Genomic DNA, 105,220 nt, shown 5'->3' on the forward strand with positions numbered 1-105,220 from the left:
GGGGCGATCATGCCCCCGTGTCGTCAAAAAGCTACCAGCCAAATATCCTGTCAGAACACTGAAGGTGCCTAAGTGAACTGCATTAGCCCTTTAGCTCAGCATTTTGCGAATCAGCTTGCGACGCTGAGGTCGCTGAAAAAGCATGTATTGGCTCGGCCTAGATATAGGCCAACAAAATATTTTGTCGGCCTTCGGCATCACTTTTGCCGAGCGACAAAATATTTTGTTGCAATCTCAAGTCGTGATAACACAAAGAAAAATGCATTTAGTTCAAGTTTCGTTCGATGGATCCGAAGATTTGGTATTTTGCGCCAAGTCAATGGTCGCTATTCTCTGGGTAATTCTCAGGAACATACCGATGTCGGTCGTTCCTGGGCTGGCATTCAGAGGATCTCATGGCCACCAACATCACCACAGTTTCGATCCACGCACTCACCCCTTACCGCAACAACGCTCGCACCCATTCCAAGAAACAAATCCGACAAATTGCCGACAGCATCGAAAAATTCGGCTTCACCAATCCGGTCCTGGTCGACGAGAAGAACAACGTCCTTGCCGGCCATGGCCGACTCTCAGCAGCGCGCCTGCTGGGATGGAAGAACGTTCCAACCCTCTCGATCAACCATCTCAGTGAGGCGCAGAAGCGCGCTTACATCCTCGCCGATAATCGGATCGCCGAGAAGGCCGGCTGGGACAAGCAGATCCTGGCCATCGAGTTGCAGGCGCTGGTCGATCTCGACTTCGATGTGAGCCTCACCGGCTTCGACATCCCAGAGGTCGATCTGATCATCAGCGAGTTCTCGCCGGACAATCAGGATGATGAAGCCGAAGGGGACGAAGCGGAACATCTGGAGCAATCGGCGGGGCCAGCAGTAACACGGCCTGGCGATCTATTCCTACTTGGCGATCATCGACTGCTTTGCGGCAACGCGCTTTCGGCAGAGCATTTCGATATGCTGATGCAGGGCGAGAAGGCATCCGTCTGTTTTACAGACCCGCCCTACAATGTTCCGATCGGCGGACACGTCAGTGGTCTTGGCAAGACAAGCCACCGGGAATTTGCAATGGCATCCGGCGAGATGTCCGACGATGAGTTCGCAAGGTTCCTGGAACAGTCGTTCTCACTGATTGCTGGGTCGAGCAAGCCGGGCGCTATCGCCTTCGTGTGCATGGATTGGCGTCATATCGCAGAGACCACATTGGCGGGTAAACAGACGTTCGGCGATCTGCTCAATCTGTGCGTCTGGAATAAGACTAATGCCGGCATGGGCAGCCTCTACCGCTCTCAGCACGAGCTGGTGCTGGTGTTCAAAAACGGGAAAGAGCCGCATCGCAACAACGTCGAACTCGGCAAACACGGACGTCACCGCAGCAATGTCTGGACCTACCGCGGCGCCAACAGCTTTGGCACGACGCGGATGGAAGAGCTCGAAGCCCATCCGACCGTCAAACCTGTCGCTCTGGTTGCCGACGCACTGCTGGACGTCAGCCGCCGCGGCGACGTCGTGCTGGACCCATTTGGCGGCTCGGGGACCACGCTACTCGCGTCGCACAAGACAGGGCGCCATGCACGCCTTATCGAGATCGATCCTCACTATTGCGATCTGATCATCCGCCGCTTCGAAAGGCATACGGGCAAGCAGGCAACGCTCGCCACCACGGGCGAGACGTTTGAGGAACTGTGCGAGCAGCGTGGAAGCCTCGAATCTTCCGACGCACGCGCCAAAACAGCGTCCGCGACCCCGGCGCCTGAAACTGTGGGAGGCCTGCTGTGACACGGAGAAAGAAACCTGCCGACTACTCGATAGGCTACGGCAAGCCTCCAACTGAAACCCGGTTCCAGAAAGGAATGTCAGGCAATCCGAAAGGGCGACCGAAAGGCAAAAAAAACATGAACACTATTGTACGTGAGACGCTCTTTGGGCCGATCCAAATCCAGCAGAATGGCAGGACGACGACGGTGACGGCACTCGAGGCCATCCTCCTCAAAATGCGCAACAATGCGCTTTCAGGCGATTTCCGGTCGGCGGCCCATGCTCTTCAGCTCGCATCCCGTTGTGCCGAACTTGAGGAAAGCCGGCAACCCGATGCAGAGGTCGACGTGTTCGATCCGCAAACAATGGTCGACATGATGCGGGATTATCTCGACCACAAGGACTCGCCAGAGAATGATACCGAGACCCGTTCCAAGACCGGCGACGAGGGAGACGAGGAATGAACGCTCCACTCCCCCTACCGGGCCGACCATCCTCCTCGCCCGTTGCACCGACTGCCCTTCAGCTGCTGTTGGGCGCGGCCCGCGATGACTTGGCGACCTTCGTGGCGCTGGCTTTCTCCGCTGTCGATCCAGGTGCCAAGTATTTGCCCAACTGGCACATCCGAGCGATTGCGCATCAGCTCGAGCGCGTCTCAGCGGGCAAGTGCAAGCGCTTGATCATTACGATGCCACCGCGATCGTTGAAGTCGGTCACCAGCTCGGTCGCGTTCCCGGCATGGATTCTTGGCCGCGATCCGTCGAAGAAAATGATCTGCGTCTCTTATGCTCAACCTCTTGCGGTCAAGCACGCCAACGACTTTCGAACAGTCGTCAACACCGCCTGGTACCGGTCGATGTTTCCGACCTTCAAGGTTAGCCCGCGCAAGAACACTGAAAATGAGCTGCAGACCACGCTCGGCGGTGGGCGCCTGGCGACCTCGACCGGTGGTCAGCTAACCGGCCGCGGTGGCGACATCATCATTATCGATGACCCCTTGAAGGCAGATGAAGCGCATTCGGAATCGGCTCGCAATAGGTGCGCCGACTGGGTTCGCACGACATTGATGTCGCGCTTCGACAATCCCGCTGCCGGTGCCGTCGTCCTTGTCATGCAAAGATTGCATGTCGACGACCTGGCAGGCGTGCTTCTGGAGACTGGCGGCTGGGAGCATTTGAACCTGTCGGCGATTGCCGAGCAGGACGAACGCGTCCAGACAAGTGTAAATCGCTGGCACGATCGCAAGTTTGGCGACTTGCTCCACCCCGCGCGTCTGGGACACGCGGAACTGGACGGTCTAAAGCGCCTATTAGGATCGCTCAACTTTTCCGCGCAGTACCAACAATCCCCTGCCCCACCGGACGGCAACATGGTCAAGAGGGTGTGGTTTCGCGACTACGATCCGCATCAGTTCGACCGTCGGTCGATGACCATCGTTCAAAGCTGGGACACCGCCCTTAAGGGCGACCCCTCCAGCGATTACTCCGTCGGAACGACATGGGCCAAGGATGACAACAACTATTATCTCCTTGATCTCGTGCGCGTCAGGGCAGCTTATCCAGACCTCATCAAGTCCGTCAAAAACTCCCTTTTGGAGCACGACCCTGACATCATCCTCATTGAAGATGCCGGCTCTGGCTCAAGCCTCATCGCCGACTTGGAAAGCCAAGACATCAGCACGACGCCGGTAAAAGCCAGAACCGACAAGGAAAGTCGGCTGTCACGCGTTGCCGCGATGATCGAAAACGGCAACGTCAATCTTCCGAAAGACGCACATTGGAGAGATGACTTCCTGCTTGAGGTGCTCGCATTTCCGCATGGCAGGCACGACGACCAAGTCGATTCCATGACGCAGGCGCTGATCTGGATGAAAGACGACAAGCCTACGGGAAGGTTCTATATCGGCAAATTTTGAAGTCCTGCTCCAAAATCTGGGCGCTTTCGCGAAATGTGAGCTTTGCGCCCACATAACGACGTTGAGCAGAACCCGGCCGCATCCGAGGAGCGGACATTAAAGCGAACGGACGATGTAGCACGCCGATGCCGCTAGACGATCCGAGATACTGAGGTTGTCGGCTCAATGATCGCAGCTTGTAGCAGAGCGCGAAAGGCTACGGTCAGGACAGCCGCCGCGATCTGCACCCGGAGGGTTCGTTGCCATTGTTTTCGGGCGCCCACACCATCAGTTACGACCTTCGAAGCGTTCGGGGTTTTGAGACGCCCGCAACGCCGCCGTCGATTTTCTGTATTTCAAACCGAGACAAAACCCGAAATGTACGTCCTTAACCATTCATTGACTCGCGCCCCTTGCAATCTCTAAATCGGTTCTGAGGGAACGTTCTTGCACGTTGCGTTTTGAGGCGCTTGATGTTGAACCGACTCGATCACCCAAACCTTTCCCCCGATGATTTGCAGACCTGCAAACGGGTCTTCGAGCGGCTTTGTTCCGAGCGAAATTTCGACCATACGAGCGAAGAAGCAGAGCACATCGCTCCGGCGGTGATCCGTCACTTTCAAGAAGGCCACATGGACGAAGGCGATCTTTGGCTTGCCGTTCGAATGTGCCGCACATTTCGGGAGGCCTTGGTAATGCATCGCAGTGTCGGTCGGCTGGCCTACTATCAGGGCGCCCGACCTGGCTCGGATTTGCTGAACAGCCTGGCATAGACTTCGAGTTGGCCATGAAAGCTACGGCCGTACCGATACGCCTGACCGACGCGGCTGCGCGAAGACCCTATGACTAACCAGCTACCACCTCGCAGCTATTCTGAGGCAGGTAGCTGCTTCACGCTCTCTTGATTGAGGAGAGTTGCCAGCCCGATAATGATCTGCGGCATAACAAACGGCTTGGTGATCATCAGGCTGTTGGGCACTCCAAGCGACGGCCAGTCGTCCGCGCCATCGCCGCTCATGTATATCACTGGCATAGTGGGATTGACGGTTCGGAGGTGTCTGGCCACATCCCACCCGGTTCGGCCGTCTCCAAGCCTGATATCTGTGAGCAGAGCCGCAACTCGCTCCGGCTCACGATCAAAAATTGCAATGGCTTCAAGGCCCTTTGAGACGGGAATCACCTCAAACCCGGCCTCCCGGAGGGAGCTTTCGATGTCCAAGAGAATGATGCTTTCATCTCCACAACCAGTACGGAAACCGACGGCATTGAAAGGTATGCCTCCCTGAGTATTCCTCGGCAATTCAACGGCCGCAGGCCCGAAAATGCTCCTTAGACAACAACATATGTTAATGCGGCGAAAGCGGGCTGGGACTCGGAGGGCGCAGCCGAAAGGGAGGAGCCTCACGCAAAACAGTCATTTAGATAGGAACTTATAAACATATGTTATAGTTTGGAGGGTTCTGAGTGGTAGGTCATAGGGGAGCACGATTTGAGGTCTGACTCGAGCGTCGCCTTGTCCCAATGCTTATCGGAGAGACAGACATCACAGAGGCGCAAGCCCTGGAGTTGATATCGCTTCTAGGAGCGAATTGGTCCTCCCTGATGCGGGAGGCCAAAGGCATCAAGCACAATCTAAGGTCACCAACCATGCCGCCCTCGAGAACATTAGCGCCCCCAGCAAGTTAGGGCCAACCCCAAACAGGTTCTTGATGGCACAGGCTCCCTCTTCGAACATTTTAATCCGCAAGCTCCAGACCATCTCGGAACTCGCACCGTCAGATATTGCGCTCTTGGGGAACATCTCGATTCAGGAGAAGGAATATCATGCCAACGAAGACATTCTGCGCGAGGGCGACAAACCGACCCTTTCCTTCGTCGTTCTGGACGGCTTGATAGGCTCGACCAAACTAACCGGCGACGGCAAGCGTCAGATTTCCTCCTTTTTTGTTCCGGGCGACATTCCCGACCTGCATGGTTTGCATTTGTCGGTCATGGATTCCACTTTCACACCTTTCATGCCGACGCGGGTGGGCTTCATGCGGCATGACGCTCTTCACGATATTTGCGACCAGCACCCTTCGATAACGAGAGTGTTTTGGCGCTCGACGGTGATCGATGCGGCGATTTATCGAGAGTGGGTCACCAACGTCGGGAGACGCGACGCCTATGCTCGTATGGCTCACCTTCTTTGCGAACTGATAGTCCGCCTGCACTCCGTGGGCCGCATTGAGGATCGTGTGGCCCACCTTCCGATCACGCAGGCTGCACTTGGCGACGCACTTGGGCTTTCCACCGTGCACGTGAACCGGGTGCTTCAGGAACTTAGACGCGACGGTCTGATATCCACCGTTGGCTCGCGTTTTCATGCGACCGACTGGGCAGGGCTCGTCCGCGCTGCAGATTTTGACTCTACCTATCTGCACCAAAGGGCTGCGCAAACAGGTGCCGATTTCTGAGCCTGCTGGCTCGCTCATAATCCGTTCAGCCAAGCCCTTCGCGATCCGCCGGTCACAGCTTGACGAACCCGACCGCAGACATAAAATAGCGACGGCATGACTTCTCAAAGATACGACCTCAGGAAGGAGCCCGACGAAACCTGGACGGTGTTTGACGTGTTCACTGGGCAGCCAGCAGACGCGTGGGGCGCTCCGGCGGAGTATCTTGACGAGGAGTATTCCCGCGATCTCGTCAGCGTTCTGAATCTTGTCGACCTGAAGCGAAGGGCCGCCCCAGGTAACCTCTAAGTACGACTGCCTAGGAGCGCCTGATAGCGTCGAAATTCCGCAAAGTCACCGTTCTGCGGGCGCCACCTGACATGGTGGAGAGGCTGAGCGGGCCGTGCTAAGGGCGAACCCGAAGCCTTAAAGGCGCTGGTCAATTCGCCGCCGCCATAGCTACCAGACCCGCATAACGTTGTTAATCCGGCAGCAGCATCTCCTCTTGGTCGGCCGCAGCCTCGAACAGTAGCCGGAAGTCACCAATCGGCATTTTGCCATCCATCGCAGACAGACATGCCTCCGCCGCCGACCGCCACTTTGGGCCACGGTTGGACCACTTCAATAGTTCCTCGGCGGCAGTGCCGATACGGCTGATCCCAAGGCGGAATCCCGGTCGGTCGGTTTTGACGTAGACAGGCGGGTTGAACCAACGATGGGGCATCAGGGTTCGCGCACGTCGAACGCGACGAATAGCTGCCAAATGGAGGCTGTATTGACGATCATTTCGACTAGTTGGCAGTCGGTTTCACGAAGGTCACGGCCGCGCTCGCGCACCAATGCAATGGTCGCCTTCACGGAAATTATGTCGCCCGGTAGATAGCCCAACAGGGCCTCGCGAACCAGCTCCTTGGCCGCTAGCTGCGCAGGCCAAACAGGTGCTTGAATGTCCATCCCATCCTCCCAGAGAGACAGAACCTCAATGACCCATTCTGTGGTGCACTTTCCGAAAAAGGCAAGGGCCGGAAACGTACAAAGCAGGTTCTGAAGGGCGCCAATCCCTTAGATCTGCGCCTTGCGCTTGAGGGCATTGCTGGGCGCTCTTGATCGTGCCAGCACACGTGCGGAGGGTCGGCATTTCGTATCTCCTAGCGGTTTGTTCGGCCCTGTGAGAGCCTGGGCCACTGGTCGGATTGAGGGTCGTGCCGGTGATCTGCCAAACATTTACCCGGACGGAGAATGCTCCCCTTCGAGATGTGTAATCCGAAAGATCGTCGGGTTACGGTCGCAAAGCGCGCCGCCAAACTGCGCCCACAAGCGTTCGCACTCTCTTGCCCTAGACTCGGGGTGCCCGGTTCGCCATAGAAGATCATGGCTCCGCGAACATCGTATCCAAGCACCGAAGCGTTGGCCACCAACTGAATGGCCATACCCAAGGTGATGGGACCGATTTTGGCCTCAGTTTTAGTGGAGAGGTCGACCACACCAAACACTTCCGCATTGACGCCTCTGCCAGCCAAAACGGCCGTCGAGATCGCATTATTCGCGGAAAGAAGCATTCGATTAGTCGCCCGTTGAAACGGCTCTACCAACTCTCAAAGGCAAGGTTTGCTCCCGATCACCCGACCTATCGCAGGTGGGGCGCCTTCGGCTGCAACAATCAACTGAATCAGGCGGCATCTCTCATTTCTGCGTCGTTGACGGGAAACTCCTGGAAAGACAGGCCACTCCGTCGAGCCCAATTCCGCTCAACATCGAGGAGTTCATTCTCACCAGTCAAGCCGTTCATAAACAGTCTGAGTACGTGTGCAGCTATGCGCTCACCGTCCTGCGAAGCAACACGTACACCGCGCTCTTTGCAGACCGTCCGACAAACATGGGCAAGCACCATAATATCGCTCGGCTCCAAAAACCGACCTGGATATAACATACCGTCCTCCCTGGGAAAGCTACATTGAGCTTCTGATTACATAGGGTCACCGGCAGCCACAATTAACTATGATAGTCGTTTACTCGACTCTGCAGAAATTTGAGCTGCCCACCAAAACGCATCGGGCATAGTGCCACTACGGCACCGAGGTACGGGCTATTCAGGACACGCGAGGTGCCTCCGAGCTCAAGCTTCGCTTCTTCGCGTGAGAGATCCACCATAATCCGCAGGCAGTGCACTGTGAACTCTCCCCCGAAAGACCGATAGCAGCGGCGCAATTGTGTGGATCCGCGCTGTTTAGCCCATTCACTCGACGATGTTCAGGACGCTCGTTCTATGACAGCGACGCGCTTGGCCTCCCCTCATCGCTCCGCAAGCGGGGCGGGCGCCTTGATTAGTCATTTTTCTGGGAACCGTCGTTTCGCAGCGAAGTTCGGTACCGAAGGGACGTTCCGAGATGGAGTTGATCATGAAACAGGTTCTTTTCGCTTCAGCCATTATGGCACTGTCAACTGGCCTCGCCTTTGCGCAATCGACCACCACGACCACAGGCGGATCGTCGAGCTCGACAACCAAGACAATGCCGAGCACTACGACCGATCAGGGGACGGATTCGACCACCACGAGTGGAACGAACTCGAACTCCGCCAAGGACTGCGCTCCGGGTCAACAAACTGGTAGCGCCAAGCAGGCCGCGCCAGGTCAACAGGATACCGATGCTAACTCGGCTGCTCCTGGCCAGGTGAAGAAGACCACGGAAGGCTGCTGACCTGACCTGTCCCAGGTTGATGCATAGCGGTCGATTCTCAGGATGTCGCCGCATTGGAAAAACCCGTCGTGCTAGGCCGGCACGGCGGGTTGATAGCAGGACTATAGTCTTGCATTTCGCAGCGAAGGTCCAAGCTGTGCCAGTTGGTTCTCTGCTTGTCCAACGGCCGTTCCATTACATTAGTTAGTCGACATATATGTTATCGCCGCCTGCAATCTGTGCCATGTTGGTTCACCCTAGTGGCACCTGTTTTGCATCGCCCGCGACAGCAGGGGAAAACCAACACCCCAGCGAGTCCCGTTATCCCTGGGACGGCCTGCCGCTGCCGTGAATGGGGCGGCGGGCTTTTTTCTTATTCGATGAAACGAACGGTCATGCCGTGAGTTGGCTTCCCAAAGGAGGAGCCGATGAAAAAGGAAGGCGATGGGCGTGTAGACAAAGGCAATCAGCAACTGCTTGCCCGTCGTTTGTCTGAAGAAGTCGGCATTTCAGAACCTGAGGCGCGCGCTCTGATCAAGCTTATCGGCACGGACTGGAATTCGCTGCTTCGTGAAGCCCGATTCTTGAAGGAGCGTCATTAGAAGTCCGCCGCCTATTGGGGCGCCGGCGGCGGACCTGTTAAGCGGCTACATCCTTGGGAATCGACCGCTCGTAGGGTTAATGTGCCACTTGGAGGCCAGTTCCATGTAATTGCACAGCGGCAAGAGCATGCGACTTCCGCTTTATCCGGCATAGGCCATCAGGCGTAATTGTAGCGACGCCATTGTCTAGTATCATATGGGGCCTGGTTATTAGGCCCACCCTCGTGCCCAGCATGGTCGGCACGGTCACTCACTCGATCCTTCGGCTGCTTGATCGTGCCGACTACTGCCGACGTCTGCTACTGCCGGTGGAAAGAGCCGGTTCCAAGGGCTGGTGCCCTGGCAATTCATGCCAAGCGACTTGGCGTAGGTCGCGCATGTCGACCTGCTGGCCGCACGTGGGGCAGGTGTAGAAATTCTCCCGCTCGTCGGCTGGCTCGCCGCCGTGCTGCCTGCCGGGGATGGGTGGTCCAAGGTCGGATAGCTTGGTCATCTACTGCCCAGCGCTTTTGCTTCTCGTTCTAGCGTCTCACGGTCGTTGCCGTGCTTTTTGATAAGTTCACGCACCTCGGGGATCGTAAGCTGAAACTTGCTGGCGAGATAACCGACCTCATATTCTTCGTCGCCTGATACCCGGTCGCGGTCGCGGAAATCACGCTTGCTTTTGTCGTCGGCCATTGGTGTTGCTCCTAGAGGTTGTTGATCCGCAACGCGCACCGGGTCGCATTGTTCATCCTTCTTGGAACTATTTTAGCTAAAGCTGATTGAATCGCGGGTGTGGGTCAGTTGATGCGTTTGAAGTTCATCAAGCCGATGGAGCCGGAGCTTGTCGATAACCCGCCAGAGGGTGACGACTGGATTCACGAGATAAAGTTCGACGGCTATCGCACGCAGATCATCAAGGACGAAGACGGCATCCGAGTGCTGACGAGGAGAGGGTACGACTGGACTGCACGCTACCAGATCCTTGCCGACCAAGCCGCCGCGATTGAAGCCGACGACTTCATCATTGAGGGTGAAGCCATCGTGGTTGATGAGGCTGGACGCTCCGATTTCCATGCGCTGCAGTCGGCGGTCAGCAGCCGCGAGACCTATCAGGACTATTATCTCGTCGCCTTCGATTTGCTGCACCTAAACGGCACGACCTCCGCAGCATGCCGCTCGAGGATCGGCGCGAGATCCTGCAGGGAATGATCGAGGCCGGCGGCCGCATCCAATTCAGCGAGGCGATGCCCGGCACGGGCGACGCGGTTTACTACCTTGCCGACCAGACTGGACAAGAAGGCATCGTCTCGAAGCGCCGGGACAGTCTCTATCGCAGCGGCCCGACGATGAACTGGCGCAAAATCAAGTGCTACGATGAAAAGGAGATGGACATCATCGGCGTTCAGCGTGATCCGGGCCAGGCGGCAAGGGTTCTTATGGCTGACAACGGCCGCTATCTCGGCACCGCCAACGTCAATTTCAAATTCGACAAACGCAAGCGCCTCTGGGACCGCGTGCAGGGCAAGGTGGGCGGCCCTGTGCCGAAAGGCCTGAAGAGAGACAAGGCGGAATGGCTGAAGCCGGGTCTTGTCGGCCGCGTGAAGTTCCTGAAAGGTGAGGAGCAACTACGCCACGCGAAGCTGCTCGATTACCGGGAGGAGGAATAATGGCGGTCGCCAAGAAAGATCAGGAGCGCATCACCTATGCCTGGATGTATGGCTCCCAAGCGCGCAAGGACGGTAAGGAGCGCTCAGTGCCGGAGTATTGGGAAGAACAGGCCGACGCTTGGCTGCAGGGTTTTGATGACCATCCTTTGGCCGACGCCGGCAAGGTCAAGCCTGTCAGTGAGCAGATGGAAGCGGAAGTCGATGAGGCCGGCGTCAGCGAGCATTAGAGCGGCTTGCCGGCGCGCATCATGGCCCGCGCAATCGCGAGCTGCGTTTCCGTCCTGGCGTTCTCTTTCTGCGTCATGTTGTCGGCGGCGATGAGCCGTTTCAATGCCCGCAATATCTCGCCCCGCGTCCATCCCGCCTCTATCATGCAATCGACAATCGCCTGAAATCCGGGCTCCATTGCCTCCTGGCAGTCAATTGCCCGGTCCTGATATTCGTCCTGTCTCCTGGGTGGATTGATCATGCGCTGCATTCTCAGTTGGCGGGGCCTTTGGGCATCGTCTCGGACGTAGTTCCGTCGAGAAGATCGAGAAACGAGTGCATCGCCTTCACCATCATCCGCGCACCGTTTTCGTTTAATGTGAAGGATCGCTTCCCCTCATCAGTCAACAGCCCGACCAGGCAGACCTTGGGATTGTCGCGGTCGTCGATATCGATTGTGACGCCCGATACCCCTGGCAGCATCACGTCCTTTTGCTTCTTAGGCATCACTACGACAGCCTTGACTCGTTCTCACTCTGTTCCCATTTTGGGCAGGCCTCGATCCTTGTCAATGAGACGACCCTAAAATGTGTGGACGCGTTTTCGTAAAATCGACAATCCCGGACATGGTGCGGCGCTTCGAGTTCGCGCACCCCGGCGACATCGAGCGCTTGGGCAACGGGTTCCCGATCTGGAACGGTGCGCCCAGCCTGACCTGTCCAATCATTATCCGCGAAGAGCTTTCCACGAGCATGGCCGGTTTCGTTTCTGCGAAGTGGGGACTTGTTCCCGGCTGGGCGCGCGATGGCGGCGGCCGTCCGCCGCCTGTCAATGCGCGCTACGAGACCATTGCCAGCAATGGCATGTTCCGAAAGGCATATGCCGCGCGCCGCTGCCTGGTGCCTGTCGACGGCTATTTCGAATGGCAAAAGCTCGACCCTTCGGGCAAGAAAAAACAGGCTTACGCTATCGCCATGAAGGATGACGATCCTTTTGCCATGGCTGGAATCTGGGAAGAATATGCCGACAAGGCGACCGGCGAGTTGATCCGGACCTTCGCTGTCGCCACCTGCGAGCCAAATACGTTGATGGCGACGATCCATGATCGCATGCCGGTTATTCTGGCGCCGGCCGATTACATGCGCTGGCTCGGGCCGGAAACAGATCCTCGCGACCTCATGAAGCCCTATCCATCCGACCTCATGAAGATGTGGCCGATCGACAGCAAGGTCGGGAAACCAAGCAACAACACGCCCGACATCATCGACGAGATCGGTTTGGGGCCGACCGATTTGTTCGACGTCTAGAGATACTGATCGCCGTCGCCGCGGTGCTCATAGCAGAACCAATGTGATTCCCTGCGCGGCCGGGCAAAGCCCCAGCCGGCGACCTTGCCACAACCGTTACGCTCACATGTGTGGCCAAGCACCTTCACGTGGTCGCGCTGTGCCGGCGTCATGCCTTCGGCTAGTCTCGCTGGTTCGTCGCTCATGGCAGAAAGATTCCACAGTCAGACTTGACGGGCAAGGAAAATGTTCCTTTTCTGTTCTCATGGCACACGAACCGATCGACACGCTGGGCAAAGCGACCCGGCACAACATGCTTGTGAAAGCGGAATGCAGCTGCGGCAATGTCCGCTACTGCCGATCGGCCGACCTGATGATGGTCTACGGCGGCGGCGTCGATCCGCAGACGCTGAAGTTCAATTGCAGCCGGTGCCAACCTCAGATCAAGATCACGCTGCTGGAGGTGCATCCAGAGCACTTGCCGAAGCGTCTGCTGATCCACAAACCGATGAAGATCGACGGCAAGATCACCTGGCATACCGAGCGCTTCAAAGGATGACGAAGACCCTCGCCGATACGTTGGCCGCGCGCGAATGCCTCTATGTAAATTGCGGGCATGCTATGTGCTGCAAGTCCATCAAGCTCGACATCCATGCGCTGATAGATCGCCTCGGGCCAGATCACGGATCGATGCACTGGGACCTGGTCGGGCTTTTTGGCTGCTCGGATTGCAAGGCTGCGGGTCGCGACCATCGACCGGTGTTCTTCACATGTATTCCCGATTACGAGGGTCAGCAACGGAAGCGCAATCGCGAATGGGAGCCGACTTTCGATGGTGAGTAACAGGTAGCCGCGCGGCAGGGCATGGGAGCGTACCGGCAGCATGTGGAGTTGTTGGGCTGTGCGGCGCTGGCCAAGCAGACATCAGGTCCGCCGCCTAACACACACATGGCCATTCTTCCAGGCGCAGTTAAGGTGTGGTCCCGGAAGCCAAGGCCTGTGTGTGCGTCCGTCGGCCATTCCCTACGGTTGGGTAGAGTCATTGTGCTTGGCAATTTTCTCCAAGAGCTTACGTGAGGCTTCGAGGATAAGGCGTGTTACGGCGACTCGTCGGCAGGCTAGCCGCTGTGCTGGTCGGATAGCTTCGTCATGGCTATTTAGTGGTTTACGTCCGGCATGCGATGGTCTTAACGAGCAGTACGTATTCGGCCTCTGGCTTGCCGTAGGTGCCATTTGAGCAGGCCGCAAGGCCGCTGCGGTCCCTAATACGCACTTCGCCCCGCCGAGAATAGATGAGCCCGCGTCCTTCCAGCATTTGAAGCCCAACGGTAACTCCTGGCCGTCTTGCTCCAAGCATGACGGCGAGAAACTCATGGGTGATCGCAAGGCGTTCGCCGTGGATCCGATCGTCACACATCAGAAGCCAACGCGCCAAACGCTCTTCAAGGTTTGATTTGGCGTTGATCAGGGCCGTATAGCTGGTCTGAATGTGGAAGTAGTGGACATAGCGTAACAGGAACAGGCGCAATGTTGGGCTGTTCGCAAGAGCATCCTTGAAGGGCTCGGTTCCGATCCGGAAAGCGCTACCGGGCGACTGAACGTAACATTCATGCGGGGCATAGTCAGCGCCCATCACGAGCGCGGCACCGGTCATTCCCTCAAAACCGACAAGTCCAACCTCGGCCTCCTTGCCTGAAGCCGTCGCGACCACAGAAGCGATGCCGTCCTCCAGGAAGTAAACCGTCTCGATCTCTGAATCGGCTTTCTCTAAGGTCATCTTCAGCTTGAGGGCACACGGCTCAAGATGTGGCTGCAAAAGCGCCAGGTCACCAGGGTTAAGCCGACGCAGCAATTCGTTTTTATAGGAATCGTTCTGTGGATTGGTCATAGCTCAATCCCACTTGGGGCAAGAGCTTTCCAATCTCCTTGCCGTCCGCGCCCGTAAACACGTGCAGACGATTTGGCGAACTTACGCCCTCTGGCGCGCGATTGACAGTGAAATGCAAACTGATGCACGGCGTCCCCTCAGCCGCGGAATTACAAAACAGGGTGTACAAATTTAAAGGGTTGGAATCGTACAGAACTCTGCTTCGTACGAATCCAACAATTTGCGATAGCGGCCAACGAGCCGGCTTGATGTGCACCGGGAAGGAAGCAACTCTGGGGCGGCCTCGGTTTTGGCGGCACGATCAACTGGGCCGACGACAGGTTCTCGGCTTTCGGCGAAGCCATCGCCCGGACGGGCCTCAAAGACTTCGGTGACAGTCATGTACTGACCGGCTCGCTCGGCTTGCGCGTCAAGTGGTGAGTTGCTTGGCTCTTACAAGCTGATGTAGATCATCGTTGAGCGTCGGCTGTTTGGAGTTGCAGAGCTGAAGCTGCCATTCAGCTTCCGGCCCCAATGCTGCCGAGGAGCAATGCGCCTCTGAGGTGACCAGGAGTGAAGAAGCTATGCCAAACCTGCACGACGGGCGCCTTCTCTGATTGCAGCAGTGGCGACAGGATTGGTAACCGGATAGGTTCTGATGAACACCTCAGCCGTGAAATTCGGGAACTCGTCCTTCAGTCGCGAATTGATCCTGGCGACCTGAGGCGTTTCATTGAGCATCGCATGAGCCATTGCCACAAACAGAAGTGTGGCGGGCGAATCTGGCGCAGATTGACGTAGCGCGACCAGGGATTCACGGTAAAAGCCTAGAACGTAGCTGCATCGCGCAAGCATTCCATAATACCAAGGAACATGAGGATTTAGCCGGACCGCTCGCTTGGCCAGTTCGTAGCCACGCTTCGGGTCGCTACCAACAAGAGCAAGGCTACCCGCAAGAAAGGCAAGTGAGTCCGCGTCATTTGGAGCAGCCACCGACACTCGGTCATGTTCTTCGACAGCAGCTTCGACATCGCCCTGCAATGCCCGAAGATCGGCAAGCATTATGCGGGCGTAAATGTCGGCCGGATCGAGCGCCAGCGCTTGCTTGACACATTTGCTCCAGCTCTCGATCGAGCCGGAAAGGTTGTCGGTAAACCCGTTGATGGCTTCCACAGCATGCGCAAGTGCCAGCGCGGTCCAAGCTCTTGCTAGACCCGGGTCGAGTTCGATCGCACGCGCCAGTAGCCGTATCGCCTCCTTGTTCGACTCACGGGTGAAAAGGTGCTTCTGCTCAAGCCCAAGCAGATAGCAGTCATAGGCCTGCAAACTTGCTGGAGCCTTCCGACGAGCAGCATCGCGTCGCAGATTGGCGAGCTGACCGTGGCAAGTTGCAAGGACATTGATGACGTTTTCGGTCACGCTGTCCAGCATCGCAAACAGGTTGTTCGCGGAACGATCGTAACGCATCGTCCAGACATCGACCCCTGTGTGGGCGTCGACGAGTTGGACGCGGATGCGCACCCGCTGCCCGTCCACTTGAAAACTTCCCTCGATCACATAGTCGGCATTCAACTCTCGTCCGAGAGCTCGCACGTCAACACGCCGTCCCTTGTAGGAAAGCATTGTTTGGCGGGCGATCACCGCAAGGTCCCGGTAGCGAGAGAGATCAACTATGAGGTCCGCCGACAAACCATCAGCGATACGAGTCCAGCGTTCTTCTCCGCTTAGATTGTCGAACGGGAGAACTGCGAGGACCGGCGGACCCGGCTCGTCGGTCGAAAGACTTCCGGGTGGTGCATGGCTGCGGTCCTGCTGGCGGTGATCGGCAAGTAACCCAGCAAGCGCCACTTTACTGCGAACATCGAGCTTCCGATAAATGGCCGAAAGATGGGTCCGAACGGTGGTAGGCGCTATGAAGAGTGTTTCGCCAATTTCGCGATAAGTCATTCCCTCCGCAAACTTTGCCGCGACCATCAACTCCCGATCCGATAAGCCGGCGAGAGGATTGCCTACGGGGCGAAGCATCGTTCCATTTTCCTTGCTGCCGACCTGTGGCCAGAACCCGATGGCCTTACATCAGGATGAAAATACTACAGATGCGATATCGAAAACACTGCATTTGCACGATTCCATGCGACGGGTCAGCATCCTAGTCTCTGCAGGTGGGCAGGTTAGGTTGCTTGGCAGGCCTGGTCGATTTAGAACACGGAGGGCTCCATGACAAAGTTGCCTGTCTTGACCGTACTACTGGTGCTTTTGGTGTCGGCGGGGCCATGCTTGTCCGAAGGTACCCAAACCGACAGCAAACTGACTTCGGAAGAAACGGTGAAAGCTGCCAGCGCTGAACTGTATTCCGACATTCTCGTGCGAGCATGCAGGAACGGATGGCGGTATCCGCGCAGCTACATTGAAAACGGATTCAGGCGCCACCTGGCGGAGCTGAAACTGCAGCTTGTCGATCAGGGTTACACTGTCGTACCCGACATGACCGCGAATGATCCGCAGGTCCAAAGAACGATATCGAGGACCAAACGCCGTCTGGTTGGCTCGCGCCAATTCAGCTGTTCCCACCCATACTGGCGCGATGAATGACTCCAACGCGACGGTGTGCAATCTGATAGCCTGATTTCCGGCGGTTCTCCCCAGGTTGGAAGGATGGCGTTGACGAATGGCAGGTTGTTATTCCGGGAGGAGTGACACTCCTCCTGGGGCTGTAAACAACTTCATGGAATGACCGCTCTTCGGCTGCGTGGCTCCGCAAGCTGCCGATCCGCTCCCGGCCCAAAAGCCGAGCTAGCCTCAGTTGGCCCTTAGTAGGCGAGTGATAGCCCAATTTTCCTGCAACGAAGACCCGCTAGGCCCGCTGACCGACGAAGAAAGTGCGATTTCTCCTGTCGTTGATCTCCCTTGCAGCCGGCTGGCCCAGGATTGCCGGTGCAAGCAGTCGAACATACTATTTCGCTAAAACCTGGAACCTATTGGTGCACTGAGCCTTGAGTCGCGGTTCGGAGGGTGCATGAGTAAGGCAGCAAACGGGCTCTCTTTCGTCGAGTTTCAGTCGCCGACTCTGGTCGCAACGGCGCCCGAGGGCAGCGAATGGATTCACGAGATCAAGTACGATGGCTACCGCACTGAGCTGATCATGCAGCGTGGCAAAGCACGGGCCTTCACGCGCCGTGGCTACGACTGGTCGCATCGATACCGCCGGATAGTTGAAGCAGCGGCGGGCTTGCCGGTGAGGACCGCGATCATCGATGGGGAGGCTGTCGTTCTCGGCGACACCGGCCTTCCGGATTACCAAGCCCTGGAAAGAGAGTTGGGCAATCCAGATTCCGCGAGACTCATCTTTTATGCGTTCGACCTGCTGCACCTTAACGGGCGCGATCTTCGGCAACTGCCATTGGTGAAGCGCAAGGCAGCCCTGGAGAGGCTACTGGAGAACACCGCGCCGACACTGACCTATGCCGAACATCTGGAGGTAAGCGGCAAGGATGTGTTTCAACATGCCTGCCGGATGGGGTTGGAGGGGATCGTATCCAAGCGCGTCGATGCGACCTACGGCTCGGGGGTTCAGACCAGTTGGTTGAAGGTAAAGTGCATCAAGAGCGACACCTTCCCTATCGTGGCTTTCGTAGAGAAACTCGGTGCTCACCCGCGCCGCATTGCATCGCTTTATATCGGGCGCCGCGAGGGCAACCGACTGCTCTATGCCGGGAAGGCTCGCAGCGGGTACACCTTGAGCGCTGCGAAACTTGTGCGAGAGCGGCTTGACCCGCTGATCATCAGCAAGTCGCCTTTGTCAGAGCCGATTGTGAAGCCGAAAGCGACTTGGGTGAAACCACACGTGCTGGCCGAGGTCCAGTTCAGCGGCGTCACCGATCGCGGGGTGCTGCGCGAGGCAGTGTTCAAGGGTTTGCGCGAAGACCTCGTGCCAATCCCGGCCAAGCCTCAAGCGCCATCAAAGCGACGCGGGCCAACCCGGAAACATGGCGTTCCCAGTGAAAACATCCTGCAACTGCTGCCAGACGCTGTCTCGCCCTCCAAGGACGAGCTTGCGCGTTACTGGGAGAGGGTTGCGGATCATGCCCTGGTTCATCTCGGCCACAGACCGCTGAAGCTGGTCCGCCATGCTCATGGCGCGACCTTCTATCACAAAGGCGCACTGCCGCAGATCCCGGCGGCAGTGCATCAATTGCGGCTGCAGAAGCGCGAGGGTGGCGAAGGTGTGCGCGTGTGGGTGGACGACCTTGCCGGTTTGCTGGGACTGGTCGAGATGGATGCGGTAGAGCTGCATCCCTGGAACGCCACCGTCGACGATATCGAACATGCCGACCGTATTGTTCTGGACCTTGACCCCGGCGAGGGCGTGGAGTGGGAGCAAGTCATCGAGGCCGCACTGGCGCTCCGCGACATCCTGGAAGCGGAAGGGCTGGAGAGCTGGCCGAAGGTTACTGGCGGCAAAGGCATTCACCTGATGGTCCCGCTGGAGAGCAAGATCACGCACGACAGCGGCCGCCTCTTGGCCAGGTCCTTCGCCAATCGGCTCGCTGAAGCGCATCCGGACCGCTATCTACTTTCGGCCTCGCCGTCGGCTCGAACAGGCCGCATCTTCATTGATTACCTCCGCAATGGTCGGGGCAGCACTGCGGTGGGCGCCTTCTCGCCACGGGCGCGCCGCGGTTTTCCAATCGCCCATCCGGTGACCTGGAGCCAGGTTGAGGCAGCCATCCGTCCAGATGCCTTCACGATCGACCGTCCGTTCAGGGCGGCCCTCAGAAAAGTTGCGTGAGCGCAAACGCCGGAAATGAAGAGTGCTCGCCGGAGACATCCCGAATGAGATCACGTCGTGTCTTTGCCGGACCGGCCGAGTTCTATCCAGGCTGGCGCATGATCACTCGGCTTTTCCCAACCGCGCACGTCAGCGTCAACGCCGGCGTCACACAACCTGTCCGAAAGGGATGGGCTGACCAGAAGATGATCCATCCTCAGGCCGGAACTTCGATCATAGCGACCCTGGTAGGAGAAGTTCCAATAGGTGTAGACGCCTTTCTCCGGGTGGATGCGGCGGACGCCATCGGTCCAGCCGCCATCAAGCATTTCGGCATAGGCTTGCCGGCTCTCCGGAAAGTAGACTGCATCGCCTAACCAACGTTGCGGCACCACGGCATCGATCGGGGTGGGCACGACATTGTAGTCGCCGCAGAGAATGCTTGGGACGCCTTCCCTGAGCAGCAGCTTGCCGTAGCTGATCAGGCGGTCGAACCAGCGCAGCTTATACTCGAATTTCGGGCCAGGAGCGGGATTGCCGTTGGGCAGGTAGAGGCAGCCGACGACGATCCCATCCACCTCAGCCTCAATATATCGGCTGTGCGTGTCGTCAGGATCGCCCGGGAGCCCACGACGGCGCTCCAACGGCTCTTTTCCACGAGCGAGTATGGCTACGCCGTTGTAGGACTTTTGCCCGTGCCAGATTGCGCCGTAGCCGGCGTCCCTGATGGCTTCGGCGGGGAATTTCTCATCCGAGGTCTTCAATTCCTGAAGGCACACGACGTCATAGTCGGTCTGACCCAGCCACTTGATGAGCACAGGCAGGCGGCCGTTCACACCGTTGACGTTGAATGTTGCGATGCGGGTCATCAGGAGCTCTCTCCAAAACTCTTCACGCGGTATCAAGGTGAATGGCTCAGCAGTTGATCCCTCACTACGCTGCACAGGAAGACCGCATGCCGTCGGACCCTCTGCCATCAGATTTCGACATCGTTGATCCTCTCGGCTCCTTTTAACCGCCGAGCGTGGGGAAAGTTCAAGATGACAGCGATAGGATGAGTCCGGCCGAACTCGAGCGAAACTCTCAGGCAGGTGCGATGCGGCCCTCGACTGACTGAATGTCTGAAATGCGCCTCGAAGCCGACATCAAGAGTCGGCGTGCCGAACGTCCTGTCTGGCAGAGAGCGAACAGGCAGCTTACGGTATGATGATCCTCAGACGGGGCCGTTCGCGGCCCCTAAACTCGCGTTGAAAATCCTTGGCGCGCCATTGCAGTAGTGATGTCACCGCCTCCCGCAGTTTCATTGGTGGCGCAATCGTAAGGCCAAACGTCCAAAGAACTGCGCCTTGGGCAAATAGCCAAGGTCACTTATCAAAACTGATGGTTATGATAAATTCGCTCTCTCTGGGCGGAGTTTGGCATGAAGCGTCGACTGATTTTTGCAGTGTGCATCCTGATAAGTCAGGTGGCGGTCGGAAACGCCCAGACGGTTGAGACGGCGGTAGCACGCGCCCAGACGACTTCCGACAACAATATCATCCAGAATGCCGCTCTTTCCAAGGACTACACCACCCTTATAGCAGCTGTGAAAGCGGCCGGGCTGGTTGAGACGTTGGAGGGTAAAGGCCCGTTCACTGTTCTCGCGCCGACAGACGCCGCATTTGCAAGATTGCAGCAAGGTGCAGTGCAGGTTCTTCTTGCGCCCGAAGCTAAAAACGAACTCTCCAAAATCCTAAAGTGTCATGTGATTTCCGGAGATCTGAGTACCGACGCGATCCTCGCTGAGATAGCCGCGAACAACGGAGCCTACTCGGTCGACACAATCGGGGGATGCTCTCTCACTTTCGGGCGGCAGGAAGCAATATTTCTGTAACGGACCAATTTGGCGACATTGCCAGTCTCGTTGCCAGCGACGTGAAACAGACGAACGGCTTGGTCTACGCGGTCGACAAAGTACTTTCGCCCGGCGCTCCAGACACCTCTCACGAAATTCACGCCTCTAGGATCTTTGCCGGACCGAACGAATATCCACCCACTAATTTCGCGGCTTATGGGATTCTGGCATTCAAATCGAAAGTTACCATCTACGACCAGGAACGGCAAAAGATGCTGTGCGAGGCGTTTGTGAATGCCGTCCTGCCGTCGTCGTCGCTCGTCGTCCCTACAGCGGCCCAAATGGTAACGGTATGGCCGATGGACAGCGCCGAGCATGCAAAGGCCGCAACCAAGGCGAACATAACCAGGACCTGCGACGAAGCCCTTCAGGATTATGGACTGGCTGTTTCGCAAAAGGCAGTCCGCGATGCAGTTGCAAGCGGCGTTGCTGTCGACGGCGACGGGCCTTTTCTGATTGCGTGGGCACCGCCGACGCAAATCGGAAAGCCTGGTGCTGTGGTTCTTAAAGCCGACCTTTCAACAGTGACCGAATACAAGATGGCAAGTGACATCATGCACCGGTGGGTAGTGGAAATTGAAAACAGGCCCGAGCTTTGGAGATCGGGAACGTTCGATAGAAGCTTGATCGCAACAGCTCGCGAGTGGGCGGATCACTACGGGTCCCTGATCTTTTCAGTCGTCGGTGTAAAGTGACGCCCTTCCTAGATTTCATAGCCGGGTTCGGTGTGTCCGGAGTGGTGGGATTGGTGCTTGGGCTCATTGCGATGACGATCATTGCGCCAAACACCACTGGTGGAGCGTTGCTAATCATTTTTGTTGGGATAGCAGTGGGGATTATTTTCGGCGCGATTTACCGCTCATTTAGACCAGCTAAGACGCCACCCGAAACGAAACAGTGAAATTTGCTGAGTACACGAAACGCGCTGGACTAAAAAAAAGATATTGAATAAAAAAGCCGCCGAAGCGGGTTTTTCGTTATCAAATACTAGCCAAAAGCGCGGGGCCGAGGATCATTACCTCCGGCGGCCTGTCTGGAGGCAAAGCGCGGGAATATTCGAGGCCGCCCAGAGCGATCTGCAGGGCATTTGCTGATCCAGCAGAGCCGGGAGATCGGACTGAAGGCACGGATATTTGACGTGATTCTGTACCTCTTCTCAAGCAGCGTTCTGACGGTCGCTGGCGCAGACAGACCGTCAGAACGCCGATCATCACGATGTACGCTTTTGGACGCGGCAAATGTCGACCTTCTGGCCGAAATGAGGCGCATTGCAGACTGGCGACTCTGGGCCGCAAGCGGGAGGTCGGCTTTCGGGCATCGAGCTGACCTAAGCAGTCATTCAACTCATGGCCACAAGTAGCTCATACACGCTCCTCTTGACGCGGCGTGCCACCGTAGCCGATGTCGGGCTGATGTGCGTGGACGGCAGGACGTCCTTGACCACCGCTTCTGGCGCCGCCGATTGGCGAGCCGCCTCTCCATCATTTGCGATGGAACGGAAAAGAAACCATTCAGCATCAGACTGCCGCTTTTCGACGCACCTTTTCGAATACGTCGGAACGAGCGCTTGTCGCGCAGCCCACGATGCCCCCATTGGTGAACCGGTTCCATGAAGAGTCTGACAATACGCCACCGCATCCTCGTCAGTTTCGCTGCCGTTCTGGTGGTCATGTCCGTGATAGCCGTCATGGCGTACGCCTGGTTTCTTCAGGCGGGCCAGGAGGCGACTGAGGTCGAGAAGGGCATCCTACCGGACCTTTATCACAGCACCGAGATCATGACGGGCCAGATGGCGGCCCATAGTCTGCTTCAGGAATTTGCCCTTCAGGAAAACCCGTCGGACAGAAGCACGCTTGAAAGCGCGATCACGACCAATCGCGACCAAGTGCAGCGATCGATGGACGACTATGAGGCAACAATCGTCTCCGACATCGACAAGCAGAATTATGCACTCGTCAAAGAACTCGCCAACCAATTCCGTCTGGCTGAAACTGCTGTGCTGGACACAAGCCGGGCTGCCTTGTCGAAAGGTGAAACTCCCAATGAAAGCCCGGCCCTCAAGAACACCGTAGAGCCGATTTTTGTAAAATTGCAGTCCGCTCTGCAGGCCATGGTTGAGGATCATAGAGGCGAGGCAAACAGTGCGACCCAGCGGATCAGCTCGATCGTTAGAACGGCCGAAGTCGGTTTGAGTGTTGGCTTGTTGGTAGCCCTCGGGCTAGCCCTTCTTTTGGGTTACCAGCTGTTTCGCGCCATTACAGGTCCGCTCACCCGTTTGGTCAACGCGGTTCAATTGATGCGGCAAGGCGACTTCAGCGAACGCCTCGATCTGATGCGCCGAGACGAATTCAGTGTGCTTGCCGACGGCTTCAACGCAATGGCGGACGATCTCACAACCCTCATTGGTCAGGTTCAAAGGTCCAGCATACAGGTCGGCACGTCGATAACTGAGATCGCCGCCACCTCCAAGCAACAGCAGGCAACTGCGACTGAAATCGCAGCGACCACAACAGAAATCCGCGCGACAGCCAAGGAAATCTCCGCCACATCAAACGAGCTGGTCCGCACGATGAACGAGGTCTCCACAGTTGCCGAACAAACGGCTGCCGTCGCCGGCGGAGGTCAAGCCGGGCTGACCCGTATGGAAGAAACCATGCAGCAAGTCATGGAAGCGGCCGGCGCGATCAATTCCAAACTCGCGATCTTGAGTGAGAAAGCCGGCAGCATCAATCAGGTGGTGACGACCATCACAAAAGTCGCCGATCAGACGAATCTGTTGTCGCTCAACGCTTCCATCGAGGCTGAGAAGGCAGGCCAATATGGCCGGGGTTTTGCAGTTGTAGCGACGGAAATCCGAAGGCTCGCGGACCAGACGGCTGTCTCCACCTACGATATTGAGCAGATGGTCAAGGACATCCAGTCGGCAGTCGCGGCCGGGGTGATGGGCATGGACAAGTTTTCCGAGCAGGTCCGCCGGGGTATGCAGGAAATCCAGCAGGTCGGCGGGCAACTCTTCGATATCATTCAGCAGGTTCAGGGGCTGGTGCCACGTTTCGAAGTCGCCAATGAAGGCATGCAAGCACAGGCGACCGGCGCGGGGCAGATCAGCGACACGCTAACCCAGCTAAGCGAGGCAGCTCAGCAAACAGTCGAATCCCTTCAACAATCGACGCTCGCGATCGACGAGCTCAATCAAGTCTCAGGCGGCATGCGAAGTAGCATTTCGAGGTTCAAGCTGCGAGCATAGCGAGTCGGCAGTAGGAGGTGACAATGCTATTCCTCGCCTTCAGCATGGGTCCGGATCGCTACTTGATCGATGTCCACCAAATTGAAGAGGTGCTGCCCTATTTCGATGTGAAAGTTCTTCCGGGTGCGCCAACTGGTGTGGTGGGTTTGGTCAGCTATAACGGAATACCCATCCCTCTGATCGATGTTACCCATCTTGCGCTTGGCCGGCCATCGGAGCGCCTATTGAGCACCCGGATCGTTGTGACGCGCTATCCGGCGCATGATGGCGAGCAACGCCTGCTGGGGCTGATCGCGGAACGGGTGACGGATACGCTCGAGCGACACCCTGCCGATTTCGCGCCGTTCGGACTTGAACAAGGAACCCCGCCCTATCTTGGGCCGGTGGCTTCCGATGGTTCGGAGATCATTCAGTGGGTCAAAGTGGAAGCGCTGCTTTCGGAAGAGATTCGTACCGCTTTGCTCCGCCAGGCCGCAATAGGTGATCAATGACCGGCGCAATAGAAAAGCTCCTGATGGAAACCATCGGACTGGACAGTGCCAGTGTTGGTCCGACAGTGGTTCGTCAGGCGGTCAGAGACCGGATGGAAGCATGCCGGATAACCAACCCTCAGGCCTATAGGGAACACTTGACCGTTTCCTCGCAGGAGCTGCAGGAGCTGATCAATGCGGTGGTGATCCCAGAGACCTGGTTCTTTCGCGACCGAGAAGCGTTCACGATGCTGGCGCGGCATGCGCGCGTGCACAAGCCTGCTCAGCCGATAAGAGTCCTGAGCCTGCCATGTTCAACCGGCGAAGAGGCTTATTCGGTCGCCATGGCGATGTTCGATGCCGGCTTTGAGGCGCACGAGTTCAAGATCGATGGCGTGGACGTCAGCAGTCGCAATATCGCCACGGCTGAACGCGCCATCTATGGGCGCAATTCGTTTCGCGGGAGCCATCTCGAATTTAAAGATCGCTATTTCGAAGCGGCTGAGGGCGGGTTGCGGCCTATTGCTGGGGTGCTGAAACAGGTTCGGTTCAGGGTAGGAAACCTGTTCGGCTCTCGCGCTTTCGGGCAAGAGGTCTATGACATCCTGCTTTGCCGCAATTTGCTGATCTACTTCAATCGAGAGCTGCAGGATCGCGCATTGAGCTGCCTGAAGGACCTGCTGGCCAAGGACGGACTTCTTCTGGTCGGTCCGGCGGAAGCAGCTCTTCCAAGGTTGCATGGCTTTATTTCCGCTGAATGGCCATTGGCCTTTGCCTTTCTGAAATCGGAGGCCGTCAAGACCACGGCGCCGAAAGTTCCGGCCGCCGTCCCGGTGCGGGCGCCAAGCCCGAAGGTCAACAAGAGCGAGCCTCTTCTTCCGTTCCGACCGACAATTGGCAATGAAGGCCGTAGGCAGGCTCCGACCAAGCCGCTTGCACAGGCCTCGGAAAGCCTCATCGCGGTTGAACGGATCGCCAATGCAGGACGGGTAAAGGAGGCACAGGAGGTCGCCCTGGCGCATCTCAAGGAATTCGGTCCTTCCGCGGAAATCTTCTACCTGCTGGGCCTCGTCCAAGATGCGGATGGTTCTGCACCCGAAGCCGCGCGAAGTTATCGCAAGGCGCTCTATCTCGCACCAAATCATCGAGAAGCTCTCGTCCATCTGGCCTTGCTGCTTAGCAAGCAAGGCGACCATAACGGCGCCGAGGCGCTGGCCGGCCGGCTGGGTCGGGTCCAGAAAAGGAGCGGCGGCTGATGGCGGCTTCGACAAAGATCGCTCAGCCGGTGGAGGAGATTGCAATCGACGACTGCTGGCGGCAAATAGGCGTACGGGGCGACAAGTCATGTCCGCTACTGGAGCAGCATCTCCACTGCCGGAATTGCCCGACCTACAAGAAGATTGCACGACGCCTTCTTGACCGTGCAGCGCCCTCGGCATACCGCGACGAATGGCATGATAACGCTGATCGTGCAGGGATCCATTCGACAGACAGCGACGCGCTGCAGACGGCCGTTCTCTTCCGTTTGGGGGACGAATGGCTTGCACTGCCGGTCGGTATTTTTCATGAAGTGGCTGAATCTCGTCGCGTTCATTCACTTCCACACCGCAGGAACAGTGCACTGCTCGGTATTGCGAATGTCCGTGGTGAATTGCTCATTTGCCTGTCCCTGGCCGAATTGCTCGGGATAGACGAGCGCAAGGAGGGGGAACAAGGCACACGCACCAAGGTATTTCGCCGCCTAGTCGTGGTAGGCGAGCACGACAAGCGGGTTGCTTTTACGGTTGACGAGATCCACGGCTTACATCGGTACCAAGAACGCGACACTCTCGATGTTCCGGCCACGATTGGCAAGGCAGTGTCGGCCGCTACAGTTGCCGTGCTGCCGTGGCAGGGACGAGCCGTTGGCTGTCTCGATCCACGACAACTGCTCACGATGCTTGACCGGAGCATCGCATGACAGATGGAGACTTCAGCCAGGTTTCGATGCTCACCCTCTTCCAGGCCGAACTGGAGACGCAGTCACAGGCTCTAACCTCTGGGCTTCTGGCACTCGAACGCGATCCTATCGCCCCCGACGCCCTGGAAGCATGCATGCGTGCCGCGCATTCCCTGAAAGGAGCTGCCCGCATCATCGACTTGATGCCTGCGGTCAAAGTTGCAAATGCGATGGAAGACTGTCTGGTCGCAGCGCAACGTGGGCATCTGAGGGTGCGACGGGAGCATATAGATGCGCTTCTGCAGGGCTCTGACCTTTTGAAATTGATCGCATCGGGATCATCGAGCGAGAGTGCCAACTCAGAAGTAGAAAGCTTTCTCGCGAAGTTCGAGGAATTGTCCCTCCCCGAGGCAAAGCCCGGGACCCAAGATTCTGCAGCTGATTTCGCAACTCCAGACCATGCCCAGGAGCAACTGGCGACGACCTCTTCAGCGAACGTCCTAGTTGCGGCGGTACCGCAAGCGCACGGCAGCATCCGCTCTGATAGAATGGTCCGGGTGACGGCAGACAGCCTGAACCGATTGCTCGGGTTGGCTGGCGAGTCGCTGATGGAAGCTCGGCGGCTCAGGCCATTCGCTGATGGGCTGCTACGGCTGAAGCGACTTCAATCGGACCTCGCAAGTGCGTTCGACAATCTTCATGCAGTGCTGCCGCCGGTTTTAAACCATGCGGCGGTGATGGAGGCGCTGGCTGAGGCGCAGCGAAAGCTTCGGTTAAACCAAGCGTTCCTGGCGGAGCGTCTCGATGAATTGGATTCAGTTGATCGGAAAGCGACCGATCTTGCCAACAGGTTGTACGACGAAACGTTGGCGAGCCGGATGCGGCCTTTTGAGGACGGCGTGCGACACTATGCGAGAACGATCCGCGACCTCGGTCGTACCCTTGGCAAGCGGGTGCGACTGGAGATTGTAGGCGGCTCGACCGGCATCGACCGCGATATTCTCGAGCAGCTTGATGCCCCTTTGGGGCATCTCCTGCGCAACGCTGTAGACCATGGGCTTGAACCGCCTGAGGAGCGCATCGCGATGGGGAAACCCGAAGAGGGGCTCATCAGGCTCGAAGCGAGGCATAATGCCGGGCTGCTGCAGATAGCCGTGGTGGACGACGGCAGGGGGGTCGAGCTCTCGAAGCTGCGCGAGACCGTCGTCGCCCGGCAACTTGCAACCAGGGAAAGTGCTGACACACTCAGCGAAACCGAATTGCTCGCATTCCTGTTTCTGCCAGGCTTTTCGATGAAAGCGGGCCTTACCGACGTCTCCGGTCGCGGTGTGGGGCTTGATGCAGTGCAAGCCATGACGAAGGAAGTCCGGGGAGTCGCAAGCGTCTCCTCAGAATTTGGGCACGGAACCCGATTTCAACTGCAATTGCCGCTGACGTTGTCGGTCCTGCGCACGCTGCTCGTCGATGTTGATGGGGAGCCCTATGCTTTTCCACTCGCTGCCATTTCCAAGACTTTGAAACTGCAGCGGACGCAGATCAATCTCCTGCAGGGCCGGCCACATTTTCGATTGAATGATCGACAGATCGGGCTGGTCACCGCGCGCGAGGTGCTGGATCGAGGTGAGCCCGGATCGGAACCGAACGAACTCTCGGTCGTCGTCGTGGATGCGGGTCGGGGCGATGCGTACGGCCTGATCGTCGACCGTTTTCTCGGGGAACGCGAGTTGGTGATCAGACCTCTGGACCCACGGTTTGCCAAGATCAAGGACATCAGCGCAGCAGCCCTGATGGAAGACGGTTCGCCTGTTCTGATCTTCGACGTCGACGATCTGATCCGATCGGTGGAGAAGCTTGCATCATCCAGCGGACTTCGAACTCTTCGGCGCGCCGCGGGCGGTCCCGAAGCGAGCAGGCGCAAGCGCGTGCTCGTGATTGACGATTCACTGACGGTTCGCGAACTCCAGCGCAAGATGCTGGGCAATTACGGTTATGAGGTCGAAGTTGCGGTCGACGGTATGGACGGGTGGAATGCCGTCCGGTCTGGTCCTTTCGATCTCGTCGTCACCGACATCGACATGCCTCGTATGGATGGCATCGAGCTGGTGAGTTCGATCAGAAAGGACGCTCATCTTAAGAACACACCCATCATGATCGTTTCATACAAGGATCGGGAAGAAGATCGCGCGCGCGGGCTCGACGCAGGTGCGGACTATTATCTGACCAAGAGTAGCTTTCAGGACGAGGCGCTGATCCATGCCGTCGTGGACATGATTGGCGAGGCGGTTGAATGAGAACGAGATGGGAAGCCAGCGAATGAGAATCGGCGTGGTCAACGACATGCCCATGGCGGTTGAACTTCTGCGTCGACTGGTCCTGTCGACCGGCGAACATCAGGTCGCGTGGATCGCGACCAATGGGCGAGAGGCGGTCGAGGTCTGCAGACGTGATCTGCCGGATCTCATACTCATGGATCTAGCGATGCCAGAGATGGACGGCGTGGAAGCGACCCGCAGAATCATGGCGGAAACCCCGTGCTCAATCTTGCTGGTGACCGCTAGTATCGAAGCCAACCTCGCCGGCGTCTACGAAGCAATGGGTCATGGCGCGCTTGACGCAGTCGATATTCCCTCAGTGGGCATCGAAGGTAACGCGTCCTCGCAATCCGCCCGGCTTTTGACGAACAAGATAGGGACGATCGGCAAGCTGATTGGTGATGCGCCGACCCAGGCAAAAAGGCGGATGTCACGTGCGGCTGAGCCGACACCTCGACGCCTGATTGCAATCGGTGCCTCCGCGGGCGGGCCGGCTGCCGTTGCCGCAGTCCTGAGTTCGTTTCCCGTTGACTTTGGCGGCGCGATTGTACTCGTCCAGCATCTCGATGCTCAGTTCGTTCCAGGCCTCGTTGATTGGCTGGGGCAGCATACGCCTCTCCCGATCAGTCCGGCGCGGGAAAGGGATAGTCCTCAAGCCGGCACCGTTCTCGTTGCCAGTTCTGCGGATCATCTGGTTTTCAAGTCAGCTCGGCAACTTGGCTATACGCCCAGCCCCAAGGACAATGTTTATCGGCCGTCCGTAGATGTGTTCTTCGAAAGTGCGGCGCAATGGTGGCCCGGCTCGGTGACTGGTGTTCTGCTCACAGGCATGGGCAGGGATGGTGCGCGCGGGCTGAGACAGCTCCGCGACAAGGGGCATCTCACAATCGCGCAGGATAAAGCAACCAGTGCCGTCTATGGCATGCCGAAGGCCGCCGCCGACATCGGCGCGGCTGTTGATATTCTTCCTTTGAGTGCTATCGGCTCACGTATAATCGAAGCCTGCGAGCGCTCCACGTGAAAGGGCCCGTCCGATGACGCAAGAACCAGAGCTGGTCCCGCCACTCGCAGATAATTATTCATCCATGGTTCTGCTCATCGATGATCAGATCATGGTTTGCGAGGCGGTCAGGCGCGCTCTAGCCACCGCGCCCGATATTTCCTTACACTTCTGCACCGACCCATTGAGAGCGATGGCGGTCGCGGATGAGGTAAAGCCAACGGTTATTCTGCAGGATCTCGTCATGCCCGGGGTCGATGGGCTGCATCTGGTGCGAGAATACAGGAAGCATGGGTCGACACGCGCGGTCCCAGTCATTGTGCTGTCGAGCAAGGAAGATCCAGCCACCAAGGGCGAGGCGTTCGCTGCGGGAGCGAACGACTATCTCGTCAAACTGCCGGACCGTATCGAGCTGATTGCACGTATTCGATATCACACGCGGGCCTATCTGGATCACGTCCAGCGAGACGCGGCGTACCGAGCGCTAAGGGAAAGCCAGCGACAGCTGATCAGTGCAAATCTCGAGCTTGAACGTCTGACGCGGATCGATGGCCTGACGGGTCTAGGCAACAGGCGCTATTTTGACGAATATCTGGCGGCTGAATGGAAGCGCGCTTTTCGCGCACAGTCCCCATTGTCGCTGTTGATGATCGATGCAGACAACTTCAAACGATACAACGATACCTATGGCCATATGGCCGGCGACGAGGTGCTCAAGCAAATCGCCCGCGTAATCCAGAGTGGTTCCGGCCGCTCCACCGATCTCGCTGCGCGGTACGGAGGCGAAGAGTTCGTCATCGTGCTGGTCGACACTTTACTGGAACAATCCAGCGCGATCGCAGAGCGGCTCGTCCAGAGCGTGCGGGAATTGAACATACCCCACGGCCCGGATCGCGTGACCATCAGCGTTGGCGCCGCAACAGCGGTGCCCACCGAGAACGAGACGCCAAACGATTTCGTCAATGCCGCCGATTTGGCTCTGTTTCGTGCCAAATCGGAAGGACGAGATCGTGTTGCGCTTCATATGTCCCGCAGCTAGAGAAGCTCAATGCACCTCCGAAGAGCGGGTGTGTAATTTGAGGCTAAGATGGGGCGTGAGAGCGGCACTCGGTTGAAGATAGGAGCCGGACAACGGGCTTGAAGACTGGTTGGGCAAACGTTGGGAATGACAGCGACAGCGAGCTGGCCAGGTTCCGCTCCTTCCTCCTTATCATTGCGCCGCTTAAAACCCCAGGGTTGATTGCCGTGTGAAGCACTGGCGCGGCGAGGAAAACTTGCGGCGCGCTTCGCTGCAGAATTCCGGGAGGAGAAGGCTGAGCGTGTTCCAGAGGTCTATTAACTCCAGCAGGCGGAACCTTGCGAGCCTCGAAGCCTTCTTCCTGTTAGCTAAGGAGGAAACCAATGGCAAATCTGGGAAGACTGGCTGTCGCGATGCTTGGCATTCTTGCTTACCAAAATCGCGATAAGATCGGTGACTTGATCCGCGGCGCGGGAAATCGAGATCCAAACAACACACAAGGCGGGCTCTTGGATCAGCTGTCCAAGGGCGTCTCCGGGACCGCGTTTGGGGACATCCTCGACCGCTTCAGAAATGCAGGAGCGGGATCGAAGGTCGATTCGTGGGTTAGTACCGGACCCAACGAACCGATCGACCCGAAGGACGTGGAGACGGCAATTGACGAGGACACTCTCACTGCGCTTTCGATGCAAACTGGTCTGTCGCGCGATGAGTTGATTGCCCGGATCACTAAAGACTTGCCCGAGGCGGTCGACAAGCTGACGCCAAGGGGCGAACTGCCAGCAGCGACCGATGAGATCGCACTCCTAGATCAGGTGCCGCCACGCACTCCAGAGCGGTAAACGGGGGATTACATCGACCGTTAAATTGGCCGCGCCGCAATCCGGAGCGCATGACTGAACGGGCGGGCCACGGCCTGCCGTTGGGCGCCGCGAAGGAAAGAGTGGTGAAAGGGGGCGATCTTCTCTTTGGACTGGTTGTGATGAGGCGGGACCCTGGCACAGGTCGGCGTTGAGTTCCACTCTGCATTTTATTCAACATGACCCTAAATTGAGGTTGTGTGCGTCAAGTTCTGCAAAATGGGCGATCATGAAGCTGGTCATGCGGCTTGGCGTAGAGCGAGCTTCTTGTGCTCGCGCAGGTCGTCCATGTTGATGTATCGGTTGGCCTCCATCCAGTTTTCGTTGGTCTCGACGGCGAGCGCCCTAACGAGGCGCAGGTAGCTTTCGGCGTTTGGGAAGATGCGCACGACATAGGTGCGCCGGCGGATTTCCTCGTTGAGCCGTTCGAGCATGTTGGTGGACTTTAGGTGCTTGTGATGCTGACGCGGCAGCCGGAAGAAAGTCAGCGTCTGTTCTATAGCTTCTTCCGCCCAGGTGGTCAGTCGCGGGTAGCGGGCGGACCATTTGGACAGCCATGCGGCGAGATCGGCCTTGGCCTCGGCGAGATCGCGCCGGTCGTAGAGCCAGCGCAGTTCCTGCAGGCAATCGTCGCCGTGCTTCCTGGGCAGGTGATCGAGCGCGTTCCTGAGGAAGTGGACGTAGCAGCGCTGCCATGCGGCTTCCGGGATCACCTCGCCGATCGCCGCGACCAGGCCGGCATGGTCGTCGGACACGGCCAGTTCGACGCCCTTGAGGCCGCGTCGTTTCAAGCCGACGAGGAAGTCCTTCCAGGCCGAGCGGCTCTCGCGATTGGCCATCTCCACGGCCAGGATCTGCCGGCGCCCGTCCCAGTCGATGCCGACCGCGATCAGCACCGCCTGGCTCATCACGATGCCGGCTTCGCGCACTTTCTCGTAGCGGGCATCGAGAATGAGGTAGGGGAATGGCTCCTGAAGCGGTCGTTCGGCAAACGCCTTCAGGCTCTCGTCCAAGCGCTTGTTGATGGCCGAGATCGACGAAGCCGAGAAGGCATGACCGCACAGCTCTTCCGTGATCGCCTTGACCTTCCGGGTCGACACGCCCTGCACATACATCTCCGCAAGCGTGGCCACCAAGGCCCGCTCGGAACGCTGGTAGCGCTCGAACAGCTCGGTGGAGAAACGACCGGCCCGGTCCTGCGGAACCCGCAGCTCAAGCTTGCCGACCCGGGTGACCAGGGTGCGGCCGTAGTAACCCGAGCGATACCCAAGGCGCTCGGGCGTGCGCTCGCTCTTCGAAGCACCCAGCGCCTCCTCCATCTCGGCCTCGAGAACCTCCTGCATTACTGCACGGATCACTTCGTGCAGCCCCTCCGGGTTCGAAAGCAGAATGTCTTTGACGGCAGCGCTGGTCGATTTACCTTCTGTCTTGGTCATGGTGGCGTTCCTTCGCGGGAATCGGTGACGTTGAACATCACCAGCCTGCCATGACCGCCCTCTCTCAGCGAATTTGCAGAACTCTCAGCACACTACCTAAATTGATTGGTCCACCCGGTTCCGAAACGACACAATGCGGGCTCGGCTGAGGCCCCTCCGTCTTTGAGGTATCGTCCTCGCGACCGCGTAAACAAGAAAGTGAATGATCGACCGACGTGACGCGATCACCCCATGTAGCGGCTTGCCGATCGAGCTTCAAAGTCAGCCTGATAGACTTTTGAAATAGACGTCATACAATCCCATTTTTCTGCTTTCAATGAAAGCAAAGCGAAATGGCCGAAGAACGCGCCCAACGCCGTCTTGCCGCCATATTGGCCGCCGACGTGGTGGGCTACAGCCGACTTCTGGACCTGGACGAGCAAGGAACATTGAACGCGTTAAAGAGGAGGCGGAAGGAGATCCTGGAACCACTGGTCCGCGACCGTCACGGCCGTGTCGTAAAAGTGATGGGTGATGGCGTCCTAGTCGAGTTCGGAAGCGCAGTGAACGCGGTGTCATGCGCCGTCGAACTCCAGAAGCGGATGATGGCCGCGAACGAGGGTTTGGCGTTCGACCGACAAATCAACCTGCATATCGGCATCAATCTGGGCGATGTCGTTGTCGAGGACGGCGATCTGTTCGGCGATGGCGTTGTTGTCGCAGTGCGGCTTCAGGCAATGGCCGGGGCCGGAGATATCTGCGTCTCCGGCAGCGTCTACGATCAAGTCAAGCGAAAGCTTGAATGCGACTTCGACGAACTCGGTCCGCAAGCGATCAAGAACGTTGCCGAACCGGTATCCGTTTACCGGATTCGGTTATCGGCCTCATCTGAAAGTGGCGGACCGGCAGAGAAAGCGCCGCTGCCGCTCCCCGGCAAGCCCTCCATCGCCGTCCTTCCCTTTACGAACATGAGCAACGATCCGGAGCAGGAGGCTTTTGTCGACGGCCTCACCGAAGACCTGATCACGGATCTGTCGAGGAACAGCGAGTTGTTTGTCATCGCCAGCAACTCGGCTTTTGCATACAAGGGCAGGCATATGGATGTGCGTCGCATCGCGCGAGAACTGGGAGTGCGCCATCTTCTTGAGGGTAGTGCACGGCGGGCAGCTGGACGGGTGCGTATCAACGCTCAATTGATCGATGCGATCGGGGGCGACCACCTTTGGGCCGAAAGATTCGACCGAAGCCTTGAAGATATCTTCGCTGTTCAGGACGAGGTGACCGGCAAGATTGTCGAGGCTCTGGTGGGCCGTCTGACCGCCGCGCCGGGGCGCAACAGACCGAAGAACCTGGAGGCCTATGATTTATGTGTGCGTGCACGGGCCTTGGGCCTGCAAACGGCACTCACCGCGAAAGAAGCCATTTTCCTGCTGAACCGGGCAATTGCGCTCGATCCGGAATATGCGGAGGCGCATCGTTGGCTGGCACTCAACCTCTGGCTGGGCTGGGAGTTCTGGGACGAACCGATGGACCCCAATCGCACAAGTGCGCTTGCCGAAGCACAGCAGGCGGTCGAACTCGACCCGAATGACGCTGGGAACCGATGGGTATTGGGCGTTATACTAGGACATGAGGGTCGCTGGGCGGAATCGGATGCCGAATTCGCCGCCGCCCACAAGCTGGATCCCAACCACGCCGACGCATGGGCAATGCAAGCTGAACTGACGACGGAAAACGGCCGGCCTGCCGAAGCCATAGAGCAGGTGCGCAAGGCGCTGCGGCTCAACCCTCACCCGCCCGGTTGGTACTACTGGATGTTGGGCCAGGCTCAGTATGCCATCGGCGACTACGAATCCGCGGTTCAAACGTTGCGGAGACCCGAAACTTATCGCACGACTTCACGACGCCTGCTTGCAGCAAGCCTTGCGCAACTTGGCCGTTTGGAGGAGGCGCGCTGGGAGGCGGAAATGTTCATGATAAGCAATCCGCACTTCACAATCAGGCATTGGTCAGCTTCGCAGCCTTTCCCGGCCGAGGACGTCCGACGGCATATCGTGGAAGGCTATCGCATGGCGGGGCTGCCAGAATGACTGTCACGGCTATGCCGTCGGGGCCGCAGTGGATAGCGTCTCGAGGCTGCCGCAGCAGCGAATATTTGGTCTCTTCTGCCGGAACGAAATTCGTCAAATCGAGACTTGAACATGGCAAGTGAAGACTTTCGGCACCGGAAAGCACAACGGGAGGATCTCCCGGCCCTGATTACGCTCATGGACGCGGCGATCTCTGAACTCCAGAAGCCCTTTCTAGATGACGCTCAGATCCAATCCAGCCGGGCCATCATGGGGCTGGATACACAACTTGTCGACGACGGCACTTACTTCCTCGTGGAGCACAACGGCGTTTTGGCAGGTTGCGGCGGTTGGAGCCGGCGCGCAACGATGTATGGTGGAGATCAGTCGCCTGGACGTGATGCAGCGCTGCTTGATCCTGCCAAGGACGCAGCACGCATCAGAGCCATGTACACCCATCCGGACTTTGTCCGGCGGGGGGTCGGCCACTTGATCCTTGCGCTTTGTGAGCGTGCCGCCAAGGCCGAGGGCTTCGCCCGTGCTGAGCTGGCAGCTACCGCGGCCGGAGAGCCACTGTATCGCGCCTGCGGGTACCAATCCGTCAAGAAATTCTTCGACGAGCGTGGCGGGGCTCCGGTTCCTATCCTGCTTATGAGCAAGACGCTCTGACCTCCGGCTTACAGGGCAGTCGCACGCAGTTGGCGGCGCTCGCCGGCACGGAATGCTCACCTATACTTCCGCCCCATGGTCCGCTTTTGGTGAATGGACGGGACCGTACGAATGACTGCCATTGGGCGCAAAGCCGCCGTTCGGCTTCCACTATGCCCAGATCGCATGCCGTCACGTTCGGACGCTCAGTCAAAGCGAACGAGATCTAATCCTGAAGAATCAGCCGGCCGGGATTACCGGCGCAGCCGGATCGTGAGGTCCGGGAACATGGCCGGCAGGAACCACTGCCGCCGCGCCTAAAACGTGCTTCTCTTGATCATCAAAGAAAATGTGGGCCCCGAGCGCCTTCAGGATGGGTGCTTTCTCACGGCTGCCTACGAAGTGCGCCTCGTCAGCTGGTGTTCCCCACGCTCTCAGCGTCCGAATTACGCGCTCATGCGCAGGGGCGTTCCGGGCAGTGACAAGTGCGATGCGGACCTTACTCACGTTGCCCTCATTAAGGAAAACTCGGCGCAATGCCGATAACTTGTGAAGAAAATTGCCAAACGGGCCGCGCGCCATCGGATTGCTCGCGTTCGCGGTCTCATGCGCAAGGAAAGCCTCCAGGCCCTTTTCTTTGTAGATTGCGTCGGACTCGGGGCCAAACACTACAGCATCGCCGTCGAACGCGACCCGGACCTCGCCCTGGGGTGTTTCGGCACGATCCTTGGGCGCCAAGCCAAGCCGAGCAGCGGCTGCTCCGCCGTCCACCGCTCCTTTTACATCCGTGTCCGCGTTTGAGAGAAATAGGTCAATGCCCCAAGCAGGAACAAAAGGAGCGAGTGACCGCCCGCTAGTAAAACTGCCTGTCTTGACGACAAGCCCATAATGATCGATCGACTTGAACGCTCGGAGAGAGAGGTCGGGCGAGTTCTGGGACAGAAGGATCACTTCAACATACGGAGCAGCCTCAGGATCGTTCAGCGCGAGTAACCGCTCGACTACCTCAAAGCCAGCACCCCTGCGGAGGATCACGTCCTCGCGTTCGAGTTGCATGGCCGCATACGACTTGACGCCGTAGTTCTCGAATACGCGATGTTCCTCCTCCAGATCAAAAAGAGCGCGCGTAGAGATTCCGATGCGGAGAGGGCTGGCCCTTAGCGTAGACCCTGGATCGCCATTCCCCTTGTCATCTTCGGCTGTAAGAGAGGCTTCCGCGATTTCCATTTGCCCTTCCTCCGATATTAAGACAGCCTAGGCAATGCCCTTTCTATATTTGACTTATTTCCGAAGAATTGAAGATCTGCGGTTCATTGCGGATCGCTGTCATTTCATCGCGATTTCCTAACTTTTCAAATGCCAGATGGACTTGGGAGCATCGACACGTCGTGGGAAGGTCCACTGGTGTGGTCTAAGCCCTCGAAGGCAGCGATATTCGACTGGACTTCATACGGCAACGAAGCATTGGTGTTGCCAGCGCAGCAGAAGAACAATGGATTAACAACGAGCAGAATCTCCAGCCCGCCAAGACAGCGGGCTTCGGTCAGTACAAGCGCCGGAATGGTCCGGGCTTCTAACTGATGGAGATTTGAAATGTCTATCTTTAACAACACCACTATGAAGGCCGACAATGCGGAAGCCGCCGATACGGCACCCAGCGTCGACGACAGCACCCCAACCCGGAAGCCGCGCGAGAAGTCCGTGGTGACCGTCGCGGTGACGGTCAAGAAGGTAAAGGACGAAGCGCCCGCAGCGCCTACCAAAACCGACATCGTCCTCAAGAAGCTGAAGTCGGCCAAAGGCGCTACAATCCAAACCCTGATGGATGCGACGGGATGGCAGGCGCATTCGGTGCGGGGTTTCCTCTCCGGTACCGTCAAGAAGAAGCTTGGCCACGAACTGCTCAGCGACACCGGCAAGGACGGACAAAGGCGGTACCGCATTGCCGAGGCGAAGACCGCCGGTTGACCTAGATGCGCAAAAGACAGGATCTGGATAGTGAGATCGCCGGGATTGGCGGTCTCACGCGTGATGAACTCACGGCAGCATGGAAAAAGGCCTATGGCTGCCCGCCGCCCAAAGGGGTCAAACGTGGGTTGCTTGAACGGTCGGCCGCCTGGCATCTCCAGGCCAAGCGATTGGGTGGTTTACCTTCGACCGTCAAGAAAACACTCGGAGCAGGCAACGCGCGCCAGTCCAACGTAAAGGCTGTCCAACCGAGCAATACTGGACCGGATCGCGAGGACGGTGTTCCGTCGGTCCGAGCAGCGTCATCGGATAAGGCACTAACGTCGCCGCCACGATCCCTTCCGCCAAGAATCGGCTCCCGTCTGGTGCGGGAATGGAATGGCCGGATGCACGTTATCGAAGTGGTCTATGACGGCTTCGTGCTCGATGGCAAGACGTACGGATCGCTGTCGGCTGTCGCCCGCCGCATTACCGGCGCCCATTGGTCTGGCCCGAGGTTCTTTGGCCTATGACAGCAATCCCTCGCCTCAACTGCGCGATCTACACTCGCAAATCGACCGAAGAGGGATTGGAGCAGGAATTCAATTCGCTCGATGCCCAGCGCGAAGCGTGCGCGGCCTTCATCGCATCGCAGGTCGGTCTTGGCTGGAAGTTGATGCCAAGCCACTACGATGACGGCGGGATTTCGGGCGGCACGATGGAGCGCCCTGCCCTGCAGCGTCTCCTACAGGACATCCGGGACAAAGAGGTCGATGTGGTGGTCGTCTACAAGATCGACCGCCTCACCCGTTCGCTGATGGATTTTTGCAAGATCGTCGAGATCTTCGATGCCAGCTCCGTCTCGTTTGTCTCGGTCACGCAGCAGTTCAACACCACAACCTCAATGGGCAGGCTCACGCTCAACGTGCTCTTGTCCTTCGCCCAGTTCGAGCGAGAGGTTACAGCAGAGCGTATCCGCGACAAGATCGCGGCCTCGAAGAAGAAAGGCATGTGGATGGGTGGCGTGGTGCCCCTGGGCTATCGTGTCGAGTACCGCAAGCTGGTGATTGACGAAACCGAGGCACAAACAGTCAGACACCTGTTCGCCCGCTATCTCACCCTGAGGTCAGTGCGCGACCTTGTCGATGAGGCTGCGAGCGACGGGGTTTCCACACGATCGCGACACCTCATAGACGGATCAGTTGCAGTTACCATGCCGTTTGGTCGCGGCAACCTCTACCACCTGCTTTCGAACCCGGTCTACGTCGGCAAGATCAGGCACAAGGATCAGGTCTACGATGGAGAGCACAAGCCAATTGTCACGTCTGCCACGTTCGACGAGGCCCAGGCACTACTTGCCTCTCAGGCGCCGCGGCGGCGAAGCGAGTCCAATGTCACGCAAGCCCATTTGCTCACCGGTCTGCTCTTTGATGAAGCGGGCGAGAAATTGCGATCGGTTCATGCCAATAAGCAAGGTGTTCGCTACCGATACTATGTCTCAAAGCAGTTCGTCGATGAGCGCAGGAAAGGTTCCGAGGGCTGGCGTCTTCCGGCACCCGCACTTGAGTCAGTTGTTGAGCATCGCCTCAATCGGATTCTCAGTGATCAAGCCCAACTGTCTGATTGGATTCGGCAATGGGCAGACTCTGGCGAAATCCAGGCAGCGATGCGGCGAGTTGACGAGATGCGGTCGTGTTGGGCTTCAGGCACTACGGATGCGAAGCGATCTCTCCTCCAAAAGATCGTTCACAGGATCACCCTCAAGCTTGGTTTATTGACCATCGAACTGGATCGCCGCTCGCTATCGGAATTGCTTCTCGACCGAAAGCTGCCACCCAACGATAGCGCCCAAGTAACTTCCATCGAATGTCCAATCGGAATGAAGCGTCGCGGCGTCGAAACGCGGATCGTGCTTACCAACGGATCCAATATCAACCGGGCACCCGATGCCGCCTTGATCAACCTTCTGCGCCGCGCCCACCTATATCTCGGCCAACTTACAGACGGAGTCGGTCGCAGCCTTACCGACGTTGCCATGCTCAACGGCACCGATACATCCGAGGTCAGCCGCCTATTGCCCTTCGCTTTCCTCGTTCCAAAAATTGCGGCCAACATCGTTGCAGGTGATCAACCTGTTGAACTAACGGCGCACCGGCTGTCCCGATTGTCGGACCTCCCCCTTACTTGGACTGACCAGGCTGCACTCCTGGGCTTCTAACCATCCGGCGAGCATCTCGCTGACCAGTCGACCATCGCTTTGGCAAACACTTGGCTACGGAATTCGCCCGACAGAGACGGACGACTTAAAAGTCGGGTGTTTTGCGTTTACCGCGGCGTCTCAGCCAAGTGTTGCCCACTACTCGGCGCTAACCCACGGAAATGTCGGAGGTATTCTGAGACGGTCGAAACCCCGAAAAACGAGGGGACTGGATGGTGGGCCCGGAGGGACTACCATATTTCAATCATTTCAATGGCTTAAAAGGTAGGGTAGCCATGGTTTTTCTCGCATCGTTCCGTATGGTCCCGTCATGAGATACATCAAAAGATACGCCGACCAGACCGGCCGTGAGCGGTGGTACTACAGGCGCGGAGGGCTGCTTTACACTCTGCCGGGCGACCCCATAGAGTACCCCGAGGCATACGCCAAGGCCGAGGCTGATTTCTGCGCCGGCATAACCCCGCCAGTCCGCAGATCGCGCGAGGAAGAAGAGGCGCAACGCCGGACCAGGACAGCCGCCATCAAGCGCTTTGATGACACCATAGACCGCATTGGAGAGCGGGCCCGGAAGCGGGCAGTCGAGAAGCGGCGTGAGTGGTCCATTACGCGAGAGTGGGTTGTCGCCGAGTTGATTCGTCTCGATTTCAAATGTGCCGTCACTGGCTTGCCCTTCTCACCAGATGCCCACGGCGAGCGCCGCAACCCGTTCTCCCCCTCGCTCGACCGCATAGATAGCGACGGCGGCTACACCCCGGATAATGTCAGGATCGTCCTGCTATCTGTAAACTGCGCAATATCGGACTGGGGCTTGGAACACTTCCGGCTGATCGCCAAAGCGTTCCTCGCCGCCCCGTCCTGATCCCTTCTACCTACGGAGCTTGAAAAATGTCTGAGACACCGAACCTAGTCGAGATCAAGCGTGAAGACGCTGTTATTATCGCCGCCATGATGGAGGAGTTCTGGCGACGGCAGGAATTGTCGCCGGAGGAAACCAGCGCGTTCATGAGCCTATGCACGAGGGCTGGCATCGGCAGACCTGTGCCAGAGCATGGGAGCGGCCCATGACCACCGGCCTCTATGACCGCGCCGCAGTTGAGGCAGCACAGCGCATCTTTGAAGTGATGTGCGGCGGCCCTGTGGATTGGGATAAGCACGCGACCGACACCAATGAAGACAACCTGTTTCAGAGCTCAGATTGGGAAAGGTGTCTCGCCTATGCCCGAGCCGCCCTGTCGCCAGCCGGAGAGAAATGATGGACGAGATAGCCAACTTTGAACCGGCTGAGGTCTTTTCGCTGGCGGAGTATCTGTGCGAAGAGATGGGGGCGCGTGGCTGGACGACCGAAGACGCCGCAATCCGCATGGGCGGCACACCAGAAGAAATCGCACGGAAGCTCCTCAAGCTTGATATCGTCCTGTGCGTCCAGAAGGACAATATGGTCCTGACCGACGACTTTTTCGAAGACCTTGGCCGTGCGTTCGACGTATCGCCGGAGCTTTTCAGAAACCTCGATGCGACGTGGCGCAAGTGGCCCGATAGGCGGTTCAACGGGTTCGTCATGCCGGACCACATGTTCGGGCCGATCAGTCGCCGTTCGATGATACGCTCTGTCCAGTAATCCACCCCCTGTTCGCATTGGCACCGGGAGAGAAGAAGATGCGACCGCACGATGTTTTTTTCGGCAAGCTTATCCGGCTGTTGGATGAGCTAGGTCTTGAAATGCACACACCTCGGAAGGGCGAAACATGGACATGTAGGCGAAGGCCGAAGAAGCCAAGAATTTGGCCGACACCGAAAGACGTTTCGCCATGAGCATTCGGAACCTCCCCTATCTAGCTGTGATCGGCCTTGTCTTCATGGCAGTTTTCTACGGGGTGAAGGCGCTGGGGTTTTGAAGCTCTACCGGTGAGCCCTGCCCATGCCCGACACCTGATCCGGATCAGGCGCATAGATAAGCCCGACCGCCTTGCCACCGCACTTCGCACATCGCAGCCGAGGAATCAGGTCATCCGCCATTGCCGGCGCATCCGGCCCGAGCTTGGCCTTGATCGCTTCGAGGTCCAAATCCTGGCTGTGGTTGCAAGAAGACCGGTGGCAATGCGCTGTCAGCATCATCCTGCCGTCGATCAGAGTTTGAACTGTCCATCCCATTGGGGCCGATATAGCGCAGGGCTAGGGAGTGGGGAAGATAGAGGCGCACCGTAATCGGCCCCGGAGGGCGGCGAGCTACACGGAATTCTCTCGCCAATTAACCGACTAGCCAGACCTATTGTTGCAGGTCTACGTCTGGCTCGGCTGCAAACCGTTCGCCTCACCGCAGATATAGCGCGAATCCTTGCCTCCACACAACCTCCGGGAACCTTTCCCCCAACTCCGCATTGCGATTCGATCATGAAGAACGATCCACAAGGTAGAGCCGCACTGAGGATGGTTAGAGCCGCCATTGAGGAGCATTGCCCGCCGGGTGTTCTGCCCAGCGAGGAAGCGGTGAACGGCCTCTATGGCCCGGGCCTGATGGATGAGGCCGAAGCATTGGCTGCTGCTATCGCCGCCACAGTGGAGAGGTTGCAGTTGCAGGTGGTGAAGCCACCGGCTCTGAGTATCAAGGCCTGAAACGCGGAAAGGCCGGCGCATCCCCGAAGGAACGCGCCGGCGGTCAAGGCAATAAATAGGAATTTACCGGCGCCGCGGTGCCGGCCGACGTAGTTCTTGTGCGTCAAGCCGCTCGAGCAATTCCTTCTGCATGTGCTCCATCTCGTCAACGCGCTTGTCGGCCAGCGCCTCGAGCGCCACGCGGCAGCCGCGCACCTCAGTTATGAGCCGCTCGGTTTGCTCCTTGTCTCCGTAGCCGAGAGCGATTCCGGTCAGGACGGGATTGTCAGGTTTTGCGGGCCATCGCTTCGAATAGCCGACATAGGCCGCCGTCGCGGCGCCGATGAAGACGCCGGCCAAGGTGATTGCATTAGTCCAGTCCACTGCCCTTCTCCCGCGCCAAGACGTCATTGACGGTGCGGGCATCCCTCGCTGCACGCATGATGTTCACGATATCTGTGAGCAGCCATCCGCATGCCATTACGAAGGCAAAGCCGAAAGTGGGCTGGAAGGAGAGGACCAGTTGCGTCCAGAAGAAGCAACTGATGAAGGCTGTTACGGCGCGCGCGACCGGACTTCGTCGCCACGCACCATTGATGAGCAAGATAGCCAGCCTGGTCGATCCGAAGACGGTGAGTGCGGTTGCCCACACGCTTTGCCCGGCGATTGCCAAAAGGAGCTGGTAGCCTCTGCCGTAGCCATTAGCAACCGAGGAGACCATCAGGTCGGTGTTGATGCTCAACATCAGCCCTATCGAAAGGAGGACGCTCGCCGCTGCCCATTCAGCCCATCTCGGGAAGAACGCCGCGGCAAAGTTGTCCTTGATGTGCGCGATGATCATTGTCAGATCCGCCATTCCTTAACCCCACCCGCCCATGCACTGCTTGCTTTCACTTCGAAAGAATGACGATCGCGACCAGGCAGGCGCCGAATAGGACAACGCCGGTATAGAGCCACGGTTTCATTGCTTATCCCACGCGATGATCTTGTTCATGCGCGCTGCGCAGACGATGAGACCAGCCTCGTTGACGTCGCCTCGGTCGAGCAGATCACCGGTGACCGCCGGGCCGCCAGCCTTGCGCCAGATGTCCGGACACTTCCGTTTCAGCGATGCCGGGATATGGCGCTCGACCGTCTTGTATTCAGTGAGCACCTTTGGCGCTGTCGTACAGGCTGCGCAAAGCGCTAGGCACAGGCTGCTTGAGATAGGAATCAACATCCGCATTTTTCGCCCTCAGATCGGCCAGCGTCTTGGCGACGGCCAGCGTGGAGTTGTTGGCCGCGTCGATTTCATCAGCGAGGTCGGCCGCGAGCTTGTCAGCGCGTTCATTGTCGGCCTTCAGGCGGGCCATGGCGGCTTCGTTGGCCTCGTTGACCGCAACTGCCGTCGCAAGGTCCGCACGCGCCTGTGCGGCGTCTGCGCGGGCGCTGATGGCATTGCCGCGGTAGTAGAAGGCGGCTGTCGCCAGACCGAGGATGACAATCACGATTGCCGCGGCGAAACCCATCCGGAGATAGCTCATCACGGACCATCCTCTTGGACTGGCGCTTGGTTCACGGGCGCCGGATTGTTCTGCTGCACCACGGTTGCCCCGCCCTGCTGTGTTGGCGGAATGCCCGCGCCGACGGCCAAAGCATCCACCTCGGCCTTGCGCTGCGAATTGTGATCCCATGTCGCGCCAAAGACGTAGGAGCCGATGACTGAGGCCATGAGCAGCAGCAAGCCGTTGACTGACGTTTCGGAAAGCTGGATGTCGCGACCCCAGATCGACAGATAGGTGACGAGCACCCCGCACCATCCGAGCGTGATGACGATGATCCGACGCCTGATCGTCCACGATGCTGGGTTGTTCATGATCAGCCCGCGAACAGCTTGGATTGCTTGGCCCAGGTCCGCCAAGGATGGAGCTCGTAATGTGGCAGATCCCAGCCGTCCGACATGTTGCCGTCCATGTTCCAGTCACCACCCCAGCGGAGCGGAATCGCCAGTGATAGGGCCAAGCCGGCACCCTTGCCCGCCCCGTTGTTCCAGCCGATGACCTTCCACAGGTCGATGAAGGATTGTCGGTTGTTCCAGTCATAGGGGGCCGGGAAGAGGTCGAAGGCGATCGCCGGCTGATAGTTGTGCGCCGACTGGCCGAAGTGCGCCTTGCTCTTGCCTGTGGCGAAGGCGCGCTCCTGCGCATCCCTGCCGCGCGTCGAATCCAAGATGCGAAAGTCGATGACGGCAATCGCCGCGTTGGCGATCTGCTGGAGCTTTGGATGGCATTTGGTCAAGGCAGCCTGAGATGCCGCGCCGAAACTAGGCATGGTGTTTTCCTTCTTCGGATGATTGGCTATGGTCGACCGATGAATTTCTCAGCCGAAAAGATCAGCGACGGCCGGGTCGTGAAGCGTGCCGAGGTTCAGGCCGGCAGCGATGTCGAGGCCGCGAAAGTCTGGGGACCGGTGACGATACCGCTAGGCCCGGAGCCTATAGAGGGCGAGTGGATACGGGTGACGCATCTGGCTAGTGGCAGAACGAGCTGGTTTTCAGGCTGACAGCGACGGCAGCCAGATGTCATCGAGGGGCGCGTACAGCGTCACCTTGCGAATGAAGCAGCCGTTATAGGACTGGTCGGTCGGGTCGCCGCCGAACGATGCGGTCGTCAATGGGTTCAGCGTCGTGTTCAGCGTCGTGTTGGTGTCGACCGTGCCGCCATCGGTGGAGATGCTGAGGACGCCTTCGGTCCTGGTCATGGCGACCTTGTGGACCCCGGCGGTAAACGGGCCGGTGTTTGTGACATTCCGGCTGATGGTGCTGGAATCGTTTCCTCGCATTACGTTGCTTGCGAAGGCCGAAAGCCGGCGGATGCTGACAGAGTGAAAATCTACCGTTTCCTGCATCCACAGGAGATGGGTTGTGGCAGCGTCAGCGACTTCCTCATATTCGATGACAACAGTCCATTCGACGAGGAGAAATTTGGTAAGCAGATCGCCGATCGCAGAGACGACGCCATCGACATCGTTGTTGAGGATTTCGAGGCCGCTGGCGCCGACACGCGCCGGCTTATCGATGATGTCCGAAGCCAGCACCGTGCCGCCGTCTACGGAATAGATTTCATTCATGAAATCGGCATCGGCCAGGACCGTTGGCGAAAACACGCTGCTGCCGCCAAGCGGCTGGGCTGCTACACCTGGCATCATGATGTGGTGCTTTCCTTCTCGCACAGGATCCACAGCACGCCGGGCGTGGTCGGCGCGACCGTATCGGTTTCGGGCTGAACAGCAGCGCCGATGCCGCGATAGGTCCTGCCCTTGTGGGTGACGGTGATGGCCGAGACATCGATCGACAGTGGCGAGAAGACAAAGTCGATGCCTTCCTCAGTGCTGGGATTGATCGGCCCCGTGGTGCCGGTCTTCACGTTGAACGGCGTGTCGGTATAGGGGCTGCGCTGCAAATCGAACTCGCCGCCAGTGTTGGGGCCGGTCAGGAACTGCGTGCCGCGCATTTGCAGGGTGGCATTGGACGCCGCCTGAAAGCCGATGCTCTCATGGTTCGGAATGCCATGGTCCAGCAGCGCCTCGCCGACCAGCGCCTGGTATTCGGCGCGCGGCCACCAGCTCAGCACCGTGTTGGTGAAGCCGCCGACGAAGAACAGCACCGCCCATGACGCCAGAGAACGCGCGTCTGGAAGGCTAGGGAGCCCTTCGAAACTGTCGATCTTTAAGGCGCCCCACGCGCCGGACGCATCCTTGCCCCAGCCGCCATAGCCGGGCGATGGCGTGGTGTCGGTCGATGTCCATTCGTACTGGAAACCGGTGACATAGGTCGTCTGCCCGCTCGGGCCGGTGCCGGGGGTCGGGCTGCCTTCCGCGTCCACGGTCCAGTCGACGGGCTGCTGGCTCTGCACCTCGCCGATCGCTTGTGCCGGGAAAGGATAATCCTTGACCACCGAGCGGCGCATGATCAGCACCGGGAAAGTGATGTATTGCGGCGCCTTGCCCCAATGCACTTCGACGATGCGGCTGAACGGCCCAAGATCGACGGGATGGGCGACGGAACCGTAAGCCTGTGCCATCAGGCGGTGACATCTTCGGCCAGCCGGCCGATCAGATCCCAGACGCCCTCCTCGACGAATTTGCAGGTGACGACCGAACCGGGACCGGCGGTCTGGTTGAGGAAGCCTTCATAACCGTTGACGGTGACATCGGTCGAATCGGGAAAGATAAGCGGGCCGGCGCCGACCTGACGAAAGGAGACTTCCATGTCGGCGGTCGCGGTGACCGGAAGTTCGATTGTCAGGTCGGATCCGCTGTCATAGCGCCAGTAGCGATTGAAATCGACGGCGCCGGAGACGGTGTAGACGCCATCTGTCCCCGCATCGAGCGTGCCAACGATTGCCGGGCGGAAGTTGCCCTGCGGCAGCGTAAAAGGGCCGAAGGTCAGACCATCCGGATAATAGATCGTCCACTGCGTGCCCGCGACCGCCATGTTCGAGGGCGGGACCGCAACCAGCGGGGCATCCTCGATCGCGGCAATGCGATCCTCATGGCCTTCGAAATTGTCGTCGACTTCGTCGGCGGTGAGGTTTGAGCCCTTCACCCTGCGATAAGTTGTCATTTTTTGTGATCCTACCCGGCGTCTTCGAGTTCTTGGGCGGTGCGCAGATTGAACGACCGATACAGGCCATCGTCGCGCCCGAGGAAAATGATGCGTGTGATGTTCCGTACCATCACGTACTGCTCGGCATCGTCAGGGTTTTCGACGCGGATGGTTTCCCAGCAGCGGTACACTTCATCGAACTCGATGATGTGCGTTTCCTTCGGCTCGTTGTCGGGATCGTTGTCGTTTGGCCATATGACGGTGGCGCCGGGATTTGTCCGTGCATCTGGCGTGACAGCCTGAAAGCGAGCCGCCTTGCCGAAGCGGAAATGCGCATCGCCACCCTCGTCCGGCTTGACCTTCGACAGTGCGCGCTTGAGCACGCCGTCGCCATTGCCGCTGTCGACGATGGAAACCCACCGCGAGCCGCTGGAATTGCGGCCGGCGCGCCATGGGTTGGCAGGGGCTCTGATTTCGACCATCAGGCAGCCTCGAGGTCTATGGTCTTAGGCACAGCAAGTGCGCTGACCTCGAGCGGATAATCGGTGATGAACGGCCCGCCCTTCAGCACCTTGAAGTCGCCGTCGACCTCGGTGAACACTTGATTGAGGGCCTCGATCGCCGCCGACAGGTCCGGCTTGAAAGCCCCGAGCACGTCCTGTTGCGTCGGCAGCGGGTTGACGATGGTGATCTGCTCGACAAGCGTTGCCGGATCCATGGTGAAGAAATCGACGCCGTCATCGTTGGGCGGGATCAACAGATAGTCTTCCGACAGCGTGACCTCGCCCGCGATCGGCATGACGGTGCGGCCGACATAGGCCTGGTAGCCGTCGTCGACATAGCCTTCCTCGACATAGGTCGCATCGCCGGGAACGGTGGTCACCGTGTTGCCCTTGCCGACGGTGCAGCCGATGGTGATCGAGGCGATGGGAGCACCATTCGAGGCTGTGATGGCATAGCCGATGATCTTGCCCGTCGCCTCGCCGCCAGAAATGCGAGGGTCGGCGACGCGGGCATTCATCCGGCAGGACAAAGCCTCGACAAGGCTGGCGGTCAGCGGCGCGGAGAAGGAAATCTGCACCGCGCGCGAGCGCTCAAGGATGATGCGGCGCGCCCGGCAGATCAGGAAGTCGATGCTGCGCCGGCCGCGTGTCGTGGTCAGGTAGGCTCTGGCGCGGACATCGCTGATCGGCAGCGCGCCATCGGGGAAGTCGGTATTCGGCGCGTCGACCGGCTCGTCGGCATCGCCGGATAGCTTCATCTCGATGACGTCCTGCCCTTCCGGGTCGGTCAGGATCGCCTGGCAGTCGGCGACGAGCGTGAAGGAAACCGTTTCCTGCCGGTTGCGGGAGACGTCATAGTCGGCCAGAAACACCGGCTTCATGGTCCAGATCGGAAACTGGCCTGTGCCGTTGGTGATGACGATCTGGTGATACTCCTGCGGCACGACGAAGCCGTCGGTGCGCACGATCGAGCCGTCGCCAAAGCTCCAGCCGCCACCGATGCGGTCGTCCTTCTCCGGGTAGTCCTGCATCAGACCATCGCCGGTCAGCGACTGGATAGAATGGCCGTTACCGGATCCTGCCGTCGCGAAGGCGGCGAGCAATTGCGCCGTGAAATCGACAGTGCCTGTCGCCGCCTGCGCCCAATTGATTTCGGCTGACACCTTGATCGCGGTCAGCGGCGGTTCGCCCGGATCGATTGTCAGACTTTCCCGGATGAAGTCGCCGCCGAAATCGACCAACCCATCCTCGCCATTGAGGATGTCAGAAGCTGTCACATCAAGCGAAGCACGGTCGATGTGCCAGGCGTGGGTGTAGCCCTCCAGCACGGTGTCCGGATCATCACGGCTGTCGGCATTGATGAACATCGGATCCCAATAGGGCGCGACCTTCATCGTCTCGGCGAGCGCCCGCTTCTGCGCGTCATAGCCGGACGGCCGCGCCAGGAAATTCAGGGTGACGGCATTGCCCTGGATTTGCTGCGGCACGCCGACGAGACGGCCGAACAGGACAGGCAGAACACCGACAGTCGGGTTCTTCTCGTCATGCCAGGACAGCCAAGCCCATTGCTTGCGGCCCGGAGCCAGAAGCCCGACACGCGGGTTCTTCATCGTGATGTCGAGGCTGGCGAACGCGCCCTCCTTGTGTGTCAGCGAGATCGAGACGATATCCTCGTCGACGACCTGATGCGCGATGCCGAAGGTGGTCTCGGTCTCGTCGACCCAAGCGAAGAACCACATCAGACTTCCTCAAGATCGAGAGACCAAGCCACGTCAGCATCCCATTCAACCAAGCTCTGGCGGGGAGTAACGACCATCATGGTCAGCCTCGGTCGGTAGAAGGTGAACAGGCCTTCCGTCCGCGTGGCGGAATCGTCTGTCGTGCTGGCGATATCGCGCTCTGGCGAGCCCGTTGCGGTCAGATAGGACAACTCAACCACGCAATCGACGGTCAGCACCATGCCTGGCCAGATGCCCGACAGCGCAGGCGATTGCTGGTCAGTGCAACTGATGTTGCTCCTGTATTTGCGATAGGTGCCGTCGGCGAGGTCGATCAGCGTGCCGTTGACCGTGCGGGCAAGCTGCGCTGCACCATCGATCGGCTCCAGCGTCTGCGTGATGTTGCGCGCGCTGTAAGGGGGGACGGCGATCGGATCGAGCCGGAGCAAAGTCGTTTCGATCATGGGCCGGGCCTCCGGCCGGCGCTGGTCGTCGACGATTTCAACGCGTACTGCTGGAACTTGATCACCGGGTCATTCTCACCAATCAGATCGAGGACATCTTGCTCGGTCGGGCCGTACTGGAGTTTCACGGCGACCATCTTGCCGGAAAGGCCCATGCCGCCGGTCAACGGGGCCTTGACACCACCGCCGCCAGCGAAGCGCTGCACCGACATTGAGCGATTGAAGTTATCGACCGCCCCGCCCATCTTGAAGCCGCGCAGCGACTTCCAGAAATCCTTCGGCAGCGCCATGTTGTTCAGAGCATGGAACAGGCCGGGGCCGTAATAGGCGACGGCCTTGGCCTTGGTGATGAACTCGCCAAGCGATGCCCAGATCGGGATGCTGTCGCTGGTCGCCGTGCCGCGACCGGTGCTGAGATGGCCGCCCTCGGCGAAGCCACCCTGCGATCCGCCCCCGCCCGATGAGGACGACGAGGACGAAGCCTGCGACCGCAAGCGCTGGGCCTGGGCAACTGCCTCCCGCAACGCCGACAGGATCGAATTGATCTCGGAACGGATCTGGCTGGCAAGGCTTCGGATGACGGATGTGAGGCTGCCGAAGCCGCCGGTGATGAGCCCGCCCAAACCGGAGAAGATGCCGGAGAAGATCGACGGCAGCGCCTTGAATGGGTCTGCAACCGCCGCAGCAGCCTGCTCGGCGGCGCTGGGATCGATGCCGGCAAGGGCGTCGTTGAGACCACCAACGGCTTCCGCCGCGGCTGGCGGGAGCCTCTGGATGTCCGTGATCACGCCATCGACCGCAGTCGTCACCGCGACGCCGAGACCGCCACCTAGTTCATCCGTCGGTGCGAGCGCGGACTTCAGGCCAAGGCCTGCCTCATCGGCGGCCGGCTTGATGCGCTGGATGTCGGTCACGATGCCATCCACGGCCGGCGTGATGGAGTTCGTGGTCAGCGAATCCGGAACGGTTCGGATGTGGCTTGCGATGTCGTCGGCGACCGCCTTGACCTTATCGCCAGCGGTCTTGGCACTGGTTCCAACCTCGTCGAGCGCTGTTTTGGATTTCTCCGCCGCGACCGCAACGCCGTTGATGACATTGAAGGTTTCCTGCGAGAGCTTTCCGCCTGCACCGCCGCCACGGAAGACAGTAATCTGATGAGAAAGGCCTTCCACCTTCGTCTTGGTGTCGTCGACTGCAGTGCCGAGTTCTTTGACGCCGGCGGCGGCGGCCTTGCTGTCGGCGCTATAGCCGGCAATCCCTAGTGCCGCCTGCTTGGCAGCAAACTCGGTGTCGGTCAGCTTGCCGGTCAGCAGGCCGATGAAATTGGCGCTTTCTCCGGCGTCCTGCGTCAGCTTGTGGGCATTTTCGCTGATGTCGAGGAACTGCTGGGCCAACTTGCCGAGTTCCGGGTTGGCCGCGCCAATCTTGGCGACTTCAGCACGGAACGCCTCGACGTCCTTTGTGGCCTGAAACTGCTTGAAGACCTCGAACAGTTGATCGGCGGCATGCGGCAACAGGCCATCGAACTGCTCTATCGAATTGATCGCCTCGTCGATGGCGCTGCTCAGGCCCTTGCCGGCCGCTTCCTGCGATAGCCGCGCCTGGATGAGAGCAGCATCCTTGACCTGCTGCGACATCTCGGCGACCTTGCGGCCAGCCTGGTCGTAGGCACTCCCGACCTTGCCGATAAGCTCCTCATGAATGCGCAGCGCGCTCGTCGCTTCGCTGGTGCGCGTTGCCCACAGGGCGATGGTGACGCCGACCAAGGCCAGCGCCGCAATGATTGGGTTGGCGCCCAGGAACAGCAGCGCCGTCGAGAGCAGCCGGAAGCCGCCCACCAGCGCCGCGACACCCTGCAGCGTCACGCCGAACGCGCGCGTCATCAGGCCGAGGCCGAACAACAAGGGGCCGATGGACGCCGCAACACCGCCGATGATCGTTCCGAGCTTGAGCGTCTCTGGGTTTAGCTGTGATAGGGCCGTGGTCCAATCGGCTAGCTTGATGACAATGTTGGTCGCAAAATCGAGAAACCCGGAATCGCCGATGGCTATGCCCAAATTGCCAACGGCCTCGATCAGCTTGTTAAGCTCGCCGTTGAAGCCTTTGACGCGGGTGGCAGCGATGTCCGCCGAATCCGTGTTCTTCAGCTTGACCATCATCTTGTCGATACCGTCGCCGCCCTGTCGCATCAGAGCGATAGCTGTGCGCAGCGCATCAGTGCCGAAGATCGTGGAGACCGCGTCGTTCAGATCCTCTTGGGACAGCTTGCCGAGCTTGTCCTGCAACTCCTGGGCGATCTGAGACATCGACTTCATCTTGCCGGATGCGTCGAAGAATTTGAGGCCGAGCTTTTCCATCATCGCCGCGGCCTGCTTGGACTGCGGGACAAGCCGGGTCAGGAAGGTCTTGAAGGATGTGCCGGCGTCGGAACCGGAGGCGAACGACGAAGCCGTGGCGGCGAGCACGGCGTTGAACTGCTCGAACGTGACGCCAAGCGCGCCGGCCGCGCCGCCGGCCTGGCCAATGGCCAATCGGTAGTCGTCAAAACTCAGTTTAGATTGAATAGTGGCGCCGGTGATCTGGTCGACAACGGCAGGCAGTTGCGACGCGCTCAACTTGAATTGGTTGATGACGTCGCCGATCACGCCGGCCGACGCGGCCAAGCCGGTATCGTTGGCCGCCGCCAGATCGACCATCGCCTTGGCCGCGCCGCCCATGATGGTCTGGAAGTCGAGACCGACCTTGGCCAGTTCGGTCATGCCCTCTGCTGCTTCAGTCGTCGAAAAGACTGACGCCACGCCCAGCTCTTTTGCCTTATCCCTCGCCTCGTTCAAGGCGTCACCGGCGACGCCAGCGTTGACGGCGAAACTGTTCATCGCCTTCTGGAAATCGCCGGACACCTTGAGAACGCCAGCGCCAATCCCAACGATCGGAAGCGTCAGCGATGTCGTCAGTGACCTGCCGACATCCTGGATCTGTTTACCGGTTTTTGCGAATTGAACGCCGAGCGACTTGATCTGGACCTCGGCCTGCTTCAGCGAATTGAAGAAGCTCGGCGACAGCCCCTTTGTCGCAGCCGCAGCCGCCTGCAGATCCTTGAACGCCTTGCGACCGGCGGCGCCGAATTCGGCCAATTCGCGCTTGAGTTCGGCACCGCCGTCAAGCTGAATTCTTTGTTTGATCGTTGCGGCCATGGGTTATTCGTCCAGGAAGGCGCGGTAATAGTAGGCGGCGAGCTTTGAGGCGTTCGCCGCGGTGATCGCGCGCAGATGGAACTTCTGTTTGATGTCAACCTTCGGCACGCCGACATAGAGCGGCACCAGGCGCACCGTGCCCCGACCGTTGGGATTGCGGCCGCGCTTCAACTGCGAGCGCGACACGCCCTTCTGCGAGCGAGGCCCGGTGGCGCGGATGTTGGCTGCCAACAGAGGAGGCTTGCCTGCTCGCTTGATCGAATAGAGCGGGTGGCCGATTTCCTTGCGGTACTCAGACGCCGAGATGCGCCGGCCGCCCCTGCCCTTCGGCGCGTTCGGCAACGGCAGCCACAGGAACGGGCTGCCCTTGATCATGCCGCCGGTTTCGAACAGATCGGCGTAGGGGATCTTGTGATAGACCAGCGCCGCCGCGTTGGCCGAGTTCTGCCCCTTCGGGTAGGTGATGACCCTGAAAGCATTGGCCCAGCGCTTCGAAAAGCCGGCCGCCATGATGTTGGCGCGCCCATCCGCCTTGATGTTGTTGGCGACCTGCGTCATGGCGATCGTCGCCGCCCTGGCGATCGGCTTGTACTTGTCGCGCATCGCCTTGGTCCAGGCTTCGCTCGGGTCGCTGATCTTGATGCTCAACCCGGCCATTTGCCCGCTTTCAGGTTTTGTGCTTCATTCGCGGAGGGAGGACGGGACGGATGAAATACAGGGCAGCCCTGCTTGCGGTCTCTATCGCGGTCACGACGACCGCATCGGCTGGGACCGATGTTGAGCAAAAGCGAAAGCTCTACGCCCTCGGCACGGCCGGAGCCGAATACTGTCCGCAGATCACGACGGCATGGTTTGCGCTGGGGTCGATCGGCTACAACATGAACGCTGATGACGGCGAATATCAGCGCTATGCCGCGGCCGAACAGGGATGGTTCGATACCTTCCGTGCCGCCGGCCCGCGAAATGTCGTCTGCGAATTGCTGATGCAGAAGTACGGGCCGGGCGGAACTTTCGAGCTTTTCAAGTACAAGTGATCAGCCCTTGAGCTTGTCGATCAGCTTGTTGGCGTCCTTGGGATCGCCCCTCGCCGCCATGAACCCATCGGATATAACCTGAGCCCTGGCACGCTTTTCATCACGCTCGGAAAAGTACAGCCAGCCGACAAGCTCGCGCGGGGTATAGCTCCAAAGCTCGGCCGCCGAATGCCCGCCGTGCTTCTTCAGCTTCGTGATGGTTTCCGCGATTTCGAAGCCGGCGCCGTGGGCGATGCTGCGCCGCCGACCGTGCCCATCAGAGCGGTCAGCGCTGCCATGAAAGGGCCAGGGCCGCGCGGCATCGTCACCCGCATGATTGCGGCCAGAAGTTCGGCCTTTTCGTCGAGCGCCAGATTGCCGGCGTTCTTCTCGTCGATGTTGGTGCAGCCGGCGGCGATCAGCGCGGCGATGACCTCGTCGGACATGCCGAGCAGTTGCTCCACATCCCACTTGCCGGATGCCCACATCTTTCGAAGATCGGGAAAGCGGGCAAGCATGACCGCGATTGCCTTGACGGGAACACCGCCGACAATCGCCTGAGCGCCGCGCACCGGAACATTTTCGGTGAGCGGCGCGATGTCCAGAAGACCGGGCATGCGCCGTTAAGCCTGCGGCGATACGGTCATGGTGCCGAAGTCGGACGAACCGTCCGTCGCTTCGACCGCCAGCAGGTCGCCGGTGATTTCGATCTGGCCGAAATCGTCGCCCGAGATCGGGGAGAACGAACCGGTCGGGCCGAACGACACCGACGGGAACACGCCGGACACCTTGTTCCCGACATTGTTGTCGCCGGTGAAGGTGAGCGCGCCGGTGATGGTCGACACCGACATGATGCGAATGACTTCATCGCTGCCGGAGGTCTCGACTTCCGACATGAACATCATGGCGAGGTTGGCCGCGGTGATCTCGTCGAGCACGATGCGGATCTGCACCGCCTGGTTGTTGTACTGCGTGAAGTCGGTCTTCTTCGAACCGCCGCGCGTCTTCTTATGCTCGAGCTTGTCGACGGCCGGCGTCAGTTCGCACTCGACGATGTTGCCGAGGTCGCGCGGGCTGCCGCCTGTCGGGGTCCATGTGGCATAGCCGGTGCCCTGGAAATAGTTGGTCGTGCTGGGAGATGCAACCAAAGGCATGGTCGTTCCTTTCGGTGATGATGCCCGTCACCGGGCGGTTGAAAGCTTGGGGAGGTTCAGCCGGCGAGCGAGCCGGGCTGCATGATGTATGTGAAGGTGAACGCAACGCCGATGCCGCCTTCCATGGAGCGGCCCCGCTCGGTGGCGGTCATCGATCCCTGGTAGCGGATGGCCCGATTGTTGACGGTGAGCGCCAGAAGATCGGCGTCCGCCAAAACGGCGTCGATCAGCTTGGCCCGTAAAAGATTGAGCTTGGTGCCGACGTCTTCCGCCTTGGATTCGAGCCGGAACTGCACTTCTGGCGTCATGTCGATATGGCGGAGCGTCAGTGCAGTTCGGCCTGCAGGGTCGGTCTCGCGCGCCACTTCCTCGCCATCGAACAGGATGACGGCCGGCAGGTTCGATCCCGACACATCGGTCTCGTTGCGGCGCTTGCTGAACGACGCGTCGACGCTCCCGGCGACGATGAGCAGCCGGGCAAGGATGGCTTCGCGCGGATCCAATTTATTCGGCCTCCAGGATCAGGCGAAACTCGCCGTAGCCTTCGCCGGTCGGCGCTGGCACGGTCTCATGGCTTTTGACGGTCCATGTCTTGCCGCTGAAGGCGATCAAGGCGTTCCGCAGATTGGCTGGGTCGACTTCGGCCAGATCGACCGCTCGCACCATCGCGGCCGGCTTGATGTCCAGCACATCGACGCCCTTGAAATTGAGGGCTGCAGGGTTCGTCTTGTCGATCGCCCGCAGCGCCATAGGCGGATCACCGCAGGCCACTGTCAGCACGGCATCAACCGCGATCGGCGAGGCATAGAGCGCCGCATAATGGATATCCCAGATGCTCATGAGCCGCGCCTTGTTTTGGGCACGAAGGCGAACTCCCAATGGCCGACACGATCCTCTCCGGCATTGGCGTCGACATGGGCGTAATAGGTCACACCGGCCGTCAGTTCGAGCGTGTCCTTCAGCATCCCGCGGTAGTTGCCTTCCGCATCCGTGCCATCGATCGAGGCCAGCGTGAGCGGCCATGTCTGCCCATCGACGGCCACACCTTCCGCATCCTTCACCGTGACCGTCACGTCGGCGTCGGCAATGAATTCGTCCTCGATCAGGCTTTTGAGCCCAGAGAGTTCGATGATGTTGGTGTTGCCGACATAGACGACGCAGGTCATTGATCGCTCCTGTCGGTCGAGATTGTGCCTTGCAGCAGCTGGCCGGCGCTCACGCCGTCATCGGAGAGCGCGGCGACGATGCGCGCCGCACCCGCCAAGGCTGGCCGGATCGAGATTGCGCCGAGCACCAGGGTCGCAACTGGCGGCAATACGGCCTCGGCCCATGCATGGCCCCAGGATGAACCCCATGACCCGCCCCAGACGTTCACGCCGGTCCCCACTCGTTGCCGGTCGTTCCGCCGCCCTCGACCGTCACGCCGTTGACCTTGGCAATGTTGGCGTCGACCGCTGCGCCGGAGAAGGTCAGCCCATCGGTCTTTGCCTGCACCGCGTCGACCTTGCCATCCGTGGCTGCGAGATCGGCGGCTGTTGCCAAGGCAGCGTCGGCGAGCGCGATATCGACCTGTGCGCTGACGTCGGCGGCTGACAGGTCATTGAGACCGCCGATGCTGCTTTGGATAGCGTTGGTCGCCGCGATGATGAGCGACTGGTCGGCCGGGTCGCTGGGGAGGTTTGTCGTCTTATCGTCAATGGCGACGACGCCGGCGAGGATGGTGCTGGCTTTGCCGTCGATCGAGGCGATGGTGGCGTTGTCAGGCGCAGTGTAGGCGCCCGAGGCCAGGCGGCTCGTCACGTCGGCGTCGAGATGGCCCATGCGGACGCCGGTGACACCGGCATTAGCCAGGGCCGCATCGGCTTCAGCGTTGACCTGCGCCGCCGAGAGGTTGTTGAGAGCTGCGATCGCCGCCAAGGTAACATCATCGGATCCGGCCAGGGCTGCGGTGAGTTCGGCGTTGGTTGGTAGCGCGTCAATCTGGGTGTCGAGATTGGCAGAGGCCAAGCCAATAGCCCCGCGCACGCCGGCGGCATCAAGATCATTGAACCCGGTGACGCCGGTTCCCTTGGCCAGCGCGATATTTGTGCCGGCGGTCAGAAGGCGGGTGGTCGCTGCCCAAACGCCAGTTGCAATCTCCGTAACCGCGTCGGCTGCGAGTTCGGATGCCCCAATTGCGTCGGTCGCGATAGAGCCGGCGGTGATGCCGCCAGTCGCCACGCTTCCGACTGAGCCAGTAACATTGCCGCCCACGTTGCCAGTGACCGAGCCGACAGCACCTGTGACGGAGCCAACCGCTCCGGCGACGCTGGCAATGGTGACATCGCTCGCGACCTTGGCGTCGGTGATCGCATCGGCGGCAATCGCGGTGGCGGTGAGCACGGCTGCCGCCATGGCGCCGACACTGGCGTCGATGCGGCCCGAGACAAGGGCGGCGGGCAGAACGGCTTTGACGGCAGCAACGTCCGCGCTGACAGATGCGCCGGCGGGAGCGCCAAGTCGGGCAAAGACCGGAGCCAGCGCCAAGCTGAAGGTGGCGATCACCTTGACCACGGCAAGGCTGTCGACGGTCTCATCGGGCGACAGCACTGCCGTGTAATGCGCGCCGGCGGTCCAGAAGCCGACATCGCCGGTGTCGACCGATGTGTCGATGACCAGGCAGTGCAGCCCGGTAACCGAATCGAAAGGCGACGTCATGGTGATGCCGTTGGTCGTAGCCTTCTGCGTCGCTGAGCCGTTCTTGTAGAGGATGACATCGGCAGCCTCGAAGCCGGTCGACGGCGCCACCGCCGCACCCGACGCTGCATGCGTGGTGAACATGATCGAGACCGTTGTGAAGTCTTCGGGAAAATCGCCGATGTAGCTCATCCGACCAAAGCTCCACTATCGACGAGTTGCGCCGCGCCACCGCCGCTTGCCGCGCTTGCGCCATAACTGATGATGATGATCTCGCCGCGCGATCCGGCGCCACCATTGCCGGCATTGACGCCGTTCACGGTCGTCCCACCACCACCGCCGCCGCCGCCTGGTGCCCCGCCTGCGCCACCGTTTTCCGGCACGGTAGCGCTTGAATTACCGCCACCGCCGCCGGAACCCGCATAGCTAAAGCCGGGATTGCCGGCGCTGCCATGCGTGCCGCCGACACGATCACGCGCGATGCCGCCCGCCGAGCCGGTGCCATAAACCGAAGAACCCTTGCCGCAGCCTGCACCGCCGCCAGCACCGCCGCGCGTTGCGTCACGTCCGGCAGTGGGCGTGCTGTTCGAATTGACGCCTGGTGCGCCGCCTGCACCGCCGAAAAAGCCAGTGTTGGCTGCCGATCCCGCCGCGCCGCCATTGGCTCCTGCTGTTCCTGCGGTGGCTCCGGTGCCGTTGCCGCCTGCGCCATCGAGACCTGCGCCGCCTCCAGCGCCGGAAACCGCTCCGTTGGTGCCGCCAACGCCACGACCGCCGCCGTAGGCCGTGAGGGTGACGCCGTTTATTGTGATCGAGGTATCGCTGCCAGCACTGGCGCCGACGCCGCCGGCATTGGTGTCTGCTGTGGCACCAGCACCGCCTGTCACTTGCGCGCCAACGGTGTAGGTTTCCGTCGATGCCAGTTGATCGGCGGAATAGACGCGATCGATGACCGCCCCGCCACCGCCGCCAGCACCGCCGCTAGCCACTGTCGCCGCAGCATAACGACCGCCGCCGCCACCGGGGCCGCCGCCGCCGATCAGGATGACGCGAACGACTTCCGCCCAGCTTTCCTTGGTCCAGGTCTGCGCGATGCCGGAAGTGAAACGCTCAATTTTTATCGGGGCGGCCGTCATAGCACGCTCACCAGATCGGTGATGACAATCACGATGCCGCCACCACCAGCGCCGCCATTGCCGGCCGTGCCAGCAGCGATCGCGGCGCCACCACCACCGCCGCCGCCGCCGGGGAACCCGCCATTGCCACCGGCACCAGCCGTTGTGGCGCTGGCGCCACCACCACCACCGCCCGAACCTGGCCAGCCGAGAGTGTCGACGACCCCGTTTGATCCAGGAAGACCGCTGGAACCGGCGGCGGCGACGCCACCAGGAACCGCGCCACCAGAAACCGCGCCACCGGCGCCACCATTACCATAGGCAGGACCTGTCGTTTTCCCTCCGCCTGAACCGCCGCCGGCTGCTGCAATCATAGATTGTCCACCTGCAGAGGCGTTGCCTCCGACTGCGGATGCGCCAGCACCGCCACCACCGCCAACGCTGCCGTTGGCCGTCCCTGCCGATGTCGCGCCTGCCACGCCACCATTGGTGCCAGCCGTTCCGGCTGTGCCTGTCGTGGCGTCGCCACCGGCGCCAGCCATACCAGCGCCACCGCCGCCGGCAGCAGCGGTCGAGGCTGACCCGCCAGCACCACGACCGCCGCCATAAGCGGTCTGCACGGCAACCGTGGTGCCGCCAAATGTGCTATTGCCGCCAGCCGTGCCATTGCCGGCGCCAGAACCAGTGCCGGCCGATCCGCCAGACGCACCGGCGCCGACCGCATAGGCTTCCGTCGCGCCGAGTTCGGAGGCATCGAACACCATCTCGTGACGGCAACCACCGCCACCGCCACCGCCACCGGAAACAGCCGTGGCCGATGCCGCCGTGTCACCACCGCCACCGGACCCACCGGCACCAACCAGGATGACACGCACAGTCGTCGCGCCAGCCGGCTTGGTCCAGTTGCCGGAACCGGAGGTGAATGTCTGGACGTCAACGGGCATGGGTCAGCAGATCCTTGCGCGGTCGGCTTCGCGGATGAAAATCATGTTGTTGCCGGCCCAGGAGTGCAGGGTGCAGCCCTTGGCTTCCATGAGCGCGGCAAGTTCGTGGCTGGTGTCGCCGCTGCCATTGTCGGCCTCGACGATGACGACCTTCGGGCCTTCGCCGAACGTGGCGCCTTGCAGCACGTCGATGTCGAGGCCTTCGATGTCGAGCGACAGCAGGTCCGGCCAGATGCCGCCGAGATCCTCGACAATCGCGTTGAGCGTCGTGACGGGCAGTTCCTCGCTGCGCACGATGCCAAGCGTCATCGCTGTCGCCTTGTCAAATGTGAAGCGGCCAGGATCGGCCAGCACGTGGAAGAAGGTCAGCGTCCCGGCGATCGGCGCCACGCCGACTGGCAGAATGATGTCGTCCGGCCGCGCCGCCACGAAAGCATCGAAGGCCGCCAGATTTGGTTCAACCACTATGCCGCGCGATCCGCGCTCATAGAGCAGCGCCGTGTTCGACAGATCGAACGGATGATAGGCACCAACATCGAGATAGGACGGCCGCTCGATGCCGAGCCGCTTGAAGATGTTGAGGATGGCGAGATCGTCGCCATGCTGCGCATAGGTGCGGCCGCCGAACCATTGATCGCGATGGCCAGTCATTCGCGCCCCCTCGAATGATGCATCTTCTTTTCGACGTCGGTCATCGGCACGATGATGTCGTGGCGCGCAATTTCGATGAGCCCGTCGTCGGATGGGTGCGGGTCAAAGACCATCACGCCATTCTTGCAGACGACCGCGTGATAGAACGGGCCGCGTGGGCTTGGGCCGGCAGCGATTGAGTACGCGCCCTTGAGCCGTGTGTCGCCTGGAGGAACCGTGATTATCTTCAGGCCGCGCTCGGCCAGCCATGCGTAGATCGGTTCCCAGAACCCGCCGGCGCGAACTTCATCGCTGGCGGTATCGATGACTTGATCGAGGGGCAGACCCAGCACAGACGCCATAGCGGCAGATTGGCAGTTTCCGCGACCCTTGGGATTGTCGGCGACGAAGATGGTCTGGCGCTGCGGGATCATTTGCGCCCCTCGGCCACCGCCGCTTCGATCCAGTTGAAGTGCTCGCCGATGACCGTGTGATGGCCCTCGACATCGATCAGGTCGGCGTGGTCCGACTTGTGGACCTCGCAAGCCGCGATTTCCTCGAAGCCGGCGAAGAACAGGCAGGCTTCCAGCAGCGCCTGCGACCAGATCGCCTTGTGGCCATGCGCAAAGATGATGGCGTGCATGGCGCCGCGTCGATCTGCAGAGGGCGCCCATTTGCGCGCGAAATCGAAATACTCCTGGTCACCGCGCCGCCAGATGTTTTCCAGGCTCGGCACGCAGATGCGGATGACGCCGCCCGGCTTCAGCACGCGCCGGGCCTCGGTAAAGAAGCGTAGCGCCGCATGATAATCGACATGCTCGACGACATGCTCGGCATAGATGAAATCGGCATGATCATCGGGAAACGGCAGCCGCTTCTCGATGTCGACCTCGGCGTCGAAGTTCTGCCAGCCGTCGAGCTTGTTGGTGCCGCAGCCGAAGTTCAGCTTGATCGCATCCTCGACCGGCCTTGCCGCCGGCTCCTGCGCCACCGTAGAGGCCACGAAGGCGTCATAGGCCTCCGGTGTCGCATGCGTCACCCAATCGAGCCCGGCGACGTTGCTGGCGGTGATCTGGCCCCGGTCGCCGCGCTCGGCCTTGAGCGGCAGCATCCACAGATCGGTGCCGAGGATGTCGTAAACGGCCTGTTCCGGGTAGGGTTTCGCCTGGCGGTTCCACCAGTCGTATTTCTCGATGAACTTCGACTGCCAGAGATAGTCGACGCTGAAGAACATCAGGCCGGTCTCAGCCCAGCCGGTTTCTTGGCGCTTGGTCCCTTCAACCGGGACCGATGCCGCCTTGATGCCGGCCGCCATCATCTGGCGGATGATCGGCATCACCGGTCGCTTGAACAGGCTGTCTCCCTCGATGTGGACGACGTAGTCATATTGCCCGTCGATCGCCATTTCGAGGCCCTTGGAAAAGGCCCTGCCCCAGCCGTCTTTGCCGCCGCGCGCCAGATGGCCGACATTGTCGGGGAAGGCGTATTTCTCGACGGTTTCAGGAAGCGCCTGCGGTGAATGGCTATCGACCAGGAGCAACGCCACGCCGGGGTTGAGCCTGCGATGCAGTTCCTCCCACTGTGCGGCCAGCCCCTGCTTTTCCGGCGTATCGACGTAGGTCGTCCCGAACACCAGCACGCGCGGCTGCTTGCCATGCAGCGCGGCGAACGCTTCCACCTTCGGCAGCGCGTCAACCATGTCGATGGTCTTGTCGCACTGGTGGTGGCGGTCGAAGCACTCGCAGGGCTTCATCGGCTCGATCGGCAGCGTCGGAGCCAGATGTGCACCGACGCTATTGGTGAAACGGAAGCTTTCATTGCCGCCATAGACGCAGATGTTCGGTGTTCCCACCGCCTGCGCCAGGATCGGCGTGAAGCCGGCATTGCCGAAAACGAGCGCAGCCTCGGCAAACAGCCCGGCCAGCGCTTCGAAATCCGCCTCGCCATGGTGCAGTTTCAGGTCGACGTCCTGCTCCTCGCCCACGATGTGCTCGCCCTTCTGGTCGAGGTTGCAGACCGAGACGGTGAAGAACCGGTCCTTGATCGAACGATAGAGCGCCGCATAGGCGACAGGATCAGGCGCGCGTGATGGGCACGGCCATGTGCCGTTGAGCACGATCGGCCGATAGACCATGATCGGCTTGCCGCCGGTGTCGCCGACCAGCTTGCGCGCCGCTTCCCGCCATTCCGGCTTGACCGGCAGGGAGAAGTCCGCTCGATCCGGACACTTCAGGCCGACAGAACCGAACATCGCGGCAAGGATGGTGCCGTGCTTCTTGGTCTGCGCGTGATCGTAGCCGATTTTCCTGTCGTGCTGCCGACCAGCCTTGCCGCCGCTGCCATTGCCCCTGTCGCGGATCCTCGGATCGAGATGCCCGGAAACCAGCGTGACCTTGAGCCCTTCGGCGATCAGGTCATGATACATAGCGGTGTAATAGGTCAGCAGCTCGACGCTGCGGGTCTTCATCAATTCCCGCACAACCGCGCGTTGAACGATGCAATCGCCCATCCCGTACATGCTGAGCACGGAGATCGACGGCTTCGCCGACACGCGCTGCAGCATTGCGATCACCTCTTGAAACGGGATTTTTGGCCAGACATCGATCGCGCTGGCCGGATTGGCATTGATGATTTCGACGCCGGCAGCGCGAACCGACGGCGCGATGGCTTCGAATTCCTTGGCATGCTTGCCGAAACTGTCGGCCTTGAACGACCATGGATAGGCATCGGTGTGATGATGCCGCTGTCCCTTGACGATCTGCCCGTCGACGCCGAGCAGAACGATCCTGGAAGCCCCGAAATGCCCCGCCAGGTTGATGGCGCCGGTGACACTGGTGGTTTCCAGTGCCAGCGCGTCGGGCTTGGTCGAAATGCCCTTGGCTGGCGCGATCTTCTTCAGGTTCTTGATGCGCTTGTCCGACCATGCGCATGTGGTGACGATCAGCCCGCCGAACTCGGGATGGTATTTCGTCCACCATCTGGTGTCGGCGAAGAACAGCACATCGGCTTGCGGATAGGTCTTCCAGGCCGAGTTGATGGCGATGACCCGCCGCCCTTTGAGGGGCGACAGGTCGAGATCGAGAACAGAGGCGCCGCCCGCGAGGATGAAAACCGTTTCACCGGCCCATTCTCGCGGGACAGTCCACATTCAAGATCAGGTGCGCTTGGCCCGGTAGAGAGCCTGCGGCATCGTGCAGACCGGAAGTGGATAGGCGTAGAGTTCCACGTCGACCCACATGTCGCGGTCCTTGTCAGGGACGATGCCCGGATAGAACATCTGGCCGAGCTGGCCGATGTGCTCGAACTTCTCACCGGGGGACATCGCCCATTTGAAGATGCCCGAACCGGCCGGGAAGAACTTCGCCTTGTCGGTGCCGACAGCGACGGTCGACCCGTCATCGGTGCCGCGATAGTTGATCCATGTGATGCCGCCGAAGTTGAACGTCTCCCAAGCGACAGGATCACGCAGAGACGCTGCTGCCTGGTAGTTGAGATAGGTCGCGCGGACTTCCGGATGAGCGATGAGGTCATCCCAGAAGGCGTCACCGCAGATCGCGTAGACGCGGACCGAATTGCCGCCGAGACCCTTCAGTCCGCGCGTGATCGAGCGGATGGCAACCGTGCACTTCTTGCGGATAATGCCGGACGCCGGGTTGGCGTTGTCGAGATCGAAGTCGACTTCGGCCGGGATGGTCTGGCCAAGCGCCGATGCCCAGTCGATGATGGTCGAACCGTCGGCGTCGGTGACGAGGCCCTGAACGCAGCCGAGGCGCCAGTTTTCGAAGGTCAGATCCATGTCGCGCTTAATCAGGAACTGGCGACGAGCCGTCTCTGCCGCGACCTGCTTCAGTTCGGTTTCCGAACCAAACTCGCGGATACCGGAAAGTTCCGAGGCCGAGAGCCTGCTACCCTTTGCGAGGCGCTTGGTGGCGAACGGAGTAGCATCGCGAGCGCCGTCCACCTTGGGGGAAAGCGGCGTGCCGCGCGGGCTGGTCTGGATCAGCGCGGCTTCGGTGCCGCGCGCTTCGATCCAGATCGCTTCGGTGCGAACAGGAGCCGGGTCGAAAAGACCAGGGATGGAGCCGAGAAAGCCGGGCACATAGCCGACCCTATCGACGGCGGTGAGGAGCGACGTCATGCTGAATGCGTCGTCCTTGAAGATGTCCATAGTTGCCATTGTGGTTGTCCTTTCGAGGAGCCGCGATCAGCGGACGACGATGTTGAGGTCGAGCAGGCCCGCGATGCCACCGGTGTCGATGGTGCCGTCGGTCTGTTCGGTTGAAAACAAAGCCTCGCCAACGACTTCGGCGAGCCGGGCGTGATATGCGATTTCGTCGCCGGTCACGGCAGCCTGAAACGCGATGCCAACGACAGTGCCGCTGCCGTCGTACGAAACAAGATCGTCGCCCGAGAGCTTGACGACTTCGCCAGCCCTAAGGGTGCCACCGGCTGTCCTCTTTTCACGCGACAGCGTGCCGTTGGCTTCGGAAAGGAGATAACCGCCAGCGTGGCGGGCTTCGGTGAGGGTCGTCATGGGAGTGTCCTTTCAGGGAGTTGATCAGGCGCTCTTGACGCCAAACTGGGAGTTGACCTTCGCGGTGACGTCGGCCCAGATGTCTTCCTTTGCCGCAGGCTGATTGCCAGACCGGGCCAGCGAGTCCGGCTGCTTGCTGCGATCGGCGAGCGACGCGGACGGACCCTGCTCGGCGATGTTCTTCGCGGCGAACGCAACGACCTTTTCGGCCGCCATCTCCGGGCTTTCCGTGGCCAGTTCGAGCGCGGCGGAGAGCCGGCCAGCGTTGCCCTTGATGCCGTCGGCGCTGATGATGGCCGAGAGGCGGGTGCGTTCCGCTTCGGCGCCAGCCTTGGTGCCTTCGGCGACACCTTCGGCCTTGCCTTCGGTGCGAGCCTGCTTCACGGCTGCGTCATGGGTTGCTTTCGGAATGCCCGCGTCTTCATTGGCGGCGGGCGCGCCGTTGTTCTCGCTCATGGAAGTTCTCCTTGGTTGCGAGGTTGAGCGCCCAGAGGCGCGGGTCAGGTCCGCTAGGACCGATTCGAATGAGCCGAGACGATCGGCAATGCCGGCATCCACGGCGGCTTGGCCGATGAAAGTCCGGGCTTCCGTTTTCCGGGCCATGGCGGCAGTCAGGCGATTACCGCGACCCTTGGCGACCGTCTTCAGGAACAGGTCATAGAAGGCGTTCACCTCGGCCTGCAGGTCCGCCTTCACGTCGGCCGAGAGCGCTTCGAAAGGATTCGCATCGACCTTGTGGGCGCCGGCGAAGATCAGCGTTGGGCTGATGCCTTCGTTGGCAAGAGCACGGCTGTAATCGGCGTGCATGAGCACGACACCGATGGACCCGCCGACGCCGGTTTCCGTCGTGACGATCTCGGTCGCGCCGGCCGCAATCGCGTAGCCAGCCGATGCCGCCATGCCGTTGACGATCGCAACGGTGCGCTTCTGCCCCGACAGTTCGCGGACAAGGGCGGCAGTCTCGAAGGCGCCGACGGCTTCACCGCCCGGCGTATGGAGGTCGAGGATCACGGACTTGACCGCGTCGTCGGTCGCCAGCGCCTTCAACTGGTGCTGGATGCCTTCGTAGGAGGTGAGCCCCGATGAAGCGCCAACCCATGCGCCGCGGTTCACCATCGAACCGGTGACCGTGAGGATGCCGACGCCGTTCTTCACATTGTACGGCTTGCGCTTCGGAACCTTGTCGCCCCACGCATCAAGGCCGAAGACCGTTTTCCCGTCGGCGTCGCGCTCGATATTGTCGCCTTCGAAGCGGGTGGCGTCGGGCGAACTGATGCCGATCCGCCCGGCCAGCACCGACATGATCACCTGCGCCTTGTCTGGCGTGATCAGCAGCGGCCGGTTCAAGACCCGATCGGCTATGTGGATCAGATGGGACATCAGGCTATCCTTCGGAACCCGGCGCGCATGGCGAAGCGCGCCTTGCGGCCGCCCGTCGATTGCGAGCAGGCGTCTTCCGCTTTTGTGATTTCACGATCGAGCGCATTGAGATTGGCGGCGCTGAACTGCATCCGGGTCTCGCCATGCTGCGACATGGTCACCGTGCCGCCGGCAATGACCGTCAAGCGGTGCGCCTTCAGCACGGTTGCCAGCGAGCATGGATCGTCCATGTCGACCGTGATGCCGCCGATGGTGACGTTATTGGCCATTGGGCTGCGCATCCTTGCCGGCTGGCTTCTGCGCGTCCTTTTCGGCTTGCGCGTCTTCGGCGGCGATCTCGTCCATCATGTCGATATCCGTGCCGCCGTTGGTGACGCCGCCGTGGATATCGAGGTCTTCGCGCATCGCCTTTTCTTCATGGCGGGCGCGATAGACGTCTTCGTGATCGACACCAAGATCGGCGCAGATCATCTCGTCGGACATGACACCCATGTCGCGATAGAGCTTGTGCGCGCTGGCCGCCTTGACCTCATCGGCCACCGGCTTGGCCGGGCCGCGCCAGTCGATGCGGCAGATGTCCGACTTGTTCGCGATGAAGGCGTCGACACCGCCCGGCAATGGCATGTCGCCACGGTCGATCTCTTCCTCAAGCCACGCTTCGGCCAAGCGCTGCGGCATCGGGGTCGCGATGTGCTTCCTGCGATAGAGCAGCAGCGGCCACTGTTTCGCGATGCCCATACGGATCGAGGAGTAGGATTCGCCGCGATGATCGCCGGTCAGGTCCGGCAGGAGCGCACCGACACACCTGGCAATCTCGCGTAGCAGGAAGTTGGCGAACGCCTCATAGGTCGAATTCGGATGTTCCGACCGGTTGAAATTCAGCTTTTCGCCCATCATCAGGTGAGCGATCTTGCCGTTGCGGCCGAGATCGATATTGACGTTCTGATGCCAGCCGACCTTTTGGCCCATGAAGGCATCGAAACGGGAGGCCGCACCATCGACCCCATAGCCATCCTGCTCGTCCTGATCCTTCAGGGCATCGAGGATTTCCGAGGTCGGATAATCGCTTTCGACCGTTGCCGCGAAAATCGCCTGGATCATCGCGGCCGACAGCGTCGCGTTGGACAACTGGTCATAGTCCCTGAGAACGCGCAGGACGGGCGCCAGAGGCGTGATGCCCCTGATCTGGCCTGCGGCACCATCGAACACATGAACGATCATAGGGCGCCCGTATGCGTCGCGGGCGGCCCTTTCGACCTCAACCTTTTCGTTCCACTTGCCTTTCAACTCGAACAGATAGCCGGCGGGCGCCGCGTTCTGGTCGAGAAAGACGCCATGTTCAAGCCGGCGCATGATGTCGGTGCGCTGCGAAAGCCAGTGTGACGGCAGCAGCCGAAGCTTGGTCCCGGCCTTCGACCCCTCACGCTTGATGAACGGGATTTCCGCAAGGATCTCGCCGGTGGCAAACCACTGCCGAACCGAAGCCGCCTGCATCTGGGCAAGTGAATACCGCCCGCCGGCGTCAACTTCATAAGGGTTCGCGGCATAGGCGGCGAAGCGCTTTTCGGCGCGAGTTGCCCATTCCGAGGTCTGCTTTGCATCAAAGCCGAAGACTGTGAGATCGGGCCTGAAATTGGCCTGGAGACCATCGCCGATCATCAGCGACATCATCTGTTCGACGACACCGGCGATCCAGCCGCTGTTGTGCAGCGCGTCAACGGTGCGAGATGCCGCCTGCACCCAGGAGGCGCGGACGTCATCCGACGCGTCGCGAAGCACCGGCGGCTGCGTGTTGAAGATTGACACGCCGGTCTGCTGCGAGCGCAGATAGCCCGCCGACGGCTGCGGCGCGGCCGGCACGGCGATGATGCCGGCGATCCTGTTCCGCAAGCCTGCAAGCATTCTTGTCACCTGTTCAGGGCCGCCGCGTAGGCAGCCATCTTGTTTGGTTTCTTGATCGCGACGGCTTCGACCGGGGCGGTTTCGACCTTGACCTCGGTGATGCGCTGCGCACCCAGGAACCAGCCGGCCGCCGCCTGCATGGCCTCGATGTCGAAGAAGTGGTTTTCCTTGCTGCGCTGCACCCAGACAGGCTTGCCGCCGGGCCGCTTGATGCGGGCCTCGCTCACCAGCTGTTGCAGGTAATAGTCCGGCGCATCGTCCGGCAGATAGAACGCCCCGGGCTCGCCGATCGGCCACCGCAGCCGCTCGTGCACGGTGCGCTTGAAATAGTCGGTGTCGACATGGAAAAGCTCGATGCCGACGGTTTCGAGCTTGCCGCGCCAGTTGACGCGCGCCTCGATCTGTTTCGGGAGGATCGGCTTGCCCTGAAGTCTGTCCCTGCCCTTCGTCGGCCGGCAGAGCCGCGCATGTCTTTGGCAGAACGAATAGACCCGGTTTTCGGGAACCTGCTTCGGATTGCCCGGCCTGAAGCCGGAATCGATCAGCGCCAGCCGGATCGGATGGCCGCCGTACCTGTCCAGCAACACCTCTTCAAGGTCTTCCCAGACCTCTTCCTCTGCCGTGTTGCCGTACAATTCCCCAAGCTGCACCAGGCAGGAGGTCGACCGATGGCCCCACCCCCTTATCCCGAAGATCAAGCGATCCTTCTGGACGTCGCAGGCCAGCGTCAAAAACTTGACCCAGGACGGAACCTCGCCCAACACATAGGGCTGCTCGGGGCTCTTTAGCTTCTCCAGCTCACGCCATTCCGGCACGTCACCGGAGCCGGGAGCATAGAGCTCGCCCATGCCGCCATTGACGACAGCCTGGATTTCGGCCGCTTCACCGGAGCGAACAGCCTCGACATATTCCGCCGCGCGCTCGCCCCATGTCTGGAACGGTGAGGCAAGCCCCGACACCCAGAAGGATATCGTGACGCTTTCCGGGACCGGACCCAGCACCACACCATCCGGTGTGATCGACTGCCCCGGCGCGACATAGACGCCGCGCTCGTTCATGCCGGGCTTGCTGTCGTCGGTGATCTCGCACCCGCACCGCGGGCAATCGATGTGCGCCGTGTTCTTCGCCAGTGTCGCCGTCGACTTCAGGTCGCGACCGTCGGCAGATTTCGGCTTCTCCCACTTCAGGCATTTGAACCGCGGAATGAAATATTCCGAGCAATGCGGGCACGGCCAGGCCCAATGATACCGAGTCCCCGACTGCCAAATGCGCCAGATCGTCGAGGAAATCTCCTGCGGATCGATCTCTGCCCAGAATTCCAGCCCGCTTTCAGGATCGACTTCCACGTCGGACGGCCCTTCGCTCGGGGTGCTCGTGATGTAGTGTACGAAATCCGCGTAGGTATCGCCGCGCCTGTCGACCAGACGGATCGGATCGCCCGCCCCTTTGACGTTGGCCATGAGCTCGTCGGCCTCATCGGTCAGGGCCAAGCCGAATGGATCGGACTTCAGCGCCGTCGACGATCCGCCATGCGCCAGCCGAAGCGGGACACCGGAGATCAGCTTGCGCAGCACCTTCATGCGCTTGCCGCGCGCCACCTTGCCCCGGAGAGCCTTGGTGCCGTCGAGCAGATCCATCACCCGCGGTTCCCACTGGTCTTGCAGGAACTGCTTGGTCGGCCCGAGATAGAGCGTCGGCACCGGCGCCGTATCGAACCGCTCGCCGATGATGTCGAGCGCCCCGTCGGATTTCCCCATCTGGGAACCACACACCAGAGCAACCCGTTTGTGTGTCCTGGCATGGACTGCTCGCGTAGGAGCAACGATGTACGGCGTCAGGCTTGGATCACGCGGCCCCGGGACACCGGCCGTCGGCGGATAGATTCTGTTCTGGCGAGCCCACTCGTCAGGCGTCGTCCTCGTCGTCGGCTTGATCAGCCGGGAGACCCGAGCGTAAAGCCTGTGCGCTTTCGGCAAAACGGTCACTGAGGCGAAGCCGCTCGGCGTCGCAGATGGCTTCGATGCGCTGCCGTTCACGGGGTTCTCTGGTTATGCGCGCCGGCAAACCGCCGATCGACTGCAGGAAGTCACCTGTCACCTTGTCGAGCGCGGCCACCGCCTCGCCCATGTCGACGATGCGTCGATCTTCCCTGGCCATGCGCAGTTCAATTTCAGCCGCCCTGGCATCCTGCGCCCGATTGCTCGATGCGCTTTTCGTCTGCCCGGCGATCGTCCCCTTCAGGAACTTGATGTAGCCGTGCACCGAAGCTTCCAGCGGATACCGGCCTCGGCCAAGCTTTGGAATGTGACCTTCCCGAACAAGCTGGTCGATGCGAACCGGCGTCAGGTCAAGCAAGCTTGCCAGCGTCTTTCGGTCGATGTCTTCCGGCGCCTGACCTGCCAATTACAGGCCCGCCCCAAGGTATAGGAAAGCCGAAATCTGAAAATCGCTCAGACGCGGATGGATTGGGCTACGCCGTCCCGCATACTCTGGGGAAAATGCAACCGGAACCTTAATAGGGGGCATGGCACAACCTACAGGAGAGTGAGCACCTTCGCGCCCTTGGCGATGTTCTCTTTGGCCCACATCGGTCGCAGGTTGGTGATTGCCCAAGCTGCTCGCACATCGTCATCGTTGCTCATGTCGAATGATGACAGAGGCAGGATGTGGTCTAGGCCTCGATGCTTGGTGCTGACCTGCCCTGCACCATGGCCCTGCGCAGGCAGTAGCCCCAGTTGCTAGTCCTGCCCATGCGCTTCTTCTTCAGTGCCGCTCGCAGGTTCTCCTTGATCCTGAAGGCTGGGTCCATTCGGTAGCGCATATGCCAGCGCTCTGCTTCCGATAGGCTGCGGGCTCGCCAAGGGTAGAGCGCTAGCGCCTCAGCCTTCAGCCGTTCACGCTCTTGCCTTTTCTGTGCCCTGGCCGCATTGACCTTGGCATAACGGACTTGGGTCTCTGCCTTACTGATCTCTCGACGCGCTACTGCGGCAGGATGGCTTGCCAGCTTCTTGCCCGCCAATTCAGCCTTGGCTTCGAGGTATTGCTCAACCTTCATGCCCAGTCGCTTGGCTAGGCGCCGCGCATATTCCTTCGACCTGTCCTTGTCCGCATTGGCACATCGTACCGCCTGCGGAATGTACCCCGGCCGGTCTTGGCTGCGCCGTAGGTTGGCCTCATGTTTGACGCGGCGCTTCTCTTCTGCTGCACACTGATCGCAGCGCTTGCTGCCCTTCTTCCTGGCGCCGCCGCAGTCCATGCAAGGCTTGGCATGGGCCGCTCTGGCCATGCGTGAGCGCTCGCCGGATGTAAGCGGCCCACACTCATAGCAATTCTTGGGAACTCGCCCAGAACGGACAGGCCGCCGCACAAAAGGCGACTTGCAGCGCCCGCATATCAGCGTATGAGAATTCACAGCCTCTCCGATCCTCATCCGATCGTGGTGGTCAGGGTCGAGGCGGTGTTTCCAGCACCAAATCGGCCCGCTTATTTTCTAGCACGTACTGTTCCCGCTGTCATAGCCAAGTTCAAGGCGACAGGCGATGGATGGCAGGCACGGATGAATGATGTGCTGGCACAGGCCAAACTCTAGCTGCACCTCGGGTTGGTTGCCCACTCTCGCATGGTGCAAGGCTGATGCCCGCATGCTGATAGAGCCAGCATGGCGGCGAGGATGAGGATGCGCATGGAGATGTCCTGTGCGGCTAGTCTCGGCATAGATCGAAGCCGTCGATGTGGCCCTGAGCGTAGCCGGCGCGGAATATCTCAGCCGCTATCGTCGGCAAGTCCTCGGGCTTCGCTGTGGCCAGCCTTGCGACCAGCGCATCATAGTTTGCGCGATCTGGTGCGGCCAACGTTTCGATGTATTCGACGCCCGTCGACCATGCTGGCGCGTCAGGTTGAAAGTGGCACATATCCGCTGCCGAGCATGGCACGATAAGGCCATTCATCAGTTGCTTAACCGGGCTTCTGACGTTGACGTACTGCTCCGGGTCTTCGGGATGCTCGATGCGCTGGGTCTGCCAGCAGTACACGACATCATCGACCACGTTCACAGTTTCGAAGGTGTCGCCCATCACGCCGCCTGCTTCCTGCGCTGCTGCTCTCGCTGGCGGCGGGCCTGGTTGCGCTTGGATGCCCAGCTAAAATCGTCATGTTCGGAGGAAAGGATCTTGGCGAAAGCGCCATCAGCGATCCAGGAATTGAGGCAGTCTCGCTCTCCCGCATCTTCCGGGATTGTGGCACAAATATCACTGATTTCAGGGGTATTAGGCAACAGCCTGATTTGGGCCGATCCGCTATGCTGCGATGCGTTGCGAACCAGAATGGCCGAAATTTGAGCCAAAGCCCGATCTTTTCTTGCGCGGCCGGTGTTGGGATGGATGCCCTCGGTCTTGAAACACCAGCGCCGGAAAGACTTGCCGCCGACCTTGGCTCGAGCCCATGCGAGGAGCGCGCGGCGTTCATTGTCATTGCCAACGGACAGCAGCCATTCGTGCAGCGCCTCGAGTTCGCTGATCTCATGCGCCGACGGCATGAAGCCGATGCGCTCCCAGAACGCCTTGCGCTCGGCCGCCAGCGGGTCTTCATGCTCGTCGAGCCAGTCGCCTTGGATGAGCTTGCCCTTCTTGATGACGCGCTGTTCCCTGGCCTTGCCCCAGCCATTCTTGTCTGCCTGGTCGTGGACATAGGGCAGTTGCTGCGCGCGTAGTGGCGTCGGCCCGACATGCTCATGGCTGGCGCGCTCGATCTCGGCGGCGCGGATGAAACGTTCTGCGATTTCCCCGATGTTCATCTCAAGCGCTCTCCGCTTCGTCAGGCTCACGAACGTACTTCTCGCCATAGACCTGCTCATAGAGCGCGTCCGTGGCGTCGCAAATCTTCCAATCCGGTTTTCCGTCCGTCGGGTTGAAAAAGCCAGTTGCGGCGAAATTCCAGCCTTCATCGAACGACAGGCACTCGAACTGGAGTGTGGGATAGCGCTTAGCCAAGGCCACGAACACAGGCTCGGGGAAGCTCCATGCCGTCTGGAACAGGAATTGGAACGGATCCTCGCTGACCAATTCGAAATCGTAGGAATTCCACTTTGTGCCCCAATTGGCGATTGACCAATCGTACCACGATTTGTGGCCCGTCTCCCCTATGCAGAGCGCCATCTTGCGGGCTCTGTCGAGGCATCCGGGGTATAGGCGTTCCAGCCGCTCTTCGATTTCGCCATCCTCGAAACCGACATAGCCTTTCCACTCACCCAAGAAGCCATTGGTGTCGTGCTTTCGCAGGCGATTCCAGATGTCCACGATGCTGCTCGACCGGGCCATGATGGCCAGGATATCCGGGGACAGACCGTCCTCGACAACATCGCCGGCAGAAGCCGGCATCGGTATGATCTGTTCGAAGTCGAGGAACGTCTCCCCCTTCTCGTTTGTGCGGATCATGGCGGCGTGGAAAGCCGCTATGTCCTCGGCTGGCCCGATGATCGTGCAGCGCGTCGTCACATGATTTGGCATTGCCTTGGTCCTCTCCGGCGCATCTTACGCCTGCCGTCTGTCGTCATAAAGGTCTGGCTGATCCGCCCATTTCCCGAACCGCTTATATAGCCGCTCCTGCACCATTCCTGCCAGCGCCGGTCTGATCTTGACGAAGCCGCGCAATTGCTGGGCAACGAACTGGAGCTCGCCGACTGGTGCCGCGTCCCAGACCTCGAACCAATCGCTCGGCCGCTCCTGGTAAACCTTGGCATAGGCTCGCAACAGGTCACTGGCGGCCCATAGCCCGCTTTCGTCGAGCAGCGCCTTGTTGTTCGCGGTCTCGGCCAAGGTGCGCATGACGGCCCTTGCGTGGTGCTCGCCGAAGCGTTCGATGATGCGCTGGATTGATGCCACGGCGCGCGTCTGCCCTATGTCTGGATACTTGTTGGCCGGCACGATCTCGATGCCGAATTCCAAGCACAAGGCGATGACACGCGGATCGACCATCAAAGCCCTCGCTTGCGCAGTGCGTGAAGAATCGTCGTATGGTCCCTGCCACCCATCAGCCGGCCAATCTGCGGAAGGCTCAGGCTCGGATTCCAGTCCTTCAGCGCCCAAATGGCCTCTGTCCTGGCCTTGACGAAGTGGTGGCGCCGGCTTTTGGAGATGACGTCGGCGTAGGTCACTCCATGCTGATGCGCCATGTCGGCGATGATCTGCTGCGTCTTGGTCCGAGGTGTGAAGTTGACCACAACGACATTGCGGGTGCACAGGCCGACGACAGGCTTTGCGGGCTTCTCCACCGCCACGGGGACGGCCACAGACGCGGGTTTCGGCTTCGGGGGCTCGATGGCCGGGAATGAGCGCCCGCGCTGCTCTGCGAGGCGCTGTGCGCCGGCCATGGTGCGGGAGTATCTGGCGACGAACATCAGGCTGCTGCCTGTGGCTGGGGGAGCAGATCCTCAACGATATCGACAATGCAACCAACGCCGACTTTGTACCCTGGCGATCCTTCCATCTCATCCTGGAATTTGAAATCCATGGTCTGCCCCGGTGCGCCGGGCTTAATTCCAAGTTGCGAGCATATCGCAGCGGCGATGATCCGCTTCAACTCATGCCGATCAATGATGACCCTATGCCGGCGCTCGTTTATTTCGTTCGTGATAATCTGGCTCATGCCCTCTGCCTCCGCTCGACCTTGACCTGACGCCCTTTGACCACGATGGCACCAAGCGCCTGTTCCTGCTCTGCCGCGGCGCGTGCTGCCCGCTCATGGTGCCATTGGTCCACACCAAGCACGTCGCGGGCCTCTGTCACCTCACCTCGGATCGGCGGGTTCAGCCGTTCGCGCACATAGTCTTTCGCGGCTTCCAGCGCCCTGCCCGCTGTAGGATAAGGCTCGCAGCCAGGGATGAACCGGAAGGGCTGACTGTCAAACAACCGATATGAGCCGCGATAGCCGCCACGGACGGGCACGGCGTTGAACTCGGGCAGGAAGCTGGCTGTCACCTCGCCACCTCAATGCCACCGCGCGGCATGGCTTCAATCTTCGCGATGATCTTCGCTTCGGTCGAGGCGGTGCAATAGAGCGACCGATACATGACCGCGACTGTGTTATCGTCAACGACAATGTCGGGCTTGCGGCCTTTTGGATCAGAGATCCGCGTCCCAGGCTCGACGACATGGAGTACTCTTCCGTCCCACATTGTGCTCATGCCGCTCGTCTCCACTGTCGAGGCAGACCGATCGCCTTCAGTTCCGGCTCCCGATGAATGAGGCTGATCACCGCGGATTTCGACCGGCCGAACAAATGGCCTATCTCGCGCGCGTGCTTGCCCTGCCTGAGAAGCTTGGCGATCTGCTGCTTTTCCTGATCTGTCCAATGACGCATCACATGAACTCCTTTGGAACAATGAGCCGGGCCATCAAAAGCCCTCCTCAAACAAACCCGGCTCTGGCGCATCATAGGCGGACGTAAACCGGGTGAACTCGGCTTCAAATCGGATTTCGGCTGATGTGCCTGGCTCACCGCGGCGTCGCTTATGGTTGATGATCCACGCCTTGCCGCGCGATTTCTCGTAGTCCTGCAACATCTTCTGCCGGCGCGTCAGTTCGCCGTCGCGCTCGCGCTCGGGCGGCAGCGACGGGATAAGTTCCTTCAACAGTGGCTCTGGACGATAGAGTGAGAACCAGACGTCCAGGTTCTGCTTGATGGAGCCGCCGCCATAGGCATCACCCAGAAGCGGCCGCATCGACCCGCCTGCCCTGATGCGTGCCTTCCATTCGTCGTTGCGCTGGATCAGGATCACAATCGATATGTTGAGCGTCTTGGCGAGGCCCTTCAGCCCGCGATAGAGCGCGTTGATCCGTTCGGCGAAGAGATCGTTGGATTTTCCCGGCAGTGTGATCATCTTGGCGTGGTCGATGATGATCTGGTCGAGCCCAACCGACTTTTTCATCGCCTCGGCCTTGATGCGGATGTCGGACAGCGAACACTCGGCGAAAGGAACGATATCGAACGGGATGTCGAGCGCAGACATCATTTCAGCCTCTAGCGCCCCGCCCTCCTTGCTGTTGAGCGTGTAGTTGTCGATCCGGTCGAGACTGATCCCGCAGGCCTGTGCGGCCGCCTGGAGGGCCGCTTCCTCGTCGGTGATCTCGATGGTGAAGAATGCCGACCGAAAGCCCTCCATGGCCGCGTGGCGGCATTGCTGAAGCGCCATCGAGGTTTTGCCGCCGCCCGAATCCGACATGAAGCCGGTGAGGTTGCCGCGGCGGCTCCCGCCGACCACGCTTGCGATCTCCGGCAGGAACCATGGGATCAGAGCAGAGGCGTCCGCGCTCGACTTGGCGGCCTTGTCGATCGCCTTTGGCAGCAGCACCCCATATTTCAGCGAGGCGGCGCGTTCGTTGCCCTCTTGGGCTATTCGGGTGAGTTCGTCGGCCGTCGCGCTGATGATCTTCTCCGGCGTCATGTCGACCGGCATGTTGCGGGCCAGGGCGTCGAGATCATTGGCCGTGGCGATGAGCTGGTGTCTAGCCCACATCTCGATGATGCCGCGGGCATAGTCATAGGCGCCGGACGTGGTGACAGCTTCGGCCAGGAGCCGGATCATGTACTGGAACAGTGTCAGTTCACCGACCATCGTATCCGCCAGGACATAGGGCTTCATCGTGATCGGGTTGGCCGGCCGCCCTTCAGCGATCATCGTGCCCATGACCTCGAACAGGTCGCCGTGCAGCTTCTCATGGAAGTGGTTGGGTTTGAGGAACCCCGCGACGCGCCAATAGGCGTCATTCGACTTCAGGATGGCCCCGAGCAGCGCTTGTTCTGCCTCGACGGCATCAGGCAGCGGCGCGCGGAAGTTGCGTTCCATGGCATTCATGCCGCCGCCTCCTTTTCGAGGTCAGCCGCAATCTGTTCGACCATCTCAATCCGTTCGCCAAGCCAGCGCATGACGTTGGTGGACATGCTGTTGCCGTAGGCTTTGTATTGCGGTCCGTCGGGGCACTGCTCGGCAGGCTTGCCGCGCCATGGGATACGGCAATGATCGTCGGGAAAGCCCTGAAGGCGTGCGCACTCCGCTGGCGTCAGGCGGCGCACCGCCCATTGCATCTGCATTGGCAAGGAATGGCAGACTGCCATTCCTTCACCGCGTTCAGGCAGGCCTGTACCTACGCGCAAGGTCGGCGACAGTTCTTCGGTTGCGTCTCCACCATCATTTTGCGGCGTGAACGCTATCGCTGGCGGGTGCGCTCCCGCCGCGAGAGGGTGACACGGGTCACCCTGCTTCGGATTGCTCCGGTTCGCTTTGCTGGTGATCTGCGTCGTGTCGAAGGCGATCGGCACCAGCGGCGTACCGCGCCCCGTGCCATCCTCGCTGGCGTCGAAGCCTTCGGCCCGAAGGCTGTGCGCGACCAGACCAGCGGCTTCCCGGAAGCCGCTGTGAGCATCGCCGTTGCTGGTCAGCGTTTCGGCGACCTCATGCGCGACCGGAGCGACAATGACATTGTCGCTGTCCAGCCTGTGGCTATGCTGCGATTGAGCGCGAAGCGGATTGGCAACCACAAACGTTTCGCTTGCGAAATCCATCCGACCGGCCGGGCCGCCGTGAGCGGCCAGTCTGGCCGCTGCTTCGATCGGGCCTGAACAGTTGTTCCCGCCAAAAGCCTCGGCAACGGGTATCTGATACCCGTTCAACGCCGTCTGCGAATCGACGCCGCCGTGATCCTGACGGATCATGCAGCCGGCCACCGCTGAGACGGTGGGCTGACCACCGTCTAAATCGAAGTCCGTTCCTAACCCGCCACCGCCTGTAGGGCGTGCAGCAATTGTTGGGGCAACACCTTTGCCCTGTTCACGGCGCGGCGCAGGATTCCCCGACAGGCCTTCCCGCTCAAGTAGAACCGCCGCGGCACGTCGCCAGTCGCCTCCAGTATGTCCGACAACGAACACACGCCTTCGTCTCTGGGGAAGTGCGCGGGGAGCCCCGTCCACTCTGACATATTGAGTGTCAAGCACCCGCCATGAGAGGCCGTATGCGCCGCTGTAGCCTTCGACAATTCCCGAAGACTTCCATCCGCCCGCCGGGACTTCGACGCGTCGTCCGGAGAGCAGTCCCAGAAGGCTTGCAAAATCTCGTCCTCCCTTGCTTGAAAGGACACCGAAGACGTTCTCCCAGACCAGCCATCGGGGCCGATATCGGCGAGCAATCGCAACATAGGTGAGCATGAGGTCACCACGCGGGTCATCCAATCCTTTTCTGAGACCCGCGACGGAATAGGTCTGGCACGGGGTTCCTCCGACAAGAAGGTCAATTGCATGGTCAGGCCACTCCTCGAATTGCGTCATGTCGCCATGGTTGGGAACGCCGTTGGCGCGCTCGGGAAGGCCCATGATCGCCTTCATCGCGGCAATCCGTGCCTTGCGGTCCTTCGGCTTCAACCCCGGCTGGTCAGGGTCGGGCATGAACTGTGGCCGCCCACTGGAATAATGCTCATGAAGGACATGGCACGGGAACGGCTCTATCTCTGCCAGGAACGCCGCCTGCCAGCCAAGCGGTGACCATGCCGTGGAAGCCGCCTCGATGCCGCTGGCGACGCTGCCATACCTCATGCCGCCGCCCTCGCCGTCATCATCCGAAACGTCTGGGTGCCAGCGCCATAAAGGGCTATGAGAGCGGCCTCGGCCTGGTCATCGTTGCGCACCGCGATCCGCAGCATCTGGCACATCTCCTTGGCCTTCTTCTTCGCATCGTCGCGGCCAAGGTTGCCGTTCTTCAGGATTGCTGCCCGCCATGTCTTGGGCTGGACCGGCTCATAGGGAATGCGCCGGGCGCGCGCCGCGTGGCGGATGTGCCCTTGGATATCGCGCAGAATGAGCTGGTCCGCGTTGACCGTGACGCCCTGCACCTTCTGCTCGCCGATGAGATCGGTCTTGCCCTGCTTGGCAAAGGACCGGATCACCTCGGCCGCCGCCTCCCAGATGACGAACTGTGGCTTGTGCGCCTTGAACAGCTTTTCGATCTCATCGCAGAAGATCGCCGTCTTGGCCTCGGTCGACATGTTCGTCTCGGGCCGGGAGGTGAACGAGCCGATCAGCATTTTGCCGTGCACTGGCGGCTCATAGACAGCCCAGCCGGTGCGAGCGATCGATTGATCGAAGGCGAGGATGATCAAGCGGACACCTCGGCCGGAACATGGGTCCAGTCCCTACCCGCTTTGATGTTGGAAATCGTCTGCGGCGAGATGTTGAACTGCCTCGCCAATACGGACGTTCTGGCGCCTTCGCTCAACATGCGTTTAATGACGGCGACCTGGGCGTCTTTCAGCTTCGCCAGCGGCGAACGCTCACCGCGGCGAGCCTCATTTCGCTGCCGTCTCAGTACCGCTCGCTCTGATGGAGACATGTGGTGCTCGCGCCGATTGAGCGCTTGGACGGCCCATGTTGCCCAACGGCAATTGGTCGGCTCGTAGGGCAGGCGCGGATCTTCGCGGTCGAGCGTCAACCCTTCCGGGCGATCGCCCATATCGGCCATAAAGGCTTGGAAGCCAGTCAACTCGTTCGTGCCACGGCGCCAGCGCTCGCAGACTGAGACGCCCTTGCCGCCATACCATTGGAAATTCGGCGCCGTTTCGAGGTAGCAGCGGTCCAGCATCTGCCGATAGACGCTATATTCCGGTCTCTTGGTGTCTCCGGGATAGTAATCGGTCATCCAATCCAGCCGCCGGCAGCCACAAGACTGGTGCTTGCCCTTGGTGATGTTGACGGTCATCGCTATGACGACGGTTCCGCAATCGCACTTGAGCGACCATGCCGGCATCTTCCGGCCGCTCGACAAGGTCCGGCTTGTCTTGCTGACCGCGACCAGCGAACCGATGCGGATTCCTGGATTGATGTCTGACGCTTTCATCATCTCAATAGCTCATGGGTGGCGCGTAGAAGCAGCGCAGGATGTCTTCGGTTGGCATCGGGCCGGCGAGATAGATACGCATCGCCCCTACTCCGCCAGCGCTTCGATAGCGGCGCGGTTGTACTTCGCCAGCCGTTCATCCTCGGCGATGGCTTCAGCCGCGCGCTGCCTGGCCCATGCTTCATCTTCGCCGAGCGCCAGCATGGCCGCGTCATGCCGTGCCTTCTCCGCCTTGCGCGATGTTGCGAACGTGGCGAGATCAGCCTTCAGGCCGCGCTTGGTCGCGGCAATCCGCTGCTGGCAGTTGTGGGCTTCCTTGCGGTGGAGATCGGCGAGCTTGTCGGCATCAGGCCGGTGCCCAGGCTTGATCGGGATGACGTTCGACAGTTCGGCGTCGATGTCGGCGAGGATGGTGCGAGCGGCTATGTTCATGGGCGCTACTCCGCTGCTTCGCGATGGTCGTCGTCGGATTCTTCGCCGAACGGATCCTCGCCGTTGTCGGCGCCTTTAATCAGTTCGTTGCGCTTGGTCATGGCGACGACAAGCGCCGCACGCGCTATCTTCTGCTCGCCGGACCAGGCTTCCGCCCAGGCTTTGCCCGGCTCGCTGTTTTCATCATAGGGATTGGAGCCAACACCCGTCGCGCCGGCTTTCCGGCCCTCTCGGCGTGCCCTGTCCTCGGATGGCTCGCGGTTGAAGTCGCCGAACATGTCGGGCTGATATTCGACCGGCAGAGCAAACCATGCGGCGATTTCTGACTGGCGGCGAAGGTCATCGACGATGATGTTTCCGTCATCCACCTCGGCGCAACGAAGCGCGAAGTCAATATCGGCCAGTTTGATCTTGTCAGCCTTCGCCAGTTTGCGCAGGCGGTTGTATTCGCCCTTGGCCTCGTTCACGATTTCGAGTTGCGCCGCGATGGGCCGGTAGTGGTCCATGAACAGCGCCTTGCGCTCGGCCGGCGTCAGTTCGGAATTGATCGGCGGCGCGGGGTGCTCCGTCGTATCGGACTCCGGCACCGCCGACGGGCCGCGTGACGTGTAAGGATCGTATGCTTCGCCTTCGTTGATGCTCGTCTTCTTCGCTTTCGCCATCACTTTTTCCTCTGCCTCGCCCGCTCAATCACGAGCATGATTTTCTCTGCCGCCCGTATCACCAGGCCTGCGATGAACCGCATTTCGTCTTGCCTTCAGTTGGAGCCGTTCTTCGCGCATTTGCAGCGCTGCGGCCTCGTTTCCTTCACAGATGGCCTCGTACCAAATCCGAAGACGGCGGTAGAGCTCACCCCCGATGTCCCTCATCTCCTCGATCTTGTATTCAAGCCGGAGAAGCTTGTTCTCGTTCACTCCGAGATCGTCGGCCAAACGAGACCTGGCCGATCCATTTCTGTCTTTCCGCCCGCGATATTCGGCATCCATCAAGGCGTCGTAATATTCGCGGCCCTTGTGTAGAGCGGTCGTACTCATCTCACTCTCGCTATGACTTTTGGCAAACTTGCCAACTCTCTTGTCTTTCATTGTTGAACCCCAACGAGTTACCTTTTGATCGTTGGGAACCAGCCGGAATCTCCGGCCAATACGGTAGAAAAGGAATGTCCAATGGATCGAACCGCACGCTTGCAGGCTCAGAGGTCGGTCCAGTTGGAGCTACAGTTTGGGGGGCGCCAATTTCCGCCCCGCGCGGCAAATGATGACGATGTTTTTTCATCAGCACCCGGCCTGACGCGCAGCGTCTTCAACGGAGTGCTGGACCACCGGGGCGAGAAGAAACCGAAGCTCGTCCGCCTGGGTCTCACGCTTCGCGATTGCGTAGCGCGAAGCGGCCCAGCCGACGCCTATGCCGAGTAGGAATGCCGCGGCGATCATCGGGCCAACCTCGGCGCCGAGCGCACCGTAAGCCCCGATTGCCAGCACAGTTCACGAATTTCCTCGGGTGAAGCGATGATGCCTCTGCCGCTCACGCGCTCGACAATCTCAGATGCCGTCCGACCGGAGCGAGCGAGACCGACGACAAAGTCGACGTCGGACATCGACCATTTGAGATTGGTTGCGCCGGCGGGCCTCACAGGCGCCTCCCGGTGTTGCGCATGACCCGCTTCGTCGCCTTGCGCGCTTCAATTTTTTCCCAGGCTTCATGCTCACTGCGACCGGACGCGGTGCCGACCTCAGCATCGAAGACGAGGACCGTTCCGTCTTGCGTCCAGATCGCGCTCATAGAACCCCCCGATCCCGATAGAGTTCGCGAAGCTCGGACGCTGCCACGCGGCGCTGCAGGCGATGAAGCATCAGCATCGTCCCGGCTTGCGACATCAGCAGCCCAAGGACAGCGAGCATCGGCCAGACCTGGCTCATGCGAGTGCCCCGACTTGTTCCGACGGTGCGGGGGCAACCGTGCTGTCCTGCTCAGCCAAGGGCTTTGCATGGGAATTGTTGCCCGACGGTGCGGCGGAGGTCACCGCCGGGCTATTCACCGCGCACGCCGCCGCGCCGCTTGGCAAATGCTGTTCTTCAGCTTCGTTGCCCCAAGCGTCCCAGCCAGGCCGCGCAGGTCCGCGCCGGTTCAATTCGATCTTGGGCAGATTTGGGAAATACGATTCGATGATCTCGAGTGCGACGTCAGGCTTCTCCGAATGACCGCCGATAGGCGCCAGAAAGACCGACCGGGCCTGCGTGCCCATAGCGGGCGCCACGACATCGCCGCGCACGCCAACAAGCAGCAGTTCATGCTCGCCGAGGAACCAGTATCCGGTGCCCCTGCCGTCGCCGGCCCGCTGCTTGAACCAGATGGCGTGCGTCTTGTAGACGAAGCCCCAAGCCGCAAGAACCTGCAGGGCCTGCGGCAGCATCGGTGCCGTTGCCCAGAGGAACAGCACGCAATCGTCAGCGGCGATCGACCCGACGTCGCGCGCCATGATCTCTTCGAGAGCGCTGGTGGGGTAATGGTTGTCGGCAGCGCGATCCATACCGGTTTCGCGGCTGTAAGGTTCGAAGCGCCATTCCGGATCCGCGACGATGACGCCGTAGCGCTTGCCGGGCAGTGCGTGGATTTTGGCTGCGAGCTCGATTTCGCGCTCGCCGCGACGTTCCTTCTTGGCGGTTTGCTCGTCGGCGCGGACATACTTCGCCGCCGGCCCGATGGCCTTGCGGAGGGCGGCGCGCGTCGGCTCGTCACCTTCCTTCAGGATCTGATCGAGCGCGTCACGGACGGCCGTCGGGTTCGCTGCGATGGCATCCCTTATCTGACGGGCGTCGTGGATTTCTTTGCTCGGGATGCCGATCTCGGCGGCGGTGGCGGGATCATTATTCCCGTCTGGAATTTTGATCTTGCGATTGCCGCCGGCCTTCTGGATTTCGCCGCGCTCTTGGGCGCCATCGTATTCATCGGCCAACCGGCGCTTGGCCGCAGCCTCGATTTCCAGCGCGTCGGCCTGCGCGCGGTGCGCGGCGGCGACAACCTGATCATGCGCGCCTTTCGCCTTGGCGATGCGCCCGGCCATCTGCGCCGTGGTGTAGGAAATCTTGGCGGCGTCTCGGGCGTCGAGGATTTCGGCGGCGGTCGAGGCCATGGCAAGCTTGCGGGCGGCGTCCTTGATCATACCAGGCAGTTTGCCGGTAATCGTGGCGACAACGACTTCCTTGGTGGTGACCGGCTTGCCGACCAGCAACGCTTTCTGCGCTTCGGTCTTGGTGGTGCTGACGAATTCACGGGCGAGGCTCATGCCGCCACCCCGAATTGTTCCCCAATGGCGACGTTGCACCCCGCCATTGGGGTATCCGCCACCGAGACAGCGATTAACGGCAGCGAATGGGAAACTGACCGATGTCTGAACACGATCCTACCGAACCGCCGAACATGACCGAACCGGACACAGTCTGGACGCGCTTCGTGACTGTGACGAAAGTTGAGGTGACAGAGCATTTTGTGCGCATCGTTGCGCTCGATGATTTCGCCGTGGTTGGCTACGACGGAGCCGAGCGCCGAATAGTCTCTCGCCTCGTTATGCCAATCGATGCCGCTCGTGATCTGGAGCGGGATCTTCGCAAGGCTTTGCGGTCGGGTTCGCATTGATGTCACGCCGCGCTACGACGTTCGCGAAGATAGGAACGAAGCTCACGGGCATGAGCCCGGCAGCCTTCCGCCATCAGATCGTAGGCTTTTGCTCTGCCTATGATTTCGGAATCGGAAAGCTGATCGACCGGGACAAGGGTAACCCGCCCTTCCCGGTCGACTGTGTAGGCGACCTGCAGGTGTTCAAAGCCGGCAAGTGTAAGCTGGCGATCCGTCTCGGGCCGAGCGTCATACTTGCCGACGCAGCGCTTCACCAAGTCCTTCACGTGCGTGTAGGCGCAGACTCGGTAGAACTCGGTATCCGTCCCTTCGATCCCTGGCTTGCCGGCTACGATTTCATGCGTGAGCCAATCGACGATGACGATTTCACCGGCGGCAATCTTGTCCGCGATTATCTTCCGCACTTCCGAATAGACACTGGTTTCCGACATGTCAGATCCTTGTGATAATGCGGTCATGGGCCGCATCGATTGTGGTGATGGCGACACGCACGCGACTGACCTCTTCCGGCGTCAGGGCGGGCAAGATCAGTTCGAGGTCGAACTTGGAAACTGCGGCGGCGTAGTCCTCGAATTCCGCGACGAAGTGCAGGGAGCGATTGAACTCGCCCGGGTCGCGGCCTTGCAGATCGATGACTGGTTTTGGCGCCGGCTTCTTCCCCTGCTCTGCCAGCGCGGTGACCGTTGGCGGGTTGGCGCTTTCGACCTGTTTATCGAACTCTGCCTGCGGGACGTTGGCCACGCGCAAGGCAGTGTGCATCTGGTCGCGGGACATCCCCGCATCAGCAGCCGCGTCTTTTCTGGTGAGAACTTTGGTGGTGGCGTCCCCACCAATGTTCTGGTTTTTGCCGTGTTGAGGTTCTATCTGCTTCAGCAGTTCGCCCGCCCGACGGATGGCGCGGTCGCGGATGCGCGTCGCCATCTTCATCAACTCGTCGTCGTCAGCCTGCTTGGCGTAGGAGGCGAGAGCCGCCGCCTTATCGGCCCATGTCTGGCACTCGTCGATCGATGCGCAATTTGCCAGCGCGGTCTTTGCGCTCTCATAGGTTTGCGGGAGACGAGCGGCCCCTATGTTGGCCGGCAACGACTTGGCGTAATCGTCCGGCTTTGCGAATTGGATGCTCACGCTGCCTGCCCCGAAGCTTCGAACAAATCGGGCCGCAAACGCTCCATCGGAATGCCGGTGACTCGAGCGACGTCACCGATGCGCTCTGCCGGCACTTTCTCCCACTGCGCGACAGCTCCGCGGGTGATGCCAATTTCGCGCGCCAGCCTGGCGAGCGGCATCCTGTCCTTTACGGCGTCCATTCCAGTGAGAGACGGGGTCATATCTGCACAACCAAATTTGCTTCGGTCTTCGTCATGTACAGTTTAACTAACAGCCCGTCAAGTGAGACTATCGGAGATTGTGATTTGGACGACGAATATGTTGCGCCGATGGAACTCAATGCCCGAATCTTCAAAGCCCGCAGCGATGCGAAGATGACCCAGGAAGATCTCGCGAACGCCGTCCACAAGACGCGCAGCGCGGTGGCACAGTGGGAAAAAGGAGAGATTCGGCCGCGTCATGCCACGCTTGTGGCCATCGCCAACGTGACCAAGGCAGATTTCTACTGGCTTCTGAACGGCGGCGAGATCGGCACCGACAAAGTGGGGCTTCGCGTAGTTGGCGAGGTGGCCGCCGGGCTGTGGAGGGAAGGCAACGCCGACTTCACAGGAAAGAACCTGAACACGCCGACCCAGCCAGTTGCCGCGCACCCCGACTATCCGCCACATGCACAGCGTCTCTACAAAGTAATCGGCACATCTATTAATCGAGTGGCGGACGACGGCGAATACCTTCACGCCGTCGATATCTTCGCAGGCGACATCAAGCCCGAGCAGGGCGACCTGGTGATTGTTCGCCGGCTGGAGCACGGGAAAGCCGAATACACGGCCAAGACCCTTGCTTTTGCTGAAGGAGAATGGGTTTTGCGGCCGGAGAGCTTCGACCCCGAATGGCAGCAGGACATCAAGGTCGAGGGCAACGAGGACGTCGAGGTCACGATAACCGACGTTGTGATCGCGAAGTGGTCACCGATCGCTCGCCGGCGCCCGCTGGCAAAACCTTTCGTAGATCCGTTCCATAAGGTCTGAAGTTCTCAGGATAAGGTTCCCTTGGAACTCTTCTCAGGACAAGGCACCTTTTCGCCTTGAACCAGAGGAAGGAGCGGAGCGAGGCAAAGACCCCCCTCCCCCTATAAGCCAAAGCTCATAGAAGTTCGGCAAGCCTTTGTCGTTTGCTCCGCGCTTGAACCGTCGTCGGTCGCTATCGCTTCGCAGGCCACCCTCTCGGCATGTCCGTCCTCAGTTCCGGGCGCGCCGTAGGACTTTCGACCCCCGCGCAAATCACTTCCAAACCCGGTGAGCAGAACGCTGCCACGCTGAAGCGACGGCGGGTGTATAGCGCGGCTCGATCCATCGTGTCCAGTTCTACTAAACTTTTTTCGCACAGCCCCTTGCGCTATGTATAGTTAGTCTGTACAAAGCTCCTCACGCAAAGAGGACAAGTCCATGAACACCGCAGCCCACACCTTCCCGACCACGCCAGCTGCAACATGGGAAGAAACCCGCGAGAATTATTGGACGGTGACGCTGGGCCACGAATCCCGCGCCATCTCCAAGGACGGCACGAACTTCATTGCCTGGATCGGCCACCGCGCCACGCACTGGTGCTTTTCACGGGCGCTGAAGGCTTGCGTCGAGGATATCGAATATCGGCTGGCTGAAGCCGCGATGGCACAGGCCGCGCATGATGAGGCAATCGCCTCGCTGATGCGGATGACGGCGGCTGAGAAGGCGCGGCTGATCGAGACGATCGAGGCCGAGCGGGCTGCCCTCGACTATGCGCCGGGCCGCATGGATGTCGTGGCACGCAAGGCTGAGAAGGATCGCCAGATCGCAACGCTGCGGAGGGTTTCGTGATGGAACGCCCGATCGTTTGCAGCCACGTCTACCCGCCGATTCCGATCCGTGATTTCGACTGGTGCGCTCATTTCGATGACGTCGGCGCCGACTGCAGCCCGCATGGCTGGGGCCGCACTGAGGCCGAGGCCAAGCAAGACCTTCTCGACAATTATGGAGATGACGAATGACCAAGTTCCGCAAGGGTGACATCGTGGCCGTCAAAGGCGTCGTTGCCGGCGATCATGTGTTCGACGGCAAGATCAAAGTCCAGATCGAGCCATACCACGACATTTACGTGCCGATTGCCAACCTCACCATGGACCGCGCGGCGTTCGAAGTCGGCGACATCGTGATCCTGCCGACCGAGAGTTCGCGCCACGCCGAGGTGCTGGCCGTCAATGGCGACTGCCTGTGGGTGTCTTTCTCGGAAACTGAGTACGCGACATGGACCGCTCGTTTCGTCCAGCGCGTCGCCCCCATCATCGAGCCAGAGCCAGAAACCATCGAGGCCGCGCCAGTTTCGGACGCCGCCTGATGTGGCCGCTCCGGGACTTCCTCCTCCTCACCGCCTTTGCCTTCACCGCTCCTCTGTTCGCAGGACTTTTCCAATGAACGACACATTCCAATCGATCGGCGACGTCACCGCCAAACTGGTCTCGCGTTGGGCCTGGTGGCAGAGCGCCCTCCGCGGTGACTTCGGACCCATCCACAGCGAGCCACAGCAGGGCTACTATCGCGTTCGCGGCAAAGACGGCCAATGGGAGCCGGCTGCCATCTGGATCGACGAGGGCGGCGCCTGGCTGGCGTACAGGGCCGGTCGCGAGGTTCGCGACGTCGAACAGCTTTGGACCTATGCCTGCCGCTTCCCGATCGAGCATGCCGCTTATGAGAAGGCGATGGCCGGCGGCGGGTTCGATGACGAACCGCCTGCGCCGATTGGCGACAACAGCGGCGACATCGACCCATTCGAAGCTCTGCGCATCGAATACATCGGCGAGAAGGAACAGCTTGAGGAGGCCCTGAAGAAAGGCGTCAAGACCCAGGCTGATGCTGATCGCGTGTCGATCTGGAAAGACCGGATCATGAAAATCAAGTCGCGCGCCGTTGCCATGTTCAAAGAGGAGAAGGCGCCGGTCTTGCTGCATGAGCGTGAGATTGACGACAAGTATCGTTACCTCGCGCACGATAAGGAGAGCGACACCGCCGCGATGATCGACAAGGCGCGGCGTGGCGTCGAGGCATTCCTCAAGCAGAAGCGCGACGAGGAGAACGCCCGCCAGCAAGCGGCCTTGGCTGAGGCGGCAAAGATACGCCGAGAGGCTGAGGATGCCGCTGAGGCCGCCCGCGTGGCCCAAGAAGCGGCATCGGCGCGGGAAGCCGACGTTGGCCCGCCCGATGACGGCCCGAGCGCTGAGGAAGCCGAGGCGCTGCGCAAGACGGCAGAGGATGCCGCCAAGCGCCTGGCCGATGCCGAACGCGAAGCACAGGCCCGCTCCGTCTCTGTCGGCCGCACTGGCGCCAAGACGTCGCTGCGCACCGAGAAGGTTGGCGTCGTCGTCGACTACGGCAAGGCCGCGGCCGCACTCGTCGCCATGAAGCATCCCGATTTCATCGCGGAGATCAACAGGCTGGCGCAGCGCGCAGCCAAGGCCGGCATGCCGTTCGATGGCATGGAAGTCAAAGAACAGGAAAAGGTCATCTGATCATGAACGCTGTCGCCACCCTCAATGCGCCGTCGATGCCTCTTGCGCCGGCAGTCGCCGAAGAGTTCAGCCTAACCCTGAGCGATTGGCGCGTGCTGGTCGACCAGATATTCCCGAGCGCCAAGAGCGGCGAAGCCGTCGCCATGGCGCTGGCTTACTGCCGGTCGCGGAAACTCGATATCTACAAGAAGCCCGTCCACATCGTTCCTATGTGGTCGTCGGCGCTCAATCGGATGGTCGAGACCGTCTGGCCTGGGATTTCCGAGATTCGCACCACGGCGGCGCGCACGGGCGATTACGGCGGCATCGATGAGGTCGTGTTTGGCCCGATGATCGAGCGCGAGTTCACCGGCGAAAAGGACAAGTGGGAGAACAAGCGCAAGGTCGGCACCGAAGTCTTCACCAAGAAATTCCGCTATCCCGAATGGGCCAGCGTCATCGTCTATCGCTGGGTGCATGGCGAGAAGGCGGCCTTCCACACCAAGATTTTCTGGGAGGAAACCTACGCCACCGTCGGCAAGACAGAAGTGCCGAACGAAATGTGGACCAAGCGTCCGCGCGGCCAGATCGACAAATGCGTCGAGGCTGCATGTCTGCGCAAGGCCTTCCCCGAGGAAGTCGGCAGCATGTACGCGGCCGAGGAAATGGAAGGGCGCGTGATCGACCACGACGCCAGCGAGCGCACAAGCGCACCTCAGCCGCCCAAGCCGCCGGTTCCTCCCGTGCCGCCATCCGACAAGGTCGTCGACGCTGAGGTCGAAGAGATCATCGACGAGCGCGAGGTGGTGACCGAGACCGGCGAGGCGACAGACGCCATTGTCGACGAGACCGAAACGCTTGGCGACTATTTCACCAAGCTTGATGAAACGATGGGCGCCGCCACCACGGCAGCTGACATCGCCGAAATCTGGAATGACTTCGATCCCCTCGCCAAATTCGAAGGCGATGAGGACAACCAGGCGCTCGCCACGTCGATCAAGCGCAAGCATGTCCAGCGCGTAGGAGCGAAGTGATGGGCGGCCCGGATTTCAATCATCCGCTTGTCGGGCGTGCCGTCGTCTACACCGCTAGCTATCCCGGCGCCAAGGGCGAGCAAGGCACCGTCACCTCTGTCAACGTCGGCGCGAATATCGTTTTCGTCCGGTATGGCATGGGCAGCACGAGCGCCGCCACGGAAGCCGACGATCGCCTGACGTTCTTGGACGGCTCGCCGGTCGCGCTGGAGGCAGTCAATGGCTAAGGCGAACGAAGCCCCGGCTTTTCGGATGATCGTCGAGAACGGTCATCTCGTCCCGGCCGCCGCATGGGAGCAGGAACGCCTGTCGACCTATCGCAACCGATCGACGGTCAACGTCCAGATCACCCAGGTCAAGAACCGCAAGCTCGAGCGGAAATATTGGTCGATCTTGCATCAGGTCATCAAGAATTGCCCGGTCAAGCAGCGCACCGCGGAAGACCTGCACAAGGCCATCCGCCTGAAGCTCGGCATCGTCGATGCGTTCTTCACCGTCGATGGCAAGCTGCGTGTCGATCTGAAGAGCACGACCGGCATGGACGACCCGGAATACACCGCCTTCTATGAGGAGGCCATGGTGCTGTTGCAAGACATCACCGGCGTCAACCCTGAGACGCTATCAGCCGAGTCCGCCGACGTCGGCGAAGATGAAATTGAAGATCCGTCCGGCGCTGTTGCCCCTTCTCTGGACGGCCAAGGCAGCGACGACGCCCCGTCCCCCGACCCCAACGTCGTCGCTGCCGATTCCCTCTCCCAGGAGAGCGGCACGACGGACGGAGGCATTGAAGCACCGGTAGAACCGGATGCGCTTCCGTCCGTCGAACAATCCATGGTCAACCCCCGGCAGATGAACACCGAAGGCCTGAAGGCCGAGATGGTGCGCAAGCTGCTGCAGTTGGCCGGCGACAACGCCCTGACAGTTCAGGAGCGTCTTGAAAACCTCGACGGCATGAAGCCGCTGTGGACTGAGCATCTGACTGGCTTCCCGCTTGTCGTCACCCAGGCTTTCCAGACCGCGGCGAAAATCATCAAGGGTGAACTGAAGGCCGACGCCGGCAAGAAGTTCATGGAGGGCTTGCTGTGAACCCGCTCGGCCCCTTCCTCGCCTACATCGCCCGCAAGCGGTCGGAGCGCGCCGTGCGCATCGCCGAGCGTCGCCGAGCCGCGCTTATGGCCCAGATCGCCGACAGGAGGGAGCACAGGCGCGAGTTCCGGCCGATGGTTGGAATGTTGCAGGCCGCGACAAACGCCTCCCTGCGGGCATCTGTGGGGCGCCGCTGACATGGCCAACCGCAAGGAGTTCACCACCAAGACCCGCAAGGCCGCACTCAAGCGCTCCAACATGCGCTGCGAGGCAGTCGGCGAGTGGTATGGCCTTGGTCCCGGTCAGCGCTGTCATGCCGGCCTCGCTCACGGCATCGAATACGATCATATCATTCTGGACGCCAACTCGCACGACAACAGCCTGGAGAACTGCGCGGCTGTCTGCATCCGGTGCCATCGTTTTAAAACGGCCAACCACGATACGCCGACTGCGGCAAAGACCGTCGCTCAATCGCTCATGGGCATGAAGACCAAGATCAAGGTCAAAATCGCCAGCCCGCCAAAATCCGAGAAACCAGCACCGAAGCAGCACGCCAGCCCGCGCCGGTCGCTCTATGCAGTGAGGACAAGCCTATGAATGACGCACCGAAATGGACAGCCGCGATCACTGAAGACGGAGACCTCCATTCCGCTTTCGTGGAAGGTCATCTCGATTTTGCCGGCTTCCCGAATGCGGCGGCGGAGATCGTTGAAGCCTTCGCCGAGTTTGGCCCCGACATATCCGAAGCAGTCAGCGAGTCCTTCGATGGTGAGCCCATTCACAAGCAACTCTGCCATTTCTGGCTTCGGCCCGAGCAGACGGAAGACGGCGAGAAGCATTTCTTTGCGCGCGAAGGTGACGCTGGCGCCGTCCCGGTTACTGGCGTGAGGTTCATGTGACGATGACCCACGAATCCGAAACCGCCCTCTCCGGCACCCATCCAGAAAGCCAGGTGCTCAATGAGAAGGGGCTGGAAGTTGCCGCAGCGGCCTATAAGGCGGCATGGGTTGGCAACCGTCCCGGAGGTCGAGACGGCGACAACTCGCTCGCAATCGCCATCCGCGCCTACCTCTCCGCTATCCATAGTCAGGGAGCAGTGGCACCGAGCCTCGATGCCTTCTCCCGCGAAATAATCCGCGACAGTTGGGAAGGGTGTGATGGCGGAGATATCATCCAAGAGTTGGCCCTGAAACACGGCCTCATCAAGGGCGAACCCTTCGACCCCGCCGTGCACGGCCTCAGTTCAGAATGCCAGCCCGGAGACACTTGGTACACGTTCGCCGGGCCTTTGGCGAAGGAAGCAGCAGCACCGAGCGAGGAGCCGGTAGAAATCGGATACACGAATTGGCGCGGCGAGTTTGCCGTTCGCAAGATCGTTCCACGGTCGATTTGGTATGGCTCGACCGAATGGCATCCAGAGCCGCAGTGGTTCATCACGGCGCACGATGTCGAGAAAAACGCAGACCGCGATTTCGCAATGTCCGGCTTCGCTTCTCCCGTGAAGGGGCTGGGCGAAAAGCTTGATCGCATGCTGGCGAACTGGGAAAAGCCAGAGCGCAAACACGTGATGTTGCCCGGCACGCAAATGACTTGCGACGAAGCCGCCATCGCCATCCGCGTCGCCCTCTCTTCCATCATCCCGGCCACCAAGGGTGGGGAGGACAGCGCCTGCCTTGCGAAACCTCACCCCGATCAGACATCACCAATGACGGTTGGCCCTGAAGAATTCTACGATGAACCAGCCAGGATTACAGATGCGATGGTCGATGCTGCGCTGGCGGCCTATGCCAAATCCATAGGCATGGATCTTGACGGTCTCACCAAAGGAGACTGCCAGATTTGGCTAATACCCGCGCTTCGGGCCTCTCTCCTCGCCGCCCTTTCCGCCCAAGATACGGATGGGGTGGCGAAGCCATGAGCTATTCGCTTTCCTTGGACTGCCGTGAGCGGCGCTTGATCTCGCGCTCGATGGCTTCGCGGATGAACTCGGCCATGCGGTTCGGCCCGACAAGCGCCGCGATCTGCGCACGCATCTCCTCAGTCAGGCGCACAGGCGTCAGCTTCGTGTTGGATTTCTCGTTCAGTGGTGGGCGCCCCATGCGTGCCGGGGTATCCGATATCGTTAATCCTGTCAATTTCGCCTCCAAAGAGATATCGCTTATTGACCTTATCCGATATCGGCTATATGTTCAACCTCTGAAACTACATTGGAGGATGAAATGAGCCGCTCCGCACCATTCCCCGGCGTCAATGTGAAGAAGGTCCACCGGACCACTGAGCAGATCGAGCGCGATAGGGCTCGCTTGGAGGAAATCGACGCCAGAGGCAGGCTCTACGTCTCCGCTGAAGAAATTGCCGCCATGCAGCGCGGACTGGCGGGCTTGCCGCGAGAGCAGCGCACTGTCGACTTGGCATTCGGCCCAAGCGGCGCTTGGCTGCGCCCCAACTGTCCTAACTTCCTCACCATGTTCAATTTCCTGCTCGAATACCGTCAGAAGACAGCGATGCTGCATATCTCCTGTGACTGCCCCTCGTGGGCAAAAGGCGGTGCAGCATGACCCCCACCCAACCCACACACACCACTACGGAAGCGCTTGAAGGAATTCGCGACGAACTCGATTTCCTCTTAATGGCGATCGGGGCAGGAGACCCGAAGGCTGAGTTGCGCTTGCGGGTCAAAGACCTGATTGCGTCGGTCGCAGCTCTCTCCACCGCACCATCAGGGGATGGAGTGCCAGGCATGGTGCTGGACCCAGCGATTGCCGACGTTGCAGCGGAACGCCGCCGGCAGATTGAGGCTGAGGGCTGGACCGCTAAGCACGATGACGATCACGATAAAGGCGAGATGGCGCGCGCAGCCGCTTGCTACGCCCTAGCCGACATCCGAAGCGCGACAGTCGGCCCGTATGACATCGAAAATCGCATGTGGCCTTGGGATTTGTCTTGGTGGAAACCCTCCAGCCCGCGCCGCAATCTCGTCAAGGCCGGCGCTCTCATAGCCGCTGAAATCGAACGTCTCGACCGGCTCTCCACCGCCTCTACTGCTGGGGAGCCAAAGCCATGAAGCTGACCGAAGCACAGCGTGAAGCATGGGAATGGACATACGAAAGAGGCTTCCGTAGCTGGCATGGAACGCTTGCTGGCGACCCATCCATGGCCGCCTTGACCGGCTTGGTGAACAAGGGGTTTTTGACAAAGTACGGCGGCAACGGCTGGCCGAGCTGCTTCGAAAGAAGCGAAGCCGGACGTTCCGCCCTATCTCAGAATAACAGGGGGACGGAATGAACGCGCGCGTACAGGAAGACCCAGCCTATAGCGAAGGCTTTTGGGATGCGCAGTCTGGCGAGCCGCTGTTTGACGGCGCTCACGAAGCCTACGAGGCTGGCTGGCGTGCATTCTATCGATGCCAAGAGCTTCTGAGCGATGCAGGCTTTGCCAAGCAGCCAGATGGGCGGTGGTCGAAAACCACTGTGGTGCGCAAATGAGCGCCGCCGATCTGATACAGCGGCTACGCGAGTTTGCGAAGGCGACGGCCGAAACCGTGACAGCCGAGAACGGCGAGCAACTGACCTACGAAGACAGCATCATATGGCTCGCCGCCGACACCCTCGCCTCCAAGGACACAGCGCTAGCCGAGATGAGGGTGGAACTGGAGCGGATTACGGGCCAACGCGATAATCTGTGGATGGCATATCTGCATTCCAAGCTGTGCTTTCATGGCGCCGTTCGTTCGACCAATCCAGATCAGCGAGCGCATAACGATGTCGAGCGGGCTATGGCGGGCAGCGGACCGAAGCACGGCGCCGCTCTGAATGTAGCAAAACACCTAGGTCGCATTCCCGCCTCCCTCCTGGATGAGGAGGTGGGACGTTGAAGCGCTCAGATTTCCCAGAGGCGGTTAACGGGGGCTTCACGCCAGCGACAACCAAGATTCGCTGCCCCAAATGCAAGTCGAAAGACATCTCCCTTTCTGAGACAATGGAGGCGTTCACCGTTTGGGACGTTGTGAGCGGGCGCCTAAACCGGGCGGGTGGCATTCACGAGTTCGGCAGCTATATCAACTTGAATGGCCAGTGCTCGAAATGCCGGCACTGCTGGAAGGTGCGCGGCGCAATCCAGATCACCGATGCCGTGACAGAACTTGACCCGAAAACCTTCCTGCCAATTGACGGTGGTGAGCGCCCATGACCCGCTCACTCACCCCGCAGCTTCCCCATCCCCCTTGCAGCCGCAACGAATGCTTCACGAGCATCTTCAGCAGGTCTAGTCCCATCCAGCACCTCTGCACAGACAACATAGGCTGCTGCAATCTCCGGGGTGACGGTATCAGTCTCGCTCACCCAGTTGCGCATGGCTTCCAAGGCGGCGTGGACATCGCCTATGCCCTGCATGCCGCGCGACCAGCGGATGGTTACGGGGCGTTTGAAGCGGTGCAGCATGGGGGTGCCCTGTGATCTGCCAAGCCTGTGGTTTTGAAACCACTTTCACACACGACCACCGCGCCGACAATTCCGGCCTTGACGATGGTCCTCCCCTGAAATCTCCCCGGAAGAGGCCGGTTCCGAAGAGTGCCGAGGAAACCCGCAAAATCCGCGCCCGAGTATGGGCACCGCGGCGCGAAAAGTGGGGCAAACATGGGCACCGATAGGCGGTTTTTGTAGAGCTAACCTACCAAATATGCTATTGTTTTTCAAAGGAAAATTCGATGTTTCTCAACCGCTATCAAGACAGGCCATCGACCCTGAAAGTCGAACATGAGCTTATCAACAATGATCGTAAGGGTACCGTCCATGCTCTGAACGAATTCCAGATCACCGTCTGGGAAGACGGCGAAGTCACGGCGCAGCGGAAATACTACGCCAAGAGCGACCCGCAAAGCACCTTCCCGAACATGACGGTCGAAAGCGGCTCGATCAATCTGCCGATCGATGACCTCGTTGAATTTCTGCTGGCGCGCATCACGCCGGAGGAACTTGCCGAGGGGATCATCAGCGATGACGACGCCCGTGCTGCCCTGTTGGAAAAGCTTGCGCGGCGCTACAATGAACCAGGGTTCACCGATACCGACCGCCGTGAATTCCTCACCAAGGTTCAGCAGCAGGTCTACGCCATCGCCGTGGACCGCGCGATTGAGCGCCTGAACAAAGATGAGACCAATGCGCGCGCTCGTGACGACTATTACCGCTGGAAGGCCGTAGAGATTGGCCACTATCGCGGCCTGTTTGAGTACGCTCAAAGCCTGCACGGCGATGACATGGACGCGCATCACCGCTTCACGCAGCGCTTCACCGCGCCTGACAAGCTGGCTGAGTACTTCAAGGACAACCGCGACCCGGCGGCGGTCGAGAGTGTCGGGCCGAGTTGGTATGAGAGCCGCGATTTCTGGCGCGCGGAACTGCTCAAGGCATTCCCAGAGCCAATCCTGCCGGCCGCTTCTCCCGAGTTCGCGAACCAATGACCCTCCACCAATCCCCATACCAGGGCAGAGCAGGGAGTAGGGCTAGGTGACGCGGACTCCCGACAACATCGCTTATCCGCCACGCGGGCTCAACCGAGAGGAAGCTGCGCGCTACATAGGCGTGGGCCCGACGCTGTTTGATGAGATGGTGGCCGATGGCCGGATGCCGCGACCGAAGCGCGCCAATAGCCGGGCCCTATGGGATCGCATCCAGCTTGACGCCTTTTTCACCGATCTGCCTGGGGATGATGGTAACAAGATCGATCGCATCTTGTCGGGGCGCAATCGTGCGGCTTAGATGCGATGATGGATGGATACCCCTACGTCTCGCCGTTCGAGGACAGGCACGGCACGACCCGATATCGCTTCAGGCGAGCGGGGAAGTCCATCTATTTGCCGGAATCGCCCGGCCATCCAGCCTTCGAGGAGGCCTATTCGGCCGCTGTGGAAGGCAGGGAGCCCCGTCAGGCGGAAATCGTCGCCCATCCGAGAGCAATCCTCCCCAAGAGCTTCGCCGACGCCTGGAGGCTTGTCCAGAAGGGCATCGAGTGGCGCAAGCTGGACGAGGCGACGAAATACAAGAACGAGCGCCTGACCAAGGAATTCCTCAATTCGAAGGTTGCCGAGGACGACCCGACGCTATGGGCCAAGATCCCCGTTTCGGACCTCCGGCGCCGGCACGTAAAGCTGATCCTGAAAGAGCATGGCGAGACGCCACACAAGGCCAAGCACATTCTAACCGCCGTTCGGCGGCTGATCACCGAAGCCTTGGATCAAGATTGGATCGAATACGACCCGTCTCTGAAGATCGGCTGGCGGCCGGAATATGCCGGCTGGCGAGCATGGACGGAGAAGGAGCGCGCCAAGTTCGAGACGCGGTGGCCGAACGGCACAATGCCGAGGGCGACCTATGCACTGGCGCTCTGGACAGGCAACCGGCGCGGCGACGTGGCATCCCAGCTCTGGACAGACGTGGATTTCGAGCAGGACCGCATCACGGTGCGGCAGGCCAAAACAGGCAAGGTGCTGCGCCTGCTCATGCTTCCGATGCTGAGAGACGCCTTGACCGACCTGCCCCGGCGAACCGATACCATAATCTCGAACGCCTATGGCAATTCGTTCTCGGAGAAGTCTCTCACCGGCATGATGGCGCACTGGACGAAGATGGCCGACATGGGGCCCGGATGCACCCTGCATGGCCTGCGAAAGACGCTGGGGAAATACCTGGCCGAGGAGGGCGCCACGTCGAAGCAGTCAGCCGGGATTCTTGGCCACGACGACTTGGACCATGTGGAATTGTACAGCAAGGACGCGGAGCAGGAGCGACTGGCCGTGGACGGCATGTCGAAGCTGCTGAAGCGGTTTGTCTAACCGATTGTCTAACCGGGTTGTCTACGCTACCGTCTAACCCGCACAGCAGGTGGGTAGTGGTGGGCCCGGAGGGACTCGAACCCCCAACCAAGCGGTTATGAGCCGCCGGCTCTAACCATTGAGCTACAGGCCCCACGCGGGCTGGATTAATGTTTTTCGCATCGCGGCACAAGGCTTTCCCGACGGGCTTCCGCAGATCGCCCAAATCAACCCATAATCGCGCTCTACGCGACCCCTTGCGACTTGATCGCAGACCAAGGAGATTTTCATGACCAGACATCTTTTGCCTCTCGCGCTCGCCACTGCAATCGCTTTTCCGGCGATGGCTGGAGCCGCCGATCTGCCGACGCCGCCCCGCATCATCGTGTCGGGCGAAGGCGAAGCAACCGTAGCCCCCGATCTGGCGGTCCTGACGCTGAGCGTCATGCGCGAGGCCAAAACCGCGCGCGCCGCGCTCGATGCCAACAATGACGCCATGGCCGCCGTGATCGCGGCGATGAAGTCCGCCGGCATCAAGGACCGCGATCTGCAGACCGCTGGCATCCAGATCAACCCGCGCTACAACTACACCAACAAGCCGGACGGCAGTCAGGAAGCCGAACTCGTCGCCTACCAGGTGACCAACACGCTTTCGGTGCGGGTGCGCGACGTCGACAAGACAGGCGAGGTCCTCGACAAGGCGGTGTCGCTAGGCGTCAATCAGGGCGGCGGCATTGCCTTCACCAATGACAACCCGGCAGCCACGGTCACCGAGGCGCGCAAGAAGGCGGTCGCCGACGCCATGGCCAAGGCCAAGACGCTGGCCGAAGCCGCCGGCGTCAGCCTGGGCCGGGTGCTCGAGATCACAGACCAGAACATCAGGCCGGCGCCGATGCCGATCAATGCCAAAGCCTTCGATGCCGCGGCCGGCGCGGCTCCGGTACAGGCCGGTGAGAACGCCTACAATGTGCAGGTCACCGTCACCTTCGAGCTGAAATAAGCGGCTCTGACGATCCGTGGCTGAGCCTGGCCACGGCAATCATCAACCAATAGCGTGCATGAAAAAACCCGCGGGATTGCTCCCGCGGGTTTTTTCGAGCCACACCCTTCAAACGGAAAGGGGCTCGGCTAGTCCAGACCAATCTTCGCAGAAGATTGTGTCTCCCGGCTGATCTTCGTAGAAGATCATGCCGCCGGCTGATCCTTGCAGAGGATCATGCCTCTTGATCGGCCAAACCCGAGCTTAGCGATAGATGACCGGGCAGCCGCGCTCATTGGCGAACACCACCACGACACGGTCGCCATCCTGGCGGCCCGCCACTTTTACCGTACGACGGTTGACGTCGACGATCCGGACGCGGTGGAGGCCCATGCGTTCGGCCTTGTCGAGGGCGCGGTCCGGCGAGCAGCCACGGCGCCAGTTGCCACGGCGCTCGTCACGGCGATGGCGATAACCGTCGTCACCGGTATAGACGCCGAAACGCGGATCGTTGTTGTTGCCGAAGCCGAGATAGAGGCTGTCGGCGTGAGCGGGAACGGCCGCCAGCGTGCCGAGACCGACCAGGGCCGAAAGGGCTGCCGTCTTGATCGTGTTGAACATCGTCTTCTCTCCTTTTTGCGGGCCTTCGCCCGTCCTCGTGAACCGATGGTGGGAGAATGCGCCTGCCTGTCTGAACTCTTTACGAACCTGCCGTTCATCTCCGGTTCATATGGCGGGAAAAGGAAAGTTCCCGCCATTCGCCGTCGTCCCCAGCCCTCGGTGAAGGCCAGAACGCCTGACTCGGCGCCCGGTTCCGACCCCGCGGATTGGCCGAATGTCTTCAAACGCGAGGCTCTTGCTCACCGCCGCTGGTCCTACGGCTCCTCGTCCAGTACATAGTCAAAATAGTCTTCCGGCTCGGCAAGATCGGTTTCGCTCGCCTTGACCCGGCCGCGCATCGAGATGCCGGCTTCATGCACGGTCTCGGCGCTGCCCGACACCAGCCGGTGCCACCAGTAGAGGTCGCGGCCCTCGGCCACCAGCCGATAGGCACAGGTGCTGGGCAGCCAGCTGATGGTTCGCACATTCTGTGGCGTCAGCCCGACGCAGTCGGGAACGCGCGCCAGCCGGTTGACGTAGTCCGAACAGCGGCAGGTCTCGGCATCGAACAGCCGACAGCCGACGCTGGTCCAGTATATCTCGCCGGTGTCCTCGTCCTCAAGCTTCGAAAGGCAGCATTTACCGCAGCCGTCGCACAGCGATTCCCACTCGGCCGGGCTCATCGCCTCCAGCGCCTTGGTTTTCCAGAATGGCGTTTCCATTTCCGGGATGTGGCCCCAGCCGCGGGCAAGGTCAAGCGCGGCAATGGTCGCAATTGCGGCTATCGCCAGGTGAATGACATGAAGTTGCCTTCAAAAGGTCGGTCAATCGCCCCGTACGGCCTCTATCCGTGCCAGACTGGAACCAATCGGCACAAGATCGGTTTCGGCAAGGATGGGACCCCACAAGGAGAATTTCGATGAAACGCCAACCACGGATTCTGGCAGGCACGGCACTCGGCCTGCTTATGGCATCCGCGCCGTTGGGCGCGTTCCCGCTTCAGGGAAGTGTCGCGTCCGGCCTTGCCCAGCGCACGGCAGCCCCATTCATCCTGGCGCAAGCAGCATGCGCCGAAGGCGAAGCCTGCGCACAACAGCAGCAGGCGGAACCCGAACAGAAGCGCGAGCGCAAGAAGGCCGAGCCTGAACAGCAGGCCGCGCCTGCCCAGAGCGAACAGCCCGCCGAGGAGCAGCAGCCACGCCGGAAGAAGCGCGACCAGCAGCAGCAGGCTGAGCAGGCGCCGGCCGAACAGGCCGCTCCCGCCGAGGAGCAGCAGCCGCGCAGGAAGAAGCGCGACCAGCAGCAGCAAACCGAGCAGGCGCCGGCCGAACAGGCCGCGCCAGCCGAGGAACAGCAGCCGCGCAGGAAGAAGCGCGACCAGCAGCAGCAGACCGAGCAGGCGCCGGCCGAACAGGCAGCGCCAGCCGAGGAACAGCAGCCACGCAGGAAGAAGCGCGACCAGCAGCAGCAAACCGAGCAGGCGCCGGCCAACCAGGCGGAACCGGCCAACGACAACCAGCCCGGCGAGCAGACCAAGCCGCGCAAGAAGAACAGGCAGGACCAGCAGGCCCAACCTGAAGTCGCCCCGGCACCGAAAGAGGCTCCCGCTGGAGAGGCGACGGCCCCTGCCGGCGAACAGCCCGCGGCCCAGGGCGAGCAGCCCCAGGACACGACGAAGAAGCGTGTCAGGAAACCTGTTGGCGAGCAGCCGGCCACAGCCGAACAGCCAGCCACCGGCGAACAACCGGCCAATAGTGAGACGGCAGCACCGGCACAGGGCGAAAACCCGGTGCAAGGCGAAGCACCGGCCGATCCAAACGCCGCTCCCATCCTGGACAGCCAGAAGGACGCCGAGCGCAGAGGCGGCCGCAAGCAGGGCGACAAGATCGTCCCCCAGGATGGCGAGCAGCAGAATGGCGGGCAAAATGCCCAGCAAGGTGGCGATCAGGGCCGCAAGCCGGTGGCTGCTCCCATCGACCAAGGTCCGCCGCCCACCGACGACAGGGCCGCACAACAGGAGATCAAGCCCGAGAAGATCGCGCCGGTGACCGAGGAAAAGGGCACGCGCGTAGAGCGTGCGCCCGATGAGAACGTCCGTGACCGCCGGCGTCCGAAAGGCGTCGACGTCGTCAGGGAACTCGGCGACCGCGTCATCCTGCAGTTCAACAACCAGACATTCGTCGAGAGCAATGACGCCCCGCGCATGACCCGCGGCGCCAGGAACGTCTACTATGAGGATCTGTCGGGCGACCGCACCCGGGAAATCGTCGAGCGTGACAACGGTGTTCAGATCGTCACCATCCGCAACCGCTATGGCGACGTCATCCAGCGTTCGCGCATTGCGCCGGATGGACGCGAATATGTGCTGAGCTATGTCGATGAGCGGCACTATGAGGACGACAGCGACTGGCGCGATCCCGGCGATGATCTGCCGCCGATGCGGCTGACAATCCCGCGCGAGGAGTACATTCTGGACTCCGAGGATGTCGAAGATCCGGACGACTACTACACCTTCCTCGAACAGCCACCGGTGGAGAAGGTCCAGCGCCTCTACTCGATCGACGAGGTCAAACGTTCGGCCCGCGTGCGCGACATCGCACGGCGCGTCGATCTCGACACGCTCAACTTCGAATTCGGCTCGGCCTCGATCTCCGACACCGAGGTGCAGAAGCTCGAGGGCGTCGCGACGGCCATGGAGAAGCTGTTGAAGAAGAACCCTGCCGAGACCTTCCTGATCGAAGGTCACACCGACGCCGTCGGCACACCGGAGGCTAACCTGGCTCTTTCCGATCGCCGCGCAGAATCGGTGGCCGAGGCCTTGACCAACGCCTTCGGCATCCCGCCGGAGAACCTGACGACACAGGGCTATGGCGAGGAGTATCTGAAGGTCAATACGTCGGCGCCGAACCGCGAGAACCGGCGCGTCGGCATTCGCCGCATCACCTCGCTGGTGGCACCTGTGGCCAGCAACAATTAGGTCATGATTTCAAAACCATGACCCGGTTTGTGGAATCGGCACGAGAAACATCCATCCCCGGCACCGCCGGGGATGGATGGATGTGACGGGTTCAACAAGAATTGTACGGGCATTAGACACGGCTCATTGAATCGCGGGCCCAGCCACCCCAGATTCGGGGCTGGGCGTTCCCTGCCCCGTCCCGACTCCAGCGGGACGCATTGAACCCCGCCGGACCTTGTTCGGCGGGGTTTTTTGTCTTGCAAACGGTGGCGGCCTGGCCGAATACGGCCATTGTCTGAGAGATAACCAGCCGGAATCATCCCATGAAGCGTCTCGAACTCGCCATCGAATCGATCATTCTCGCTTCACGCTGGTTGCTCGTCGTTTTCTATATCGGCCTGGCCCTGGCATTGGCCGTCTATGCGCTGTCATTCGGTAAGAAGCTTTATGAGTTCATTACCCTGGCGTTCACGCTCGGTGACACCGACACTATCCTCAAGATGCTCGGCCTGATCGATGCCGCACTGGTTGCCTCGCTGGTGGTGATGGTCATCATCTCGGGCTACGAGAACTTCGTCAGCCGCTTCGACGACCAGGAGGGTGGCGTGCACTGGCTGGGCACCATCGATGTCGGCTCGCTGAAGGTCAAGGTTGCCTCGACCATCGTCGCCATCTCGTCCATCCACCTTTTGCAGGTGTTTTTGAACTCGTCGACCTACACGACCGACCAGCTGATGTGGCTGACCATCATCCATCTCGCCTTCGTCGTCTCGGCCCTCATGCTCGCCTATATCGACCGGCTGATGGGCCTCGGCAAAGGCAAGAAGGATGAGGCGTAAGCAAGCGCCTGCCGGACCTTGAATCACCCCGGCAGGGTTTGCGCACTATCGCTTTGTTTGAACTAGGCTTTGCCGTGGCTCAGCCACGGCGGACGGCTTAGCTCGACGCTCACAATGACGCGGATCTAGTAGATGCTCTTGATCTTGCTGTCCGTGCGGGCAAACACCTCGTCAGGGACAAAAAAGTCACCGGCCAGAGGCCCTGTCGCACCTGGCGCATAGGCTGAAAAGTCGCTGACGCCCTCGGCGCGCAGCACCTCCTCGTCGATGTAGAAATTACCTGTTGTCTCGCGCGCCGGGCGCATGAAGATGGCATGCGCGGCGTCGGCCATGATGTCGGGCAAACGGCTCATCGCCGCCACCGTCGCGCCGCCGAGCAGATTGCGCACCGCCGCCGTGTCGATGGTCGAGATCGGCCACAGTGAATTGACGGCGATGCCGTCCTTGGCGAACTCCGCACTCATGCCCAGCGTGCACATCGACATGCCGAACTTGGCCATCGTGTAGGCGACGTGATTCCTGAACCACTTGGCCTTCATGTCGAGCGGCGGCGCCAGATTCAGGATGTGAGGATTTTGCGCCAACTTCAGGTGAGGAATGCACATTTTCGAGACCAGGAAGGTACCGCGCGTGTTGATCTGATGCATCAGATCGTAGCGTTTCATGTCGGTCTCGAGCGTGCCGGTGAGTTGGATGGCGCTGGCATTGTTGACGCAGATGTCGATGCCGCCGAATTTTTCCACGGTCCTGGCGACCGCCTCGGCCACCTGCGCCTCCTCGCGGATGTCGCACAAAACAGGCAGCGCCTTGCCGCCAGCCTGCTCGATCTCTTCGGCAGCGCTATAAATCGTGCCCGGCAGCTTCGGATGCGGTTCGGCGGTCTTGGCCGCGATCGTCACATTGGCGCCGTCGCGCGCCGCGCGCAGCGCGATCGCCAGCCCGATGCCGCGCGACCCGCCGGAGATGAACAGCGTCTTTCCCTTGAGCGACATTTCCTTGCGCCTCCCTTGCAACACAACAGGCGCAAACCTTTGCGCGGCAGGCGACCGCAGCGCAAGACCCGACACGCTGGACACCGCGTTACGCAGCGTAGGGTTTATGGCTAAACCAGCACCAGCCCTTGGCGCATCGCAATGGCAATCGCGTCGGTGCGGTTGGCGGCGCCGAGCTTGATCAGGATTGCGGCGACATGGAACTTCGCGGTGTGCACCGAAATGTTCAGCCGCCGCGCGATCACCTTGTTTGGGGCGCCCTCGGCCAGCAGCGCCAACACTTCCGCCTCACGCGGCGACAGCGAAGGCCGGGCGGCATGCTCGTCGGAGGCCTCCTCCTCGAACGGCTCGCCATCGCCGGCACGGAAATCCTCATCGCGTCCGCTTCCGCGCTCGCCCGAGACGCGATAGCCGGCCGCGGCCAGCCGCGCCGCCGCGGCGATCAACAAATCCTCCGCGCCAGCGGACATCACGGCCAGCACCTCACCGGCGGGCCGCTCGCCGCCAGCGCGTCCGGTCAGCAGCACCCGTGGAATGAGGGCCGGCACGCCATCACCAATGCTGTCGTCAACGATGGCGACGTCGGCTCTTCCACCGCCAGCCACGACCGGCAGCAGGTCATCGCTCGCGGCCAGCGAGGCCGCCAGGCGCTCGGCGCGTGACGCATCGCCAAGCGCAATCAGCACCATCAGCCGCCGCGAGACGGCACCGTCATGCATGATCCTGTCGCTGGTGAGCGTGTCCATGGATGCCCTCAGCTCAGCGG

General features: G+C 60.4%; 132 protein-coding genes, 1 tRNA gene and 1 pseudogene (1 of these 134 cut by a window edge). 59 read left to right on the forward strand and 75 right to left on the reverse strand.

Translation table 11 applies throughout. The annotated features are described in order from the left end of the window. The first annotated feature begins 395 nt into the window (after positions 1-395). From NKJ67_RS19620 to NKJ67_RS19635, 4 genes are all read left to right on the forward strand, one after another. A complete protein-coding gene (locus NKJ67_RS19620; RefSeq protein WP_352442492.1) occupies positions 396-1,775 on the forward strand; it encodes a site-specific DNA-methyltransferase in 1,380 nt (459 codons plus the stop codon). Next, positions 1,772-2,218: a DUF5681 domain-containing protein gene (locus NKJ67_RS19625; RefSeq protein ID WP_127291965.1), complete on the forward strand. Its 447-nt coding sequence runs from the start codon at positions 1,772-1,774 to the stop codon at positions 2,216-2,218. The genes NKJ67_RS19620 and NKJ67_RS19625 overlap by 4 nt, the downstream gene beginning before the upstream one ends. Beyond that, positions 2,215-3,669, forward strand: coding sequence for a phage terminase large subunit (gene terL / locus NKJ67_RS19630; protein WP_127291963.1), 1,455 nt, complete (start codon positions 2,215-2,217; stop codon positions 3,667-3,669). The genes NKJ67_RS19625 and terL overlap by 4 nt, the downstream gene beginning before the upstream one ends. A gap of 452 nt (positions 3,670-4,121) precedes the next feature. Then, positions 4,122-4,421 (forward strand): hypothetical protein, encoded by a 300-nt coding sequence (locus NKJ67_RS19635; protein WP_352582461.1) that lies wholly within the window; start codon positions 4,122-4,124, stop codon positions 4,419-4,421. A gap of 95 nt (positions 4,422-4,516) precedes the next feature. Here the strand turns inward: NKJ67_RS19635 and NKJ67_RS19640 are convergent, their stop codons facing one another. Further along, positions 4,517-4,867: a response regulator gene (locus NKJ67_RS19640; RefSeq protein WP_245273111.1), complete on the reverse strand. Its 351-nt coding sequence runs from the start codon at positions 4,865-4,867 to the stop codon at positions 4,517-4,519. Between the two features lie 490 nt (positions 4,868-5,357). On the opposite strand from NKJ67_RS19640, the gene NKJ67_RS19645 reads away from it, so the two are divergent. After that, complete coding sequence (locus NKJ67_RS19645; protein ID WP_023809607.1) at positions 5,358-6,104, forward strand: Crp/Fnr family transcriptional regulator; 747 nt, start codon at positions 5,358-5,360, stop codon at positions 6,102-6,104. Positions 6,105-6,564: 460 nt separating this feature from the next. Here the strand turns inward: NKJ67_RS19645 and NKJ67_RS19650 are convergent, their stop codons facing one another. Further along, a complete protein-coding gene (locus NKJ67_RS19650) occupies positions 6,565-6,807 on the reverse strand; it encodes a DUF982 domain-containing protein (RefSeq protein ID WP_023809609.1) in 243 nt (80 codons plus the stop codon). Next, entirely contained in the window at positions 6,807-7,037 is a 231-nt protein-coding gene (locus NKJ67_RS19655; protein WP_023809610.1) for a hypothetical protein, read from the reverse strand. Before NKJ67_RS19655 ends, NKJ67_RS19650 begins: the two co-directional genes overlap by 1 nt. 1,445 nt (positions 7,038-8,482) lie before the next feature. Here NKJ67_RS19655 and NKJ67_RS19660 point away from each other — a divergent pair. Further along, positions 8,483-8,782 carry a hypothetical protein gene (locus tag NKJ67_RS19660; protein ID WP_127291957.1) on the forward strand — a complete coding sequence of 100 codons (300 nt, stop codon included), beginning with the start codon at positions 8,483-8,485 and terminating at the stop codon, positions 8,780-8,782. A 407-nt stretch (positions 8,783-9,189) separates the two neighbouring features. Next, a complete protein-coding gene (locus NKJ67_RS19665; protein WP_023809614.1) occupies positions 9,190-9,363 on the forward strand; it encodes a hypothetical protein in 174 nt (57 codons plus the stop codon). A gap of 489 nt (positions 9,364-9,852) precedes the next feature. On the opposite strand, the gene NKJ67_RS19670 is transcribed toward NKJ67_RS19665, so the two are convergent. Beyond that, positions 9,853-10,041, reverse strand: coding sequence for a DUF3606 domain-containing protein (locus NKJ67_RS19670; protein WP_023809615.1), 189 nt, complete (start codon positions 10,039-10,041; stop codon positions 9,853-9,855). 135 nt (positions 10,042-10,176) lie between these two features. Here NKJ67_RS19670 and NKJ67_RS19675 point away from each other — a divergent pair. Both NKJ67_RS19675 and NKJ67_RS19680 read left to right on the forward strand, forming a co-directional pair. After that, a pseudogene (locus tag NKJ67_RS19675) lies at positions 10,177-11,015 on the forward strand (ATP-dependent DNA ligase). Then, a complete protein-coding gene (locus tag NKJ67_RS19680) occupies positions 11,015-11,242 on the forward strand; it encodes a hypothetical protein (RefSeq protein ID WP_023809616.1) in 228 nt (75 codons plus the stop codon). Before NKJ67_RS19675 ends, NKJ67_RS19680 begins: the two are co-directional and overlap by 1 nt. Here NKJ67_RS19680 and NKJ67_RS19685 read toward each other — a convergent pair. Both NKJ67_RS19685 and NKJ67_RS19690 read right to left on the reverse strand, forming a co-directional pair. Continuing rightward, positions 11,239-11,484 (reverse strand): hypothetical protein, encoded by a 246-nt coding sequence (locus NKJ67_RS19685; RefSeq protein WP_023809617.1) that lies wholly within the window; start codon positions 11,482-11,484, stop codon positions 11,239-11,241. The genes NKJ67_RS19680 and NKJ67_RS19685 overlap by 4 nt on opposite strands. Positions 11,485-11,495: 11 nt before the next feature. Further along, positions 11,496-11,729, reverse strand: a complete 234-nt coding sequence (locus tag NKJ67_RS19690; protein ID WP_023809618.1) for a hypothetical protein — start codon at positions 11,727-11,729, stop codon at positions 11,496-11,498. Between the two features lie 80 nt (positions 11,730-11,809). On the opposite strand from NKJ67_RS19690, the gene NKJ67_RS19695 reads away from it, so the two are divergent. Further along, positions 11,810-12,529, forward strand: coding sequence for an SOS response-associated peptidase (locus NKJ67_RS19695; protein WP_352582463.1), 720 nt, complete (start codon positions 11,810-11,812; stop codon positions 12,527-12,529). Here NKJ67_RS19695 and NKJ67_RS19700 read toward each other — a convergent pair. Beyond that, positions 12,526-12,714, reverse strand: coding sequence for a hypothetical protein (locus NKJ67_RS19700; RefSeq protein ID WP_023809620.1), 189 nt, complete (start codon positions 12,712-12,714; stop codon positions 12,526-12,528). The genes NKJ67_RS19695 and NKJ67_RS19700 overlap by 4 nt on opposite strands. Positions 12,715-12,881: 167 nt before the next feature. Between NKJ67_RS19700 and NKJ67_RS19705 the strand changes: the two genes are divergently transcribed. After that, positions 12,882-13,067 (forward strand): hypothetical protein, encoded by a 186-nt coding sequence (locus NKJ67_RS19705; protein WP_245273113.1) that lies wholly within the window; start codon positions 12,882-12,884, stop codon positions 13,065-13,067. Between the two features lie 606 nt (positions 13,068-13,673). On the opposite strand, the gene NKJ67_RS19710 is transcribed toward NKJ67_RS19705, so the two are convergent. Both NKJ67_RS19710 and NKJ67_RS19715 read right to left on the reverse strand, forming a co-directional pair. Next, a complete protein-coding gene (locus tag NKJ67_RS19710; protein WP_023809623.1) occupies positions 13,674-14,396 on the reverse strand; it encodes a Crp/Fnr family transcriptional regulator in 723 nt (240 codons plus the stop codon). A gap of 561 nt (positions 14,397-14,957) precedes the next feature. Continuing rightward, complete coding sequence (locus NKJ67_RS19715) at positions 14,958-16,400, reverse strand: LuxR C-terminal-related transcriptional regulator (protein ID WP_352582465.1); 1,443 nt, start codon at positions 16,398-16,400, stop codon at positions 14,958-14,960. Positions 16,401-16,592: 192 nt separating this feature from the next. Here NKJ67_RS19715 and NKJ67_RS19720 point away from each other — a divergent pair, with 192 nt between their 5' ends. Next, positions 16,593-16,967 (forward strand): hypothetical protein, encoded by a 375-nt coding sequence (locus NKJ67_RS19720; protein WP_031212655.1) that lies wholly within the window; start codon positions 16,593-16,595, stop codon positions 16,965-16,967. Between the two features lie 424 nt (positions 16,968-17,391). Beyond that, positions 17,392-19,164 carry a DNA ligase D gene (gene ligD, locus NKJ67_RS19725; protein WP_352582467.1) on the forward strand — a complete coding sequence of 591 codons (1,773 nt, stop codon included), beginning with the start codon at positions 17,392-17,394 and terminating at the stop codon, positions 19,162-19,164. A gap of 50 nt (positions 19,165-19,214) precedes the next feature. On the opposite strand, the gene xth is transcribed toward ligD, so the two are convergent. Then, complete coding sequence (xth, locus tag NKJ67_RS19730; protein WP_023809627.1) at positions 19,215-20,012, reverse strand: exodeoxyribonuclease III; 798 nt, start codon at positions 20,010-20,012, stop codon at positions 19,215-19,217. Between the two features lie 551 nt (positions 20,013-20,563). On the opposite strand from xth, the gene NKJ67_RS19735 reads away from it, so the two are divergent. The 10 genes from NKJ67_RS19735 to NKJ67_RS19780 all read left to right on the forward strand — a co-directional run bounded on the left by NKJ67_RS19735 (position 20,564) and on the right by NKJ67_RS19780 (position 31,865). After that, on the forward strand, positions 20,564-21,016 hold the full coding sequence (locus tag NKJ67_RS19735; RefSeq protein ID WP_352582469.1) for a fasciclin domain-containing protein: 453 nt from the start codon (positions 20,564-20,566) through the stop codon (positions 21,014-21,016). Beyond that, a complete protein-coding gene (locus NKJ67_RS19740; protein ID WP_352582471.1) occupies positions 20,974-21,732 on the forward strand; it encodes a fasciclin domain-containing protein in 759 nt (252 codons plus the stop codon). Before NKJ67_RS19735 ends, NKJ67_RS19740 begins: the two co-directional genes overlap by 43 nt. A 914-nt stretch (positions 21,733-22,646) precedes the next feature. Further along, a complete protein-coding gene (locus tag NKJ67_RS19745) occupies positions 22,647-24,284 on the forward strand; it encodes a methyl-accepting chemotaxis protein (RefSeq protein WP_023809629.1) in 1,638 nt (545 codons plus the stop codon). Positions 24,285-24,307: 23 nt separating this feature from the next. Further along, on the forward strand, positions 24,308-24,775 hold the full coding sequence (locus NKJ67_RS19750) for a chemotaxis protein CheW (protein WP_127297589.1): 468 nt from the start codon (positions 24,308-24,310) through the stop codon (positions 24,773-24,775). Further along, a complete protein-coding gene (locus tag NKJ67_RS19755; protein WP_023809631.1) occupies positions 24,772-26,010 on the forward strand; it encodes a CheR family methyltransferase in 1,239 nt (412 codons plus the stop codon). Before NKJ67_RS19750 ends, NKJ67_RS19755 begins: the two co-directional genes overlap by 4 nt. Next, positions 26,010-26,714 carry a chemotaxis protein CheW gene (locus NKJ67_RS19760; protein ID WP_127297588.1) on the forward strand — a complete coding sequence of 235 codons (705 nt, stop codon included), beginning with the start codon at positions 26,010-26,012 and terminating at the stop codon, positions 26,712-26,714. Before NKJ67_RS19755 ends, NKJ67_RS19760 begins: the two co-directional genes overlap by 1 nt. Then, complete coding sequence (locus NKJ67_RS19765) at positions 26,711-28,984, forward strand: hybrid sensor histidine kinase/response regulator (protein ID WP_352582473.1); 2,274 nt, start codon at positions 26,711-26,713, stop codon at positions 28,982-28,984. The genes NKJ67_RS19760 and NKJ67_RS19765 overlap by 4 nt, the downstream gene beginning before the upstream one ends. A 22-nt stretch (positions 28,985-29,006) precedes the next feature. Further along, a complete protein-coding gene (locus NKJ67_RS19770; RefSeq protein WP_127297587.1) occupies positions 29,007-30,026 on the forward strand; it encodes a chemotaxis response regulator protein-glutamate methylesterase in 1,020 nt (339 codons plus the stop codon). A 13-nt stretch (positions 30,027-30,039) separates the two neighbouring features. Then, entirely contained in the window at positions 30,040-31,044 is a 1,005-nt protein-coding gene (locus NKJ67_RS19775; RefSeq protein ID WP_031212665.1) for a response regulator, read from the forward strand. A gap of 362 nt (positions 31,045-31,406) precedes the next feature. Beyond that, on the forward strand, positions 31,407-31,865 hold the full coding sequence (locus NKJ67_RS19780) for a YidB family protein (RefSeq protein WP_023809636.1): 459 nt from the start codon (positions 31,407-31,409) through the stop codon (positions 31,863-31,865). A gap of 257 nt (positions 31,866-32,122) precedes the next feature. Here the strand turns inward: NKJ67_RS19780 and NKJ67_RS19785 are convergent, their stop codons facing one another. After that, on the reverse strand, positions 32,123-33,319 hold the full coding sequence (locus NKJ67_RS19785) for an IS256 family transposase (protein WP_352582475.1): 1,197 nt from the start codon (positions 33,317-33,319) through the stop codon (positions 32,123-32,125). A gap of 332 nt (positions 33,320-33,651) precedes the next feature. On the opposite strand from NKJ67_RS19785, the gene NKJ67_RS19790 reads away from it, so the two are divergent. Both NKJ67_RS19790 and NKJ67_RS19795 read left to right on the forward strand, forming a co-directional pair. After that, positions 33,652-35,388 carry an adenylate/guanylate cyclase domain-containing protein gene (locus NKJ67_RS19790; protein WP_023809637.1) on the forward strand — a complete coding sequence of 579 codons (1,737 nt, stop codon included), beginning with the start codon at positions 33,652-33,654 and terminating at the stop codon, positions 35,386-35,388. 111 nt (positions 35,389-35,499) lie between these two features. Beyond that, positions 35,500-36,036 carry a GNAT family N-acetyltransferase gene (locus NKJ67_RS19795; RefSeq protein WP_023809638.1) on the forward strand — a complete coding sequence of 179 codons (537 nt, stop codon included), beginning with the start codon at positions 35,500-35,502 and terminating at the stop codon, positions 36,034-36,036. A 219-nt stretch (positions 36,037-36,255) separates the two neighbouring features. Here NKJ67_RS19795 and NKJ67_RS19800 read toward each other — a convergent pair whose 3' ends face one another. After that, positions 36,256-37,242, reverse strand: a complete 987-nt coding sequence (locus NKJ67_RS19800) for a 5'-nucleotidase (RefSeq protein ID WP_081734773.1) — start codon at positions 37,240-37,242, stop codon at positions 36,256-36,258. A 366-nt stretch (positions 37,243-37,608) separates the two neighbouring features. Here NKJ67_RS19800 and NKJ67_RS19805 point away from each other — a divergent pair, with 366 nt between their 5' ends. From NKJ67_RS19805 to NKJ67_RS19835, 7 genes are all read left to right on the forward strand, one after another. Further along, complete coding sequence (locus tag NKJ67_RS19805) at positions 37,609-37,983, forward strand: DUF3489 domain-containing protein (protein WP_352582477.1); 375 nt, start codon at positions 37,609-37,611, stop codon at positions 37,981-37,983. Positions 37,984-37,988: 5 nt separating this feature from the next. Further along, on the forward strand, positions 37,989-38,495 hold the full coding sequence (locus NKJ67_RS19810) for a DUF2924 domain-containing protein (RefSeq protein WP_032908834.1): 507 nt from the start codon (positions 37,989-37,991) through the stop codon (positions 38,493-38,495). Continuing rightward, positions 38,492-40,180, forward strand: a complete 1,689-nt coding sequence (locus NKJ67_RS19815; protein ID WP_023809640.1) for a recombinase family protein — start codon at positions 38,492-38,494, stop codon at positions 40,178-40,180. Before NKJ67_RS19810 ends, NKJ67_RS19815 begins: the two co-directional genes overlap by 4 nt. Before the next feature lie 310 nt (positions 40,181-40,490). Then, positions 40,491-41,039, forward strand: a complete 549-nt coding sequence (locus NKJ67_RS19820; RefSeq protein ID WP_352582479.1) for a hypothetical protein — start codon at positions 40,491-40,493, stop codon at positions 41,037-41,039. A 202-nt stretch (positions 41,040-41,241) separates the two neighbouring features. Beyond that, positions 41,242-41,433 carry a hypothetical protein gene (locus NKJ67_RS19825; protein WP_352582481.1) on the forward strand — a complete coding sequence of 64 codons (192 nt, stop codon included), beginning with the start codon at positions 41,242-41,244 and terminating at the stop codon, positions 41,431-41,433. Continuing rightward, positions 41,433-41,798: a hypothetical protein gene (locus tag NKJ67_RS19830; RefSeq protein WP_352582483.1), complete on the forward strand. Its 366-nt coding sequence runs from the start codon at positions 41,433-41,435 to the stop codon at positions 41,796-41,798. The genes NKJ67_RS19825 and NKJ67_RS19830 overlap by 1 nt, the downstream gene beginning before the upstream one ends. A 773-nt stretch (positions 41,799-42,571) precedes the next feature. Continuing rightward, positions 42,572-42,793, forward strand: coding sequence for a hypothetical protein (locus NKJ67_RS19835; protein ID WP_352582485.1), 222 nt, complete (start codon positions 42,572-42,574; stop codon positions 42,791-42,793). Between the two features lie 63 nt (positions 42,794-42,856). On the opposite strand, the gene NKJ67_RS19840 is transcribed toward NKJ67_RS19835, so the two are convergent. The 6 genes from NKJ67_RS19840 to NKJ67_RS19865 all read right to left on the reverse strand — a co-directional run bounded on the left by NKJ67_RS19840 (position 42,857) and on the right by NKJ67_RS19865 (position 45,082). Further along, positions 42,857-43,156 carry a hypothetical protein gene (locus tag NKJ67_RS19840; protein ID WP_352582487.1) on the reverse strand — a complete coding sequence of 100 codons (300 nt, stop codon included), beginning with the start codon at positions 43,154-43,156 and terminating at the stop codon, positions 42,857-42,859. Further along, complete coding sequence (locus tag NKJ67_RS19845; RefSeq protein ID WP_352582489.1) at positions 43,143-43,628, reverse strand: hypothetical protein; 486 nt, start codon at positions 43,626-43,628, stop codon at positions 43,143-43,145. The genes NKJ67_RS19840 and NKJ67_RS19845 overlap by 14 nt, the downstream gene beginning before the upstream one ends. A gap of 105 nt (positions 43,629-43,733) precedes the next feature. Further along, on the reverse strand, positions 43,734-43,925 hold the full coding sequence (locus tag NKJ67_RS19850; RefSeq protein ID WP_352582490.1) for a hypothetical protein: 192 nt from the start codon (positions 43,923-43,925) through the stop codon (positions 43,734-43,736). Next, positions 43,915-44,280 carry a hypothetical protein gene (locus NKJ67_RS19855; RefSeq protein ID WP_352582492.1) on the reverse strand — a complete coding sequence of 122 codons (366 nt, stop codon included), beginning with the start codon at positions 44,278-44,280 and terminating at the stop codon, positions 43,915-43,917. The genes NKJ67_RS19850 and NKJ67_RS19855 overlap by 11 nt, the downstream gene beginning before the upstream one ends. Before the next feature lie 14 nt (positions 44,281-44,294). Then, positions 44,295-44,672 (reverse strand): hypothetical protein, encoded by a 378-nt coding sequence (locus tag NKJ67_RS19860; protein ID WP_352582493.1) that lies wholly within the window; start codon positions 44,670-44,672, stop codon positions 44,295-44,297. Further along, complete coding sequence (locus NKJ67_RS19865) at positions 44,630-45,082, reverse strand: M15 family metallopeptidase domain-containing protein (protein ID WP_352582495.1); 453 nt, start codon at positions 45,080-45,082, stop codon at positions 44,630-44,632. The genes NKJ67_RS19860 and NKJ67_RS19865 overlap by 43 nt, the downstream gene beginning before the upstream one ends. Positions 45,083-45,121: 39 nt before the next feature. Here NKJ67_RS19865 and NKJ67_RS19870 point away from each other — a divergent pair, with 39 nt between their 5' ends. Next, positions 45,122-45,313 (forward strand): hypothetical protein, encoded by a 192-nt coding sequence (locus NKJ67_RS19870; protein WP_352582497.1) that lies wholly within the window; start codon positions 45,122-45,124, stop codon positions 45,311-45,313. On the opposite strand, the gene NKJ67_RS19875 is transcribed toward NKJ67_RS19870, so the two are convergent. The 8 genes from NKJ67_RS19875 to NKJ67_RS19910 are packed head-to-tail and all read right to left on the reverse strand — an operon-like array spanning position 45,305 to position 53,893. Continuing rightward, complete coding sequence (locus NKJ67_RS19875; protein ID WP_352582499.1) at positions 45,305-45,958, reverse strand: hypothetical protein; 654 nt, start codon at positions 45,956-45,958, stop codon at positions 45,305-45,307. The genes NKJ67_RS19870 and NKJ67_RS19875 overlap by 9 nt on opposite strands. After that, a complete protein-coding gene (locus NKJ67_RS19880; RefSeq protein WP_352582501.1) occupies positions 45,955-46,833 on the reverse strand; it encodes a hypothetical protein in 879 nt (292 codons plus the stop codon). Before NKJ67_RS19880 ends, NKJ67_RS19875 begins: the two co-directional genes overlap by 4 nt. Further along, positions 46,833-47,375 (reverse strand): hypothetical protein, encoded by a 543-nt coding sequence (locus NKJ67_RS19885; RefSeq protein ID WP_352582503.1) that lies wholly within the window; start codon positions 47,373-47,375, stop codon positions 46,833-46,835. The genes NKJ67_RS19880 and NKJ67_RS19885 overlap by 1 nt, the downstream gene beginning before the upstream one ends. 11 nt (positions 47,376-47,386) lie before the next feature. Further along, complete coding sequence (locus tag NKJ67_RS19890; RefSeq protein ID WP_352582505.1) at positions 47,387-47,839, reverse strand: hypothetical protein; 453 nt, start codon at positions 47,837-47,839, stop codon at positions 47,387-47,389. After that, on the reverse strand, positions 47,839-49,599 hold the full coding sequence (locus NKJ67_RS19895) for a hypothetical protein (protein WP_352582506.1): 1,761 nt from the start codon (positions 49,597-49,599) through the stop codon (positions 47,839-47,841). The genes NKJ67_RS19890 and NKJ67_RS19895 overlap by 1 nt, the downstream gene beginning before the upstream one ends. Continuing rightward, the gene (locus NKJ67_RS19900) at positions 49,599-50,042 is read right to left on the reverse strand and encodes a hypothetical protein (RefSeq protein ID WP_352582508.1); all 444 of its coding nucleotides are present in this window, start codon (positions 50,040-50,042) and stop codon (positions 49,599-49,601) included. The genes NKJ67_RS19895 and NKJ67_RS19900 overlap by 1 nt, the downstream gene beginning before the upstream one ends. Further along, positions 50,039-53,236, reverse strand: a complete 3,198-nt coding sequence (locus NKJ67_RS19905) for a phage tail tape measure protein (RefSeq protein ID WP_352582510.1) — start codon at positions 53,234-53,236, stop codon at positions 50,039-50,041. The genes NKJ67_RS19900 and NKJ67_RS19905 overlap by 4 nt, the downstream gene beginning before the upstream one ends. Positions 53,237-53,239: 3 nt before the next feature. After that, positions 53,240-53,893: a DUF6441 family protein gene (locus NKJ67_RS19910; RefSeq protein WP_352582512.1), complete on the reverse strand. Its 654-nt coding sequence runs from the start codon at positions 53,891-53,893 to the stop codon at positions 53,240-53,242. A gap of 50 nt (positions 53,894-53,943) precedes the next feature. Between NKJ67_RS19910 and NKJ67_RS19915 the strand changes: the two genes are divergently transcribed. Beyond that, positions 53,944-54,270 carry a hypothetical protein gene (locus NKJ67_RS19915; protein WP_352582514.1) on the forward strand — a complete coding sequence of 109 codons (327 nt, stop codon included), beginning with the start codon at positions 53,944-53,946 and terminating at the stop codon, positions 54,268-54,270. Between the two features lie 185 nt (positions 54,271-54,455). On the opposite strand, the gene NKJ67_RS19920 is transcribed toward NKJ67_RS19915, so the two are convergent. The 20 genes from NKJ67_RS19920 to NKJ67_RS20015 all read right to left on the reverse strand — a co-directional run bounded on the left by NKJ67_RS19920 (position 54,456) and on the right by NKJ67_RS20015 (position 71,870). Then, positions 54,456-54,866, reverse strand: a complete 411-nt coding sequence (locus NKJ67_RS19920; protein WP_352582516.1) for a phage pre-tape measure protein — start codon at positions 54,864-54,866, stop codon at positions 54,456-54,458. Between the two features lie 6 nt (positions 54,867-54,872). After that, positions 54,873-55,403, reverse strand: a complete 531-nt coding sequence (locus tag NKJ67_RS19925) for a hypothetical protein (RefSeq protein ID WP_352582518.1) — start codon at positions 55,401-55,403, stop codon at positions 54,873-54,875. A 56-nt stretch (positions 55,404-55,459) separates the two neighbouring features. Further along, the gene (locus NKJ67_RS19930) at positions 55,460-55,906 is read right to left on the reverse strand and encodes a hypothetical protein (protein ID WP_352582520.1); all 447 of its coding nucleotides are present in this window, start codon (positions 55,904-55,906) and stop codon (positions 55,460-55,462) included. Position 55,907: 1 nt separating this feature from the next. Next, positions 55,908-56,243 carry a hypothetical protein gene (locus NKJ67_RS19935; protein WP_352582522.1) on the reverse strand — a complete coding sequence of 112 codons (336 nt, stop codon included), beginning with the start codon at positions 56,241-56,243 and terminating at the stop codon, positions 55,908-55,910. Then, positions 56,240-56,569, reverse strand: a complete 330-nt coding sequence (locus NKJ67_RS19940) for a hypothetical protein (RefSeq protein ID WP_352582524.1) — start codon at positions 56,567-56,569, stop codon at positions 56,240-56,242. Before NKJ67_RS19940 ends, NKJ67_RS19935 begins: the two co-directional genes overlap by 4 nt. Continuing rightward, entirely contained in the window at positions 56,566-56,778 is a 213-nt protein-coding gene (locus tag NKJ67_RS19945; RefSeq protein WP_352582526.1) for a hypothetical protein, read from the reverse strand. Before NKJ67_RS19945 ends, NKJ67_RS19940 begins: the two co-directional genes overlap by 4 nt. Beyond that, positions 56,775-58,271 (reverse strand): hypothetical protein, encoded by a 1,497-nt coding sequence (locus NKJ67_RS19950; protein WP_352582528.1) that lies wholly within the window; start codon positions 58,269-58,271, stop codon positions 56,775-56,777. The genes NKJ67_RS19945 and NKJ67_RS19950 overlap by 4 nt, the downstream gene beginning before the upstream one ends. Then, a complete protein-coding gene (locus NKJ67_RS19955) occupies positions 58,268-59,215 on the reverse strand; it encodes a hypothetical protein (protein ID WP_352582530.1) in 948 nt (315 codons plus the stop codon). The genes NKJ67_RS19950 and NKJ67_RS19955 overlap by 4 nt, the downstream gene beginning before the upstream one ends. Continuing rightward, complete coding sequence (locus NKJ67_RS19960; protein ID WP_352582532.1) at positions 59,212-60,138, reverse strand: hypothetical protein; 927 nt, start codon at positions 60,136-60,138, stop codon at positions 59,212-59,214. The genes NKJ67_RS19955 and NKJ67_RS19960 overlap by 4 nt, the downstream gene beginning before the upstream one ends. A 3-nt stretch (positions 60,139-60,141) precedes the next feature. Beyond that, entirely contained in the window at positions 60,142-60,789 is a 648-nt protein-coding gene (locus NKJ67_RS19965) for an FkbM family methyltransferase (RefSeq protein ID WP_352582534.1), read from the reverse strand. Then, positions 60,786-61,202 carry a hypothetical protein gene (locus NKJ67_RS19970; RefSeq protein ID WP_352582536.1) on the reverse strand — a complete coding sequence of 139 codons (417 nt, stop codon included), beginning with the start codon at positions 61,200-61,202 and terminating at the stop codon, positions 60,786-60,788. The genes NKJ67_RS19965 and NKJ67_RS19970 overlap by 4 nt, the downstream gene beginning before the upstream one ends. After that, complete coding sequence (locus tag NKJ67_RS19975) at positions 61,199-63,916, reverse strand: methyltransferase domain-containing protein (protein WP_352582538.1); 2,718 nt, start codon at positions 63,914-63,916, stop codon at positions 61,199-61,201. Before NKJ67_RS19975 ends, NKJ67_RS19970 begins: the two co-directional genes overlap by 4 nt. Before the next feature lie 6 nt (positions 63,917-63,922). Further along, the gene (locus tag NKJ67_RS19980; protein WP_352582540.1) at positions 63,923-64,945 is read right to left on the reverse strand and encodes a major capsid protein; all 1,023 of its coding nucleotides are present in this window, start codon (positions 64,943-64,945) and stop codon (positions 63,923-63,925) included. Positions 64,946-64,972: 27 nt separating this feature from the next. After that, positions 64,973-65,302, reverse strand: coding sequence for a head decoration protein (locus tag NKJ67_RS19985; protein WP_352582542.1), 330 nt, complete (start codon positions 65,300-65,302; stop codon positions 64,973-64,975). A 24-nt stretch (positions 65,303-65,326) separates the two neighbouring features. Further along, the gene (locus NKJ67_RS19990; RefSeq protein ID WP_352582544.1) at positions 65,327-66,649 is read right to left on the reverse strand and encodes a S49 family peptidase; all 1,323 of its coding nucleotides are present in this window, start codon (positions 66,647-66,649) and stop codon (positions 65,327-65,329) included. 32 nt (positions 66,650-66,681) lie between these two features. Continuing rightward, positions 66,682-66,951 carry a hypothetical protein gene (locus tag NKJ67_RS19995; protein WP_352582546.1) on the reverse strand — a complete coding sequence of 90 codons (270 nt, stop codon included), beginning with the start codon at positions 66,949-66,951 and terminating at the stop codon, positions 66,682-66,684. After that, on the reverse strand, positions 66,941-68,584 hold the full coding sequence (locus NKJ67_RS20000; protein ID WP_352582548.1) for a phage portal protein: 1,644 nt from the start codon (positions 68,582-68,584) through the stop codon (positions 66,941-66,943). Before NKJ67_RS20000 ends, NKJ67_RS19995 begins: the two co-directional genes overlap by 11 nt. Positions 68,585-68,589: 5 nt before the next feature. Next, positions 68,590-70,569 carry a terminase gpA endonuclease subunit gene (locus tag NKJ67_RS20005; protein WP_352582550.1) on the reverse strand — a complete coding sequence of 660 codons (1,980 nt, stop codon included), beginning with the start codon at positions 70,567-70,569 and terminating at the stop codon, positions 68,590-68,592. Beyond that, the gene (locus NKJ67_RS20010; protein WP_352582552.1) at positions 70,490-70,939 is read right to left on the reverse strand and encodes a hypothetical protein; all 450 of its coding nucleotides are present in this window, start codon (positions 70,937-70,939) and stop codon (positions 70,490-70,492) included. The genes NKJ67_RS20005 and NKJ67_RS20010 overlap by 80 nt, the downstream gene beginning before the upstream one ends. Before the next feature lie 316 nt (positions 70,940-71,255). After that, positions 71,256-71,870, reverse strand: a complete 615-nt coding sequence (locus tag NKJ67_RS20015; protein ID WP_352582554.1) for a hypothetical protein — start codon at positions 71,868-71,870, stop codon at positions 71,256-71,258. 114 nt (positions 71,871-71,984) lie between these two features. Here NKJ67_RS20015 and NKJ67_RS20020 point away from each other — a divergent pair, with 114 nt between their 5' ends. Then, the gene (locus NKJ67_RS20020; RefSeq protein ID WP_352582556.1) at positions 71,985-72,173 is read left to right on the forward strand and encodes a BrnA antitoxin family protein; all 189 of its coding nucleotides are present in this window, start codon (positions 71,985-71,987) and stop codon (positions 72,171-72,173) included. Between the two features lie 112 nt (positions 72,174-72,285). Here NKJ67_RS20020 and NKJ67_RS20025 read toward each other — a convergent pair whose 3' ends face one another. The 18 genes from NKJ67_RS20025 to NKJ67_RS20110 form a co-directional block, all read right to left on the reverse strand. Next, the gene (locus tag NKJ67_RS20025; protein WP_352582558.1) at positions 72,286-72,657 is read right to left on the reverse strand and encodes a hypothetical protein; all 372 of its coding nucleotides are present in this window, start codon (positions 72,655-72,657) and stop codon (positions 72,286-72,288) included. A gap of 720 nt (positions 72,658-73,377) precedes the next feature. Then, on the reverse strand, positions 73,378-74,088 hold the full coding sequence (locus tag NKJ67_RS20030; RefSeq protein WP_352582560.1) for a DUF1281 family ferredoxin-like fold protein: 711 nt from the start codon (positions 74,086-74,088) through the stop codon (positions 73,378-73,380). A 24-nt stretch (positions 74,089-74,112) separates the two neighbouring features. Next, positions 74,113-74,556 carry a hypothetical protein gene (locus NKJ67_RS20035; protein ID WP_352582562.1) on the reverse strand — a complete coding sequence of 148 codons (444 nt, stop codon included), beginning with the start codon at positions 74,554-74,556 and terminating at the stop codon, positions 74,113-74,115. Continuing rightward, positions 74,556-74,978 carry a helix-turn-helix domain-containing protein gene (locus tag NKJ67_RS20040; protein WP_352582564.1) on the reverse strand — a complete coding sequence of 141 codons (423 nt, stop codon included), beginning with the start codon at positions 74,976-74,978 and terminating at the stop codon, positions 74,556-74,558. Before NKJ67_RS20040 ends, NKJ67_RS20035 begins: the two co-directional genes overlap by 1 nt. After that, entirely contained in the window at positions 74,978-75,226 is a 249-nt protein-coding gene (locus NKJ67_RS20045; protein ID WP_352582566.1) for a hypothetical protein, read from the reverse strand. The genes NKJ67_RS20040 and NKJ67_RS20045 overlap by 1 nt, the downstream gene beginning before the upstream one ends. Continuing rightward, positions 75,223-75,558, reverse strand: coding sequence for a hypothetical protein (locus NKJ67_RS20050; protein ID WP_352582568.1), 336 nt, complete (start codon positions 75,556-75,558; stop codon positions 75,223-75,225). The genes NKJ67_RS20045 and NKJ67_RS20050 overlap by 4 nt, the downstream gene beginning before the upstream one ends. Next, positions 75,555-75,764 (reverse strand): hypothetical protein, encoded by a 210-nt coding sequence (locus tag NKJ67_RS20055; protein ID WP_352582570.1) that lies wholly within the window; start codon positions 75,762-75,764, stop codon positions 75,555-75,557. Before NKJ67_RS20055 ends, NKJ67_RS20050 begins: the two co-directional genes overlap by 4 nt. Next, a complete protein-coding gene (locus NKJ67_RS20060; RefSeq protein ID WP_352582572.1) occupies positions 75,761-75,940 on the reverse strand; it encodes a helix-turn-helix domain-containing protein in 180 nt (59 codons plus the stop codon). The genes NKJ67_RS20055 and NKJ67_RS20060 overlap by 4 nt, the downstream gene beginning before the upstream one ends. A gap of 34 nt (positions 75,941-75,974) precedes the next feature. Further along, positions 75,975-77,435 carry a DnaB-like helicase C-terminal domain-containing protein gene (locus NKJ67_RS20065; protein WP_352582574.1) on the reverse strand — a complete coding sequence of 487 codons (1,461 nt, stop codon included), beginning with the start codon at positions 77,433-77,435 and terminating at the stop codon, positions 75,975-75,977. Further along, on the reverse strand, positions 77,432-79,165 hold the full coding sequence (locus NKJ67_RS20070) for a DNA cytosine methyltransferase (RefSeq protein ID WP_352582576.1): 1,734 nt from the start codon (positions 79,163-79,165) through the stop codon (positions 77,432-77,434). The genes NKJ67_RS20065 and NKJ67_RS20070 overlap by 4 nt, the downstream gene beginning before the upstream one ends. After that, positions 79,162-79,728, reverse strand: a complete 567-nt coding sequence (locus NKJ67_RS20075; RefSeq protein WP_352582578.1) for a hypothetical protein — start codon at positions 79,726-79,728, stop codon at positions 79,162-79,164. Before NKJ67_RS20075 ends, NKJ67_RS20070 begins: the two co-directional genes overlap by 4 nt. Then, positions 79,725-80,324, reverse strand: a complete 600-nt coding sequence (locus NKJ67_RS20080) for a hypothetical protein (protein WP_352582580.1) — start codon at positions 80,322-80,324, stop codon at positions 79,725-79,727. The genes NKJ67_RS20075 and NKJ67_RS20080 overlap by 4 nt, the downstream gene beginning before the upstream one ends. Before the next feature lie 225 nt (positions 80,325-80,549). After that, complete coding sequence (locus NKJ67_RS20085) at positions 80,550-80,894, reverse strand: hypothetical protein (protein WP_352582582.1); 345 nt, start codon at positions 80,892-80,894, stop codon at positions 80,550-80,552. A gap of 5 nt (positions 80,895-80,899) precedes the next feature. After that, positions 80,900-81,556: a hypothetical protein gene (locus tag NKJ67_RS20090; RefSeq protein WP_352582584.1), complete on the reverse strand. Its 657-nt coding sequence runs from the start codon at positions 81,554-81,556 to the stop codon at positions 80,900-80,902. A 24-nt stretch (positions 81,557-81,580) separates the two neighbouring features. Further along, complete coding sequence (locus NKJ67_RS20095) at positions 81,581-81,979, reverse strand: hypothetical protein (RefSeq protein ID WP_352582586.1); 399 nt, start codon at positions 81,977-81,979, stop codon at positions 81,581-81,583. 544 nt (positions 81,980-82,523) lie between these two features. Next, a complete protein-coding gene (locus tag NKJ67_RS20100; protein WP_352582588.1) occupies positions 82,524-82,676 on the reverse strand; it encodes a hypothetical protein in 153 nt (50 codons plus the stop codon). Next, positions 82,673-82,813 carry a hypothetical protein gene (locus NKJ67_RS20105; protein ID WP_352582589.1) on the reverse strand — a complete coding sequence of 47 codons (141 nt, stop codon included), beginning with the start codon at positions 82,811-82,813 and terminating at the stop codon, positions 82,673-82,675. The genes NKJ67_RS20100 and NKJ67_RS20105 overlap by 4 nt, the downstream gene beginning before the upstream one ends. Then, positions 82,810-84,180, reverse strand: a complete 1,371-nt coding sequence (locus NKJ67_RS20110; RefSeq protein ID WP_352582591.1) for an MT-A70 family methyltransferase — start codon at positions 84,178-84,180, stop codon at positions 82,810-82,812. The genes NKJ67_RS20105 and NKJ67_RS20110 overlap by 4 nt, the downstream gene beginning before the upstream one ends. Positions 84,181-84,281: 101 nt before the next feature. On the opposite strand from NKJ67_RS20110, the gene NKJ67_RS20115 reads away from it, so the two are divergent. Next, positions 84,282-84,530 (forward strand): hypothetical protein, encoded by a 249-nt coding sequence (locus NKJ67_RS20115; RefSeq protein WP_352582593.1) that lies wholly within the window; start codon positions 84,282-84,284, stop codon positions 84,528-84,530. Between the two features lie 2 nt (positions 84,531-84,532). On the opposite strand, the gene NKJ67_RS20120 is transcribed toward NKJ67_RS20115, so the two are convergent. The 3 genes from NKJ67_RS20120 to NKJ67_RS20130 are packed head-to-tail and all read right to left on the reverse strand — an operon-like array spanning position 84,533 to position 85,858. Further along, the gene (locus tag NKJ67_RS20120; RefSeq protein ID WP_352582595.1) at positions 84,533-84,961 is read right to left on the reverse strand and encodes a hypothetical protein; all 429 of its coding nucleotides are present in this window, start codon (positions 84,959-84,961) and stop codon (positions 84,533-84,535) included. Between the two features lies 1 nt (position 84,962). Continuing rightward, complete coding sequence (locus NKJ67_RS20125; RefSeq protein WP_352582597.1) at positions 84,963-85,655, reverse strand: hypothetical protein; 693 nt, start codon at positions 85,653-85,655, stop codon at positions 84,963-84,965. Next, positions 85,652-85,858: a YdaS family helix-turn-helix protein gene (locus NKJ67_RS20130; RefSeq protein ID WP_352582599.1), complete on the reverse strand. Its 207-nt coding sequence runs from the start codon at positions 85,856-85,858 to the stop codon at positions 85,652-85,654. Before NKJ67_RS20130 ends, NKJ67_RS20125 begins: the two co-directional genes overlap by 4 nt. An 84-nt stretch (positions 85,859-85,942) precedes the next feature. On the opposite strand from NKJ67_RS20130, the gene NKJ67_RS20135 reads away from it, so the two are divergent. The 11 genes from NKJ67_RS20135 (at position 85,943) to NKJ67_RS20185 (ending at position 93,195) form a co-directional block, all read left to right on the forward strand. Next, positions 85,943-86,665, forward strand: a complete 723-nt coding sequence (locus NKJ67_RS20135) for a helix-turn-helix domain-containing protein (RefSeq protein WP_352582601.1) — start codon at positions 85,943-85,945, stop codon at positions 86,663-86,665. Positions 86,666-87,082: 417 nt separating this feature from the next. Continuing rightward, positions 87,083-87,493, forward strand: a complete 411-nt coding sequence (locus NKJ67_RS20140) for a hypothetical protein (protein WP_352582603.1) — start codon at positions 87,083-87,085, stop codon at positions 87,491-87,493. After that, positions 87,490-87,663 (forward strand): hypothetical protein, encoded by a 174-nt coding sequence (locus NKJ67_RS20145; RefSeq protein WP_352582605.1) that lies wholly within the window; start codon positions 87,490-87,492, stop codon positions 87,661-87,663. Before NKJ67_RS20140 ends, NKJ67_RS20145 begins: the two co-directional genes overlap by 4 nt. Next, complete coding sequence (locus tag NKJ67_RS20150) at positions 87,660-88,010, forward strand: hypothetical protein (protein WP_352582607.1); 351 nt, start codon at positions 87,660-87,662, stop codon at positions 88,008-88,010. The genes NKJ67_RS20145 and NKJ67_RS20150 overlap by 4 nt, the downstream gene beginning before the upstream one ends. A 73-nt stretch (positions 88,011-88,083) precedes the next feature. Further along, the gene (locus tag NKJ67_RS20155; RefSeq protein ID WP_352582609.1) at positions 88,084-89,178 is read left to right on the forward strand and encodes a flagellar biosynthesis protein FlhF; all 1,095 of its coding nucleotides are present in this window, start codon (positions 88,084-88,086) and stop codon (positions 89,176-89,178) included. Positions 89,179-89,180: 2 nt separating this feature from the next. Further along, positions 89,181-90,191, forward strand: coding sequence for a phage recombination protein Bet (gene bet, locus NKJ67_RS20160; protein ID WP_352582611.1), 1,011 nt, complete (start codon positions 89,181-89,183; stop codon positions 90,189-90,191). After that, a complete protein-coding gene (locus NKJ67_RS20165; protein ID WP_352582612.1) occupies positions 90,191-90,418 on the forward strand; it encodes a hypothetical protein in 228 nt (75 codons plus the stop codon). Before bet ends, NKJ67_RS20165 begins: the two co-directional genes overlap by 1 nt. A gap of 25 nt (positions 90,419-90,443) precedes the next feature. Further along, a complete protein-coding gene (locus NKJ67_RS20170) occupies positions 90,444-91,277 on the forward strand; it encodes a hypothetical protein (protein WP_352582614.1) in 834 nt (277 codons plus the stop codon). A 198-nt stretch (positions 91,278-91,475) separates the two neighbouring features. After that, positions 91,476-91,874: an HNH endonuclease gene (locus NKJ67_RS20175; protein WP_352582616.1), complete on the forward strand. Its 399-nt coding sequence runs from the start codon at positions 91,476-91,478 to the stop codon at positions 91,872-91,874. Next, a complete protein-coding gene (locus tag NKJ67_RS20180) occupies positions 91,871-92,176 on the forward strand; it encodes a hypothetical protein (protein WP_352582618.1) in 306 nt (101 codons plus the stop codon). The genes NKJ67_RS20175 and NKJ67_RS20180 overlap by 4 nt, the downstream gene beginning before the upstream one ends. 2 nt (positions 92,177-92,178) lie before the next feature. Then, positions 92,179-93,195: a hypothetical protein gene (locus NKJ67_RS20185; protein WP_352582620.1), complete on the forward strand. Its 1,017-nt coding sequence runs from the start codon at positions 92,179-92,181 to the stop codon at positions 93,193-93,195. Between the two features lies 1 nt (position 93,196). Here the strand turns inward: NKJ67_RS20185 and NKJ67_RS20190 are convergent, their stop codons facing one another. Continuing rightward, positions 93,197-93,376 (reverse strand): YlcI/YnfO family protein, encoded by a 180-nt coding sequence (locus tag NKJ67_RS20190; protein ID WP_352582621.1) that lies wholly within the window; start codon positions 93,374-93,376, stop codon positions 93,197-93,199. A gap of 120 nt (positions 93,377-93,496) precedes the next feature. Here NKJ67_RS20190 and NKJ67_RS20195 point away from each other — a divergent pair, with 120 nt between their 5' ends. The 6 genes from NKJ67_RS20195 to NKJ67_RS20220 are packed head-to-tail and all read left to right on the forward strand — an operon-like array spanning position 93,497 to position 95,465. Continuing rightward, a complete protein-coding gene (locus NKJ67_RS20195; RefSeq protein WP_352582623.1) occupies positions 93,497-93,835 on the forward strand; it encodes a hypothetical protein in 339 nt (112 codons plus the stop codon). After that, complete coding sequence (locus tag NKJ67_RS20200) at positions 93,832-94,341, forward strand: hypothetical protein (RefSeq protein WP_352582625.1); 510 nt, start codon at positions 93,832-93,834, stop codon at positions 94,339-94,341. Before NKJ67_RS20195 ends, NKJ67_RS20200 begins: the two co-directional genes overlap by 4 nt. Next, positions 94,338-94,562 (forward strand): hypothetical protein, encoded by a 225-nt coding sequence (locus NKJ67_RS20205; RefSeq protein ID WP_352582627.1) that lies wholly within the window; start codon positions 94,338-94,340, stop codon positions 94,560-94,562. Before NKJ67_RS20200 ends, NKJ67_RS20205 begins: the two co-directional genes overlap by 4 nt. Then, on the forward strand, positions 94,559-94,762 hold the full coding sequence (locus NKJ67_RS20210; protein WP_352582629.1) for a hypothetical protein: 204 nt from the start codon (positions 94,559-94,561) through the stop codon (positions 94,760-94,762). The genes NKJ67_RS20205 and NKJ67_RS20210 overlap by 4 nt, the downstream gene beginning before the upstream one ends. Beyond that, positions 94,759-95,151, forward strand: a complete 393-nt coding sequence (locus NKJ67_RS20215; protein WP_352582631.1) for a hypothetical protein — start codon at positions 94,759-94,761, stop codon at positions 95,149-95,151. The genes NKJ67_RS20210 and NKJ67_RS20215 overlap by 4 nt, the downstream gene beginning before the upstream one ends. Beyond that, positions 95,148-95,465, forward strand: a complete 318-nt coding sequence (locus NKJ67_RS20220) for a hypothetical protein (RefSeq protein ID WP_352582633.1) — start codon at positions 95,148-95,150, stop codon at positions 95,463-95,465. The genes NKJ67_RS20215 and NKJ67_RS20220 overlap by 4 nt, the downstream gene beginning before the upstream one ends. Before the next feature lie 5 nt (positions 95,466-95,470). On the opposite strand, the gene NKJ67_RS20225 is transcribed toward NKJ67_RS20220, so the two are convergent. Beyond that, on the reverse strand, positions 95,471-95,716 hold the full coding sequence (locus tag NKJ67_RS20225) for a DUF982 domain-containing protein (protein ID WP_352582635.1): 246 nt from the start codon (positions 95,714-95,716) through the stop codon (positions 95,471-95,473). 266 nt (positions 95,717-95,982) lie between these two features. Here NKJ67_RS20225 and NKJ67_RS20230 point away from each other — a divergent pair, with 266 nt between their 5' ends. The 3 genes from NKJ67_RS20230 to NKJ67_RS20240 are packed head-to-tail and all read left to right on the forward strand — an operon-like array spanning position 95,983 to position 98,106. Next, positions 95,983-96,735, forward strand: coding sequence for a hypothetical protein (locus NKJ67_RS20230; protein ID WP_352582637.1), 753 nt, complete (start codon positions 95,983-95,985; stop codon positions 96,733-96,735). Between the two features lie 46 nt (positions 96,736-96,781). After that, positions 96,782-97,033, forward strand: a complete 252-nt coding sequence (locus tag NKJ67_RS20235; protein WP_352582639.1) for a hypothetical protein — start codon at positions 96,782-96,784, stop codon at positions 97,031-97,033. Positions 97,034-97,038: 5 nt separating this feature from the next. Continuing rightward, positions 97,039-98,106, forward strand: a complete 1,068-nt coding sequence (locus tag NKJ67_RS20240; RefSeq protein WP_352582641.1) for a tyrosine-type recombinase/integrase — start codon at positions 97,039-97,041, stop codon at positions 98,104-98,106. Positions 98,107-98,163: 57 nt separating this feature from the next. On the opposite strand, the gene NKJ67_RS20245 is transcribed toward NKJ67_RS20240, so the two are convergent. After that, positions 98,164-98,239: transfer RNA gene (locus NKJ67_RS20245), tRNA-Ile, on the reverse strand. A 135-nt stretch (positions 98,240-98,374) separates the two neighbouring features. Here NKJ67_RS20245 and NKJ67_RS20250 point away from each other — a divergent pair. Then, positions 98,375-99,085 (forward strand): SIMPL domain-containing protein, encoded by a 711-nt coding sequence (locus NKJ67_RS20250; RefSeq protein ID WP_127809630.1) that lies wholly within the window; start codon positions 98,375-98,377, stop codon positions 99,083-99,085. A gap of 243 nt (positions 99,086-99,328) precedes the next feature. Here NKJ67_RS20250 and NKJ67_RS20255 read toward each other — a convergent pair whose 3' ends face one another. Both NKJ67_RS20255 and NKJ67_RS20260 read right to left on the reverse strand, forming a co-directional pair. Next, a complete protein-coding gene (locus NKJ67_RS20255) occupies positions 99,329-99,685 on the reverse strand; it encodes a hypothetical protein (RefSeq protein WP_127326311.1) in 357 nt (118 codons plus the stop codon). Between the two features lie 254 nt (positions 99,686-99,939). After that, positions 99,940-100,386: a YcgN family cysteine cluster protein gene (locus NKJ67_RS20260; protein WP_127318366.1), complete on the reverse strand. Its 447-nt coding sequence runs from the start codon at positions 100,384-100,386 to the stop codon at positions 99,940-99,942. Between the two features lie 197 nt (positions 100,387-100,583). On the opposite strand from NKJ67_RS20260, the gene NKJ67_RS20265 reads away from it, so the two are divergent. Then, positions 100,584-102,641 (forward strand): OmpA family protein, encoded by a 2,058-nt coding sequence (locus tag NKJ67_RS20265; RefSeq protein ID WP_352582644.1) that lies wholly within the window; start codon positions 100,584-100,586, stop codon positions 102,639-102,641. A 305-nt stretch (positions 102,642-102,946) separates the two neighbouring features. Further along, on the forward strand, positions 102,947-103,462 hold the full coding sequence (locus tag NKJ67_RS20270) for a TIGR00645 family protein (protein WP_127269030.1): 516 nt from the start codon (positions 102,947-102,949) through the stop codon (positions 103,460-103,462). Positions 103,463-103,587: 125 nt separating this feature from the next. Here the strand turns inward: NKJ67_RS20270 and NKJ67_RS20275 are convergent, their stop codons facing one another. The 3 genes from NKJ67_RS20275 to NKJ67_RS20285 all read right to left on the reverse strand — a co-directional run. Beyond that, on the reverse strand, positions 103,588-104,454 hold the full coding sequence (locus NKJ67_RS20275) for an SDR family oxidoreductase (RefSeq protein WP_127326308.1): 867 nt from the start codon (positions 104,452-104,454) through the stop codon (positions 103,588-103,590). A 110-nt stretch (positions 104,455-104,564) separates the two neighbouring features. Then, entirely contained in the window at positions 104,565-105,200 is a 636-nt protein-coding gene (locus NKJ67_RS20280; protein ID WP_352582646.1) for a helix-turn-helix transcriptional regulator, read from the reverse strand. A gap of 8 nt (positions 105,201-105,208) precedes the next feature. Then, a protein-coding gene (locus tag NKJ67_RS20285) for a S1C family serine protease (RefSeq protein ID WP_352582648.1) crosses the window boundary here: on the reverse strand, positions 105,209-105,220 show its end. 861 nt of this gene lie beyond the right edge of the window; only the last 12 of its 873 coding nucleotides appear in the window; its start codon lies off the right edge, out of view; its stop codon occupies positions 105,209-105,211.

This window comes from Mesorhizobium sp. M0088 (assembly GCF_040322895.1).
Classification (GTDB): domain Bacteria; phylum Pseudomonadota; class Alphaproteobacteria; order Rhizobiales; family Rhizobiaceae; genus Mesorhizobium.

What these genes read in the sequence shown, in the direction of transcription:
- NKJ67_RS19620 (WP_352442492.1), top strand. Translation starts at nt 396, where the DNA reads ATGGCCACCAACATCACCACAGTTTCGATCCACGCACTCACCCCTTAC.
- terL (WP_127291963.1), top strand. Translation starts at nt 2,215, where the DNA reads ATGAACGCTCCACTCCCCCTACCGGGCCGACCATCCTCCTCGCCCGTT.
- NKJ67_RS19635 (WP_352582461.1), top strand. Translation starts at nt 4,122, where the DNA reads ATGTTGAACCGACTCGATCACCCAAACCTTTCCCCCGATGATTTGCAG.
- NKJ67_RS19645 (WP_023809607.1), top strand. Translation starts at nt 5,358, where the DNA reads ATGGCACAGGCTCCCTCTTCGAACATTTTAATCCGCAAGCTCCAGACC.
- NKJ67_RS19650 (WP_023809609.1), bottom strand. Translation starts at nt 6,807, where the DNA reads ATGCCCCATCGTTGGTTCAACCCGCCTGTCTACGTCAAAACCGACCGA.
- NKJ67_RS19655 (WP_023809610.1), bottom strand. Translation starts at nt 7,037, where the DNA reads ATGGACATTCAAGCACCTGTTTGGCCTGCGCAGCTAGCGGCCAAGGAG.
- NKJ67_RS19660 (WP_127291957.1), top strand. Translation starts at nt 8,483, where the DNA reads ATGAAACAGGTTCTTTTCGCTTCAGCCATTATGGCACTGTCAACTGGC.
- NKJ67_RS19665 (WP_023809614.1), top strand. Translation starts at nt 9,190, where the DNA reads ATGAAAAAGGAAGGCGATGGGCGTGTAGACAAAGGCAATCAGCAACTG.
- NKJ67_RS19670 (WP_023809615.1), bottom strand. Translation starts at nt 10,041, where the DNA reads ATGGCCGACGACAAAAGCAAGCGTGATTTCCGCGACCGCGACCGGGTA.
- NKJ67_RS19680 (WP_023809616.1), top strand. Translation starts at nt 11,015, where the DNA reads ATGGCGGTCGCCAAGAAAGATCAGGAGCGCATCACCTATGCCTGGATG.
- NKJ67_RS19685 (WP_023809617.1), bottom strand. Translation starts at nt 11,484, where the DNA reads ATGATCAATCCACCCAGGAGACAGGACGAATATCAGGACCGGGCAATT.
- NKJ67_RS19690 (WP_023809618.1), bottom strand. Translation starts at nt 11,729, where the DNA reads ATGCCTAAGAAGCAAAAGGACGTGATGCTGCCAGGGGTATCGGGCGTC.
- NKJ67_RS19695 (WP_352582463.1), top strand. Translation starts at nt 11,810, where the DNA reads ATGTGTGGACGCGTTTTCGTAAAATCGACAATCCCGGACATGGTGCGG.
- NKJ67_RS19700 (WP_023809620.1), bottom strand. Translation starts at nt 12,714, where the DNA reads ATGAGCGACGAACCAGCGAGACTAGCCGAAGGCATGACGCCGGCACAG.
- NKJ67_RS19705 (WP_245273113.1), top strand. Translation starts at nt 12,882, where the DNA reads ATGATGGTCTACGGCGGCGGCGTCGATCCGCAGACGCTGAAGTTCAAT.
- NKJ67_RS19710 (WP_023809623.1), bottom strand. Translation starts at nt 14,396, where the DNA reads ATGACCAATCCACAGAACGATTCCTATAAAAACGAATTGCTGCGTCGG.
- NKJ67_RS19715 (WP_352582465.1), bottom strand. Translation starts at nt 16,400, where the DNA reads ATGCTTCGCCCCGTAGGCAATCCTCTCGCCGGCTTATCGGATCGGGAG.
- NKJ67_RS19720 (WP_031212655.1), top strand. Translation starts at nt 16,593, where the DNA reads ATGACAAAGTTGCCTGTCTTGACCGTACTACTGGTGCTTTTGGTGTCG.
- ligD (WP_352582467.1), top strand. Translation starts at nt 17,392, where the DNA reads ATGAGTAAGGCAGCAAACGGGCTCTCTTTCGTCGAGTTTCAGTCGCCG.
- xth (WP_023809627.1), bottom strand. Translation starts at nt 20,012, where the DNA reads ATGACCCGCATCGCAACATTCAACGTCAACGGTGTGAACGGCCGCCTG.
- NKJ67_RS19735 (WP_352582469.1), top strand. Translation starts at nt 20,564, where the DNA reads ATGAAGCGTCGACTGATTTTTGCAGTGTGCATCCTGATAAGTCAGGTG.
- NKJ67_RS19740 (WP_352582471.1), top strand. Translation starts at nt 20,974, where the DNA reads ATGCTCTCTCACTTTCGGGCGGCAGGAAGCAATATTTCTGTAACGGAC.
- NKJ67_RS19745 (WP_023809629.1), top strand. Translation starts at nt 22,647, where the DNA reads ATGAAGAGTCTGACAATACGCCACCGCATCCTCGTCAGTTTCGCTGCC.
- NKJ67_RS19750 (WP_127297589.1), top strand. Translation starts at nt 24,308, where the DNA reads ATGCTATTCCTCGCCTTCAGCATGGGTCCGGATCGCTACTTGATCGAT.
- NKJ67_RS19755 (WP_023809631.1), top strand. Translation starts at nt 24,772, where the DNA reads ATGACCGGCGCAATAGAAAAGCTCCTGATGGAAACCATCGGACTGGAC.
- NKJ67_RS19760 (WP_127297588.1), top strand. Translation starts at nt 26,010, where the DNA reads ATGGCGGCTTCGACAAAGATCGCTCAGCCGGTGGAGGAGATTGCAATC.
- NKJ67_RS19765 (WP_352582473.1), top strand. Translation starts at nt 26,711, where the DNA reads ATGACAGATGGAGACTTCAGCCAGGTTTCGATGCTCACCCTCTTCCAG.
- NKJ67_RS19770 (WP_127297587.1), top strand. Translation starts at nt 29,007, where the DNA reads ATGAGAATCGGCGTGGTCAACGACATGCCCATGGCGGTTGAACTTCTG.
- NKJ67_RS19775 (WP_031212665.1), top strand. Translation starts at nt 30,040, where the DNA reads ATGACGCAAGAACCAGAGCTGGTCCCGCCACTCGCAGATAATTATTCA.
- NKJ67_RS19780 (WP_023809636.1), top strand. Translation starts at nt 31,407, where the DNA reads ATGGCAAATCTGGGAAGACTGGCTGTCGCGATGCTTGGCATTCTTGCT.
- NKJ67_RS19785 (WP_352582475.1), bottom strand. Translation starts at nt 33,319, where the DNA reads ATGACCAAGACAGAAGGTAAATCGACCAGCGCTGCCGTCAAAGACATT.
- NKJ67_RS19790 (WP_023809637.1), top strand. Translation starts at nt 33,652, where the DNA reads ATGGCCGAAGAACGCGCCCAACGCCGTCTTGCCGCCATATTGGCCGCC.
- NKJ67_RS19795 (WP_023809638.1), top strand. Translation starts at nt 35,500, where the DNA reads ATGGCAAGTGAAGACTTTCGGCACCGGAAAGCACAACGGGAGGATCTC.
- NKJ67_RS19800 (WP_081734773.1), bottom strand. Translation starts at nt 37,242, where the DNA reads ATGGAAATCGCGGAAGCCTCTCTTACAGCCGAAGATGACAAGGGGAAT.
- NKJ67_RS19805 (WP_352582477.1), top strand. Translation starts at nt 37,609, where the DNA reads ATGTCTATCTTTAACAACACCACTATGAAGGCCGACAATGCGGAAGCC.
- NKJ67_RS19810 (WP_032908834.1), top strand. Translation starts at nt 37,989, where the DNA reads ATGCGCAAAAGACAGGATCTGGATAGTGAGATCGCCGGGATTGGCGGT.
- NKJ67_RS19815 (WP_023809640.1), top strand. Translation starts at nt 38,492, where the DNA reads ATGACAGCAATCCCTCGCCTCAACTGCGCGATCTACACTCGCAAATCG.
- NKJ67_RS19820 (WP_352582479.1), top strand. Translation starts at nt 40,491, where the DNA reads ATGAGATACATCAAAAGATACGCCGACCAGACCGGCCGTGAGCGGTGG.
- NKJ67_RS19825 (WP_352582481.1), top strand. Translation starts at nt 41,242, where the DNA reads ATGACCACCGGCCTCTATGACCGCGCCGCAGTTGAGGCAGCACAGCGC.
- NKJ67_RS19830 (WP_352582483.1), top strand. Translation starts at nt 41,433, where the DNA reads ATGGACGAGATAGCCAACTTTGAACCGGCTGAGGTCTTTTCGCTGGCG.
- NKJ67_RS19835 (WP_352582485.1), top strand. Translation starts at nt 42,572, where the DNA reads ATGAAGAACGATCCACAAGGTAGAGCCGCACTGAGGATGGTTAGAGCC.
- NKJ67_RS19845 (WP_352582489.1), bottom strand. Translation starts at nt 43,628, where the DNA reads ATGGCGGATCTGACAATGATCATCGCGCACATCAAGGACAACTTTGCC.
- NKJ67_RS19855 (WP_352582492.1), bottom strand. Translation starts at nt 44,280, where the DNA reads ATGGGTTTCGCCGCGGCAATCGTGATTGTCATCCTCGGTCTGGCGACA.
- NKJ67_RS19865 (WP_352582495.1), bottom strand. Translation starts at nt 45,082, where the DNA reads ATGCCTAGTTTCGGCGCGGCATCTCAGGCTGCCTTGACCAAATGCCAT.
- NKJ67_RS19870 (WP_352582497.1), top strand. Translation starts at nt 45,122, where the DNA reads ATGAATTTCTCAGCCGAAAAGATCAGCGACGGCCGGGTCGTGAAGCGT.
- NKJ67_RS19875 (WP_352582499.1), bottom strand. Translation starts at nt 45,958, where the DNA reads ATGATGCCAGGTGTAGCAGCCCAGCCGCTTGGCGGCAGCAGCGTGTTT.
- NKJ67_RS19880 (WP_352582501.1), bottom strand. Translation starts at nt 46,833, where the DNA reads ATGGCACAGGCTTACGGTTCCGTCGCCCATCCCGTCGATCTTGGGCCG.
- NKJ67_RS19885 (WP_352582503.1), bottom strand. Translation starts at nt 47,375, where the DNA reads ATGACAACTTATCGCAGGGTGAAGGGCTCAAACCTCACCGCCGACGAA.
- NKJ67_RS19890 (WP_352582505.1), bottom strand. Translation starts at nt 47,839, where the DNA reads ATGGTCGAAATCAGAGCCCCTGCCAACCCATGGCGCGCCGGCCGCAAT.
- NKJ67_RS19895 (WP_352582506.1), bottom strand. Translation starts at nt 49,599, where the DNA reads ATGTGGTTCTTCGCTTGGGTCGACGAGACCGAGACCACCTTCGGCATC.
- NKJ67_RS19900 (WP_352582508.1), bottom strand. Translation starts at nt 50,042, where the DNA reads ATGATCGAAACGACTTTGCTCCGGCTCGATCCGATCGCCGTCCCCCCT.
- NKJ67_RS19905 (WP_352582510.1), bottom strand. Translation starts at nt 53,236, where the DNA reads ATGGCCGCAACGATCAAACAAAGAATTCAGCTTGACGGCGGTGCCGAA.
- NKJ67_RS19910 (WP_352582512.1), bottom strand. Translation starts at nt 53,893, where the DNA reads ATGGCCGGGTTGAGCATCAAGATCAGCGACCCGAGCGAAGCCTGGACC.
- NKJ67_RS19915 (WP_352582514.1), top strand. Translation starts at nt 53,944, where the DNA reads ATGAAATACAGGGCAGCCCTGCTTGCGGTCTCTATCGCGGTCACGACG.
- NKJ67_RS19920 (WP_352582516.1), bottom strand. Translation starts at nt 54,866, where the DNA reads ATGCCCGGTCTTCTGGACATCGCGCCGCTCACCGAAAATGTTCCGGTG.
- NKJ67_RS19925 (WP_352582518.1), bottom strand. Translation starts at nt 55,403, where the DNA reads ATGCCTTTGGTTGCATCTCCCAGCACGACCAACTATTTCCAGGGCACC.
- NKJ67_RS19935 (WP_352582522.1), bottom strand. Translation starts at nt 56,243, where the DNA reads ATGAGCATCTGGGATATCCATTATGCGGCGCTCTATGCCTCGCCGATC.
- NKJ67_RS19940 (WP_352582524.1), bottom strand. Translation starts at nt 56,569, where the DNA reads ATGACCTGCGTCGTCTATGTCGGCAACACCAACATCATCGAACTCTCT.
- NKJ67_RS19950 (WP_352582528.1), bottom strand. Translation starts at nt 58,271, where the DNA reads ATGAGCTACATCGGCGATTTTCCCGAAGACTTCACAACGGTCTCGATC.
- NKJ67_RS19955 (WP_352582530.1), bottom strand. Translation starts at nt 59,215, where the DNA reads ATGACGGCCGCCCCGATAAAAATTGAGCGTTTCACTTCCGGCATCGCG.
- NKJ67_RS19960 (WP_352582532.1), bottom strand. Translation starts at nt 60,138, where the DNA reads ATGCCCGTTGACGTCCAGACATTCACCTCCGGTTCCGGCAACTGGACC.
- NKJ67_RS19965 (WP_352582534.1), bottom strand. Translation starts at nt 60,789, where the DNA reads ATGACTGGCCATCGCGATCAATGGTTCGGCGGCCGCACCTATGCGCAG.
- NKJ67_RS19970 (WP_352582536.1), bottom strand. Translation starts at nt 61,202, where the DNA reads ATGATCCCGCAGCGCCAGACCATCTTCGTCGCCGACAATCCCAAGGGT.
- NKJ67_RS19975 (WP_352582538.1), bottom strand. Translation starts at nt 63,916, where the DNA reads ATGTGGACTGTCCCGCGAGAATGGGCCGGTGAAACGGTTTTCATCCTC.
- NKJ67_RS19980 (WP_352582540.1), bottom strand. Translation starts at nt 64,945, where the DNA reads ATGGCAACTATGGACATCTTCAAGGACGACGCATTCAGCATGACGTCG.
- NKJ67_RS19985 (WP_352582542.1), bottom strand. Translation starts at nt 65,302, where the DNA reads ATGACGACCCTCACCGAAGCCCGCCACGCTGGCGGTTATCTCCTTTCC.
- NKJ67_RS19995 (WP_352582546.1), bottom strand. Translation starts at nt 66,951, where the DNA reads ATGGCCAATAACGTCACCATCGGCGGCATCACGGTCGACATGGACGAT.
- NKJ67_RS20000 (WP_352582548.1), bottom strand. Translation starts at nt 68,584, where the DNA reads ATGCTTGCAGGCTTGCGGAACAGGATCGCCGGCATCATCGCCGTGCCG.
- NKJ67_RS20015 (WP_352582554.1), bottom strand. Translation starts at nt 71,870, where the DNA reads ATGGCCAGAGCGGCCCATGCCAAGCCTTGCATGGACTGCGGCGGCGCC.
- NKJ67_RS20020 (WP_352582556.1), top strand. Translation starts at nt 71,985, where the DNA reads ATGAGAATTCACAGCCTCTCCGATCCTCATCCGATCGTGGTGGTCAGG.
- NKJ67_RS20025 (WP_352582558.1), bottom strand. Translation starts at nt 72,657, where the DNA reads ATGGGCGACACCTTCGAAACTGTGAACGTGGTCGATGATGTCGTGTAC.
- NKJ67_RS20030 (WP_352582560.1), bottom strand. Translation starts at nt 74,088, where the DNA reads ATGCCAAATCATGTGACGACGCGCTGCACGATCATCGGGCCAGCCGAG.
- NKJ67_RS20035 (WP_352582562.1), bottom strand. Translation starts at nt 74,556, where the DNA reads ATGGTCGATCCGCGTGTCATCGCCTTGTGCTTGGAATTCGGCATCGAG.
- NKJ67_RS20040 (WP_352582564.1), bottom strand. Translation starts at nt 74,978, where the DNA reads ATGTTCGTCGCCAGATACTCCCGCACCATGGCCGGCGCACAGCGCCTC.
- NKJ67_RS20045 (WP_352582566.1), bottom strand. Translation starts at nt 75,226, where the DNA reads ATGAGCCAGATTATCACGAACGAAATAAACGAGCGCCGGCATAGGGTC.
- NKJ67_RS20055 (WP_352582570.1), bottom strand. Translation starts at nt 75,764, where the DNA reads ATGAGCACAATGTGGGACGGAAGAGTACTCCATGTCGTCGAGCCTGGG.
- NKJ67_RS20060 (WP_352582572.1), bottom strand. Translation starts at nt 75,940, where the DNA reads ATGCGTCATTGGACAGATCAGGAAAAGCAGCAGATCGCCAAGCTTCTC.
- NKJ67_RS20065 (WP_352582574.1), bottom strand. Translation starts at nt 77,435, where the DNA reads ATGAATGCCATGGAACGCAACTTCCGCGCGCCGCTGCCTGATGCCGTC.
- NKJ67_RS20070 (WP_352582576.1), bottom strand. Translation starts at nt 79,165, where the DNA reads ATGAGGTATGGCAGCGTCGCCAGCGGCATCGAGGCGGCTTCCACGGCA.
- NKJ67_RS20080 (WP_352582580.1), bottom strand. Translation starts at nt 80,324, where the DNA reads ATGACCGTCAACATCACCAAGGGCAAGCACCAGTCTTGTGGCTGCCGG.
- NKJ67_RS20085 (WP_352582582.1), bottom strand. Translation starts at nt 80,894, where the DNA reads ATGAACATAGCCGCTCGCACCATCCTCGCCGACATCGACGCCGAACTG.
- NKJ67_RS20090 (WP_352582584.1), bottom strand. Translation starts at nt 81,556, where the DNA reads ATGGCGAAAGCGAAGAAGACGAGCATCAACGAAGGCGAAGCATACGAT.
- NKJ67_RS20095 (WP_352582586.1), bottom strand. Translation starts at nt 81,979, where the DNA reads ATGAAAGACAAGAGAGTTGGCAAGTTTGCCAAAAGTCATAGCGAGAGT.
- NKJ67_RS20100 (WP_352582588.1), bottom strand. Translation starts at nt 82,676, where the DNA reads ATGAGCGCGATCTGGACGCAAGACGGAACGGTCCTCGTCTTCGATGCT.
- NKJ67_RS20105 (WP_352582589.1), bottom strand. Translation starts at nt 82,813, where the DNA reads ATGAGCCAGGTCTGGCCGATGCTCGCTGTCCTTGGGCTGCTGATGTCG.
- NKJ67_RS20110 (WP_352582591.1), bottom strand. Translation starts at nt 84,180, where the DNA reads ATGAGCCTCGCCCGTGAATTCGTCAGCACCACCAAGACCGAAGCGCAG.
- NKJ67_RS20115 (WP_352582593.1), top strand. Translation starts at nt 84,282, where the DNA reads ATGTCTGAACACGATCCTACCGAACCGCCGAACATGACCGAACCGGAC.
- NKJ67_RS20120 (WP_352582595.1), bottom strand. Translation starts at nt 84,961, where the DNA reads ATGTCGGAAACCAGTGTCTATTCGGAAGTGCGGAAGATAATCGCGGAC.
- NKJ67_RS20130 (WP_352582599.1), bottom strand. Translation starts at nt 85,858, where the DNA reads ATGACCCCGTCTCTCACTGGAATGGACGCCGTAAAGGACAGGATGCCG.
- NKJ67_RS20140 (WP_352582603.1), top strand. Translation starts at nt 87,083, where the DNA reads ATGAACACCGCAGCCCACACCTTCCCGACCACGCCAGCTGCAACATGG.
- NKJ67_RS20150 (WP_352582607.1), top strand. Translation starts at nt 87,660, where the DNA reads ATGACCAAGTTCCGCAAGGGTGACATCGTGGCCGTCAAAGGCGTCGTT.
- NKJ67_RS20155 (WP_352582609.1), top strand. Translation starts at nt 88,084, where the DNA reads ATGAACGACACATTCCAATCGATCGGCGACGTCACCGCCAAACTGGTC.
- bet (WP_352582611.1), top strand. Translation starts at nt 89,181, where the DNA reads ATGAACGCTGTCGCCACCCTCAATGCGCCGTCGATGCCTCTTGCGCCG.
- NKJ67_RS20165 (WP_352582612.1), top strand. Translation starts at nt 90,191, where the DNA reads ATGGGCGGCCCGGATTTCAATCATCCGCTTGTCGGGCGTGCCGTCGTC.
- NKJ67_RS20170 (WP_352582614.1), top strand. Translation starts at nt 90,444, where the DNA reads ATGATCGTCGAGAACGGTCATCTCGTCCCGGCCGCCGCATGGGAGCAG.
- NKJ67_RS20175 (WP_352582616.1), top strand. Translation starts at nt 91,476, where the DNA reads ATGGCCAACCGCAAGGAGTTCACCACCAAGACCCGCAAGGCCGCACTC.
- NKJ67_RS20180 (WP_352582618.1), top strand. Translation starts at nt 91,871, where the DNA reads ATGAATGACGCACCGAAATGGACAGCCGCGATCACTGAAGACGGAGAC.
- NKJ67_RS20185 (WP_352582620.1), top strand. Translation starts at nt 92,179, where the DNA reads ATGACCCACGAATCCGAAACCGCCCTCTCCGGCACCCATCCAGAAAGC.
- NKJ67_RS20190 (WP_352582621.1), bottom strand. Translation starts at nt 93,376, where the DNA reads ATGGGGCGCCCACCACTGAACGAGAAATCCAACACGAAGCTGACGCCT.
- NKJ67_RS20195 (WP_352582623.1), top strand. Translation starts at nt 93,497, where the DNA reads ATGAGCCGCTCCGCACCATTCCCCGGCGTCAATGTGAAGAAGGTCCAC.
- NKJ67_RS20200 (WP_352582625.1), top strand. Translation starts at nt 93,832, where the DNA reads ATGACCCCCACCCAACCCACACACACCACTACGGAAGCGCTTGAAGGA.
- NKJ67_RS20205 (WP_352582627.1), top strand. Translation starts at nt 94,338, where the DNA reads ATGAAGCTGACCGAAGCACAGCGTGAAGCATGGGAATGGACATACGAA.
- NKJ67_RS20210 (WP_352582629.1), top strand. Translation starts at nt 94,559, where the DNA reads ATGAACGCGCGCGTACAGGAAGACCCAGCCTATAGCGAAGGCTTTTGG.
- NKJ67_RS20215 (WP_352582631.1), top strand. Translation starts at nt 94,759, where the DNA reads ATGAGCGCCGCCGATCTGATACAGCGGCTACGCGAGTTTGCGAAGGCG.
- NKJ67_RS20225 (WP_352582635.1), bottom strand. Translation starts at nt 95,716, where the DNA reads ATGCTGCACCGCTTCAAACGCCCCGTAACCATCCGCTGGTCGCGCGGC.
- NKJ67_RS20230 (WP_352582637.1), top strand. Translation starts at nt 95,983, where the DNA reads ATGTTTCTCAACCGCTATCAAGACAGGCCATCGACCCTGAAAGTCGAA.
- NKJ67_RS20240 (WP_352582641.1), top strand. Translation starts at nt 97,039, where the DNA reads ATGATGGATGGATACCCCTACGTCTCGCCGTTCGAGGACAGGCACGGC.
- NKJ67_RS20250 (WP_127809630.1), top strand. Translation starts at nt 98,375, where the DNA reads ATGACCAGACATCTTTTGCCTCTCGCGCTCGCCACTGCAATCGCTTTT.
- NKJ67_RS20255 (WP_127326311.1), bottom strand. Translation starts at nt 99,685, where the DNA reads ATGTTCAACACGATCAAGACGGCAGCCCTTTCGGCCCTGGTCGGTCTC.
- NKJ67_RS20260 (WP_127318366.1), bottom strand. Translation starts at nt 100,386, where the DNA reads ATGGAAACGCCATTCTGGAAAACCAAGGCGCTGGAGGCGATGAGCCCG.
- NKJ67_RS20265 (WP_352582644.1), top strand. Translation starts at nt 100,584, where the DNA reads ATGAAACGCCAACCACGGATTCTGGCAGGCACGGCACTCGGCCTGCTT.
- NKJ67_RS20270 (WP_127269030.1), top strand. Translation starts at nt 102,947, where the DNA reads ATGAAGCGTCTCGAACTCGCCATCGAATCGATCATTCTCGCTTCACGC.
- NKJ67_RS20275 (WP_127326308.1), bottom strand. Translation starts at nt 104,454, where the DNA reads ATGTCGCTCAAGGGAAAGACGCTGTTCATCTCCGGCGGGTCGCGCGGC.
- NKJ67_RS20280 (WP_352582646.1), bottom strand. Translation starts at nt 105,200, where the DNA reads ATGGACACGCTCACCAGCGACAGGATCATGCATGACGGTGCCGTCTCG.